The 113998-nt window shown below is 72.4% G+C and carries 96 protein-coding genes and 1 tRNA gene (2 of these 97 running past the window's edge); 54 read left to right on the top strand and 43 right to left on the bottom strand.

Annotated features, from left to right (window positions below; all coding sequences use genetic code 11):
- Positions 1 to 2091 carry the 3' portion of a golvesin C-terminal-like domain-containing protein gene (locus IPJ59_RS34025; protein WP_293275447.1) on the top strand. Its footprint begins 288 nt before the window's first position, so 2091 of the gene's 2379 nt are visible here — the last part of the coding sequence; its start codon lies beyond the left edge, outside the window; it ends in the stop codon at positions 2089 to 2091.
- Between the two features lie 71 nt (positions 2092 to 2162).
- The gene (gene msrB / locus IPJ59_RS34030) at positions 2163 to 2564 is read left to right on the top strand and encodes a peptide-methionine (R)-S-oxide reductase MsrB (protein WP_293246483.1); all 402 of its coding nucleotides are present in this window, start codon (positions 2163 to 2165) and stop codon (positions 2562 to 2564) included.
- Here msrB and IPJ59_RS34035 read toward each other — a convergent pair whose 3' ends face one another.
- The 4 genes from IPJ59_RS34035 to IPJ59_RS34050 all read right to left on the bottom strand — a co-directional run bounded on the left by IPJ59_RS34035 (position 2565) and on the right by IPJ59_RS34050 (position 7415).
- On the bottom strand, positions 2565 to 5426 hold the full coding sequence (locus tag IPJ59_RS34035; RefSeq protein ID WP_293275448.1) for a WD40 repeat domain-containing protein: 2862 nt from the start codon (positions 5424 to 5426) through the stop codon (positions 2565 to 2567).
- A 41-nt stretch (positions 5427 to 5467) separates the two neighbouring features.
- Entirely contained in the window at positions 5468 to 6358 is an 891-nt protein-coding gene (locus IPJ59_RS34040; RefSeq protein ID WP_293275449.1) for an SAM-dependent methyltransferase, read from the bottom strand.
- A 2-nt stretch (positions 6359 to 6360) separates the two neighbouring features.
- On the bottom strand, positions 6361 to 6654 hold the full coding sequence (locus tag IPJ59_RS34045; protein WP_293246490.1) for a polyhydroxyalkanoic acid system family protein: 294 nt from the start codon (positions 6652 to 6654) through the stop codon (positions 6361 to 6363).
- Positions 6655 to 6734: 80 nt separating this feature from the next.
- Positions 6735 to 7415, bottom strand: a complete 681-nt coding sequence (locus IPJ59_RS34050) for a histidine phosphatase family protein (protein ID WP_293246493.1) — start codon at positions 7413 to 7415, stop codon at positions 6735 to 6737.
- 55 nt (positions 7416 to 7470) lie between these two features.
- Here IPJ59_RS34050 and IPJ59_RS34055 point away from each other — a divergent pair, with 55 nt between their 5' ends.
- From IPJ59_RS34055 to IPJ59_RS34085, 7 genes are all read left to right on the top strand, one after another.
- Positions 7471 to 8289: a helix-turn-helix domain-containing protein gene (locus IPJ59_RS34055; protein ID WP_293275450.1), complete on the top strand. Its 819-nt coding sequence runs from the start codon at positions 7471 to 7473 to the stop codon at positions 8287 to 8289.
- Positions 8290 to 8605: 316 nt separating this feature from the next.
- Entirely contained in the window at positions 8606 to 9397 is a 792-nt protein-coding gene (locus IPJ59_RS34060) for an ABC transporter ATP-binding protein (RefSeq protein ID WP_293246496.1), read from the top strand.
- Positions 9390 to 10397, top strand: coding sequence for an ABC transporter permease (locus tag IPJ59_RS34065; protein ID WP_293275451.1), 1008 nt, complete (start codon positions 9390 to 9392; stop codon positions 10395 to 10397). Before IPJ59_RS34060 ends, IPJ59_RS34065 begins: the two co-directional genes overlap by 8 nt.
- A 60-nt stretch (positions 10398 to 10457) precedes the next feature.
- Positions 10458 to 11387, top strand: a complete 930-nt coding sequence (locus IPJ59_RS34070; protein WP_293275452.1) for a hypothetical protein — start codon at positions 10458 to 10460, stop codon at positions 11385 to 11387.
- 22 nt (positions 11388 to 11409) lie between these two features.
- Positions 11410 to 11736 (top strand): hypothetical protein, encoded by a 327-nt coding sequence (locus tag IPJ59_RS34075; RefSeq protein WP_293275453.1) that lies wholly within the window; start codon positions 11410 to 11412, stop codon positions 11734 to 11736.
- A gap of 14 nt (positions 11737 to 11750) precedes the next feature.
- Positions 11751 to 12593, top strand: a complete 843-nt coding sequence (locus tag IPJ59_RS34080; RefSeq protein ID WP_293246507.1) for a sulfotransferase family protein — start codon at positions 11751 to 11753, stop codon at positions 12591 to 12593.
- Positions 12594 to 12625: 32 nt separating this feature from the next.
- On the top strand, positions 12626 to 13771 hold the full coding sequence (locus IPJ59_RS34085; protein WP_293275454.1) for a hypothetical protein: 1146 nt from the start codon (positions 12626 to 12628) through the stop codon (positions 13769 to 13771).
- Between the two features lie 61 nt (positions 13772 to 13832).
- Here IPJ59_RS34085 and IPJ59_RS34090 read toward each other — a convergent pair whose 3' ends face one another.
- The 8 genes from IPJ59_RS34090 to IPJ59_RS34125 form a co-directional block, all read right to left on the bottom strand.
- Entirely contained in the window at positions 13833 to 14669 is an 837-nt protein-coding gene (locus IPJ59_RS34090) for a hypothetical protein (protein ID WP_293246512.1), read from the bottom strand.
- Positions 14670 to 14698: 29 nt separating this feature from the next.
- A complete protein-coding gene (locus IPJ59_RS34095) occupies positions 14699 to 16621 on the bottom strand; it encodes a CASTOR/POLLUX-related putative ion channel (protein WP_293275455.1) in 1923 nt (640 codons plus the stop codon).
- A gap of 40 nt (positions 16622 to 16661) precedes the next feature.
- A complete protein-coding gene (locus tag IPJ59_RS34100) occupies positions 16662 to 18917 on the bottom strand; it encodes a cation:proton antiporter domain-containing protein (protein WP_293275456.1) in 2256 nt (751 codons plus the stop codon).
- Between the two features lie 13 nt (positions 18918 to 18930).
- Positions 18931 to 21174: a P-loop NTPase family protein gene (locus tag IPJ59_RS34105; protein ID WP_293246520.1), complete on the bottom strand. Its 2244-nt coding sequence runs from the start codon at positions 21172 to 21174 to the stop codon at positions 18931 to 18933.
- Positions 21175 to 21310: 136 nt separating this feature from the next.
- On the bottom strand, positions 21311 to 22312 hold the full coding sequence (gene egtD, locus IPJ59_RS34110) for an L-histidine N(alpha)-methyltransferase (RefSeq protein ID WP_293275457.1): 1002 nt from the start codon (positions 22310 to 22312) through the stop codon (positions 21311 to 21313).
- Positions 22309 to 23769 carry an ergothioneine biosynthesis protein EgtB gene (gene egtB, locus IPJ59_RS34115; protein WP_293275458.1) on the bottom strand — a complete coding sequence of 487 codons (1461 nt, stop codon included), beginning with the start codon at positions 23767 to 23769 and terminating at the stop codon, positions 22309 to 22311. Before egtB ends, egtD begins: the two co-directional genes overlap by 4 nt.
- A complete protein-coding gene (locus IPJ59_RS34120; RefSeq protein ID WP_293275459.1) occupies positions 23705 to 25000 on the bottom strand; it encodes a glycosyltransferase family 4 protein in 1296 nt (431 codons plus the stop codon). The genes egtB and IPJ59_RS34120 overlap by 65 nt, the downstream gene beginning before the upstream one ends.
- Before the next feature lie 36 nt (positions 25001 to 25036).
- Positions 25037 to 25537 carry a hypothetical protein gene (locus IPJ59_RS34125; protein ID WP_293246528.1) on the bottom strand — a complete coding sequence of 167 codons (501 nt, stop codon included), beginning with the start codon at positions 25535 to 25537 and terminating at the stop codon, positions 25037 to 25039.
- Between the two features lie 123 nt (positions 25538 to 25660).
- Here IPJ59_RS34125 and IPJ59_RS34130 point away from each other — a divergent pair, with 123 nt between their 5' ends.
- On the top strand, positions 25661 to 26290 hold the full coding sequence (locus tag IPJ59_RS34130) for a hypothetical protein (protein ID WP_293246531.1): 630 nt from the start codon (positions 25661 to 25663) through the stop codon (positions 26288 to 26290).
- Positions 26291 to 26308: 18 nt separating this feature from the next.
- On the opposite strand, the gene IPJ59_RS34135 is transcribed toward IPJ59_RS34130, so the two are convergent.
- The 5 genes from IPJ59_RS34135 to wecC all read right to left on the bottom strand — a co-directional run bounded on the left by IPJ59_RS34135 (position 26309) and on the right by wecC (position 32431).
- Positions 26309 to 27775, bottom strand: a complete 1467-nt coding sequence (locus tag IPJ59_RS34135; RefSeq protein WP_293246533.1) for a TIGR03790 family protein — start codon at positions 27773 to 27775, stop codon at positions 26309 to 26311.
- Positions 27776 to 27986: 211 nt separating this feature from the next.
- The gene (locus IPJ59_RS34140; RefSeq protein ID WP_293275460.1) at positions 27987 to 28757 is read right to left on the bottom strand and encodes a site-2 protease family protein; all 771 of its coding nucleotides are present in this window, start codon (positions 28755 to 28757) and stop codon (positions 27987 to 27989) included.
- A gap of 114 nt (positions 28758 to 28871) precedes the next feature.
- A complete protein-coding gene (locus tag IPJ59_RS34145; protein ID WP_293275461.1) occupies positions 28872 to 29456 on the bottom strand; it encodes a nitroreductase family protein in 585 nt (194 codons plus the stop codon).
- 39 nt (positions 29457 to 29495) lie between these two features.
- The gene (locus tag IPJ59_RS34150) at positions 29496 to 31133 is read right to left on the bottom strand and encodes a heparinase II/III family protein (RefSeq protein WP_293275462.1); all 1638 of its coding nucleotides are present in this window, start codon (positions 31131 to 31133) and stop codon (positions 29496 to 29498) included.
- A 38-nt stretch (positions 31134 to 31171) separates the two neighbouring features.
- The gene (gene wecC, locus IPJ59_RS34155; protein WP_293275463.1) at positions 31172 to 32431 is read right to left on the bottom strand and encodes a UDP-N-acetyl-D-mannosamine dehydrogenase; all 1260 of its coding nucleotides are present in this window, start codon (positions 32429 to 32431) and stop codon (positions 31172 to 31174) included.
- Positions 32432 to 32655: 224 nt separating this feature from the next.
- Between wecC and wecB the strand changes: the two genes are divergently transcribed.
- From wecB to IPJ59_RS34170, 3 genes are read left to right on the top strand one after another with little or no spacing between them, the layout of a single operon-like run.
- On the top strand, positions 32656 to 33612 hold the full coding sequence (gene wecB, locus IPJ59_RS34160) for a non-hydrolyzing UDP-N-acetylglucosamine 2-epimerase (RefSeq protein WP_366524753.1): 957 nt from the start codon (positions 32656 to 32658) through the stop codon (positions 33610 to 33612).
- 16 nt (positions 33613 to 33628) lie between these two features.
- Positions 33629 to 35080, top strand: coding sequence for an MraY family glycosyltransferase (locus IPJ59_RS34165; RefSeq protein ID WP_293275464.1), 1452 nt, complete (start codon positions 33629 to 33631; stop codon positions 35078 to 35080).
- 58 nt (positions 35081 to 35138) lie between these two features.
- The gene (locus tag IPJ59_RS34170; RefSeq protein WP_293275465.1) at positions 35139 to 35630 is read left to right on the top strand and encodes a DUF2007 domain-containing protein; all 492 of its coding nucleotides are present in this window, start codon (positions 35139 to 35141) and stop codon (positions 35628 to 35630) included.
- Here the strand turns inward: IPJ59_RS34170 and IPJ59_RS38495 are convergent, their stop codons facing one another.
- Together IPJ59_RS38495 and IPJ59_RS34175 are read right to left on the bottom strand one after the other, a co-directional pair.
- Positions 35631 to 37469, bottom strand: coding sequence for an AAA family ATPase (locus tag IPJ59_RS38495; RefSeq protein ID WP_366524758.1), 1839 nt, complete (start codon positions 37467 to 37469; stop codon positions 35631 to 35633). It abuts the gene before it with no gap.
- Positions 37367 to 37672 carry a MerR family transcriptional regulator gene (locus IPJ59_RS34175; RefSeq protein ID WP_293246553.1) on the bottom strand — a complete coding sequence of 102 codons (306 nt, stop codon included), beginning with the start codon at positions 37670 to 37672 and terminating at the stop codon, positions 37367 to 37369. Before IPJ59_RS34175 ends, IPJ59_RS38495 begins: the two co-directional genes overlap by 103 nt.
- Positions 37673 to 37892: 220 nt before the next feature.
- Here IPJ59_RS34175 and IPJ59_RS34180 point away from each other — a divergent pair, with 220 nt between their 5' ends.
- Both IPJ59_RS34180 and IPJ59_RS34185 read left to right on the top strand, forming a co-directional pair.
- A complete protein-coding gene (locus IPJ59_RS34180) occupies positions 37893 to 38492 on the top strand; it encodes a hypothetical protein (RefSeq protein ID WP_293246555.1) in 600 nt (199 codons plus the stop codon).
- Positions 38493 to 38641: 149 nt separating this feature from the next.
- Positions 38642 to 38839, top strand: a complete 198-nt coding sequence (locus IPJ59_RS34185) for a hypothetical protein (protein ID WP_293246557.1) — start codon at positions 38642 to 38644, stop codon at positions 38837 to 38839.
- Between the two features lie 55 nt (positions 38840 to 38894).
- Here the strand turns inward: IPJ59_RS34185 and IPJ59_RS34190 are convergent, their stop codons facing one another.
- Complete coding sequence (locus IPJ59_RS34190; RefSeq protein ID WP_293275466.1) at positions 38895 to 40460, bottom strand: hypothetical protein; 1566 nt, start codon at positions 40458 to 40460, stop codon at positions 38895 to 38897.
- 120 nt (positions 40461 to 40580) lie between these two features.
- Between IPJ59_RS34190 and IPJ59_RS34195 the strand changes: the two genes are divergently transcribed.
- A complete protein-coding gene (locus tag IPJ59_RS34195; RefSeq protein WP_293275467.1) occupies positions 40581 to 41651 on the top strand; it encodes a type I glyceraldehyde-3-phosphate dehydrogenase in 1071 nt (356 codons plus the stop codon).
- Positions 41652 to 41678: 27 nt separating this feature from the next.
- Here the strand turns inward: IPJ59_RS34195 and IPJ59_RS34200 are convergent, their stop codons facing one another.
- Positions 41679 to 43061 (bottom strand): FAD-binding oxidoreductase, encoded by a 1383-nt coding sequence (locus IPJ59_RS34200; protein ID WP_293275468.1) that lies wholly within the window; start codon positions 43059 to 43061, stop codon positions 41679 to 41681.
- Positions 43058 to 43390 (bottom strand): iron-sulfur cluster insertion protein ErpA, encoded by a 333-nt coding sequence (erpA, locus tag IPJ59_RS34205; RefSeq protein ID WP_366524759.1) that lies wholly within the window; start codon positions 43388 to 43390, stop codon positions 43058 to 43060. The genes IPJ59_RS34200 and erpA overlap by 4 nt, the downstream gene beginning before the upstream one ends.
- A gap of 362 nt (positions 43391 to 43752) precedes the next feature.
- Here erpA and IPJ59_RS34210 point away from each other — a divergent pair, with 362 nt between their 5' ends.
- The gene (locus IPJ59_RS34210) at positions 43753 to 45300 is read left to right on the top strand and encodes a hypothetical protein (RefSeq protein WP_293275469.1); all 1548 of its coding nucleotides are present in this window, start codon (positions 43753 to 43755) and stop codon (positions 45298 to 45300) included.
- A 42-nt stretch (positions 45301 to 45342) separates the two neighbouring features.
- On the opposite strand, the gene IPJ59_RS34215 is transcribed toward IPJ59_RS34210, so the two are convergent.
- Entirely contained in the window at positions 45343 to 46281 is a 939-nt protein-coding gene (locus IPJ59_RS34215; protein WP_293246569.1) for a hypothetical protein, read from the bottom strand.
- A gap of 111 nt (positions 46282 to 46392) precedes the next feature.
- On the opposite strand from IPJ59_RS34215, the gene ligA reads away from it, so the two are divergent.
- Positions 46393 to 48438: an NAD-dependent DNA ligase LigA gene (gene ligA / locus IPJ59_RS34220; protein ID WP_293275470.1), complete on the top strand. Its 2046-nt coding sequence runs from the start codon at positions 46393 to 46395 to the stop codon at positions 48436 to 48438.
- Here the strand turns inward: ligA and IPJ59_RS34225 are convergent, their stop codons facing one another.
- On the bottom strand, positions 48439 to 49002 hold the full coding sequence (locus IPJ59_RS34225; protein WP_293246573.1) for an outer membrane lipoprotein carrier protein LolA: 564 nt from the start codon (positions 49000 to 49002) through the stop codon (positions 48439 to 48441). It abuts the gene before it with no gap.
- 62 nt (positions 49003 to 49064) lie between these two features.
- The gene (locus tag IPJ59_RS34230) at positions 49065 to 51038 is read right to left on the bottom strand and encodes a hypothetical protein (protein WP_293275471.1); all 1974 of its coding nucleotides are present in this window, start codon (positions 51036 to 51038) and stop codon (positions 49065 to 49067) included.
- A 321-nt stretch (positions 51039 to 51359) separates the two neighbouring features.
- On the opposite strand from IPJ59_RS34230, the gene IPJ59_RS34235 reads away from it, so the two are divergent.
- The 9 genes from IPJ59_RS34235 (at position 51360) to IPJ59_RS34275 (ending at position 63412) form a co-directional block, all read left to right on the top strand.
- On the top strand, positions 51360 to 52340 hold the full coding sequence (locus IPJ59_RS34235) for a terpene synthase family protein (RefSeq protein WP_293275472.1): 981 nt from the start codon (positions 51360 to 51362) through the stop codon (positions 52338 to 52340).
- Between the two features lie 128 nt (positions 52341 to 52468).
- A complete protein-coding gene (locus tag IPJ59_RS34240; RefSeq protein ID WP_293246582.1) occupies positions 52469 to 53863 on the top strand; it encodes a sensor histidine kinase in 1395 nt (464 codons plus the stop codon).
- A gap of 112 nt (positions 53864 to 53975) precedes the next feature.
- The gene (locus tag IPJ59_RS34245; RefSeq protein ID WP_293275473.1) at positions 53976 to 54866 is read left to right on the top strand and encodes a hypothetical protein; all 891 of its coding nucleotides are present in this window, start codon (positions 53976 to 53978) and stop codon (positions 54864 to 54866) included.
- Positions 54867 to 54885: 19 nt separating this feature from the next.
- Positions 54886 to 57171 carry an ATP-dependent helicase gene (locus IPJ59_RS34250; protein WP_293275474.1) on the top strand — a complete coding sequence of 762 codons (2286 nt, stop codon included), beginning with the start codon at positions 54886 to 54888 and terminating at the stop codon, positions 57169 to 57171.
- 136 nt (positions 57172 to 57307) lie between these two features.
- Positions 57308 to 57685: a hypothetical protein gene (locus tag IPJ59_RS34255; protein WP_293246594.1), complete on the top strand. Its 378-nt coding sequence runs from the start codon at positions 57308 to 57310 to the stop codon at positions 57683 to 57685.
- A 120-nt stretch (positions 57686 to 57805) separates the two neighbouring features.
- Positions 57806 to 58765, top strand: a complete 960-nt coding sequence (locus IPJ59_RS34260; RefSeq protein WP_293275475.1) for a WD40/YVTN/BNR-like repeat-containing protein — start codon at positions 57806 to 57808, stop codon at positions 58763 to 58765.
- Entirely contained in the window at positions 58762 to 60456 is a 1695-nt protein-coding gene (locus IPJ59_RS34265; RefSeq protein ID WP_293246600.1) for an amidohydrolase, read from the top strand. Before IPJ59_RS34260 ends, IPJ59_RS34265 begins: the two co-directional genes overlap by 4 nt.
- Positions 60457 to 60611: 155 nt before the next feature.
- The gene (locus tag IPJ59_RS34270) at positions 60612 to 61985 is read left to right on the top strand and encodes a sensor histidine kinase (RefSeq protein WP_293275476.1); all 1374 of its coding nucleotides are present in this window, start codon (positions 60612 to 60614) and stop codon (positions 61983 to 61985) included.
- Positions 61986 to 62050: 65 nt separating this feature from the next.
- Positions 62051 to 63412: a cytochrome P450 gene (locus IPJ59_RS34275; RefSeq protein ID WP_293275477.1), complete on the top strand. Its 1362-nt coding sequence runs from the start codon at positions 62051 to 62053 to the stop codon at positions 63410 to 63412.
- Between the two features lie 96 nt (positions 63413 to 63508).
- On the opposite strand, the gene IPJ59_RS34280 is transcribed toward IPJ59_RS34275, so the two are convergent.
- Together IPJ59_RS34280 and IPJ59_RS34285 are read right to left on the bottom strand one after the other, a co-directional pair.
- Entirely contained in the window at positions 63509 to 64654 is a 1146-nt protein-coding gene (locus tag IPJ59_RS34280) for a S1C family serine protease (RefSeq protein ID WP_293275478.1), read from the bottom strand.
- Positions 64572 to 64904 (bottom strand): hypothetical protein, encoded by a 333-nt coding sequence (locus IPJ59_RS34285; RefSeq protein ID WP_293275479.1) that lies wholly within the window; start codon positions 64902 to 64904, stop codon positions 64572 to 64574. Before IPJ59_RS34285 ends, IPJ59_RS34280 begins: the two co-directional genes overlap by 83 nt.
- Before the next feature lie 294 nt (positions 64905 to 65198).
- Between IPJ59_RS34285 and IPJ59_RS34290 the strand changes: the two genes are divergently transcribed.
- From IPJ59_RS34290 to IPJ59_RS34325, 8 genes are all read left to right on the top strand, one after another.
- On the top strand, positions 65199 to 66206 hold the full coding sequence (locus tag IPJ59_RS34290; RefSeq protein ID WP_293246615.1) for an AAA family ATPase: 1008 nt from the start codon (positions 65199 to 65201) through the stop codon (positions 66204 to 66206).
- A gap of 10 nt (positions 66207 to 66216) precedes the next feature.
- Entirely contained in the window at positions 66217 to 67194 is a 978-nt protein-coding gene (locus IPJ59_RS34295; protein WP_293246618.1) for a DUF58 domain-containing protein, read from the top strand.
- The gene (locus IPJ59_RS34300) at positions 67191 to 68435 is read left to right on the top strand and encodes a hypothetical protein (RefSeq protein ID WP_293275480.1); all 1245 of its coding nucleotides are present in this window, start codon (positions 67191 to 67193) and stop codon (positions 68433 to 68435) included. The genes IPJ59_RS34295 and IPJ59_RS34300 overlap by 4 nt, the downstream gene beginning before the upstream one ends.
- Positions 68432 to 69460: a VWA domain-containing protein gene (locus IPJ59_RS34305; RefSeq protein ID WP_293275481.1), complete on the top strand. Its 1029-nt coding sequence runs from the start codon at positions 68432 to 68434 to the stop codon at positions 69458 to 69460. The genes IPJ59_RS34300 and IPJ59_RS34305 overlap by 4 nt, the downstream gene beginning before the upstream one ends.
- A gap of 67 nt (positions 69461 to 69527) precedes the next feature.
- Positions 69528 to 70694, top strand: a complete 1167-nt coding sequence (locus IPJ59_RS34310) for a vWA domain-containing protein (protein ID WP_293275482.1) — start codon at positions 69528 to 69530, stop codon at positions 70692 to 70694.
- On the top strand, positions 70691 to 73261 hold the full coding sequence (locus tag IPJ59_RS34315) for a BatD family protein (RefSeq protein ID WP_293275483.1): 2571 nt from the start codon (positions 70691 to 70693) through the stop codon (positions 73259 to 73261). The genes IPJ59_RS34310 and IPJ59_RS34315 overlap by 4 nt, the downstream gene beginning before the upstream one ends.
- Positions 73258 to 74055: an SH3 domain-containing protein gene (locus IPJ59_RS34320; protein WP_293246638.1), complete on the top strand. Its 798-nt coding sequence runs from the start codon at positions 73258 to 73260 to the stop codon at positions 74053 to 74055. The genes IPJ59_RS34315 and IPJ59_RS34320 overlap by 4 nt, the downstream gene beginning before the upstream one ends.
- A 185-nt stretch (positions 74056 to 74240) precedes the next feature.
- The gene (locus IPJ59_RS34325; RefSeq protein WP_293246641.1) at positions 74241 to 74522 is read left to right on the top strand and encodes a hypothetical protein; all 282 of its coding nucleotides are present in this window, start codon (positions 74241 to 74243) and stop codon (positions 74520 to 74522) included.
- Between the two features lie 8 nt (positions 74523 to 74530).
- On the opposite strand, the gene IPJ59_RS34330 is transcribed toward IPJ59_RS34325, so the two are convergent.
- Positions 74531 to 75430, bottom strand: a complete 900-nt coding sequence (locus IPJ59_RS34330; RefSeq protein WP_293275484.1) for an RpnC/YadD family protein — start codon at positions 75428 to 75430, stop codon at positions 74531 to 74533.
- Positions 75431 to 75508: 78 nt separating this feature from the next.
- Entirely contained in the window at positions 75509 to 76678 is a 1170-nt protein-coding gene (locus tag IPJ59_RS34335; RefSeq protein WP_293275485.1) for a class I SAM-dependent rRNA methyltransferase, read from the bottom strand.
- Positions 76679 to 76730: 52 nt separating this feature from the next.
- Between IPJ59_RS34335 and IPJ59_RS34340 the strand changes: the two genes are divergently transcribed.
- The 3 genes from IPJ59_RS34340 (at position 76731) to IPJ59_RS34350 (ending at position 79872) form a co-directional block, all read left to right on the top strand.
- Entirely contained in the window at positions 76731 to 77426 is a 696-nt protein-coding gene (locus IPJ59_RS34340) for a hypothetical protein (RefSeq protein WP_293275486.1), read from the top strand.
- A gap of 4 nt (positions 77427 to 77430) precedes the next feature.
- Positions 77431 to 79065, top strand: a complete 1635-nt coding sequence (gene gpmI, locus IPJ59_RS34345) for a 2,3-bisphosphoglycerate-independent phosphoglycerate mutase (protein ID WP_366524754.1) — start codon at positions 77431 to 77433, stop codon at positions 79063 to 79065.
- 105 nt (positions 79066 to 79170) lie between these two features.
- Complete coding sequence (locus IPJ59_RS34350; RefSeq protein WP_293246655.1) at positions 79171 to 79872, top strand: hypothetical protein; 702 nt, start codon at positions 79171 to 79173, stop codon at positions 79870 to 79872.
- Positions 79873 to 79941: 69 nt separating this feature from the next.
- Here the strand turns inward: IPJ59_RS34350 and IPJ59_RS34355 are convergent, their stop codons facing one another.
- A complete protein-coding gene (locus IPJ59_RS34355; protein ID WP_293275488.1) occupies positions 79942 to 80535 on the bottom strand; it encodes a hypothetical protein in 594 nt (197 codons plus the stop codon).
- Positions 80536 to 80551: 16 nt separating this feature from the next.
- Positions 80552 to 81337, bottom strand: a complete 786-nt coding sequence (gene map / locus IPJ59_RS34360; protein WP_293275489.1) for a type I methionyl aminopeptidase — start codon at positions 81335 to 81337, stop codon at positions 80552 to 80554.
- Between the two features lie 179 nt (positions 81338 to 81516).
- Here map and IPJ59_RS34365 point away from each other — a divergent pair, with 179 nt between their 5' ends.
- Entirely contained in the window at positions 81517 to 82476 is a 960-nt protein-coding gene (locus IPJ59_RS34365; RefSeq protein ID WP_293275490.1) for an ArsA-related P-loop ATPase, read from the top strand.
- Between the two features lie 29 nt (positions 82477 to 82505).
- On the opposite strand, the gene IPJ59_RS34370 is transcribed toward IPJ59_RS34365, so the two are convergent.
- Complete coding sequence (locus tag IPJ59_RS34370; protein ID WP_293275491.1) at positions 82506 to 83018, bottom strand: acyl-CoA carboxylase biotin carboxyl carrier protein subunit; 513 nt, start codon at positions 83016 to 83018, stop codon at positions 82506 to 82508.
- 31 nt (positions 83019 to 83049) lie between these two features.
- Here IPJ59_RS34370 and IPJ59_RS34375 point away from each other — a divergent pair, with 31 nt between their 5' ends.
- Entirely contained in the window at positions 83050 to 84198 is a 1149-nt protein-coding gene (locus IPJ59_RS34375) for an ArsA family ATPase (protein ID WP_293275492.1), read from the top strand.
- Positions 84199 to 84258: 60 nt separating this feature from the next.
- Here the strand turns inward: IPJ59_RS34375 and IPJ59_RS34380 are convergent, their stop codons facing one another.
- Positions 84259 to 84918: a DNA methyltransferase gene (locus tag IPJ59_RS34380; RefSeq protein ID WP_293246673.1), complete on the bottom strand. Its 660-nt coding sequence runs from the start codon at positions 84916 to 84918 to the stop codon at positions 84259 to 84261.
- Between the two features lie 17 nt (positions 84919 to 84935).
- Positions 84936 to 85658, bottom strand: coding sequence for a hypothetical protein (locus tag IPJ59_RS34385; protein ID WP_293246676.1), 723 nt, complete (start codon positions 85656 to 85658; stop codon positions 84936 to 84938).
- Positions 85659 to 85711: 53 nt separating this feature from the next.
- On the opposite strand from IPJ59_RS34385, the gene IPJ59_RS34390 reads away from it, so the two are divergent.
- Positions 85712 to 87325 (top strand): hypothetical protein, encoded by a 1614-nt coding sequence (locus IPJ59_RS34390; RefSeq protein ID WP_293275493.1) that lies wholly within the window; start codon positions 85712 to 85714, stop codon positions 87323 to 87325.
- A 52-nt stretch (positions 87326 to 87377) separates the two neighbouring features.
- Here IPJ59_RS34390 and IPJ59_RS34395 read toward each other — a convergent pair.
- Positions 87378 to 87450 (bottom strand) — tRNA-Gly (locus IPJ59_RS34395).
- A gap of 96 nt (positions 87451 to 87546) precedes the next feature.
- On the opposite strand from IPJ59_RS34395, the gene IPJ59_RS34400 reads away from it, so the two are divergent.
- Entirely contained in the window at positions 87547 to 88155 is a 609-nt protein-coding gene (locus tag IPJ59_RS34400; RefSeq protein ID WP_293246682.1) for a 5-formyltetrahydrofolate cyclo-ligase, read from the top strand.
- Positions 88156 to 88219: 64 nt separating this feature from the next.
- Here the strand turns inward: IPJ59_RS34400 and IPJ59_RS34405 are convergent, their stop codons facing one another.
- The 3 genes from IPJ59_RS34405 to IPJ59_RS34415 form a co-directional block, all read right to left on the bottom strand.
- On the bottom strand, positions 88220 to 89026 hold the full coding sequence (locus tag IPJ59_RS34405; RefSeq protein ID WP_293275494.1) for a peptidylprolyl isomerase: 807 nt from the start codon (positions 89024 to 89026) through the stop codon (positions 88220 to 88222).
- Positions 89027 to 89136: 110 nt separating this feature from the next.
- A complete protein-coding gene (locus tag IPJ59_RS34410; RefSeq protein ID WP_293275495.1) occupies positions 89137 to 89895 on the bottom strand; it encodes a creatininase family protein in 759 nt (252 codons plus the stop codon).
- Positions 89892 to 91475 carry a benzoate-CoA ligase family protein gene (locus tag IPJ59_RS34415; protein WP_293246691.1) on the bottom strand — a complete coding sequence of 528 codons (1584 nt, stop codon included), beginning with the start codon at positions 91473 to 91475 and terminating at the stop codon, positions 89892 to 89894. Before IPJ59_RS34415 ends, IPJ59_RS34410 begins: the two co-directional genes overlap by 4 nt.
- A 208-nt stretch (positions 91476 to 91683) precedes the next feature.
- Between IPJ59_RS34415 and IPJ59_RS34420 the strand changes: the two genes are divergently transcribed.
- Positions 91684 to 92184, top strand: a complete 501-nt coding sequence (locus tag IPJ59_RS34420) for a hypothetical protein (protein WP_293246695.1) — start codon at positions 91684 to 91686, stop codon at positions 92182 to 92184.
- 135 nt (positions 92185 to 92319) lie between these two features.
- On the opposite strand, the gene IPJ59_RS34425 is transcribed toward IPJ59_RS34420, so the two are convergent.
- Entirely contained in the window at positions 92320 to 93138 is an 819-nt protein-coding gene (locus IPJ59_RS34425; protein WP_293275496.1) for an OmpA family protein, read from the bottom strand.
- 113 nt (positions 93139 to 93251) lie between these two features.
- Between IPJ59_RS34425 and IPJ59_RS34430 the strand changes: the two genes are divergently transcribed.
- The 3 genes from IPJ59_RS34430 (at position 93252) to IPJ59_RS34440 (ending at position 98151) form a co-directional block, all read left to right on the top strand.
- Complete coding sequence (locus IPJ59_RS34430) at positions 93252 to 96149, top strand: FtsK/SpoIIIE family DNA translocase (protein WP_293246701.1); 2898 nt, start codon at positions 93252 to 93254, stop codon at positions 96147 to 96149.
- A gap of 205 nt (positions 96150 to 96354) precedes the next feature.
- Complete coding sequence (locus IPJ59_RS34435) at positions 96355 to 97056, top strand: LolA family protein (protein WP_293246704.1); 702 nt, start codon at positions 96355 to 96357, stop codon at positions 97054 to 97056.
- Positions 97057 to 97587: 531 nt separating this feature from the next.
- On the top strand, positions 97588 to 98151 hold the full coding sequence (locus tag IPJ59_RS34440) for a hypothetical protein (RefSeq protein WP_293275497.1): 564 nt from the start codon (positions 97588 to 97590) through the stop codon (positions 98149 to 98151).
- Between the two features lie 64 nt (positions 98152 to 98215).
- Here IPJ59_RS34440 and IPJ59_RS34445 read toward each other — a convergent pair whose 3' ends face one another.
- Entirely contained in the window at positions 98216 to 100423 is a 2208-nt protein-coding gene (locus IPJ59_RS34445) for an alkaline phosphatase D family protein (RefSeq protein WP_293275498.1), read from the bottom strand.
- Between the two features lie 207 nt (positions 100424 to 100630).
- On the opposite strand from IPJ59_RS34445, the gene IPJ59_RS34450 reads away from it, so the two are divergent.
- Both IPJ59_RS34450 and IPJ59_RS34455 read left to right on the top strand, forming a co-directional pair.
- On the top strand, positions 100631 to 101773 hold the full coding sequence (locus IPJ59_RS34450) for a parallel beta-helix domain-containing protein (protein WP_293246710.1): 1143 nt from the start codon (positions 100631 to 100633) through the stop codon (positions 101771 to 101773).
- A gap of 7 nt (positions 101774 to 101780) precedes the next feature.
- On the top strand, positions 101781 to 102887 hold the full coding sequence (locus IPJ59_RS34455; protein ID WP_293246713.1) for an SO2930 family diheme c-type cytochrome: 1107 nt from the start codon (positions 101781 to 101783) through the stop codon (positions 102885 to 102887).
- 36 nt (positions 102888 to 102923) lie between these two features.
- Here IPJ59_RS34455 and IPJ59_RS34460 read toward each other — a convergent pair whose 3' ends face one another.
- Positions 102924 to 104189, bottom strand: coding sequence for a hypothetical protein (locus IPJ59_RS34460; protein ID WP_293275499.1), 1266 nt, complete (start codon positions 104187 to 104189; stop codon positions 102924 to 102926).
- 240 nt (positions 104190 to 104429) lie between these two features.
- Here IPJ59_RS34460 and IPJ59_RS34465 point away from each other — a divergent pair, with 240 nt between their 5' ends.
- From IPJ59_RS34465 to IPJ59_RS34490, 6 genes are all read left to right on the top strand, one after another.
- The gene (locus tag IPJ59_RS34465; protein ID WP_293246718.1) at positions 104430 to 104951 is read left to right on the top strand and encodes a (2Fe-2S)-binding protein; all 522 of its coding nucleotides are present in this window, start codon (positions 104430 to 104432) and stop codon (positions 104949 to 104951) included.
- The gene (locus tag IPJ59_RS34470; protein ID WP_293275500.1) at positions 104941 to 107316 is read left to right on the top strand and encodes a xanthine dehydrogenase family protein molybdopterin-binding subunit; all 2376 of its coding nucleotides are present in this window, start codon (positions 104941 to 104943) and stop codon (positions 107314 to 107316) included. The genes IPJ59_RS34465 and IPJ59_RS34470 overlap by 11 nt, the downstream gene beginning before the upstream one ends.
- Entirely contained in the window at positions 107316 to 108320 is a 1005-nt protein-coding gene (locus IPJ59_RS34475) for an FAD binding domain-containing protein (RefSeq protein ID WP_293275501.1), read from the top strand. Before IPJ59_RS34470 ends, IPJ59_RS34475 begins: the two co-directional genes overlap by 1 nt.
- A gap of 7 nt (positions 108321 to 108327) precedes the next feature.
- Positions 108328 to 109098, top strand: a complete 771-nt coding sequence (locus IPJ59_RS34480; protein ID WP_293275502.1) for an NRDE family protein — start codon at positions 108328 to 108330, stop codon at positions 109096 to 109098.
- Between the two features lie 119 nt (positions 109099 to 109217).
- Complete coding sequence (locus IPJ59_RS34485; protein ID WP_293246725.1) at positions 109218 to 109823, top strand: porin family protein; 606 nt, start codon at positions 109218 to 109220, stop codon at positions 109821 to 109823.
- 471 nt (positions 109824 to 110294) lie between these two features.
- Positions 110295 to 111614: a serine/threonine-protein kinase gene (locus IPJ59_RS34490; protein ID WP_293275503.1), complete on the top strand. Its 1320-nt coding sequence runs from the start codon at positions 110295 to 110297 to the stop codon at positions 111612 to 111614.
- Positions 111615 to 111628: 14 nt separating this feature from the next.
- On the opposite strand, the gene IPJ59_RS34495 is transcribed toward IPJ59_RS34490, so the two are convergent.
- Both IPJ59_RS34495 and IPJ59_RS34500 read right to left on the bottom strand, forming a co-directional pair.
- Positions 111629 to 113065, bottom strand: coding sequence for a hypothetical protein (locus IPJ59_RS34495; RefSeq protein WP_293275504.1), 1437 nt, complete (start codon positions 113063 to 113065; stop codon positions 111629 to 111631).
- A gap of 209 nt (positions 113066 to 113274) precedes the next feature.
- Positions 113275 to 113998, bottom strand: partial view of a serine/threonine protein kinase gene (locus IPJ59_RS34500; RefSeq protein WP_293275505.1) — the 3' portion only. Its footprint extends 317 nt past the window's final position; 724 of the gene's 1041 nt are visible here — the last part of the coding sequence; its start codon lies off the right edge, out of view; the stop codon is at positions 113275 to 113277.

Genomic DNA, 113998 nt, shown 5'->3' on the forward strand with positions numbered 1-113998 from the left:
GGCTACGCGCCGGCCTTCGGGACCATGGCGCTGCGCGGCGCCAACGTCAGCGACGCGGCCAGCCTGCTCGGCGTCGACGAGGACACGGTGCGGGTCCACCGACCGACCAACATCCGCGCCGCCGCGGCGCTGCTCGACCAGAAGGCGAAGGCGGAGAAGATCGACCGCGCCGACCTCGGCGCGTGGGCCCCGTCGATCGCCACCCTGTCCGGCATCAGCGAGCACAACGCCGCGATCAGCTACATCCACAACGACGTCTACGGCCTGATCAAGAACGGCCTCGTCGTCATGGACAACGACGGCAACGTGATCTCGTCGATCGAGCCCGAGCCGGACGTGACCCCCAACTACGACCCGCCCGGCGGCCCGACCCTGGCCACCAACCCGGACTACAAGGGGGCGATCTTCCGCGCCTCGCCGAACTTCAGCACCCGCCCGGCGAGCGCCTCGGGCAAGGTGAAGATGGTCATCATCCACAGCTGCGAGGGCGCCTACTCCGGCTGCTGGGGCTGGCTGGTCCAGAAGAAGGCGGGGGTCAGCGCGCACTACGTGGTCAAGGAGGACGGCTCCGAGATCTCGCAGCTCGTGCAGGAGGCCAAGAAGGCGTGGCACATCGCGGCCACCTACAAGGCCTCGCTCAACGGCGGCAAGGAGGCCTCGCTCGAGGGCACCAGCGGCAACAACTTCACCGTGGGCATCGAGCACGCCGGCTTCGCCAAGCAGAACGCGTGGAACCCGAACCTCATCGACCAGTCGGCCAAGCTGGTGTGCGACATCACCAAGCGCAACGCGATCCCGCGCGACAAGTACCACATCGTCGGGCACGGCCAGCTGCAGCCGTACAACCGCATCGACCCGGGTCCGAACTGGCCGTGGGCGACCTTCATGCAGAAGATCGACGCCGCCTGCGGCGCGCCGATGCCCGACCCGAACCCGGACCCGAACCCCGAGCCGAACCCGGTGCCGATGGACACGGGCTCGGAGTCCACCGGCGACACGGGCTCGGACACGGGGATGGACCCGCCCGACCCGCCGCCGCCGGACCCGACGCTGATCGTCGACAGCTCGGCCGGCAACAACGACCCGGCGCTGGCCAAGTTCACGGTCTCGGCCAACTGGTCGGCGACCGCGGCGACGCCGGGCTTCTACGGCAACAACTACTACTTCGCGGCGACCGAGTCGATCTCGGACGGGGCGGAGTTCTCGTTCTACCTCAACAACGCGGGCAGCAAGAAGGTCGAGGTCTGGTACACCGCGGGCGGCAACCGCTCGGCCAGCACACCGATCGTCTCGTTCGACGCCGGCGGGGCCAACCTCGGCACCGCCAACGTGAACATGCAGGTCGGCGGCAAGGCGTGGACCACCGTCGGCACCTACAACTTCACGAAGGGCTGGAACAAGGTCGTCGTCTCGCGCTGGACCACCAAGGGCTTCGTCGTCATCGCCGACGCGATCCGCATCACCGCCGACGGCATGCAGCAGCCGCCCGCCGACCCGACGGTCGCCGACCTGGTGGCCCTGACCCAGAACTGCACGCCGGTCGCGGGCACCAGCAAGTTCAAGACCGACGCCAGCGCCAACTCGGCGACGGTCCAGCTGTGCCAACTCAATGGCGCGATCTTCTGGAAGGCCGACGCCGACATCGACTGCGACGGCGCGGCCGACCCGAAGTGCACCGTCGACCCCGACTACATGTCGACCACCAGCGCGACCGACTCGAACGGCAAGTACATCAATTCGGCCAAGGTGCCGTTCTACGTCGTGCCGCTGGCCAGCAACGGCTTCGTGCCCAAGGACCACGGGATCAAGACCGGCGCCCACTACGGCAGCGCCGGCGCGATCATCTACAACGGCAAGCTGTTCTACGCCCCCTACGCCGACGCCGGGCCCTCGGGGGTGATCGGCGAGCTGTCCTACGCGGCGGCCGAGCAGCTCGGCATCCCGCCGAGCCCGATCAACGGCGGCGTCGCCAGCGGCGTGACGTACATCGTGTTCACCGGGGCGAACTACATCGACCCGATCGAGAACCCGACCACCGCCGCGACGCTCGGCAAGTCGCTCGCCAGCAAGCTGATCGCCGACAACAAGTAGGCCCCGCGGCCGCAGCTCGCTCGCCGCTCGCCGCGCTGCGGAGGGCGGCGAGCTGGCATATGATGCCCGGTATGAGCGAGCGGAGCGTGCAGAAGACCGACGAGGAGTGGCGCGGCGTGCTGACGCCGGAGCAGTACCGGGTGCTGCGACAGGCGGGCACCGAGCGGCCGTTCACGGGCGCGTACTGGGACCACAAGGCCGAGGGGCAGTACACCTGCGCCGGCTGCGGGGCGGTGCTGTTCGACGCGAGCAGCAAGTTCGACGCGCACTGCGGGTGGCCGAGCTTCTACGAGGCGCTCGAGCGCGACGCGATCGAGGAGCGCAGCGACATCAGCCACGGGATGCGGCGGGTCGAGGTGCTGTGTCGCCGCTGCGGCGGCCACCTCGGGCACGTGTTCCCGGACGGGCCGCAGCCGACCGGTCTGCGCTACTGCATCAACTCGGCGAGCCTCGGGTTCAAGCCGGGCTCGTGATCAGGGCGTGACGGGCGGCAGCGTGTCCTCGCCGGCCATGGCGCGGGCGACCACGCCGTCGACGTGGACGGCGTCCCAGCCGAGGTGGCCGTCGAAGATCAGGGTCTCGTCGCCGCGGGTGACGCGGGAGATCAGGCTGTCGACCGCGTCGGGGCTGCCCTCGATCGCGCCGCTGCGGGAGATCGCCAGCCAGCCGCCGTCGACCAGGGCGTGCACGGTGGCGAGCGGCGTGAGCTGATCGTCGCTGGCGCGCAGCTGGGTTCGGCCGTAGCCGCCGAGCAGCAGGACGCGGCCGTCGTCGCTGAAGTCCATGCGGTGGACGCCGTACAGCGCGAGCTCCTCGGTGAGCCGCCTGGCGCCGGTGTCCGGGCGCCAGCGCCACAGCTTGCCGCTCTCGAGCAAGATGAGCAGCTCGCGGTTGTCGGGGCTGAGGGCGACGGCCGCGGGCCAGCCGTCGAGGTCGAGGGTCTGCTCGCTGGCGGGGTCGACGTCGATGCGGCGGAGGTGCGCCCGGGTCTGCATCCGCTCGGGGTCGGGCAGCTCGAGCCAGGCGAGCGCGCTGCCGTCGCGGGCGAAGCTCAGGTGGCGGATGTTGGCGGACAGGGTCGCGACGAGCGCGCCGGTGTCGCTGCGCCACACTTGCCCGGGCAGGCGGTAGTCGAGGCCGGCGATCAGGCGGGCGTCGTCGCTGAGCAGGAGGGTGCCGGCGGGGTCCAGAGCGATCGCCCGGCTGCGCCGGCCGTCGGGATCGACCAGCAGCAGCGATCGCCGTTCGCCCTGGATGTCCAAAAGGACATGTCCGTCGCGGGTGAAGCGGGCGTAGGCGCTGACGCCCTCGGGCAGCGGCGTGCGCAGCTGCAGCGCGCCCGAGGCGGCCTCGCGCAGCTCGAGCGCGGGGCCGCGGCGCAGGACGACGCGGCGGCCGTCGTCGGCGATCGCCAGCACGATGTCGGCGGGGTCGCGGGCGAGCGGCAGGCGCAGGCCCTCGCGCAGGTCCCACAGGTGCTGCTTGCCGCCCTCGTCGAAGCGCAGGACCCGGCCGTCGCGCGAGAGGATCGGGTCGACCGGGCCGGACGGGCGTCGCGGCAGCCGCTGCACGAGGGCCTCGCCGCGGCGCCAGGTCGAGACGGCGCCGTAGAGGTCGACCATCGCCAGGGTGCCGCTCCGGGAGAACGCGAGGATGTCGCCCGGCAGGTCGCGGGCGGCGAGGAGGGCCAGGCCGGCGCCGCTCCGGGTGTCGCGCACCCGCACCGTGGTGATGCCGCCGGTCGCGACCATGCTGCCGTCGGGTGAGAAGGCGGCGGACACGGCCCGTCCGCAGCTCCGTCGCTCGTCGGCGGTGGGTGCCCGCGGCGGGTCGCCGGGGCTGGTGTTGCGGCTGGCCACGGTGGCGGCCTCGGCGGCGTCGCAGTCGGGGCTGAAGTGCTTGAGCGGCTTGCCGCTGCGGGTGCTCCAGCGGATGAGGTCGCCGTGGTTGTGGACCGCGAGCAGCTCGTCGCCGTCCGGGCTCAGGTGCAGGGCGATCGGCTGGTTCAGGTCCGGGTTGCCGCCCATGTGGCGGTGCTCGACGTAGTCCCAGCTGAACTTGAGGACATGTTTGCGCTGGCCGGCGCCGTCGAACACGAACACCCGCGAGTCGGAGCCGCCGACCGCGACGGTGCGGGCGTCGTCGCTGAGCGCGAGCGACACGGGCCAGGTCGGCGAGTCGCCCAGGAGGTTGTGGTGGTAGCTGCCCTCGCCGGTGTACGCGCGGGTGATCGTGGGGGTGGTGCCGTCGAGGGCGAAGCGGGCGAGCTGGCGGCCGTGCGCGTCCCACAGCTGCGTGGTGTGACCGCTGCAGGCGAGGGTGCGCAGGGCCTCGCCGACGCCGACGCTGACCAGCCGGCTGACGCGCGCGCCCTCGCGTTCGCCGGTGATCGCGATCGGCGGGGCGCTCTCGCCGGTGGCGAGCTGCTGCAGCACCACGCGGGGGCCCTCGCCGCGGATCAGCGTGTCGCCGTCGGCCGAGAGGGTGAGCGCCTCGGCGGGCTCGGGGGCGAACAGCCGGCGCACCGGGGCGCCGGGCTCGGGCGCAGAGATCGTGATCAGGCCGAGGCGCAGGCCGGCGACGTCGAGCGCGCCGACGTTGCGCAGCAGCACCAGCTGGTCGCCGTGCCAGGCGCCGCTGCGGGTCATCCAGGTCTCGACCGGCTGCATCTGCAACGACGCGCCGCGCTCGTGCAGCTGCACGCGCGCGTGGGCCCAGGCGCCGCGGGCCCAGGCCTGCAGGGCCGGGTCGCCGGCGGCGTGGGCCCACATCACGCTGGCGGCGTCGGCCACGAGCGCGGGCCTCGTTTCGCCGCCGAGCTCGGCGAGGAAGCGCAGCGCGGCCTCGCGGGCGCGCCCGGCGAGGGCCAGCGCGTGGGCCTCGCGCAGCGGAGGCGCCAGCACGCCGGTCAGCGCCTCGGGTGACGCGGCGGGGTGGAGGGTCGCGCTCTGCTCGTCGATCGCGGCGACCAGGGCCGCGTCGTCGCGGGCGAGCGCGGCGCTGCGGGCCCGGGCCAGCGCGGACTGGGCGCGGCGCAGCTCGCCGGCGCTTCGCATGCCGTCGACCCACGCGCGCAGGTGGGCGATCGTGGGCTCTTGGGTGAAGACGCGGCCGCGGTGGCTCGAGGCGACGTCGACCAGGCCTGCGGCCTGCGCCACCTCGGCGGCGGCGAGCCAGCACGCGACGTCGCGGCACTCGGGGGAGCCTGGGGCGGCGGCGGGCGCCTCGATCGTCGCCTCGGTGCCGGTCGTCTGCGCGAGCGGTGCGGGCGTGGCGACGGGCTTGCAGGCGACGACGGCGACGAGCAGGGCGCTGCGGGAGAGGTTGGCGAGCATGGCCTGGTGGCAACGCGCGCGTGCTCGCGGTGGTGTGTTGTTCATGCGGGGCGGCGGACGGCGATCCAGGTGCCCGGGGCGGGGCCCGGGTCGTGGACGGCGCCCTCGAGGTGGCCGTCGACCAGCTTGCCGGTGAACGCGAGCAGGCGGCCCTGCGGGTCGACGATGCTGAAGCGGATCTCGTCGCCGCGCAGCGAGGGCTCGCGCAGGCCGGCCTTGATCGTGCCGAGGCTCGTGGGGAACTCGGCGCGGCCCTTGATGCGCTGGAACTCCTGCTCGATGTCGAGGTTGAAGCGGGTGCCGTCGAGGGTGGTCAGGTCCCAGCCGCCGGCGACCTGGGCTGGAACGATCCACAGGTAGGCCGCGCGTTGCTCGAAGTAGGAGGTCTCGTCGGGGACCCAGTCGTCCATGTGGAACTGGTGCGAGACGACGCGGGTGCCGGGGCGCATCGCCAGCAAGATCGGTCGCAGGCGGCGGTTGAGCGCGGGCAGCAGGTAGAGGGTCACCACGGTTGCGCTGCGGAAGTCGAGGCGGAACAGGTCGCCCTGCTCGAAGCGGACCCGCTTGGTGAGGCCGGCCGCGCGGGCGCGCTGCTGCGAGAGGGCGACCAGCTCGGGGTTGTATTCGATGCCGCGGGCGCTCGCGCCGAACTTGCTGGCGGCGAGCAGGACCAGGCGGCCGTCGCCGCTGCCGAGGTCGACCACCTGATCGCCGGGGCCGACCTGGGCCATCGTCAGCATGCGGTCGACGAGCGCGTCGGGCGTGGGCACCCAGATCACGTCCTTGCCGGACTGGCCGAGCTGCGGGGTGTAGACCGGCGCGTCACCGGGGGCGGCGGTGCCACCGGGGGCGGCGGTGCCGACGGGGCCGACGGGGCCGACGGGGCCAACGGGGGCGGCGAGGGCGGCGGCGACGAGCAGGGCGCGCAGCATGATCAGGTCGCGGGCGCCTCGAACGCGGCCTGGAGGCGCTTCTTGATCGAGGCCTCGAGGCGGACCGGGTCGACGCCGAAGGCGCGGGCCATCATGCCGAGCTTGACGACGATGTCGACGCTGCGCGGCAGGACGGAGATCGATCCGCTGACGCCGGTGCCCTTGAGGGTGGCCTGGTTGCCGGACCACGCCGCCGACACGCCGTACTTCTGCAGCATCTCCTCGAAGCCCTGGACCTTCTTGCGGGCCTCGTCGGGGGGGACGTTGTGGGGCTGGCTGACGCGGACATCGCTCATGCGGCGAGAGTAACACTGCGCGGCCGAGGTCGAGCTCGCCGGGCCTTGCGAGGAGCCGTGCGGGTGACCGCCCGCGGGGGTCAGCAGCCGAGGTCGAGCTCGCCGAGGTGGGCCGTCTCGTTGCTGGAGGCGAGCTCCCACGCGCCGCCGGACGGGCCCGGGCCGGGGCGCCAGCGCAGGCGGTGGAGGCTGCCGAGGGTGACGGGGAGCTCGGCGAATTCCGCGGGCGGGCGGCCGGTGAGGGCGGCGAGGACGGCCTTGATCACGCCCTTGTGCAGCACCGCGAGGACAGGTCCCTGCTCGGAGGGGGCGCCGAGGTGCGTGAGCGCCGCGTCGCGGACGCGGGCGTGGAAGCTGGCCCGCGGCTCGCCGCCGGGGTAGTCGAAGGCGGGCCGGTCGCGTTGCCAGCGGCGGAAGTTGTCGGGGTCGCGGGTCTCGACCTCGGCGAAGGTGAGGCCCTCCCACGCGCCGAAGTCGACCTCGCGGAAGTCGGGCACCACCTCGAGTGTGGGCGCGGCGGGCTGGGCCGCGAGCACGATCTCCGCCGAGCGACGGGCTCGCTGCAGCGGCGAGCACAGCACCCGGGCGAGGCGGAGCTCGGCCAGGGCTGCTGCGGCGCGGGCGGCCTGCTGTTCGCCGACCGAGCTGAGGGCGACGTCGGTGGCGCCGTGGAGGCGGATCGACGACTGGCCGACGGTCTCGCCGTGGCGCAGCAGGACCAGCACCGGCCGCTCCGGAGTGCCGCTGCCAGCTCCGCTCATCCGCGCTTCCGGGGTTTATTCTGGTGGAGCTTTGGCATACAAGAGAGGAGCGCTTATGGCAGTTCGCACGCCGAAGGGCAATCGCCCGGCCCGCTCCACCGCCGCTGTGGCCCCCGCAGCGGGCGCCTCGTCGACATCTGCGGGGACCTCGGGGCCTGGCGCGGGGGCGACCTCGGCGTCCAGCTCGGAGCCGACGAGCGACGATCTGCTGGAGGCGGCGGCCGACCTCGCGGGGGACATCGGCGCGGCCGAGTTGACCCGGCGCATGGCCGACAACATCCGCGCGCTGCGAAAGACCCGCGGCTACTCGCTCGACGACATGGCCCGGCGCTCGGGCGTGTCGCGGGCCAGCCTCTCGCAGGTCGAGACGGCCAAGACCAACCCGACGATCGCGATCTTGTGGAAGATCGCGGCCGGGCTCGAGGTGCCGTTCTCGGCGCTGCTCGGGGAGGACAACGCGGAGCGGGTCAGCGTGCTGCGGCGGCCCGACCAGCGGGTGCTGAAGTCGGCGGACGGCCACTTCGAGAGCCGGCCGCTGACGCCGGCGGGGGTGCTCACCGGGGTCGAGGTCTACGAGCTGCGGCTGGCGCCGCACACGGTGCACGCCTCCGACGCGCACGCGGCCGGGACCAGCGAGAGCTTGACGGTGCTGGTCGGTACGCTGCGGCTGCGGGTCGGCGACGAGGTGCACGACCTGTCGGCTGGCGACGCGGCGTGCTTCGTCGCCGACGTGGCGCACAGCTACGAGAACCCGGGGCGCACGCCGCGGAACCCCTGCCGCCCTCCGGCAAGCGAAGCCTCCGCTCAAGGACGGTGCGGTCGGCCTCGCCGAGCGCCGGACCGCACCGGCCCTGAGAGCGCGACATGGCGGTAGGGACATGTCCCTTACGACATGTGTCGAGGCGCTAGCGGCCGGGTAGGGGTCCGGGCAGGCAGGCGGGCTCCACAACCAGCACGGTCCAGGCGGTGCGCATGTGAAGCACGACAGCACAGGCGGGCCGCGCCCGGCAAGCTGCGGCGGGCGCGTTCAGGGCGCTGGAAATTTGTCTCGGGTGGGCGGATCTGGTCGGGCGGGTCGCCCGAGGCGGGCCCTGGAGCGGGCTGGGTGGCGTCTTGGCGGTGCGCGACATTCGCCACATTGACGGTGATTCCAGTATAATGTACGACTGTCGGGTCTCGCGGAGCCCGCCATGAGCATCGCCCTCGCCCACGCCCCCGTGCTCGCCCCTCCTCCTGCGCTGCCTCCGGTCGCGCTGCGCCTCGAGGGTGTGAGCCGGCGCCACGGGGTCGGCGCGGACGCGGTGGTCGCCCTCGACACCCTGTCGCTCAGCGTGCGCGCGGGCGAGTTCGTGTGCGTGGTCGGGGCCTCGGGCTGCGGCAAGTCGACGATGTTGAACCTGGTCGCCGGGCTCGACACGCCGACGGCCGGGCAGGTGCACGTGGCGGGCGGGCGGCCGGCGCTGATGTTTCAGGAGTCGGCGCTGTTCCCCTGGCTCACGGTCGAGGAGAACGTCGCGTTCCCGCTGGAGATGCAGGGCGTGGCGCGGGGCGAGCGGCGGCGGCGGGTGGCCGAGCTGCTGGCGATGGTGCACCTCGAGAGCTTCGCCCGCAGGCGGCCGCACGAGCTGTCGGGCGGGATGAAGCAGCGGGTCGCGTTGGCGCGGGCGCTGGCGCAGCGGGCCAACCTGCTGCTGATGGACGAGCCCTTCGCCGCGCTCGACGCGATGATGCGCGACCACCTGCACTGCGAGCTCGAGAGCCTGTGGCAGCAGACCGGGCTGACGGTCGTGTTCGTGACCCACAACGTGCGCGAGGCGGTGCGCCTGGGTGACCGCGTGCTGCTGCTGTCGAGCCGCCCCGGGCGGCTGGTGGCCGAGTACGCGATCGACATCCCGCGGCCGCGGCGGATCGAGTCGCCTGAGGTGGCTCGCAGCGCCCGCGAGATCACCGACCGGCTGCACGAGGCCGTCCGCGATGCCTGAGACGGCGGCGCCGCGCCTGCACGCGCTCGCCGGCGACCTCGACCACGTCGCCGCCCGGCGGGCGGGGGCTGTCCCCGGGGACAGCCTCGGTGTCGCGGGCGCCGGGTCGGAGCGGCGAGCGGGAGCTGTCCCTGAGGACAGCCGCAGGGGACGGGCGGCAGCTGTCCCTGAGGACAGCCTCGAGGTGGTCGCGGCCGGGCCGGAGCGCGCGCGGGGGGCCCGGGTGTGGGCGGCGCTGTGGCCCAAGCTGGCGGCGGTCGGGCTGGCCCTGGCGCTGTGGGAGCTGGTGGTGCTGAGCGGCTGGCGCCCGGACTATGTGCTGCCCGGGCCGGCGGCGGTGCTCGGTCGGCTGTTCGCCGACACGATGTCGGGCGAGGTGCTGGTGGCCGCGGCGATCACGATGAAGCGAGCGCTGCTCGGCTACGCGATCGCGCTGGTGGTCGGCGTGGCGATCGGTCTGCTGATGGCGCGTGTGCGGGTCCTGCGGACCGCGGCCGGCTCGCTGCTGACGGGGCTGCAGACCATGCCCTCGGTCGCGTGGTTCCCGCTGGCGATCTTGCTGTTCCAGCTGAGCGAGGCGGCGATCCTCGCGGTGGTCGTGCTCGGCGCGGCGCCCTCGATCGCCAATGGACTGCTGCACAGCTTCGACCAGGTGCCGCCGCTGCTGGTCCGCGCCGGTCGGGTGCTCGGCGCCCGCGGGCTCGGCCTGTATCGCCACATCATCCTGCCGGCCGCGCTGCCGGGCTTCCTCACCGGGCTCAAGCAGGGCTGGGCCTTCGCGTGGCGCAGTCTGATGGCCGGCGAGCTGCTCGTCATCATCGGCCACGCGCCGTCGATCGGCGTGCGCCTGCAGTTCTCGCGCGAGCTCAGCGACGCCGAGGGGCTGCTCGCGTGGATGATCGTGGTGATGATCCTCGGCGTGCTGGTCGACGGGCTGGTGTTCGGCGCGCTCGAGCGGGCCGTGCATCGCCGCCGCGGGCTCACCGGCGTGCACGCGTAGGCCGGGGTGCCCATGGGCGAATTGGGGCCCGCACCGCGAGCGTGCTAGGCCGCGCCGGCGATGTCGATCTCGATGGAGCACGCGGCCCTGGTGGAGATGTTTCGCTCGAACCCGGGGCTGGTGCCGCAGCTGCTGCGGGACTCGTTCGCGGTGGTGTTGCCGGCGTGGGAGACGGTCTCGATCGCGGAGGCGGAGCTCGATCAGCTGGCGCCGATCGAGTTCCGGGCTGATCTGGTGGTCGAGCTGGCTGGCGCTGGAGCGCCGCGGCTCGGCGCGGTGGTCGAGGTGCAGCTGAGCGCCGATGACGACAAGCGCTTCAGCTGGCCGGTGTACCTCACGGTGAATCGCTCGCGCCGCCGCTGCGAGACGCTGCTCCTGGTGGTCGCACCCGACCCCGCGGTCGCGGCCTGGGCTCGCCGACCGATCCGCGTCGGGCCGGACAACGAAGTGCGTGTGCACGTGCTCGGACCCGCCGAGATCCCCGCGGTCGTCGACCCAAGCGTCGGTGTAGCGAACCCGCAGCTGGCCGTGCTCTCGGCGATGGCCCACTGCAATGAGCCGGAGCTCGGCCTGCCCGTCCTCCGCAGCGCCCTGGCGGCGCTGGACGCGTTCGACAAAGTCGATGCCAGGCTCTATCTTCATCTCATCTACAAGGCGCTGGACGAGCCCATGCGCCGCGCCCTGAAGGAGGAAGCGATGCTCCGTGGACAGTACCCAGACGTCGAGCTCGAGTTGCCCGGGTTCGTGTACGACATGGTTGAGCGCGGCGAGGCGCGCGGCGAGGCGCGCGGCGAGATGCGCGGTGAGGTTCGCGGTGAGGTTCGCGGTGAGGTCAAGGTCTTGCTCAAGATCCTCGAGCGCAACGGCGTCGTGCTGACGCCCGAGCAGCGGCGCAGCATTGCGAGCTGCGAGGATCCGTCGCGCATCGATGCCTGGGTCGAGCGGGCCTTCACGGCTCGCACGGCCGACGAGCTGTTCGCGGACGGCTGAAGCGCTCGCAGTCGGTGAGGCCATGTATCTCGACGCTAACTTTCGCGGCTTGCGCGTCTCCGGGACCACGGCCGAGGGTCTGCCGGTGATCGCGGGCTTGTTCCCCGTGGTCAACAGCGAGGGGGTCGCGCTCGACATGTTGCTCGAGCTGTTCCACGACCGGCGCTGGTGCGTCGACTGGTTCGACTTCCTGCTGTGCGCGCGGGGCTTCGGCTGGAACCTGCGGACGACCCTGGGCAAGATCCACACTGCGCTCGAGGCGGTCGAGGGGGCCGCGTACGCGGCGGCGTGGCTGCGCTCGGCGGAGGCGATGCTGCCGAGCTTGCAGCGGGTGCGGGTCTTGCCGTAGCCTCGCGCGGCGCGATGATCATCGTCACCGGCACCAAGCGCTCGGGGACCTCGATGTGGATGCAGATCCTCGCGGCTGCGGGGCTGCCGGTGATCGGCGAGCGGGTGCCGCGGCACTGGGGCGAGCAGCTGAACGCGGCCAACCCCGATGGCTTCTACGAGTCGGAGCTGGTCGCGGGCATCTACTTTCGCACCAACCCGCACCCGGTCAGCGGGGTGTTCCTGTTCCCCGACCAGACCGAACAGCACGCGGTCAAGGTGTTCATCCCGGGGCTCATCCGGACCGATCTCGCGTACATCGATCGGGTGATCGCCACGGTGCGTGGGTGGCGGGACTTCGCCCGCTCGCGCGAGCGTCTGCGGGCGCTGGGGCGCGCGGGCGAGGTCGCGGAGGGGCCCAATCAGGCGCCGAGTCAGTCGCCGATCTTGCCGCCGGCGCTCGAGTGGTGGGCCGAGAACTTCGCGCTGATCCGCGACGTGGCGACGCGGCGGTATCCGGTGCACATGCTGTCCTACGAGAGTCTGCTCGCCGATCCGGAGCGGACCATCCGCGAGGTGCTAGGGTGGCTCGGGGTCGGCGACGCGGTGAAGGCCAGCGCCGTGGTCCACCGCGAGGGCTCGGCCGCGGCGCGTGACGGGGCCGTGGCGGAGGTCGACGAGACCGGCCTGGAGCCCGCGCAGCTGCTCGTGCTCGACGAGCTGCACGATCACATCCACCGCGGGCTGGCGCTCAGCCCGGGCTTCGTCGAGCGTCTGAATCAGGTCGACCGCGAGCTGCGGCCGCGCTTGCTTGAGCACAACGCGGCGGTCAAGGCGGCGGCGCTGCTCGAGCTGGCGCGGGCGCCCCACGGCGGTTGACGGGCGCGGCGGGGCTGGGGCAGGCTGATTCGATGAATCCGCTTGGACTTCGCTTCACGCAGGCCGGGAGCTCGCTCGCGCCGCCCGATGTGGCTGCCTTTGCGCGGGTAGATCCGGGGCTGTTGCGCGAGCAGGAGGCGGATCACGACGATCGTTCGCCGCTCGCGGATCTGGTCGCGGCGGGGATCGTCGCCACGCGGCTGCGGATGATCGTGGACGACGAGCCGGCGGCGCTGCGCGGGCCGGTGTTCGTCACGCTGCGCAGCACGCCGATCCCCGCGGTCCGGCGCGTGGAACCCGAGGGGCCAGCGGTCGCGGGGTTCGTGCTGGCGGACCGGGTGTATGGTCACTTCGCGTGGCCGCGGGCGCGTGGTCCGGCGCTGGTGCTGGCGGCCTGTCTGCCGCTGGCGCTGCCGGACGTGGCGCAGGCGCAGGTGGCGGGATCGGCGAAGGGGCGCAGCGTGGTGGAGCCGGTGAGCGTTGTGCCACCGACGCTGGCGGGGTCGGCGAAGGGGCGCAGCGTGGTGGTGGAGCCGGCGAGCGTCGTGCCACCGGCGCCGGCGCCGGCTCCGGCTTTGGCTCCGGCGCAGCCGTCGATCGCCAGCGAGGCGTCGGTGGTGCCGCCGCCGGTGGTCGGCCCGACGCCGGCGCCGCGGATCGCCAGCGCGGCGGCTCAGCTGGAGACGATCTTGCAGGCGATGAAGGGCCGCGAGGCGGTGGTGTACGCGGCGGGTGCGAAGGTGACGGGCCTGATCATCGGGGTCGACGGCGACTTCGTGACGATCATCGACGCCGAGCGCGACGGCAAGATCGCCCTGATCCCGAAGCTGCAGATCGTCGAGGTGCGCGGCCGGATGGCCGTGCAGCCGAGCGACCTGCCGACCGGCACCGGCAACCTGGTGGCCGGCGGCATCCTGGTCGGCGTGGGCGCGCCGTTGATGCTCTCGGGGCTGGTCTTCCTCGGCATCACGCCCTCGTATCTGTTCATCTACTTGCCGCAGATCCTCCCGGCCGGGGTGATGCTCGGCGTGGGCATCCCGAACCTGGTCATCGGCATGCGCAAGCGACGGGCCTACCAGGCGGCGAGTCGGGGCTCGCGCCTCAGCGAGCGCCTGACGCCGGCGGTCAACCGCACGCCGCACGGCAGCTGGACCGGCGGGCTGCGGCTGCAGTTCTAGTCTCGGTCACGGCCTCACGGCCGTATCACCGCGGGGCCCCGTGCACGCGGTTCGGCGGCGCCTAGAACACCATGAAGCCGATGAACAGGCCGAACTGCGGCCGCGGGACGCCCTCAAAGGCCCCGCCGAGGCGCATCTGGCCGCCGAACACGCCCTTGACCCGCGAGCCCTCGCGCGCGGAGAAGATGTAGCCGAGCTTGCCCTCGCCCTCGATGCCGATCAGGTAGGTCTGCCACATCACGGCGCCGCCGCCGAGCGCGTAGTAGAGGCGGCCCTTGCGGCCGCCGAAGCCCTGGGCCATCAGCGCGTGGCGGTGGAAGAAGACCGGGCCGAAGAACTCGATGGCGTCGGTGTTGTCGAAGTGGTCCGCGATGACCTGCGCTTCGCCGAAGTAGGCGTCCGCGCCACCGACGCTGAGGGTGAGCTGGTAGCCGAGGGCGGTGTTCCAGTCCTTGCCGAAGTTGCTGCGGCGCGGGCGGAGGTTGGTGCCGAGGAAGAACGAGAAGTCGCCGGAGGGGATCGGCCAGAGGCCGAAGTTGAGGGTGTAGAAGTTGGAGAAGACGAGGCGGCGGTACTTGATCGCGTCGAAGCTGGCGGTGCCCTCGGGGCCCGCGAGCGGCGTCGCGGGCACGGGTGCGGCGTTCGGCAGGTACCAGTCGGGCGGCGGCGTGCTGGGCGGTGGCGTGGGCTCGGCGGCCACGGGCGCGGGCGCGACGACCGGCTCGGGTGCGTTGCCGACGACGGGCGATGGGCTCGGGGCGGCGACGGGGGTCGCTGGGGCGGGGCTCGGGGCGGGGGTCGGGGCGGCGGGGGCCGGGGTGGCGGGGCTCGAGGTCGGCGTGGCGGGTGCCGCTTGCAGCAGCGCGAGCGTGAGGGTGGCGACCATTGTGAGCGGCATGGAGAGTCCGGCGATCATCGCTCGGTGGCTCAGCTTTCGGCCAGCACGATCACCTGATCTGCGCGTGAGAGGCGGAGCCGCGTCGATTTGCGCGGGTTGACGATGATGCCGTGGTTGGGGTCGTCCGGGGTCGGGCGCGCGAGGCGAATGCCGATCACGACCTCGCCCCGACGGACGCCGGACTGCACGAGGGTGTGGAGGTCGAGCTCGCGGTCCAGGGCGACGTAGTTGGCGGCGGGGCGGAGGTAGATCTCGGCGCCCTCGGGGTCGAAGAGCTCGGCGAACACCGCCGAGAGCTCGGCGTTCTCGGCCAGCTGGGCGAGCAGCAGGCCGATGAAGCGGTCGCTGATGATGAAGTCGTCGGCGCGCGCGACCTCGGCGAGGTCGCGGCTCCGGACGTCGCGCATCTCGCTGACGAGCGAGAAAGGGCGAGCGAGGCCAATTGTGAGGTCAGCCGCGATGTCACGCAGGTGGAGCAGGGCGACCAGCACCTGGGCGTCGGCCTCGGTGCTGACCTCGATGCGGTCGTCGGGCAGGACCATGACGTGGTGCCACGCGCGGGGGTCCTGGGCGTCGAGGACGCGGCGGTCGCTGATGTCGCCGACGCGGTGCTCGAGCGTGACGTTGTGGAGTTCGGCGGCGAGCTCGGCGAGCGCGGGTGCGGCGGCGGGGTCGGAGCTGACGACGAGGACCGCGGAGCCGGGGGCGACGTAGGCCGCGATGCCGCGGACGATCGCCGGCACCCGGGTGTTCCAGCCGAGGATGAGGGTGCGCTCGGGGCTGTGGGTGGGGTTGTGGTTGGCGACGATGCAGGCCTCGTCGATGCTGCCGGACCACGGGCGCACGTTGCAGCGGTTGTCGTCGGCGGCGATGAGGATGAGCTTCTCGCCGGTGGCGACGACGCGGTCCATGGCCGGCATGAGCTGGACGCGGCCGTCGACGCCGCGCAGGCCGAGGAGGGTGCAGTCCTCGAACTGGTGGAGCGCGTGGGCGAAGCTGTGGCCGACCAGGGGTGCGGCGTCGACGAAGTAGATCTCGTCGCCGGCGAAGCCGAGGAGCTCGTCGTAGACGACCGAGAGGCCGGACTGCAGGCAGGTCTGGACGGCGATCTTGGCGACCAGGTCGCCGATCTCGAGCACCTCGATGCGGCGCTCGCCGGTGAGGCGGGCGACGGCGAGGTTGCGCGGGTCACGGATCTCGGTGACGACGTGCTGGCTGCGGCCGGGGGCCGGGGCGCAGCGGCCGACGGCGAGGAGGGTGCGGATGACCTGGGTGTCGTCGCGGGCGGCCTCGGGGGCGAGCACGACGATCGAGCGGGCGTGCTCGGGGGCGACCAGGTGGAGGGTGCCGGGGTCCGTTGGGTCGCCGGCGCGGACGACCACGCGGGTGCGGCCGGTGCCGCGGAGCTGGGCGCGCAGGGCCTGGTCCATCCACAGCTTGTCGAGGTCGGCGTAGATCACGATGCAGCCGCCCTTGTGGCTCTGGTTGGCGGCCGCGAGCTCGCTGACGATCGTGAAGATCTGGCGCGACCAGCCGAGCACGAGGGTGTGGCCCTGCTCGAGCACGCGGGAGTGGCCGCGGCGCAGGGCGTCGAAGCGCTGGGCGACGCTGGCGACCAGCACGGCGACGAGGCTGCCGACCAGGAGGATGCCGCCGACGGTGGCGATCATCATGAGTGTCTGCCAGCCGCGGCTGCCCTCGTCGCCGGTGATCGTGCCGGGGTCGATCGCGTGCATCAGGGTGGTCCACAGCAGGGCGAGGAAGCCGAGCGTGACGCCGTCGGCGTCGGCCGGGACCTCGCCGCAAAGGATCACCAGCAGGGACACCGCGAGCACGGCGGCGAGGGCCATGATCAGGTGCCAGAGGATCAGGGCCCAGGCGCCGCGCGACATCAGGGCGTCGAAGCGGTAGCGGAAGCGGTCGCCGAGCGTGGGTGGCGTGGGCGTGGACATGGGACGTGGCTGTCTCTCGGGCCAGATGGTGGCGACCGCGTCAGCCGGCGCTGAGGACGACGACGGGGCAGTGGGCGTTCTTGAGCATGCTCTCGACGCGGTGGCCGAAGAAGGCGCGGGCCGAGACGGCGCGGAGGGAGCTGCCGATGACGATGAGGTCGTAGTTGCCGTCGCGGGCGAGCTTGAGGATGAGCTCCTCGGGGCGGGCGCCGTCGTGGACCTCGGTGGTGATGGAGGCGCCGAACTTGCGGCCGCGCTCGGCCTCGCGGGCGACGATCTGGTCGCCGAGCTCGCGGGGCCTCGCGCTGTCGACGTCGTTGGCGTCGGTGCGGGAGATGTGGACGATCGTCAGCTCGGCCTGGGTGCTGGCGGCGAGCACGGCGGCGAGCTCGACGGCGTTCTTGCTGTACTCGGTGCCGACGGTGGGGACCAGGATCTTCTTGGGCACCCAGACGCGGTACGGTGGCGGTTTGCCGTCGCCGGGGGTCGGGGGTTCGCGGACGATGAGGCAGGGGCAGGGGGCCTTGCGGACGACCTCGTCGACGATGCCGCCGAGCAGGGTCTCGGAGCCGATGGCGCGGCGGTTCTCGCCGAGGACGATGAGCTCGTAGTCGCGTTCGGCCTCGGCGAGGACCTGCTCGGCGGGGTGGGTGTCGGAGATGAGCTTGAGCTCGGGGCGTGAGCCCTTGAGCAGGCGCAGCGGCCGGCGGATGCGCTCGAGGGCCAGCTGTCCGAGCTTCGCGTAACGGCGGGTGCGGCGGCTCCAGATCTGCCACCAGGCGGCGTGCACGGCCTGCGGGCGGGCGTAGATGGCGGTGCACTCGATCGGCTGCTCGTGGCTGAGGTAGCCGACGATCTGGGCCGGGAGATCGACCGAGTGGGCGCTGCGGGTGACGATCATGACGCGGCGGATCTGGCGGATGAAGCTGCTGGCGTTGACGGCTTCGGTCTCGAGGCGGCGGGCCTCGGTGTCGCCCATCTTCACCTTGCCGAGGCACCAGCGCAGCATCGGCGGGGCCATGAGCGAGGTGACGATCGCGACCATGACGATGATCGAGTACATCTCGACGGTGAGGATGCCGAGGCCGAGGCCGACGGTGGCGACGACGATCTCCATGGCGCCGCGGGCGTTCATGCCGAAGCCCATGGCGAGGCGCTCCCAGTGCGGCAGGCCGGCCGCCCAGGCGCCGACATAGACGCCGCCGATCTTGCAGGCGCAGGCGATGGCGAGGACGATGAGGCCGATGGTGGCGACCTCGGGGGTGGCGACGCGGGCGAGGTCGACCTTGACGCCGGCTGAGGCGAAGAAGATCGGGGCGAGGAAGCTCGCGGTGGTCATCTCGAGGGTATGGGCGACCTCTTTGCGGAAGCGCGGGGCCTGACCGACGAGGATGCCGACGGCGAAGGCGCCGAGGACGGCCTCGATGCCCATCTGGTGGGTGAGCGCGGCGCAGCCGAAGGCGAGCGCGACGATCAGGGACATCTGCGTGTTGGCGCCGCCGATCCGCTTGTCGACGCCGGAGATGATCTTGGAGAAGATCGGCACGCCGATGGTCAGCATCAGGCCGAGGAACAGGAGGGCGCCGCCGATCGCCTGGCCGATCGAGACGGGGTCGATCGCGCCGGCGGTGGCGAGGCCCGCGACCACCGAGAGCATGATCCAGCCGACCGTGTCGTCGGTCATTGCCGAGGCGAGGATGAGCTGGCCGATGTCGCGGCGGATGAGCTTGAGGTCCATGAGGACCTTGGCGATCACCGGGACCGCGCAGATGCTCATCGACACGGCCATGAACAGTGCGAACACGAGGCGCTGGTCGGTATCGGCGAGGTAGGCCTCGGGCACGAGGAAGCCGAAGGTGATGCCGGCGGCCATCGGGATGGAGATGCCGAAGCTCGAGACGATGAGGGCGTATTTTCCGCGGCGCTTGATCAGGCCGATGTCGGTCTCGAAGCCGGTGACGAGGATGAGGAACAGGACGCCGAGCCAGGACACGACGGAGAGCAGGTCGGCCTGGCTCTGGATCGGCGGGAACACGTACTGCTGGATGTGCGGCGCGAGGGCGCCGAGCACGGAGGGGCCGAGGACGACGCCGGCGATCAGCTCGCCGATGACGGGGGGTTGACCGAGCTTGCGCATGAGCTCGCCGAGCAGGCGGGCGGTGAACAGGAGCACCGCGATCTGCAGCAGCAGCAGGAACACCGCATGGTGCGGGAGCGACTTGAGCACGGTCGGCGCGGCCTGAAGCGCCGGGGCGGCGTCGGCGAGCAGGGCGAGTGCGGAGGCTGCGAGGGTCATGGGGTCTCGGGGGTTAGAGCATGTTGCGCCAGCGGAGGTCGAGGGTGACGGGGCCGACGGCGGCGTTGCGGAGCTGGAGGTGGCCGTCGGCGTGGGGGCAGGGTTCGACCAGTTTGCGGCGCAGGAGGTCGTCGATCTCGGGGGCGGCGCCGTGGCCGAGGAGGCGGAGGGTGGCGAGGATCTGGGCCTCGGTGAGGGCGCCGTGCTGGACCAGGGTGGCGAGCACGAGGCGCTGGGCGAGGCTCAGCTGGGTGAGGGCGCCGCCGCGGCGGCGGGGCAGGGGGCGGACGACGATCTCGGTGTGGGTCTGGGCGTCGATGCGGGCGGCGATCTGCCAGAACTGGAGGGCCTGCTGGAGGTTGCCGCCGGTCATGCGGCCGAGCTGGGCGAACCACTCCTCGCCGGGGTCGGGGAGCAGGTCGGAGCGGGTGAAGGGGGCGCGCAGGCGCTGGAGGACGGGGGCGCGGCGGGCCCGGAAGCGCAGGCCGAAGCCGCTGACGCGGTGGCGGGCGCGGACCATGCCCTCGAGGAAGGTCGCGGACTCGGGTTCGAGGCGGACGACCTCGCCGAAGTAGAGCGGGAGGCGCAGGCAGGTGTCGAGCAGGGCCGCGGTCGGTTTGACCATCAGGACGATCCACAGGATCGCGTCGTCGGTGGCGCGGATGAGGTCGAGGAAGGACTGCACGCGGGCGAGGCCCTCGGGGGTGCGCAGGAACAGCTGCTCGCTGTTCTCGAGCACGATCGCCTGGCGCTGGCCGAGCGCGCGCAGGGCCTGGGCGAGCTCGTGGAAGCTCTCGGCCGGGGCGGCGCCGGTGGCCTCGCACACGCCGGCGCACAGGCGGGGCTCGCTGGCGAGGTGGGGGCCGAGCGGGAGCCAGCGGACGGGGAGCTCGCCGTGGAGCTCGGCGCGCACGCGGTTGACGAGGGTGCGCTTGCCGGCGCCGCGGTCCCCGACGACGAGCAGCGCGGCTCGTTCGCCGCGGCGGGGCTGTCCCGAGAGCCAGGTCTCGAAGACGCGGCGGCAGGCGAGCTCGAGCTTGCGGCGGGGTTGATAGAGGTCGGCGAGGCCGAGCGGGATCTCGCCGAACAGGCGGCGGTAGAGGGCGGGGAGGCGGTCGTCGGGGATCGCGTCGCTGGCGATGGCGAGGTCCCAGTAGCCGAGGCGGGGCTGGTCGTCGCGGAGGACGCCGCGGAGGTCCTGGACCAGCTCGCGGACCAGCGGGGTGGCCTTGCCGTACAGCTCGCGGGTGTTGCGGGCGAGCGCGCCGAGGCTGGTGCCCGACCACCACGAGGGCTGGGCGCGCTGGGCCCTGGCGGCGAGGGCCTGGCTGATCTCCTCGGGCCGGTGGGCGCGCAGGGGGGCCAGCGCGTCGTCCATGTGGTCCGCGCTGGTGGCGATGAACCAGCGGTAGATGCGGGCGACGTCGCGGTCCAGGCGCTCGGCGAGCTGCTGGACCAGGCGCACGCCGTGGCCGAGGCCGGTGCGCGCCGACTCGTCGCGGTGCTCGGCGACGCGGCCGTCCTCGACGATGAAGAGGTGGTAGTCGAGCACGGTCTCGATGCGCTCGAGCTCGCTGGTGGCGCCGTCGACGGCGGTGGCGATGCGGGCGCTGAAGTCGATGAGGGTGGTCTGGAGGGCGGGTTGCAGGGTCTCGCGCAGCCAGCGGCGCAGGGGGACTTCGACGTGGGCGACCGGGAGGGTGGCGGCGATGGTCGAGTCCTCGGGGTGGATGTCGAGGTCTAGCTGTTCGGGCTGGCGGGCGAGGGTCGCGTCGATCTCGTCGCGCAGCGAGGCGAGGGCGCTGCCGTCGCGGAAGGCTGCTCCGGAGGCGCGCAGGGTGCCGCGGGCGCGGTGCAGGGCGGGGCGGATGTCCTGCTCGAGGGCGGACTTCCAGCCGCGGGCCTCGGGCGGGCGCGCGGGGAGGGGCTCGCTGTGGAGGTTGGTGCGGCGCGGGCGGGCCTCGGGGCCGAGGAAGGCGAGGTAGAGCGAGTCGTCCTCGCCGGGGCTGGTGTTGGTGAGGGCGCTGGCATCGGCATCGGCGAGCAGGCCGGTGGTGGTGCCTGGGGGCGGCTGCAGGGTCGCGGGTGTGAGCGCGGGCGGGCCGGCGACCTGGGCGGCGGCCTGGAGGGTCGCGGAGACCTGCTCCAGCTGCTGCGCACAGGCGCCGTGCAGGCGATCGTCGACGAGCTTGTCGACGCGGTCCTGGAGACCAGCGAACCACTGGGCCAAGCGGACGGCCTGCGGGTCGAGGATCACGCGGGGCAGGATAACAGGCCGTGCTCCGTTCGTTGTGGGGGCAAGGAACCACGCAAGCGGGGCGTGTGGTTGACTTTCGCGCGTCGCGGCGCATAGCGGACCTGCGCGACTCGCCGGGCTCGACGCGCGTGGGTCTTCAGGCCGGGGTCAGGTACTGGACGCTGAACAGCTGCTCGCGGTCGGTCCAGACCTGGCGGACGTGGAGGCCGGCGGCGGCTGCGAGGGCGGCGAAGCCGGCGAGGGTGTACTTGTGCGAGTGCTCGGTGACGATCGGCTCGCCCTCGCGAAACTCGATGCGCTGGCCGGCGATGTGTACGGCCTGCCGGCGGCGGCTGATGAGCTGCATCTCGATGCGGCCGAATTCGCGGTCGTAGTGGGCGTGGTGGGTGAATTGCTCGACGGCGAAGTCGGCCGCGAGCTCGCGGTTGAGGCGGACCAGGAGGTTCTTATTAAAGGCCGCGGTGACGCCCTGGCTGTCGTTGTAGGCGCGCTCGAGGATGGCGATGTCCTTGCGCAGGTCGACGCCGATGAGCAGGCCGCCGTGGTCGCCGAGGAGGGCGGCGATGTTGGTGAGGAGGGCGACGGCGTCGGGGTCGGGGAAGTTGCCGATCGTCGAGCCGGGGAAGTAGACGATGGTGCGGCGGGCCGAGAGGGTGTGATGGTTCGCGAGGTGGTGTGCGAGGGGGCCCGTGAAGTCGGCGCAGACGGGCTGAACGGGGAGGTCGGGGTACTCTGCCGCGATCGCGTCGGCGGAGGCGCGCAGGAAGTCGCGGGCGATGTCGACGGGGAGGTACGCGGCGGGGCTGCGCAGGTGGTCGAGGAGGACGCGGGTCTTGGTGCTGCTGCCGCTGCCGAGCTCGAGCAGGCGGACGTGGGGGCCGCAGGCGGTGGCCATCTCGGCGGCGTGCTGGCGGGAGATCGCGAGTTCGGTGCGGGTCGGGTAGTACTCGGGGAGGGCGCAGATCTGGTCGAAGAGGTCGGAGCCGAGGTCGTCGTAGAAGTACTTGCAGGGGAGGGTCCTGGCGGGGCGCGTGAGGCCGGCGAGGGCGTCGCGCAGGAGGTCGTCGGCGACCGGGGCGAGGTCGATGAGGGGGAGGGCACGGCGTGTGCGTGGGCTGGTGACGATCGGCAAGATCACCTCGCGAGGCGGATGCCGGAGAACTGCCAGCGCGCCTCCGGGGGGAAGAAGTTGCGGTAGCTGGACCGGATGTGGGCCTGCGGGGTGGCACAGGAGCCGCCGCGCAGGACGATCTGGTTGCACATGAACTTGCCGTTGTACTCGCCGAGGGCGCCGGCTGCGGGGGAGAAGCCGGGGTAGGCGGTGTACGGGCTGGCGGTCCACACCCAGACGTCGCCGAACAGTCGCGGGCGCGGCTGCGGGGCGGGTGTGAGGCGGCCGGACTCGACGAAGTTGCCGGCGATCGGGGCGTCGGCGGCGACGATCTCCCACTCGTGCTCGAGCGGCAGGCGGGCGGCGGACCAGCGGGCGAAGGCGTCGGCCTCGTAGTAGGAGACGTGGCAGACGGGGGCCTCGGGGTCGATCGGCTGCTCGCCGTGGAGGGTGAATCGGGTCCTGAGGTCCTCTGACCAGTAGAGCGGGGCGCGCCAGCCGAGGCGCTGCACGGCGTCCCAGCCGTCGGAGAGCCACAGGTCGGGGCGGGTGTAGCCGCCGTCGCGGATGAAGGCGAGGTACTCGGCGTTGCGCACCGGGCGGGTGGCGAGCTCGAAGGGGCGCAGGAGGGTGTGGTGGCGCGGGCCCTCGTTGTCGAAGGCGAAGCCGCGGCCGGCGTGGCCGACCTCGATGATGCCGCCGGGGTGGCGGTGCCAGGCGGGGTCGGCTGGCTCGGGGGACAGGTCGGATGGTCTTTGGGACAGGTCGGCTGGTCTTTTGGACAGGTCGGCTGGTCTTGGGGACAGGTTGTGGTCGGCTGGCTCGGGGGACAGGTCGGCTGGTCTTGGGGACAGGTGGGTCGCAGTGCGGTAGGCGGGGCGCAGGGGGTTGTGGGCGAGCAGGTGCTGGAGGTCGGTGAGGATGAGCTCCTGGTGCTGCTGCTCGTGGTGGCAGCCGAGCAGGACGCGCGCGAGCAGGGCAGGGCCGAGCTCTGGGAGGGCGCGGAGGAGCTGATCGTCGACGTGCTGGCGGTAGCGCAGGACCTCGGCGAGGCTCGGGCGGGTGAGCAGGCCGCGGAGGTGGCGGGCGTGGGGGGAGCCGACGCTCTGGTAGTAGGAGTTGAAGAGGGCGGAGAAGGCCGGGTGGAAGGCGGGGAGGCCGAGCTCGGCGAGGATGAAGGTCTCGAAGAACCAGGTGGTGTGGGCGAGCTGCCACTTGACCGGGCTGGCCTCGGGCATCGACTGGGCCTGCATGTCCTCGGCGGACAGCGGGGCGGCGAGGGCGAGGGTGGCGGCGCGGGTGGCGAGGAACAGCGCCGCGAGGGCGGCGGGGTCGGGCGGTTGCTCGCGCGGGACTGATCGGAGATCGGGCTGCGCGAGCGGGTGGCCGGGCTGGTGATCGGGCCGCTCGTGGGGGTGCTCAGCGCCGGGTTGCGAGCGGCTCGAGGAAGGCGGCGAGCTGCCGGGCTTGGGCGGTGCGGTCATGGTGGACGAGGGCGTAGCGGCGGGCCTGCTGCCCCATGGTCCGGCGGCCAGGGGCCCCAAGCATCGCAAAGGTCCGCAAAGTTGCAACCAGGGCCGCGGGGTCGCCGGGGGTGAAGGCGAGCCCGGCTCCGGCGGCCTCGACGAGGGCCTGGGCCTCGCCGCGGACCCCGAGGAGGACGGGTCGTTGCATCGCCATGGCCTCGAAGATCTTGGAGGGCAGGACGCCGGCGAAGGTCGGGCTGTCGCGCAGGACCACCGCGCTGAGGTCGGCGGCGGCGAGCAGGCCGGGGACCTCGCGGCGGGGGACCGCGGGGAGCAAGTGGACGCGGTCGCCGACGCCGAGCGCGGCGATCTCGGCGGCGAGCGCTGCACGGCCGGCTCCGTCGCCGACGACGACGACGTGGAGCTCGAGCTCGGGCGGGGCGATCGCGGCGGCGCGGGCGAGCAGGCCGACGTCGTGGGCCATGCCGATCGTTCCGCAGAACAGCGCGAGCAGGGCGTGCTCGGGGATGCCGAGCTGCTGGCGGAGTGGGGCCGGGGGCGTGTGCGGGTCGAACAGGTCGAGGTCGGCGCCGTTCTTGATCACGGCGATGTTCGCCGCGGGGACGCCGTGGCCGACGAAGTGGGCGACGAAGCTGTCGGTGACGGAGACGATCGCGGCGGCGCTGCGGTAGAGCGTGTGCTCGAGGCGCCCCAGCGCGCGGATCAGCGGGTGGGTGGCTGCGAGGGCGCCGACGCTGACGATCGACTCGGGCCACAGGTCGCGGACCTCGAGCACGAAGGGGACGCGGCGCAGGCGGGCGAGCGCGAGGCCGGCGAGGCCGGTGAAGATCTGCGGCGAGGTCGCGAGGACGAGGTCGACGGGCGGTAGTTTTGCGAGGCCGAGGGCGAGCTGGGCGGTGGGCATCGCGGCGTAGCCGAGGCCGCGCAGGAGCACGCCACGGTTGGCGGCGGGGAAGGTCGGGACGCGGTGGACGGTGATGCCGTCGACGTGCTCGCGGCGGTACTCGGCGGCGCGGTAGCCGGGGTGGACCACGCCGCGCGGGTGGTTCGGCTGACCGGTGACGACGTGGACCTCGTGGCCGAGCCGCACGAGCGCCCGCGAGAGCTCGTGCACGCGGGCGGCGGGGGCGTTGCTCTCGGGCGGGAAGTAGTGCGAGAGGTAGGCGAGGCGCATCGGTGGTTTGCTTGGGTCGCGGGTGCTCGTGCTGGTGGCGACCCGGGCACGCACGCTGCTGGTGTGCTCGTGCTGGTGGCGACCTGCGGGTCAGTTGGGCCAGTAGCAGGTGCCGCTGGCGCACTCCATGCCGTCGGGGCACTTCTGGCCGTTGAGGCAGTAGAGGACGCAGCCCTTGCCGCCGTTGCCGAACACTTCGGCGCAGGTGGCCGGTGCGTCGCCGGTCTTGGGCGGGGCGAAGCAGTCGCAGTCGTCGACGCAGTCACGGATGCCGCAGACGTTGAAGTTGCCGCTCTGGGGGCTGAGGCAGGTGAGCGAGCCGTTGCCGCCGTTGTCGATGTAGCCGCAGAGGGAGTTGTCGGTGCCGGTCTTGGTCTGGCAGGCGTTCCAGTCGCCGCCGGGGCGGTTGGCGCAGGCGTCGGGAGGGCCGGTGGTGATCGCGTCGGTGGTGGTTGCGGTGGCTTCGCTGGTGGTGGCGGCGGTGGTGGCGGTGGTGGAGTCGTCGCTGTGGGTCGAGGAGGAGCCGTCTGGTTCGGCGGGGCACGCGGTGAGGGAGAGCAGAGTCAGGAGCGCCGAACGGGGCCAGGCCATGGCGCATGCTACCCCGCTGCGTCGAGCGGCGCGGGCGGTGGGTCTGCGGGTGGAGGAGGAGCGGCGCAAGGATTTCCGGGGTGGCCGCGGGCGGAACGGCGGGAGGGGGCTTAGGGTAGGTTCATGCTGCTCTCACGAATCGCCCTCATCACCGTTGGAACGTTGTTTATTGGCTGCGGCGACGCAGGTGGGGGGAGCGGCGACTCGTCGGGGGATACGAGCGCGGGCGCGAGCACGGGTGACACGCCGACGAGTTCGGGCGGCGAGAGCTCGGGCGGCGGTTCGGGCTCGGCGGGGACCGACCCGTTCATGGTCGACCCCATGTGCAGCAGCGGGAAGATGTGGACGCAGGGCAACGTGGAGTCGCCGCACATGCACCCCGGGATGGCGTGCTTGACCTGTCACGCGCAGGTGGAGCCCGACGTGGTGGCCGAGTTTCCGCTCGCGGGCACGGTGTTTCCGACCGGGCACGAGCCGGACGACTGCCTCGGGCTGGATGGTGCGGCTGTGCCGACGCACGTCGAGATCACGACGGCCGATGCGAAGGTGGTGAAGCTGGCGGTGAACAGCTCGGGCAACTTCGTGTACGACGTCAATGAGAGCGGGGCGCTGATGTTCCCGATCACCGCGAAGGTGGTGAAGGGTGACAAGGAGCGGCCGATGTACTCGCCGCAGATGACCGGCGACTGCAACAGCTGCCACACGGAGGATGGCGCCAACGGGGCGCCGGGGCGCATCGTCGAGCCGCTGTGACGGGGCTCGCTCGCGGGCTCAGGGCTTCGCGCTCACGCGGTAGAACGCGGCGGTCGCGTCGTTGATCGTGATCTCGGTGCGCTTGCTCTGGGGGATCTGGAGGTCGCTGGCGAGGGTGGTCCAGGGGCCGTCGGCGCTGTCGCCGGACTCGAGCTGGTAGGTGACGCCGGGGATCAGCTGGTAGGTGGCGATGATCAGCTTGGGGTCCTCCCAGGTGATGACCGCGCCGCGCCAGGGGCGGGCGAGCGGCTCGCCGACGAACACGCCCTCGCCGGGCCAGGCGACGGACTTCCAGTAGGCCTCGATCAGGGTCTCGCCGCGGAAGTAGTGCGGCAGCAGGACACTGGCGACGGAGAACTTGCCGGGGTAGTTGCAGGGCTCGAAGGCGGTGCCGTAGCTGCCAGTGGCGCCGGCCTCGAGCCAGCGGACGATGCTCATCTGGCCGCTCTGGGGGATCTGTCCGCCGTAGGAGGTCAGGTGGTCGGCGACGGCCCCGGGCAGGTAGGTGTTGGTCGCGATCTGCGGGACGTCGGCGAGGCCGGTGAGATAGAAGAGGACGTCGGGTTTGTTCTCGAGGTAGTCGAGGCCGCCGCCGCCGCTGTTGTCGATGTATTGCAGGTCGAGGCCGCCGTCGAAGTCCCAGCTGGATTGGGTGGCCTGCTGGTCGGGCCAGCGGACGCTGCGGGCCTCGTCGGTGGTGCGCACGAAGTAGCCGACGCCGGTGGGGTGGGTGCTGTCGGCTGCGACGCCGCGGTCGATCAGCTTGAAGACATCGTCGGCGGTGACGCCGGCGAGGTGCATGGCCGGGCGGATGCCGAGGTCGGTGAAGGGGGCGAGGGTGGCGTGGTCGTAGAGGCCGCTGGGGGCCGTCTCGCTGCAGGGGTTGCCCTGGGTGCTGCAGAACTTCTTGTCGGCGCCGAGGGCGAGGGCGCTGACGAGGGACTGGCACTCGACCTTGTGCGGGTTGGTCCAGGCGATCGCGAAGGCCTGGATCTGCGGGCTGGCGGCGGCGTCGATCTGGGCCTTGAGGCTGGTGAAGTCGGCGACGCTGAGGGTGTCGGCGGGCGGGAAGCTGAGGGTGATGACGTTGCCGGGCGGGAGCTGGCGCTTGTCGAGGTAGTAAGCGGCGACGGCCATGGCCTGCGGGTCCTGGTCGTTGACGAGGAGGGCGAGCTCTTCGGGCTCGAGGCCAGCGCGCGGGAGGATCACCGTCGGCGGGCCGAGGGGGTCGCCGGTGGTGGTGGCGTCGGTGGTGGCGGTGGTGGTGAGGTCGGTGGTGGCGGGGTCGGTGGTGGTGGCGGCGTCGGTGGTGGTGGTCGGGGGCTCGCCGGTCGGTGCGTCGGTGGTGCTGGTGGGCGCGTCGGTGGTGGCGCTGGTGCCCTCGACAGTGGTGGCCGGGCCGCTGCTGCTGTCGTCGCCGGACTCGTCCGCGGGGCAGGCGGTGAGTGGGAGGAGCAGGAGCAGGGGCAGGCGCGGACGGAGCATGCGCGGCAGGGTATCGCGTCGCGCGGCGCGCTTCGCAGGCGCTTTGCCGGGGTGAGCAGGCCGCAGTCAGCGGTCGTGTGAGACGGGCGCAGGTCCCCGCGGCGATGCAGGGCGCCCCGGGTGCAGGCCGCAGTCAGCTGTCCTGTGGGACAGGCGGGTTAAATGCGGACGCCCGCCGAGGTGGCGGGCGCCTGGGTGTGTGGGTCGGCGATCAGTGGCGCAGCAGCCAGATCCGTCCGCGGGGGCTGCGGACGATCAGGAGCTCGCGGGGGTCGTCGCCGTCCTGCAGCAGGTTCGGGTCGATCACGCGGCGGGGGCCGGGGTGGGGCATCACGCGGGACTCGCCGCGGGCGGCCATGTAGAGGAACGTGGCCATGAGCAGGAGCATGAAGCGGCCGGTGTAGAGGCCGAGGGCGAAGAACAGGGCGGCGCCGACCATGCCGAGGGTGGCGGCGATCTGGGTGGCCCGGATGTGGCCCATGCGGCTGGACAGCGCGGCCCGCAGGACGCGGCCGCCGTCCATCGGGAAGGCGGGCAGCATGTTGAAGACGGCGAGGCCGAGGTTGGTCCAGGCGAGGCTGCCGAGGAAGCTGTCGGGGCTGAGGTCGCCGCCGAGGATCGCGGCGAAGGTGAACAGCACGCCGGCGAGCAGGAAGCTGACGACCGGGCCGGCGAGCGCGACCAGGAGCTCGACCTTCGGGCGCATGTGGCCCTGGTCGAGCTGGGCGACGCCGCCGATCGGGAGCAGCAAGATCTGGCGGGTGTGGATGCCGTACTGGCGGGCGGTGAGGGCGTGGCCCAGCTCGTGCGCGACCACCGAGGCGAACACGGCGATCATGAAGACGACGCCGGCGAGGGCGGCGACGAGGGTGCCCGCGCTGTTGAAGCTGCTCAGGCCCGCCCACAGGAGCACGAGCAGGAACGAGGCGTGGACGCGAGTGTCGATGCCGAAGAGTCGGCCGAGGTTCCAGGACCAGGACATGGCGTCTCAGATTGAACACGGATCGCCGGGGGTCAAGGTCGAGGGCCCAGACGGCGCACGGGGGGGGGGGGGGGGGGGGGGGGGGGGGGGGGGGGGGGGGGGCGGCAGGGGGCCTCAGGCGGGTGGGAGCTGGCCGTGGAAGACGAAGCTGGCCTGGGGGTTGCGGCCGCTGGGGGCCTCGCGAGCGCGGAGTTTCTCGGGCAAGGTGTCGGGGTCGGCGATCGCGCCGACGGCGACGGCGGCCTGGACCTCGTAGATGGCCGGGTCGGCGCCGAGCTCGGTGTAGGCACGAGTGGTGTCGAAGCCGGCCATGGCGTGGCTGTACAGGCCGAGCTTGTGGGCGGCGAGCGCGAGCGACATCCAGGCGGCGCCGAGGTCGAAGGCGGCGGTGCGGTTCGGGCGATCGTTGTGGCTGAAGTTGCGGCGGTTGAAGAGGACCAGCAGGAGCGGGGCCTTGCTGGCCCAGAGTTGGTTGGCCTCGACGAGCAGGCCGGTGATGCGGGCGTGCTCGGGCTCGCCGGCGAGGCCGTAGACGAGGCGCCAGGGCTGCTCGTTGAAGCACGAGGGGGCCCAGCGCATGGCCTCGAACAGGCTCGCGAGTTGGGCCGGCGTGAGGGGATCGGGGCGGAAGGCGCGGGGGGACCAGCGCGCGAGGAACTCGGGGTCGACGTCGGCTTCGGGGGTGCGGGGGTGCGGCATGCGGGCGGGTCAGGGGGCGGGGGGCGGCGGTCAGGGCTTTCAGGTGGGTGCCCCGGGGCGGGGGAACCGGCCCCGGGGGGGGGGGGGGGGGGGGGGGTCGGCGAGGAGCTCGAGGGTGAGGCCGGCGGGTGGGACGGGGGCGGCGAGGCAGCGGCGGGGGAAGGGTTGGTTCATCGCGCTCCAGCCGTGGGCGGGGCTGCAGCTCCACGGGGTGCCAGGGGGGGTGACCAGGCGGAAGCGGCGGCCGCCGGCGGTGCGGCCGTGCCAGACGTTGCCGCGCAGCAGGAGGGCGCAGGTCTCGGGGAAGTAGAGGCGGGTGGTCGCGGGGGCCTCGGGTTCGACGCGGTCCTCGCAGAGCAGTCGGCGGCCGTCCCAGTGCAGGCGGCGGTGGTGGGCGGCGGGGGCCTTGTAGCCGTGGATGCGGGCGCTGAGGAGATCTGTCCCGTAGGACAGGTCGGTGGTGCGGGCGCGGCCGCCGACGCGGTGGCTGGCCCACAGCTCGTGCTGGTCCGGGTCGTGCTCGCCGACGGTGACGGTGCTGTGGGCGCGGGTGCTGCGGGCGTAGTCGCGGGCGAAGCCGGGGGTGTAGGTGCCGACGCCGGCGTCGACGAGGACGCGCTCGCCGTGGAGCGAGAGCTCGAGGGCGAGGCCGTCGGCGTGGATGTGGCCGGGCTGCTGGGCGAGGCCGACGCCGCCGACGTTCCACAGCAGGGTCCAGGGGCCGAAGCGGCGGCGGAACAGGCCGGCGTCGGGGGCGTCGCTGAGCGGGGCCTCGAGGGTGTCGAGGGGGCGGGCGAGGCGGGTGAGGAGGCCCTTTGGGGTGACGGGGGCGTTGCGCTGGGAGTCGTTCCACAGGGCGACGTCGCCGTCGGGGTGGGTGAAGGCGGGGAGGGCGGCGAGCATGCGCTCGAGCGACGCCTCGAGGCGGGCGGCGGCGCCGGGGTGGACGCGGGTGGGGTTCAGGGCGATGACGCCGGCGAGCTGTTCGGCGAGCAGGCAGTGGTACGTGGGGGTGCGTTCGCGATGGACGCCGTCGGGGCCGAGCTGGGCCTCGACGAGGTCGGCGAGGGCGGTGAGGCGCTGGGTCAGGGGTGGTGCGGCGGGGCCGGCGAGGGCGAGGCCGGCGGAGCAGAGGGCGGCGAGGTCGGTCCAGACGTGGTTGCCGTCGAGGTGGTGTTCGACGTGGTGGCGGAGGTGCTCGAGCTGGGCGGCGAGGGATCCGAAGATGCGGCGGCGGGCGGGGGCGTCGAGGTGTGACTCGTGCAGGCCGAGCCAGCCGAGCCAGTGGAGCACGCGCATCGCGGTGGGGTAGGGCTCCCAGCCGATGCCTTCGCGGTGGTGGTCGATCCAGTGCTCGACCTGCGTGCGGGCGCGGGGCAGCGGGAGCAGCGAGAGCCAGCCGTGGTAGTGGAGGGTGTAGAGGTAGAGCGGGTCGGCGTCGGGCTCCCAGCCGTCGACGCAGGGGTCGTGCGGGCCGTGGCCGAGCAGCTGCACGCCCTCGGGGTGGATGATGCCCTCGGGCGAGGGGGGCGGCAGCGGGGTAGCGACGCCGTGCAGGCCCTCGCGGGTGGTGCTGGCGGGGCGCCGGGCCGGGCCGCGGAGGCGACGCAGGCCCTGGTAGATGACCTGACGCGGGGTCAGGTGGACGAGCGTGCGCAGCCAGGTCCCTGGGGTCATGTCCGTTTGTTCATGGCCTTGTGGTCATGTCCCTTGGTTCATGTCCTCTGGTTCATGAGGCCGACGGTGTCGACGACCATGAGGCGCAGCAGGTGGTCGGGGCGGAGGTGGCGGAACTGGCGGTGGGCGACGAGCACGACGACGATGTCGGCGGCGGCGAGGGCCTCGGCGAGGGGGACCAGCGGCGCGCCGGCGATCGGTGAGGTGTGGAGGTGGGGCTCGACGAGCAGGAGCTCGAGGTCGGGGTCGGCGGCGAGGGCCCTGGCGATGTGGAGGGCGGGGCTCTCGCGCAGGTCGTCGATGTCGGGCTTGTAGGCGAGGCCGAGGCAGGCGACCTTGGGCTTTCGCAGGCGGGCCGCGAGGGCGCGCACCTGGGCGATCACGCGGGCGGGGCGCTCGTCGTTGACGCGGCGCGCGGCCTGGATGAGCGCGGTGTGCTGCGGGGCGCTGGCGGCGATGAACCACGGGTCGACGGCGATGCAGTGGCCGCCGACGCCGGGACCGGGGCGCAAGATCTGGACCCGCGGGTGGCGGTTGGCGAGGCGGATCACCTCCCACACGTCGAGGCCGAGGTGGGCGCACACGTTGGCCAGCTCGTTGGCGAAGGCGACGTTGGTGTCGCGGAAGGCGTTTTCGGCGAGCTTGGTCAGCTCGGCCACCTCGGCGCTGCAGCGGTGGACCTGGCCGCGCGCGAAGGCCTCGTAGAACTCGGCGCAGCGGGCGGTGCAGGCGTCCGTGAGGCCGCCGACGAGGCGCTCGTTTTCGACGACCTCGCGCAGGACGGCGCCGGGCAGCACGCGCTCGGGGGCGTGGGCGAGGAAGATGTCGCGGCCGGGGACCAGGCCCCCGCCCTGAAGATTGCCGCACACGATCGGCGCGACGAGGTCGCGCAGGGTGCCGGGCGGGACGGTGGACTCGAGCACGATCAACGCGCCGGGCTCGAGGACCGGGACGATCGCGCGGGCGGCGGCCTCGACGAAGCTGAGGTCGGGGCGGTGGTCGGCGGTGATCGGTGTCGGTACACAGATGAGATAGGTGCGCGCGGGCACCGGCGCTGGCACTGCGCGCAGGGTGCCGGCGGCGACGGCGGCGCGGACGAGGGCGTCGAGCTCGGGCTCGACGATGTGGATCCGCCCGGCGTTGATCGTGTCGAGGATGTCGCGGCGCAGGTCGACGCCGGCGACCCGCTGACCCCGGGTGGCGAGCACCGCGGCGGTCGGCAGACCGACGTAGCCGAGGCCCAGCACGCACACGTCGAACGGCGAAGTTTCCGGGGCGGGGAGCGTGGACAGGGTCACCTTCGTGGCATGCTATCGGCCTGCTGCGATGCCGTCCACCCAGCCCCGCATCCTGATCGTGTTCGGCACCCGCCCGGAGGTGATCAAGCTCTGGCCGGTCTGGCAGGCCCTGCGGGCGCTGCCCGGCTGGCAGGTGACGCTGTGTAACACCGGTCAGCACCGCGAGCTGGTGCCGCCGCTGCTGCGCGACCTTTGCGACGACGCCGGAGGTCGAGCTGGGGGTGATGAACCCGGGGCAGAGCCTGAGCTCGCTGCTGGCCCGCCTGCTCGACGGGCTCGACCCGGTGCTCGACGCGCTGCGCTTCGACTGGGTGGTGGTGCAGGGCGACACGACGACGGCGCTGGCGGGGGCGCTGGCGGCTCATCACCGGCACGTGCCGGTCGCCCACGTGGAGGCGGGGCTGCGCACGCACGACCTGCAGGCGCCGTTCCCCGAGGAGGGCAACCGCCAGCTGATCTCGCGGATAGCGAGCCTGCACCTGGCGCCGACCGAGCTGGCCCGCGCGGCGCTGCTGGGCGAGGGGGTGCCGGCGGGGCTGATCGAGGTGACGGGCAACACGGTGGTCGACGCGGCGCGGCAGATGGCGGCGATGCTGCCGGCCGACGGGGCCCCGCCGGCCGGGTCGGCGACCGAGCTGCTGCGCTTCACCGGCGGGCGCCCGCTCGTACTGATCACCGGACATCGCCGCGAGAGCTTCGAGGGCGGGCTGGTGGCGGTGTGCGAGGGCGTGGCCGAGCTGGCGCGCGCGTACCCGGGGGTCGACTTCGTGTATCCCGTACACCTGAACCCCAGCGTGCAGACGGCGGTGCGTCAGCAGCTCGCGGGGCTCGGCAACGTGCACCTGCTCGAGCCGCTGGACTACCCGGCGGCGATCTGGCTGCTGCGCCGCTGCGTGCTGGTGATCACCGACTCGGGCGGGCTGCAAGAAGAGGCGCCGGAGTTCGCGGCGCCGGTGCTGGTGACCCGCGCGAGCACCGAGCGCGGCGAGGGGCTGACGGCCGGCTGCGCGGAGCTGGTCGGCTATGACCGCGGGCGCCTGGTGGCGGCGGCGCGGCGGCACCTGGACGATCCGGACGGGGCGCGGTGGTCGGGGGCCAACCCCTACGGCGATGGTCAGGCCGCGGCGCGCTGCGTGACGGCGCTGCAGCAGCGGCTGGTCCGGGGAAGGTCGGTGGCGTGAGCGCGAGGTCGGTGGCGTGAGCGCGACGCCGTGGGTGCTGGGGCTCGCGGGGGGGCTGGCGTTCCTGCTGGTGGCGCTCGGCATGCGGCCGGCGATCCGCGGGTGGCAGGCGCTCGGTCGGAAGGACCGCGAGGTCAGCCTGCGCAAGGTGCATGTCGGGGAGATCCCGCGGGTCGGCGGCTTCGTGCTGATGCTGGGCTTCGCGCTGGTGGCGATCCGCGGGCTTGCGGGCACCACCGAGCTGTCGGCGGCGCACGAGTGGTTCTCGCAGAACCCGATCACCGGCGCGGTGCTCGGGGCGCTGATCTGCGGCGGCTTCGGGCTCTACGACGACCTCGTCGGGCTGCGCGCGCGCTACAAGTTATTCGGACAGGTGCTGGCGGCCGCGATCGCGGTGTTCGGCTTCGGGCTGCACTGGCAGGCGCTGGCCGACCTGCTCGGGCCGGCGGGGCTGCTGGCAGATCCGCTGACGGTGCTGTTCTTGGTCGCGGGGGTCAACGCGATCAACCTCAGCGACGGGCTCGACGGGCTCGCGGGCGGCAACGTGGCGCTCGGGCTGTCGGTGGTGGTCGTCGCGGCGCTGAGCCACGGGGCGGCCGCGGTCGCGGTCGGGTGGATCGCCGCGACGGCGCTGGGGGCGGTGCTCGGCTTCCTCGTGCACAACCGGCATCCGGCGCGCGTGTTCATGGGCGACGCGGGCAGCTACTTCCTGGGCTTCTTGCTGCCGGCGCTGCTGCTGCTCGTCCATCCGGTGCGCGAGCGGGTGGCGATCGTCGAGCTGTCGATCCCGCTGATGGCGCTGGCGCTGCCGCTGTTCGACATGACGCTGGCGATCGTCCGCCGGGCGGCGCGCGGGCAGCCGATCTTCGCGCCGGACTGCGATCACATCCACCACCGCCTGCTGGCGCGCGGGCTGCCGCACGCGCGGGTCGTCCAGCTGCTGTGGCTGTCGGCGGCGCTGTTCGTCGGGATCGCCCACCTTAACGTGATCGGCGTCGGCGGCTGGTGGACGCTGACCGGCGCGGTGCTGGCGATGCTGGTGGTCGCGGTGCTGCTCGGCTACCACAACCTGCTGCGCTCGCTGCCGGCGTTCACCGGCGACCACCTGCTCGGGCTGCGCGACCGTCGGCGTCAGGTGATGGAGATCCTGGCGGCGATCGACGGGCTGGCGCAGCAGCAGCAGGACCTCGAGGAGCCGCGCTGGCGCCGGCTGGCGCCCGAGCTGGCGCCGATCCTGGTGCGCCTCGGGGTGCCTGGCTTCGAGGTCCGGCGCGGCGCCGAGGTGGTCGCGCGCGAGGGCGGTGACCAGCATGCCTGGGCCTGGCTCAGCCTGCCGCTGCCCGGCTCGCCCGGGGCCGAGCTGCGGCTCGCGCTCGCGGTGCGCCTGCCCGAGCTGCAGCCGGAGCAGCTGATGCTGCTCGAGCGGGTGGTCGCGGTGCTCGCCGGGGCTGCGCCGGCCCAGCGCTAGAGCTGTCCCTTGGGACAGGTGCGTTGACCGGGTCGGCGTGAGGGCGTAGGGAGGTGGCATGTCGAGCGCGCGCGACGGCTTCGTGGAGGTCGGCAACTACTCGAGCGTCGGCGAGGCAGAGCTGGCGCGCGGGCAGCTGGCGGCGGCGGGCATCTCGGTGCGCCTGGACAACGCGCAGACGCTGGGAGTGCTGCCGATGCACTCGCTGGCGCTCGGCGGCGTGGCGGTGGTGGTGCCGGCCGATGCGGCCGCGCGAGCGCGGGAGATCCTCGGGCTCGGTGACTCCGACGAGGGCACGCAGGAGGAGCAGACCGAGCCGGGCTCGGCGATCGCGCTGCAAGGTCCCGACGCGTGGATGCGGCGGGCCGCGGTGGCGGCGGGCTTCGGCTCGCTGCTGATCCCCGTGGTGCCGACGCTGTACTCGTTGTACCTGCTGGCGAGGTACGGGCGCGGGCTGATGAGCGCGCGCGGGCGCAGGCACCGAACGATCGCCGTGGTGTTCAACGCGATCGCGGTGGCGATCGTGACGCTGGTCGCGACGACCTGTTGATCAGGGCCGCGGGAGGGGCGAGGTCGGCGGCGAAGGGGCCGGGCCCGCGCCGGGGCGGGGGGGGGCCCGCGGGGGGGCGCGGCGCCCGCGCGGGCGGGGGGCGGGGGGCGCGCGCCCGCCCCCCGCCCGCGGCCCCGCGCCGGGCCCCGGGGCGCGGGGGGGGGCCCGCGCGGGGCCCGCGGGGGCCCCCGGGCGGCGGCGGGGCGGCCGCCGCCCCCGCGCGGGGGCGGGGCCGCCGGCGGCGGCGCCCGCCGGCGGCGGCGGGGGGGGGGGCGGGGCGCGGCGCCCCGCGCCGCGGGCCGCGGGGCCGCCGCCCCGCGCGGCCGCGGGCGCCCCCGCGCCCGCCCGCCGCCGCCCGCGGGGGGGGGCGGCCGCCGGCCCGGGGGGCGCGCCGCCGGGGGGGGCCGGCCGGGGGCGGGGCCGGGCCGGGGCCGGGCAACGCCGCGGCGGCGCGCCCCGCGCCGCGGCGCCCCGGCCGCCCCCGCGGCGCGCCGGCCCGGCCGCGCCGGGCGGGCCGGGCGGGGGGGGGGGCGGGCCGGGCGGGGGGGGGGCCGCGGGGGGGGGGCCGGCCGGCGGGGGGGGCCCGGCGGCGGGGGGGGCCGGCCCGGGGGCCGCCGGGCCCGCCCGGGGGCGCCGGGCCGGCCCGCCCCCGGCGCGGGCCGGCCGGCGCGCGGCGGGGCCCGGGGGGGGGGGGCCCGGGGGGGCGCCGGGGGCGGCCCCGGCGCCGGCGGCGGGCGCCGGCGCGGGGGCCGGGGGGCGGGCGCCGCCGGGGGGGGGGGGGGGGGGGGCCGGGGGGCGGCGGCGGGGGCCGCGGGGGCCGGGGGCGCCGGGGCCGCGGGCCGGGGGGCGGGGCGGCGCGCGGCGGCCCCGGGGGGGGGGGCCCCCCGGGCGGGGGCCCCGGCGGGCGGCCCGCCGGGGCCGGCGGGCCCCGCCGCCGCCGGGGGGGGCGGGCGGCGGGGGGGCGCCCGGGCGGGGGGGGGGGCGGGGGGGGGGGGGGGGGGCCGGGGGGCCCCCCGCGGGGGCGGCCGGGGGGGGCGGGGGGGGCCCGGCCGGCGCGGCGCGGGCCGGGGGGCGGCCGCCCCGGGGGGCGGGGGGGGCCGGGGGGCCCGGGGCGGCCCGGCGGGGGGCCGGGCCCGGCGCCGCCCGCGGCCCCGGGGGGGGGGGCGGCCCCCCCGGGGGGGCGCCGGGCCCGGGGGGGGGCCGGCCCGCGGGCGCGGGGCCGCCCGGCCGGGCCGGGGGGGCCGGGCCGGGGGGGGGGGGGGGGCCGGGGGGGGCGGGGGCGGGGGGCGGGGCGGCGGGCGGGGGGGCGGGGGGGGCGGGGGCGGCGGGGCGGGGCCCGGGTCCGCCCGCCGCCCGCGCCGCGGGGCCCCGCCCCGGCCCCGCCGGCGCCCGCCCCCGGCGGGCCCCCCCCCCGGGGGCCCCCCGGGGGGCGGGCCCGCGGGGCCCCGGCGGGGGGGGGGGCGCCCCCTGGGGGGCCCGGGGCGGGGGGGGCCGCCCCGGGGGCCCGAAGCGCGGGCGGCGGGGGCGGCCGGGGCGTCCGTCTCGGCCGGGGGCCGGGGCCCCCGGGCGGGGGGCGGGGCGCCCCCCCGGGAACCGGGCCCGGCGGGCCGGCGGCCGCGGGCGGGGCGGGATGTTGGACTTGCCGGAGCCGTTCTCGCCGATGAAGACGTTGACGCGGCCGAGCTCGAGCTCGAGGTGGTCGATGCTCTTGAAGTTCTCGATCGTGATCTTGCGGATCACGGGGTCGGCTCCGCGGGCGGGGCGGGGGCCTGGCCGGCTTTCACTTGCTCGACGATCTCCGGCAGCGTGTAGCCGGTCTCCAGCTGGGCGGCGATCCACGTGGCGCGTTCGACGGCCCATCCCGGCCAGCGGCTGTGTACGCCGCCGCGGCCGCGGCTGATGATCGTGGGGCCTGGCAAAAGCTCCATCTTACACCAGCGGCGCAGCGTGTCGCGGTGAACTTCACCGGCCGCGGCCGACACCTCCTGCGTCGTGGCGAAGGGCGAGGGCTTGGCGGGTGGCTTGGTGCGGCCGGACGACATGCAGGGCGGGGCACGATATCCGAAGTCAGGTCCGAAGTCAGGTCTGAAGGCCAGCCCGGATCTGCGGCGGATAATTTTTGTGGCGGGGGCTTGTGGCGGCTGAATGGATGTGCAAGTATCCATTTGGAGTGTATCAAGAATGATCACGCACAATAAACGCTTTGGAATGCGAATGAAACGAGGCGGGCTTGCGCGCTGCATGGGTCCCCGGAGGCGGCTCGTGCGGGCCGAGTACGCGGTTTTCTGCGGCGACGGCTGGCCGGCGAACAACGCCCGCACCCGCGACCCGATCGTCGCCTATCGCTGGCTGCGGGCGGCTCGCGCGGCGGACTGGCCGGGGGCCTCACAGCGCTGGCTCGGGGTGCGGCAGCTCGGGCAGCAACGCTGGCGGCGGCACGGGCCGGCGCTGCGGGTGCCCGAGCTGACGGGCGAGCCGGTGGAGAGTGGCTCGGGGTGCGGCGAGGTGTCGGTGCGGCGGGCCCGGCTGCGGGTCGCGTCGCTGCTCGGCTGTCGCGGGCTCGACGGCGCGGCGACGGCGTCGCTGTTGCCGGGCTACGAGGGCTTCTTTCCCAGCGTCGATGTCGGCGTCGCGCGGATGCTGCAGGCGCGGCTGGGCGGGCAGCACCTGCCGTGGCTGCGTCGCGTGGACCTGCCGGCGTTGCTGCGTGATCTGATCGCCGGCGCGGCGATCTGGACCCTGCGAGAGCGCGGTGATCAGCGCTGGCCAGCCGGTGTGCACATCTTTACGGCGCGCTCGCATCGGGCGTGCAGGCGGGATGGTCCTGACGGGGCCGTGCGAGGTGAGGGGCGTGCGAGGTGAGGCGTTGATTGGCCCACGTGTTACCGCGTTGAAGCGGGCTTCGATCTTGGCTTGGCGGGAGCGCTCGTCTACAATGCCCGCCTTCTGCGCGAATTTCGCCTGGCGGCTCCACGGGTCGCGCCAGCACCCCCGAACAACTGAGGCATGCGATGAAGTGGGTCGAGATCAGGCACGATGGCGACGGCAACCGCGGCGCCGCATATGTGGCCGATGTGCCCGGCGGGGTCCTTGTCCGCACGGTGACGCATCTCATCCTGCACACCGGCCTCTACGTCTCCGAGGCGCTGGCCTTCGTGCCGAACGTTACCGTCGGTGACTTCGAGCGCAAGCCCAAGGACGAGGACTAGACGGGACCTGACCGAAGGGACAGCTTCGGTCAGACAGCTTCGGTCGCAGGGTCTTCTAGCGGCCCTTGGCGCGCACGGCGGGGCCGCGGATCGAGATGGCGTAGCGCTGGCCGTCCTGGCGGAGCACGAGTTGGGTCGGCGCGCGGTCGGCCGAGAGACCGAGCAGCGCGGGCAGCAGCTTCTCGCTGGGGCCGATCTGCAGCAGCGGCGCGAGGGCCTCGGGGCCGGCGGCCAGGCTGACGCTGGCGATGTCCTTCATGCCCTCCTTGCCCGACGCGGCCGCGCTGGCCTCGCTGACCCAGGCCTTGAGCTCGGCGTCGGCCTTCGGGCCCACGACCACCAGCAGGGCGCCGGCGTGGGCGTGGCCGTGGAAGGCGACGCGCAGGCGGCCGTCGTCGGCGAGCGTGCGCAGGTCGGGCGGGAGGTTGTTGGCGACGCCGCTGACGGTGAGCAGCCAGAGGTCGGGGTCGTCGGCGAACTTCTTGAGCGAGGCGTTGGGGATGTTCGACACGAACATGCGCGCGAGCTGGAGGTTGTCGATGATGTCCTTGAGCACGGTGACGAGGCCGCGGTGGGCGGCGTTCGGGTCGTCGGCGCCGAGGCCGAGGCGCAGGTGGTGGGCCGGGCCGACGCCGAGGAGCACGCGGCCGTTCCACATCTTCATCAGCCGCGTCGCCTGGTCGGCGATCGGGTCGAGCATCATCTTGCCGGCGAAGCCGGCGCGGTCGACCGCGGCCTGCATCTGGTGGTTCGCCTCGCGGACGGCCTCCTTGTAGCCGGTCCAGCGCGTGCTCGCGCCGACGGCGATGCCCTTGCCCGCGAGCGCCCCGCTGAGGGCCCCGGGCGCGATGTCTCGCAGGGTCGGGAGCTTCTCGCCGGGGCGCGCGTCGCAGGCGACGTCGAAGCTGTGCAGGCCGAGGCCGTCGCCGCCGACGCGGCTGTACGGGAAGCGGCCGAGCAGGAGCTTGCCGCGGGCCTCGCCGAGGGTGAACCACAGCGGGTGCTTGTTGTAGAAGCGCGGGAGCTCGCGGCCGGTCGCGATGCCCTCGAGGGTGCCGGCGATCGTCAGAGTGCCGGCGGCCGCGTCGACGTAGGCGAGGCGCTCCGGGCCGGCGGCGGTGGCGGTGACCAGCTCGCCCTGCTGCAGCGCCAGCGCGGGCCTTGGCAGCACCACCGCGCCGAACTCTCCGCGCTTCGGGTAGCGGGCCAGCAGCGACTGCACCCGAGCCGCCGCGCCGCGTTGCAGCGGCAGGTGCAGGACGTCCTCGTTGCCCACCATCACGCCGGCCCACGGGCGCTGGCCGTCGAGCGAGCTGGCGGCGGCCTGGGCGAAGTCGGCGGGGCCCTGGGTGCCGAGCAGGAACTCGCCGAGCTTGGCGAGCGCGGGCGGGCCGGGCATGTAGGCGCCGGCTGCCGCGAGCAGCTCGGCTGGCGCCGCGACGTAGACCCCGGCGTCGGGCGTGGCGCTGAGCTTGTGTGGCGCGGGCAGGCGCGGGTCCGCGGGTGTTGCGGCGACGTCGCTGCGGCCCACTCGCTGTGGCTTCTGCTGTTGCTTCTTGCAGCCGGCGGAGCCCAGGCCGGCGAGGGCGAGGGCGAGGGCGAGGGCGAGGGTGCGGGTCATGAGGGCGGGGCCACGGTACCAAAGGCGGGGCGAGGGTGCATGCGCGGACTCACAGGTCGAGGGTTAAGGCGATGCGGGCGTGTTGCCGGCCGCGGATGCTTGCCCTATCCTCCGCGCGCCATGACACCGATCCGCCTGGGAATCAACGGAATGGGCCGCATCGGCCGGCTTGTACTTCGCCACGCGCTCGCGCGGGGAGACGCGGGCGCCGCGGCTGCGCGCAAGGGTCCGGCCTTCGAGGTGGTGGCCGCCAACGACCTCGCCGAGGCCGACGAGCTCGCCTACCTGCTGACCCACGATTCGGTGCACCGCTGGCAGCTGCCGAAGGTCCACGCCGAGGGCGAGGCGCTGCGCGTCAACGGCGGCAAGATCGCGCTCTTCAAGGAGAAGGACCCGAGCAAGATCCCGTGGGCGGCGCACGGCGTCGACATCGTCATCGAGTCGACCGGCAAGTTCACCAGCCGCGAGGGCCTGGCCGCCCACCGCACGGCCGCCGACGGCCCCAGCCACGTGATCCTCGCGGCGCCGGGCAAGGGCGTCGACAAGACGATCGTCATTGGCGTCAACGAGGAGAGCCTCGACCCCGCGAAGGACCGCCTGATCTCCAACGCGAGCTGCACGACCAACGCGCTCACGCCGGTGCTCGCAACCCTCGACAAGACCTTCGGTCTGCGCTGGGGCCTGGTCGGCACGACGCACGCGTACACCAACGGTCAGGGCATCATCGACACCCTGTCGGGCAAGGACCTGCGCCGCGGTCGCGCCGGCGCGGTCAACATCGTGCCGACCTCGACCGGCGCCGCCAAGGCGATCGCGCAGGTGCTGCCGAACCTCAGCGGCAAGGTCGACGGCACCGCCGTGCGCGTGCCGGTGGTCGACGGCTCGCTGTACGACGTCGTCTGCACGCTCGAGGGCAGCCCGAGCCTCGAGCGCGTGCTCGAGGCGCTGCGCGAGGCGGCGGCCAGCCCGGCGCTGCAGGGCATCCTCGACGTCCGCCACGAGGCGCTGGTCTCGTCCGACATCCTCGGCGACCCGCACTCGAGCATCGTCGACGTCGAGGCCTGCATGGGCCTCGGCCAGCTGGTGAAGATCGTCGGCTGGTACGACAACGAGTGGGGCTACTCGGCCCGCCTGCTCGACCTGGCGGCGATCCTCGGCAACTGGATCCGCAGCCAGCAGCGCGCCGTCTGACGCGCTCCCTGCCGTTCTTCCCGTCGCTCAGGCCGGGAAGACCTTGCCCGGGTTGAGGATGTTGCCGGGGTCCCACACGCGTTTCAGTTCGCACTGCAGCGCGCGCAGCGGGCCCGACTGCTCGAGCGCCATGAACGGGCGCTTGCTGATGCCGATGCCGTGCTCACCGCTGAGGGTGCCGCCGAGGGCGATCGTCGCGCGGAACAGGTCGGCGACGGCGCGGTCGACCCGCGTGGTCACGTCGGGGCTGGCCGCGGGGTCGTAGAGGATGTTGACGTGCAGGTTGCCGTCGCCGGCGTGGCCGAAGCTGGCGACGTCGAGGCCGTGCGTCGCACCGATCTCCCGCGCGGCCCGGGTCAGCGCCGGCAGCTGGGCGAGTGGCACCGCGACGTCCTCGCTGACCTTGCGCGGCCAGCCGGCGCGCAGGCTGTGGCTGAGGGCGCGTCGGACATCCCACAGGCGCTCGCGCGTGGCCGCGTCGCCGGCCACCGACACGGCGAGCGCCCCGGCCTCGCGACAGCACCCGGCGGCTCGCTCGATGCTGCGGTCGAGCCCGGCCGCGTCGCCGTCGATCTCGATCCACAGCAGTGCGCGCGCCTGGTCCGGCACCGGCACCGCGAGACCGCCGCTCGCGGTCAACACGCGCACGCACAGGCGGTCGGCGAACTCGAGCGCGGCCGGGACGACCCCGCCGGTCTGACAGCGATGTACCGCGGCGCAGGCGTCGGCCTCGTCGGCGAAGCTGGCGAGCAGGGTGACGGCGCAGCTCGGCCGGGGCACCAGACGCAGGGTGGCGGCGGTGGTGACGGCGAGGGTGCCCTCCGAACCGACCAGCAGACCGGCGAGGTTGTAGCCGGTGACGCCCTTGATCGATCGGTGACCGACCCGCAGCGGCTGACCGGTGCCGGTGACGACGTCGAGGCCGAGCACGAAGTTGCCGGTGACGCCGTACTTGCACGCCCGCGGGCCGCCGGCGTTGGTCGCGACGTTGCCGCCGAGGCTGCACTTCTTCAGGCTGGCCGGGTCGGGCGGGTAGAACAGGCCACGGGCCAGGGCCGCGGCGTGCAGCGTCGCCGTGATCACGCCGGGCTCGACCTCGGCGAGCAGCGAGCGCTCGTCGATGTCGAGGATGCGGTCCAGGCCGGCGAGGTCGAGGACGACGCCGCCGTGGTCCGCGAGGCAGCCGCCGACGGTGCCCGTGCCGGTGCCCCGCGGGCTCAGCGGGACCGCATGCGCGTGACACAGGGCGACCAGCTCCGCGACCTCCTCGCGCGCGCGCGGCCGGACCACCAGGCCCGGCACGAAGGGCCCCTCGACACCGTCGTCGCGGGCGTAGCGGCCGTCGTCGGCCACCAGCACCGCGTCGCCGAGAGCGGCCCGCACTCGCTCGCGCAGGCGCTCGAGGGTCACACCGAGAAAGAGCTGCCGCAGCCGCAGCTGCCGGTGGTGTTGGGGTTGCCGAACTTGAAGCCGGCGCCCTGCAGGCCCTCGACGTAGTCGATCTGGGTGCCCATCAGGTACATGAAGCTCATCTGATCGCAGACCAGATGCACGCCGTTGCTGGTGAAGCTCTGGTCGCCCTCGGCGGGCTCGTCGAAGTAGAGGTCATACTGAAAGCCGCTGCAACCGCCGCCCATGACCTTCACGCGCAACGCGTAGCTGCCCTCGATCGCCTCGGCCTCGCGGATCTCCGCGATCTTCGCGGCCGCGGTCTCGGTGACCCCGAGGCCCCCGGCCATCTCCGGATCTTCCGTGTGGGGCGGGTCGCTATGGGGCTCGTGGACGTGTTCAGTGGCTGCGGACATGGTCGACTCCTGTTCCCTCGCCACAGTAGCCCCCGAGGCCGGTGAGGCGGGCTCCGATGAAAAGGTGACGTTGGGTAAGATGCTGGTCCCGCGCGGCCCGGTCAAGCCGGGCGATCGGGCCAGAACGTGAGCCATCCCGGTCCAGACCGCACCCCGGCGCAAGGTGCGGTGTCGCGCGGCGACCGCGACAAGCATAACCTCCGGCCGGCGCGGTTTGACAGAGGCGCGGCGCTTCCCATACCGTGACGACGCGCCCATTTGCCGCAGAATTTGCCCGGCAATGGCTCGGAGAACGCATGCGACTGTCCCTTCGCGTCCTACCCCTCGCGCTCGCGGTCGTCGCGGGCGGTGTCCTGGCCTGTGGCGAGAGCCGCAAAGAGAAGCTCGACCGCGAGATGGCGTACGCGAACGCTGGCAAGAAGGTCGACGAGGCCGGCAACCCGATCCCAGAGATCCCACCCGACCCGACCCGCGAGGCGCTGCGGCCGCTGCTGACCGAGCTGTACAGCAACAAGGAGCGCCTCCCCGACGTGCTCGAGGCCGACATCAGCGCCGATGACGGCCTCAACTACTCGATCACGCCGGGCGTGATGTCCGTGGTCCGCGTCAAGAAGGGCCTGAGCAAGGACGACAAGGCCAAGGCGATCGTGCTCGGCGTCGCCGAGGCCGACTCCTGGACCTTCCGCAAGAACGCCCGCCGCGACTACGGCGGCCTCATCGAGAAGATCAAGTACAGCTACGGCGACGAGACGAAGGACAAGATCCTCCGCGCCTACGCCGACCTGCGCCTGATCGCCTTCTTCAACTCACCCGAGGGCGCCAAGGCGATCGGCCAGCTGCCGGCCGAGGTCAAGGGCGCGATCGAGGCGATGAAGGCCGACTACAGCGAGGGTCGCGACAAATACTGGCAGAAGTGGATGGGCGTGAAGATGTACGCCCGCCGCACGGTCGGCGGCGACGAGCCCTTCCGCAGCGTGCTGCGCCAGATCTCCCGCGACCTCGGCCAGGAGGAGCTGCCGCCACGCAGCTTCGCCGACTCGGTCGACCCGCCCTTCAAGCCGTGGGCCGCCGCGATCGAGGCCGACGAGAAGCTCCTCATCCTCCTCACCAACATGAAGGAGCTCAAGGACCGCGTCGAGTTCCTCGGCGAGACCCACACGATCTGGGCCCAGGAGGGCTCGGCGCTGATCCCCGAGAAGGCCAAGGGCGTCGTCATCGACAAGGAGAGCGGCTACGGCTTCTTCCGCGAGGACCTGGGCGGCGGTTACAACGACCTCACCTTCGTGTTCTCGGCCAAGCTGTCCGGCGACGCGCTCAAGCGGGCCTTCATCCACTCGCTGCTGTTTCGTCAGCTGCTCACCGACTACCAGATGCTCGCCACCGCCGGCGGCGACTTCGCAAAGAAGGGCGAGGACGGCGGCGTCGACCCCAACACCTCGATCGTCCCCGACAAGTACGACCCGCTGTACGCCCGCTGCGGCGGCACCGCGGCGCTCGACACGATGCTCGTCGGCTACGGCACCACCTTCCCGCTGCTCGCCGGCATCACCTCGAAGCAGAAGGACTCCGAGAAGGCCCTCACCGTCGCCCACAAGTGCATCATCGAGGGCGCCAAGGGCGACATCCGCATCCCGCCCAAGGACGACGAGTTCGACACCGAGGGCCCCGCGCCCGCCAGTCGCCTCGCCATCTATCAGATGCTCGCCCGCTTCGAGAAGTTCGACGTCGACACCGCCGCCCTCTCCGGCGACAAGCGCATGGCCGAGGACGACACGATCGAGGAGCAGGAGAAGCTGCTCAAGCAGCTCAAGGCCCAGGCCGAGGCCCAGAAGAAGGAAGAGTAGGGCGACCCGGGTCCGTCCGGGCTTGCCCCGGACCTGACGCGCTCAGCCGAACAGATCGGCGGCCGTCTTCGCAGAGAAGGCCCGCTCGACCCACAGGTCGAGCTGGGCCTGGCTGTCGCAGCCTTCGATGCGCGCCCGCTGCTCCGGCGTGAGCGCGACGCCGCCGTGGTCGAGGATCTTGAGGAGCACGACGGCCCGGCCGTGCAGCTCGCCTCTCACCGCGCCGCGGGCCTCGCCGCGGGCCTCGCCACGGGCCTCGCCGCGGGCCTCGCCGCCCTCGATCAGCTCGTACACGAAGCCTGGAAGCTCGAGCGTCACGTCAGGAAATTGTTCGCGGAGCATGCGTAGGTCCCTCAGAGCAGCGCGCATGGGCTCGCCCAGCGCCTTGTAGATGAGATGAAGATAGATCTCGGCGTCCTTGTTGTCGAGCGCGTCCAGAGCCGCGATCGCCTGCCTGAGCACCGGCAGGCCGCGCTCAGGTTCGTTGCCGTGGGCGATGGCCGCGAGCACGGCGAGCTCCGGGTACGCGGCCAGGGCCGCCGCGTCGTCGACGATCGGGATCTCCGCCGGTCCGAGCACGTGCACGCACAGCTGATTGCCGGGCCCGATGCGGATCGGCTGGCGCGCCCACGCGGCCACCGCCGGGTCCGGCGCGAGCACGATGATGCAGGTCTCGCAGCGGCGACGCGAGCGACCGACGATCAGGTATGCGGGCCAGCTGAAGCGCTTGTCCTCGTCGACGCCGAGCTGCACCTCGAGGATCGCGCTGAGCCGCGGTCGGTCGCTCGCGGCGTCGCCGAGCTCGACCACGAGGTCGGCCCGGAACTCGATCGGCGTCAGCTGATCGAGGGCCGCCTCGGCGACGGTGATCGTCGGCTCGTCCGGCACCGGCACGGCGAACACTCGTCGCAGCAGGTAAGGCACCAGCCGCGGGTTGCTGCGAAACATCTCCACCAGAGCGGCGTGTTCGAGCGACGGCATGCCGACGGTTAGCACGAGCGGAGCGACAAACCAAACTGCGGGCGATTTCGCGCCGCTGGCCAGTGGCCCGCTGCGGCCTCCAGACCGCCTTTAGTCTATCATCGCGCGCGCATGACCACGAGCCGCAGCGAAGCTGACCTCCTCGCCCTCGACGCCGCCGCCGTGCAGGCGGGCCTGCCGAAGTTCACCGCCGACGAGCTCGAGGCCCTGATCCGCCGCGGCAACGTCGAGTACTGGGACAAGCACGCGCCGACCCTGCCCGACGCGCTCTACGATCAGCTCGTCGAGCGCCTGCGTCGTCAGCGACCGGACGCCGCGCTGCTGCAGTCGATGGGCCCCTCGCCCTCATCCGAGCCGGTGCTCGCGGCCGACGAGGCGGTGCTGCTGCCGCCCGGCGAGCGCTTCGGCGCCGGCGTGATCCACAAGCGGCCGATGCTCTCGCTCGACAAGTGTTACAACGAGGCCGACCTGCACGCCTGGGCCAGCAAGTTCACCGGCGAGATCGTCGTGATGCCCAAGATGGACGGCCTGGCCTGCAGCCTGCGATACGACCGCAAGGGCAAGCTGGTGCTCGCGGCGACCCGCGGCTCGGGCACCGAGGGCGAGGACATCACCGCCAACGCGCTCGAGATCAAGGCGATCCCCGCCACGCTCACGACCAGCGGCGAGCTCGAGATCCGCGGCGAGCTGTACATGAAGCTCAGCGAGTTCGCCCACTTCAAGGCTGACTTCTCCAACCCGCGCAACCTGGCCGCCGGCTCGATCAAGCAGAAGGACCGCAGCAAGAGCCGCGCCGCCCACCTGAGCTTCTTCCCCTACGACGTGATCGGCCCCGACTTCGCCGACGAGCGCGAGAAGTTCGCCCTGCTCAAGCAGCTCGGCTTCGCCGAGATCGACCACGAGTTCGTCCCGCGCGAGCAGCTGCAGGCCGCGTACGAGCGCTTCGCAAGGGCCCGCGCCGGCCTCGACTACGAGATCGACGGCGTCGTCTACCGCGCCTCCTCGGTCAAGGAGCAGGCCCGCCTCGGCCTCACCGGCCACCACCCACGCTACGCGATCGCCTACAAGTTCCAGGGCGACAGCGGCCACACCGGCCTCCTGGACGTGCTGTGGTCGGTGAGCCGCACCGGCGTGATCACCCCGGTGGCGATCCTCGAGCCGGCCCTGCTCAGCGGCGCGATGATCGGCCGCGCCAGCCTGCACAACCTGAACATCTTCGAGGCCCTCGGCCTGTCCCAGGAGTGCCGCGTCGAGGTCACCCGCCGCGGCGGCGTCATCCCCAACGTCGAGCGCGTCGTCGAGGCCGGCCCGCACGCCCGCCCCTTCACCCTCCCGACCCACTGCCCCGCCTGCGGCAGCCCGGTGGAGCGGAGGAAGAAGCGCGAGGGCGAGTTCCTGTTCTGCAGCCAGCCCAAGCAGTGCGTGCAGGCCCGGCTCGGCGAGCTCGAGCACTTCGCCAAGGCGGTCGACATCCAGGGCTTCGGGCCCAAGGTGATCGCCGCGGCCGTCGATGCCGGCCTGCTCACCACGCCGGCCGACTACTACAGCCTGCGCGCCGAGGACCTCGCCGAGCTCGAGCGCATGGGCGAGAAGTCCGCGCAGAACCTCATCGACCAGGTCGAGTCGCACCGCGAGCTGCCGCTGGCGGTGTTCCTGCAGGCGCTCGGCGCCCCGCACCTCGGCAAGCAGAACGCCACCCTCCTGGCCGGCGAGTTCCTCGATCTGGCCCGCATCCGCAAGCTGACCCGCGACGACCTCATGGCGATCAAGGGCATCAAGGACGCGATCGCCGACGCGATCGTCGACGGCATCGCCGCCCGCAGCGAGCTCATCGAGGCGCTGCTGCGCCACGGCGTCCGCGTGCTCCCCGGCGAGAGGGCGGCCCCCGTCGCCGGCGGGGCGCTGCTGGGCAAGAGCTTCGTGTTCACCGGCACCCTCGAGGGCTTCACCCGCGAGCAGGCCCAGGCCCGCGTGCTCGCCCTCGGCGGCGAGACCCCGAGCGGCGTCAGCAAGACCCTCAGCTACCTGGTGGTCGGCGCCGGCAAGGGCGCCAAGTCCAGCAAGCAGACCAAGGCCGAGCAGCTGATCGCCGCCGGCGCGCCGCTGCAGGTGCTCAGCGAGGCCGAGTTCCTCGCGCTCAGCGGCGGCGTCGAGTAGTCAGCGACGGTGCTCGCTGAGCGTCAGCGTCACCACGTCGCCGCTGGCCTCGACCAGCACGAGCTCGGTCACCTCGCCGCTCGCCGGGTCGAGCGACAGCCGCAGCTCGCGGATCACCTGCCGCGCCGGGTGCCCGGGCGTCGGGCAGAGCTCGAGCGCGCCGCCGCGGACGATCCGCAGCCGCGTGGCGTGGCGCAGCGCCACCACGTCGTCGGCGCCGAGCAGCGCGAGCAGGTGACCCTGCAACCAGCGCCGGGCCGGGCTGTCGGGCGCTGGCCCGGCCCTCGCCAGCTGCGGGTCCCTGGCGGCGATCGTCAGCGCATCTCCGGCGATCGTCGTGATCGCCCCGCTGGCCTCGTCGTCGCGCAGCTCGAGCCGGCTCGGCGCCGTGAACACGAGCTCGCCCTGCACCACCAGCGGCTCGTACAGCAGCGACGACTGCCGCGTGAGCCGGTAGCGCGCGCGCAGCTGCCCGCCCGCGGGCTTCTGCCACAGCTCGAGCCGGCGCTGCACTGCGCGCGGCAGCTCCGCCAGGCCGTCGGCGACAGCTGCCGCTTCAGACATGCTCCCAAGCACATGGCCCGGAAGACATGTCACAAAGGCCAGGCACCATCCGGCTCGTCGCATCAGCCGCCCTCCTCGCCGCGGCGGAGCAGCGCGACCAGGCCCGGCGCGGCGCGGGCGGCCAGGGTGGCGCCGAGCACCGCGCCGCAGCCGAGCACCAGCCCGCAGCCGCGCCACGCCGGCTCGTTGCTGGCGAGCAGCACCAGCGCGGGGGCCAGCGCGCACGCCAGCGCGAGCCCCGGCCGGCTGTCCGCAGGGACAGGTCGATCCGCGCGAGCGGCCGCGTCGGCCGCCATCGCCCCGACGATCAGCAGCGGCGGCAGCAGCAGCGCCAGGGTGGTGAAGCCGGCCGCCAGCGCGACCATCAGCGCCCCTGCCTGCGTCGCCAGCCCGATCAGCGCCGCCGTGATCGCGGTCGCCAGGCGCCGCGTCGCCAGCCAGGTGAGGAACGCCGACAGCCAGGCTCCGACCGCGAGCGCCACGCCGAGGCGGGCGCGCCGTGATCGCTGCTCCTCGTGGGCGAACACCGCCGGTCCGCGCAGCCCCGCCGGCAGCGCTTGCTCCTCCGCCAGCCCCGTGGCCAGCTGCACGCGGGAGATCGCCGCCACGCCGTGCTCGCCGTGCTCGAGCGCAGCCGCGAACCACGCCGCCAGCGGTCCGCCCAGCGCCGCCTCGGGGGTCGGTTGACGTTCGGGATCGAGGGCCCGCAGCGCCTCGCTGAAGGCGTCCGCGCGCAGGCCCTGGCCCGCGAGCAGGTCGCGCAGCAGCTCGACCCGCCCCGCCAGGTCGAGCGGCGCGAGCTCGGCGTGGCGCGCCGCGCAGGCCGCCTCGCCGCGCACGAGGGCCCCCGGCGCGTCGACCCACGGCAGCACCGCGGGCCCCAGCGCCTCCAGCACGCCCGCGTCGGTCGCCGCCGCCGTCAGGGCCTCGATGTCATCACGACCCTCGCTGCGCAGCTCGGCCAGGCGCCCCGGCGCGAAGAACTCCTCGGCCAGCGCGAGGTCGGCCGCGTCCTCGAGGAGGATGTCCCCGGAGACATGTCCGATCGACCATGTTCCTCCGGCCAGCAGGGCCGAGCACACCGCCAGCGCCGCCGCTCGCGGCCACGGAGGTCCCGGCTCGCGCAGCCGCGGCGCCGGCTCCCGGCCCGCGCAGAGCCGCAGTAGCGCTGGCGCCACCCGCCGCGCCGCGAGCACCAGCGCGAGCAGCCCGAGCGCCCACGCCAGCGCCCAGCGCTGCCACGCGGGGTAGGGCAGCAGCAGCAGCGGCAGCAGTGCGGCAGACCCCCGCAGCGCCGACGCCAGACCGCCGCCGCCGACCGGCACGGCGAGAATGACGGCCGCCGCGACGATCGCCAGCAGCAGCGGCGCGCCCAGGGAATCGACCCCACCTGCAAACAGCAGCACCAGAGGTAATCCGACCCCAATCGCGATCACGATCGCCGCCGCAGCTCGCACGCGTCGCAGCCCAAGCGCGAGCACCAGCGTCAAGGCAGCGAGACCCGCGGCGAGGAGATCTACCGCGGCTTTCTTCGACTGTGCCCCGCCATGTGTAGTCGGTGTAATTGGCAATACAATGACGTCAATGCCGGAGTCGACGCCGAAGCGTGCAGCCAGCTGCGCGGAGATCCACGCATGCAGGCGCACTGCTGGCATTTCTGTCCGCAGATAAAGCAACAAGGTCCGTCCGTCCGCGGACAAAAGATCGCCGCTGGCAGTGACGACCGGGCCCGCCTCACGGCCCGCGCCGCCGGGCCGTAACCCGAGCGGGTCATGCCGCGGGTCAGCCTCACCGACCGCGAACAGCGGGCTCGCCAGTCGCGCCCGCAGCCCGGCCACCGTGGCCCGCAGGGCCGCCGGCTCGAGCCGCTGTGCCAGCGCCGCGGCGGTGGGCGCCCCGTGCAAATACAGCAGATTCGCGTCGAGCCACGCGCTGGCCTCGGTCGGCGGGGCCGCCAGCGGGCGATGTCCGGGCAGCCGCGGCCCGAGCTGATCGACGAGCTGCGACCAGGCGGCCTCGGCATCGGCGGCCCGCAAGGTCAGCCGCACATGCCTGCCCCCAGGCGGACGATGGTCCGCCGGTATCAACCCAGCACGACCATCGCTGCCACCACCGAGCCACAACAGACCCGCCAACGCGGCCATCACGACGAACCATGCCAGCGGTGCCAGCCGTGCGAGCGAGGTGAAGGTCGTGCGAGGCGCGGCCGACAAGGCCCGCGGACGATACCACATGCATCACGCGACTAACCCACCAAAGCCACCGATGGAGCTCCTCGCGGATCGCTTGCGTCGGCGTGGCGACGTGGGTATGGATTGGCGGATAGCGGTTACGGGCGCAAGGAGGCCCAAGGCTCGATGTCCTTTCACATCCATCCCCCGGCCAGCGAGGCAGTCAATCCGCATCACAACGCGGCCGAGCGCCACAACGTCGCGTGGGTCCAGCGCCACAGCCCCGGGATGGCGGTCGACGGCGACATGCTGCATCGCCTGCAGCGCACCCGCTTCTCCCGGCTCGCCGCATTCACGTACCCGCGGGTCGGCGCCGAGGAGCTCGCGCTCATCTGCAACTGGATCACCTGGCTGTTTCTCCACGACGATTTTTATTGCGACGATAACGACGCCGACGAGGCCAGCCTGATCTCGCTGCACGAGGGCGTGCTCGCGGTGCTCCGCGGCCAGCGACGTCCTGTGATCGGCGACGCCTCCCTGCTGCACATGCTCGCCGATCTCCGCAAGCGCATGATCGCGTGGACCAACCCGGGCTGGCTCGCCCGCTTCGTCGTCAGCGTCGACCGCTACCTGCAAGCCACCCGCTGGGAGGCCCGCAACCGGGCCCACGGCGTCACCCCGCCGCTCGGCGCCTACGTCAAGATGCGCGGCTACACCGGCGCGATGGACACCGTCTACGACTGCATCGAGCTCGGCGAGCACCTCCACCTCGACCCCGCCGTCCGCGAACACTCGGCGATCGTCACCCTGCAACAGATGGCCGGCAACTGCGTGTGCTGGGCCAACGACATCTTCTCCGTCAACAAGGAGCTGCTCGAGCACAACAGCCACAACCTCGTGTTCGTGCTCCGCCAGGAGCTCGGCCTCACCCTCCCCGAGGCCCTCGAGCGGGCCGTGGCGATGCACGACGCCGAGCTCCAGGCCTTCGAGTGGTCGGCCGCCCGCCTCCCCGACTTCCGCCACGAATTCGGCCTCGAGATGGCCGGCGCCATCCGGATCTATGTCGCTGGTCTCCGTTCGTGGGTGCGCGGAAACACCGCCTGGTCGTGGGAGACGCCCCGCTACAAGGGCTGCCTGAGCATGTGCGGCCACGCCGCAGAGGTCTGAGCGCGCGCCTGCGCCCTGATCGGCGCCCTGATTGGCCACTTGATCGCCATGGGCCGATATGCGCACATCTACGCTGTGGCGCCGCCGTCCGCCTCATGACCTCTCCGCTGCAACGACTGAGGGACGCCATGCTCTGGGGCGTGCCCTACGCGGGCACGCCCAGCCTGGCCGCCCGCATCATGCTGACCAACCAGGTCTACCTGATGGTCCTCGGCTTCGCCTTGCTCTACGCGGTCATCTGGGCCGCGCTCGGCCAGATGCGCGAGAGCCTGCTCGCGCTGCCCTTCGCCCTCGGCTTCCTCGGCGGCATGACCTGCAACCGCCTCGGCTGGTACAACCTCGCCCGCATCGGCCTGGTGGTCAGCTGCGGCGTCTGCCTGGCCGTGTTCGCCTCGCTGTTCGGGCGTGACTCGGGCATCCAGCTGGTCCTGTTCCCGATCGTCGGCTTCCCGCTGATCTGCTTCGAGCCCGGCGAGCGCCGCCAGCTGTGGGCCTGCAGCGCCTTCATCGTGCTCACCTACCTCGGCCTCGAGCTCAGCCAGTACCAGCTGGTCCCGCCGAGCTCGGTCGACCCCGCCATCCAGCGCTCGATCTACCTCACCGTGGTGCTCACCACCTTCCTGCTCACCCTGCTGCCGCTGCGCCTGTTCTACCTCGCCTCCGGCCGCGCCGAGCAGCGCCTCACCCTGTCCAACGCCGAGCTGCAGCGGGTCAACGACCAGCTGAACCGCGCCCGCGACGAGGCCGTGCACGCCAACCAGGCCAAGAGCCTGTTCCTCGCCAACATGAGCCACGAGCTGCGCACCCCGCTCAACGCGATCATCGGCTACAGCGAGCTCATCCGCGAGGAGCTCGAGGAGTCCGGCGTCCTCGAGGCCAGCGTCGACCTCGAGAAGATCCGCGGCGCCGGCAAGTACCTGCTCAACATCGTCAGCGACGTCCTCGACCTCTCCAAGATCGAGGCCGGTCGCGTCGACATGTTCTGGGAGACCTTCGCCATCAGCGACCTGGTCGAGGACGTCGCCGCGTGGATCCGTCCGGCCGCCGACAAGACCCGCAATCGCCTCGAGGTCACCTACCTCCGCGACGGTTCGCTCGGCAACTTCAGCGCCGACAAGACCCGCCTGCGCCAGGCGCTCGTCAACCTGCTCAACAACGCCTGCAAGTTCACCGAGGGCGGCGTGGTCCGCCTGGCCGTCAGCCGCGAGCACACCGCCGACGCCGAGTGGATCGTCTTCAAGGTCACCGACACCGGCATCGGCATGACCCCCGAGGTCGTCCGCGAGCTGTTCCAGCCGTTCACCCGCGGCGACCTCGAGAGCATGCGCAAGTACGAGGGCACCGGCCTCGGCCTCGCCATCAGCCGCCGCCTGTGCCGCATGATGGGCGGCGACATCACCGTCGAGAGCACCCCCGGCAAGGGCTCCACCTTCACCGCCCGCATCCCCGCCCACGCCGTCCGCCCCGAGGACTCGATGAGCGAGCCCACCGCCGCCGGCGACACCTTCCCCCGCGGGTACTGAGCCAGCCTCCGTACCCCGGGCGGTGGAGCCAATACCCCGTAAACGTCGCGTTGCGAGCCAAGTTAAAAAAGCCGGAAGGCCGCCGCCCCCGCGGGGCATCCATCCGCTCGCCGTGTTCGCCCTCCCCGCAGACCCGCTGCTCTTGATCGCGCCCGGGAAGCGCGGGCGAAGCTCCAACAAGTACGCCCTCGAGCTCGACGGTCGCCCCTGCGGCTGGCTCACCGACCTCTCGGGGGCCACCGCCGGCGGCGAGCTCGGCTCCCCCACCGGCCGCTACGAGGAGCTGGCGCTCCGCTGCTGGCCCGCCATGCCGCGGGCCTTCTTCCAGTGGGTCCTGCGATCCTTCGCCCCCCAGCCCGAGGCCAGCGACGGCCTGTTGGTCCTCGCCGACGACAGCGACCGCGAGCTCAGCCGCCTGCGCTGGCTCGGCGGCGTCGTCACCGAGTTCGCCACCACCGCCGTCGACGTCTCCGCCAGCGAGGCCGCCAAGCTGTCGCTCAAGTTCAGCCCGCGCCTGTCCCAGCGCGGCGAGCAGCTCGGCCCGCAGCTCGCGCCCGCCGTCGTCGAGACCCGCCGCCCGCTCCCGGTCGCGATGCCCAAGCTCGAGATCGACGGCCTCGAGGAGCTGTGCTGCCACATCAAGCGCATCGAGGGTTTGGTGGTCCGCCAGAAGGTCCGCCGCGTCCCCGGCGAGCACGCCGTCCTGCTCGAGCGCGAGGCCCAGGGGATCTACACGAGCCCCCTCGTCCTCACCCTCCCCGAGCCCAAGGGCCAGGGCTTTCGCCGCTGGCTCGAGGCCTGCGAGGCCGGCAAGAGCAACGGCCGCACCGCCACGCTCGTGCTCGGCAGCCCCGCCGTCGGCTTCACCGTGGCGCTCCACGGCGTGCGTCCGGTCCGCATCGACGACCTCGCCGCCAGCGACAGCAATGACCCTCGCCGTCGCGACCTGCGCGTCGAGCTCCGGACCCGCGACATCGCCTTCGCGCTGGCGCCCGGCAAGTGAGCCGCGGCACACTCCGCGCGTGCAGCTCAACCCCGAACAACAGGCGGCCGTCGAGCACCGCGGCTCGCCGTTGCTGGTCCTCGCCGGCGCGGGCACCGGCAAGACGCGGGTGATCACCCACCGCGTCGCCGCGCTGCTCGAGCAGGGCGTGCCCGCCTGGCGGATCCTCGCCGTCACCTTCACCAACAAGGCCGCCGGCGAGATGCGCGAGCGCATCCATCAGATGTGCAGCGCCGTCCCCGAGGCCGACCGCCTGTGGGTCGGCACCTTCCACTCGATCTGCGCCCGCATCCTCCGCCGCTACGGCGAGGCCGTCGGCCTGTCCCGCAACTTCGTCATCTACGACACCGACGACCAGACGCGCATCATGAAGCGCGTCCTCAAGGAGCTCAACATCGACGACCGCCAGCTCTCGCCGCGCGCCGTCCTCACCCACCTCGACCGCGCCAAGAACCGCGGCCTCCCGATCGCCCGCCTCGAGCAGCTCGGCCTCGACGAACCCGTCGGCTCGCTCAGCAAGAAGGCCGGCCTGCGCTACCAGCAGCTGGTCCGCGCCGCCGACGCGGCCGACTTCGGCGACCTCATCGTCCTCGCCGTCGAGCTGCTCGCGCAAGCGGGGCAGGGGGCCCCTGGCGCCCAGCTGGCCGACCTCGACCCCGCGATCGGCCTCAAGCGCCGCTTCCTCCACGTCGTCGTCGACGAGTACCAGGACACCAACCCCGTGCAGGCCCGCCTGATCGAGCTGCTCTCCGAGCGCGCCGAGCTGGTGGTGGTCGGCGACGACGACCAGGCCATCTACGGCTGGCGCGGCGCCGACGTGGCCCAGATCCTCGAGTTCCCGCAGCACCACCCCGGCTGCAAGCTCATCCGCCTCGAGCAGAATTACCGCAGCACCGGCCACATCCTCACCTGCGCCGACGCGATCATCCGCCGCAACAGCGGCCGCCTCGGCAAGACCCTGTGGAGCGAGCTCGGCGACGGCGCGCTCGTCAAGGTGCGCCAGCTGCAGGACGAGCACCACGAGGCCCGCGTCGTCGTCGAGCAGGTCCTCGACGGCATCGCCGAGGACATCCCGCCGCACGAGATCGCCGTCTTCTACCGCACCCACGCCCAGTCGCGCGTGATCGAGGAGGCGCTCACCAGCAACGCGATCCGCTACGCCGTCTACGGCGGCCTCAGCTTCTTCGAGCGCAAGGAGATCCGCGACCTGCTCGCCTATCTCCGCCTGCTCACCAACCCCGGCAGCGACGTCGACTTCGAGCGCATCGTCAACGTCCCCGCCCGCAAGATCGGCGACACCACCGTCGGTCAGCTCAAGGGCCACGCCCTGGAGCGCGGCATCTCGCTGATGGCCGCGCTCGCCGAGCTCGACCAGACCGGCCTCTCGCGCGCCGCCTGCTCCCGCCTCTCCGGCTTCGCCGAGCTCATGCAGCGCCTCGCCGTGATCCACGCCGCCGGGGCCCCGCTCGGGGAGCTCGCCACCGCCGTGCTCGACGAGAGCGGCTACCGCATCGCCCTCGCCACCGAACAGACCGAGGAGTCCCAGACTCGGCTCGAGAACCTGCAGGAATTCGTCGGCGCCCTCGCCGAGTTCTCCGAGGACAACCCCGAGCAGACCCTCGCCGACTACCTCGAGCAGGTCAGCCTCGCCAGCGACAGCGACGACAAGCACGACCAGGCCCGCAGCGTCCGCCTGATGACGATCCACAGCGCCAAGGGCCTCGAGTTCACCCGCGTCATCCTCACCGGCATGGAGGAGGGCGTGTTCCCCCACGGCCGCTCGCTGCAGGACCCCGCGCAGATGGAGGAGGAGCGCCGCCTCGCCTACGTCGCCGTGACCCGCGCCCGCCGCGACCTCCTCATCACCCACGCCGCTCGCCGCACCCTCTACGGCCAGACCCAGGTCAACGACCCGTCCCGCTTCCTCCGCGACCTCCCGGCCACCGCCAGCGACCGCGGTGGCCGACGCCCCACTTCCGGGCTGAGCCACGCCCCTCCGCCCGAGCCCACGTGGAACAGCGACATCGTCTACGACCTCGGCGAGGAGCGTGAGACGACCCCGTCGCGCCGCGTCGCCGCCTCCCCGCAATATCCCCAGCAGCCGCAACGCGGCACCCCGCAGCGCCGCCGCCCCGCCGCCCACGACGACGGCGTCCCGCTGTTCATCGGCATGCACTTTCGCCACCAGAAATTCGGCGCCGGCGAGCTGGTCGGCTGGGACGGCCACGGCGCCGACCTCAAGCTGCAGCTGCGCTTCTCGGGCAAGGTGATGACGATCCTCGCGCGCTTCTGCGAGCCGCTGTGATCGCCGCGACCCTCGCCACGCACCGCGTCCACGTCGCCCGCACCACGTCCGCGTCGCCCGCATTGTCCGTGTCGCCGGCAATGTCCGCGTCGCTGATGCTGGCCGACGCAGGCGCCTGTGTTACCGTGCCCGCGCCATGCATCGCCTCCTCGTCCCGGCCCTGTTCGCCTCCCTCCTGGCCCTCGCCTGTGACAAGGGCGCACCGCCGCCCGGCTCCGGCTCCGGCGTCACCGGCGGCGCCGGCCCTGGCACCAGCCCTGGCACCCCCAGCACCCCCAACGACCCACCACCCACGGACCCGCCGCCCGTCAACCCGCCCGGCGGCCCCGCCTGCGGCGAGAAGACCTGCGCCGCCGACGAGGAGTGCATCTCCTACTACGGCGTCGCCGGCCCCGCCGGCCCCAAGTTCCAGGAGTGCGGCATCCGCTGCAAGCCCGGCTCCGGCAGCGGTGGCTGCCCCGCTGGCAAGTCCTGCACGACCATCGCCGACGGCCCCGGCTCGGTCTGCCGCTGACGGCCGTCGCGCCGCGGCCCTGCCGCATTCGGCCGGATTCAGCCGTATTCGGTCGTGGGCGGCCGCCACTTCGCCGTATTCGGCCACGCGCCAATTCGCTACTCTGGCCGAACGCCCGCCATGAAGCCCCACGCCCTGCTCGCCCTCGCCTTCGCCGCCCTCACCGCCTGCAACGACGGCCCCGACAAGGGCACGAGCAGCAGCACCACCACCAGCGGCGGCGCCTGGGCGGTCGGTGAGCGCGGCGCGATGGTCCGCCTCGACCCCTCCGGCGAGGTCGCCTACTACCCGATCGATCTCGGCGACGACCTGCGAGCGATCGCCTGCCGCGGTGCCGCCCAGGCCGTGGTCGTCGGCGCCGCCGGGGTCGTGCTCACCACCCGCGACGCCGGCGCCTCCTGGCAGCACATCGACATCGGCGGCGCCGCCGAGCTGCGAGCCGTCGCGCTCTCCGAGGGCCACGTCGGCTACATCGTCGGCGACGGCGTCGCCCTGCGCTCCCTCGACGACAGCCGCAGCTGGGAGCCGCTCGCCTTCGCCGCCCACGATTGGAGCGCCGTCGCGACCACCGCGACCGGCACCACCGCGCTGCTGACCACCGCCGCCGGGCAGATCTTCCGCCTCGAGGACACCACCCTGACCGAGGTCCACCGCGGCGACGGCAGCCTGCTCACCGGCGTCGCCGTCACACCGGACGGCCTGCACGCCGTCGCCGTCGGCCAGTCCGGCCTGCTCCTGCGCAGCGACGACGCCGGCCTCACCTGGCACGCCGAGCTCCCGGCCACCACCCGTGACCTCCACGCCGTCCGCATCGCCAGCGACGCCAGCCTGGTCCTCGCGGTCGGCCAGGCCGGCGCAGTCGTCCGCATCGGCCAGGACGACACCGCGGTGAGCGAGCTCCTCGACCCCGCCCTCTCGCTACGCGCGCTCCACCTGTCGCAGACCCACGGCCACGCCGTCGGCGACGACGGCGTCATGTTCACGACCCACGACCAGGGCCGCAGCTGGGAGCCGATCGCCCTCGGCCTCGAACACGACCTGCTCGGCCTCGACGACCTCCACGGCGAGCCCCACCTGTGAGCACCCGCCGCGCGCTGCTCCGCCTGCTCGCCGGCAGCGGCGCGTTCGCGGCCTGCCGACCTGACCTTTCGGACCTGCCCTCCGGGACAGATCGCTGGCGCCCCTACGCCGCCGGCCTCGCCGACCTCCTGGTCGTCGGCGGCACGATCTGGACCATGGACCCCGATCGCCCCGAGGTCACCGCCCTCGCCGCCCGCGACGGCCGCGTCATCGCGATCGGCGAGCCCGGCGACCTGATCCACCTGCACAGCCCACGCACCCGCGTCCTCGACCTCGGCGGCGGCCTCGCGGTCCCCGGCCTCACCGACGCCCACGCCCACCTCATCGGCCTCGGCGCCGTGCTCGAGGAGGTCGACCTCCGCGGCGCCACGTCGATCGACGAGGTCGTCGCCCGCGTCCAGCGCTCCGCCCCGCCGGACGGCTGGGTGCTCGGCCGCGGCTGGGACCAGAACCTCTGGCCCGGCGCCGCGATGCCCACCCACGACCCCCTGAGCGCCGCCTTCCCCGACCGCCCGGTGTGGCTGCGCCGCGTCGACGGCCACGCCGGCTGGGCCAACCGCGCCGCCCTCACCGCCGCCGGCATCACCGCCAGCACCACCGCCCCCCAGGGCGGCGAGCTCCCGCTGCAGGGCGGCCCCCGCGGACGCGAACCCACCGGCCTGCTCGTCGACACCGCGATGGACCTCATCCCGGTCCCCCGCCCCGACCGCGACGCCCTCCGCCGCCGCGTCCTCGCGGCCCAGGCCCGCGTGCTCCCGCTCGGCCTCACCGGCGTGCACGAGATGGGCGTCAGCCAGGACGGCGACGCCACCCTCCGCGCCCTCGCGGCCGCCGGCGAGCTGCAGCTGCGCCTCACCGCCTACGCCGACGAAGATTGGTTCGTCCGCCAGCTCCAATTCAACCTGCCCAAAAGGCCAGGTCACGATCCGCGCTACACCCTGGTCGGCGTCAAGCTCTACGTCGACGGCGCCCTCGGCAGCCGCGGCGCCGCCCTGCTCGCGCCTTACGACGACCGCCCCGGCCACCGCGGCGCCCTCCAGCACACCCCCGCGCAGCTGCGCTCGCTCGTGCAGCTGGCGACCCGCAGCGGCTGGCAGGTCGCCGCCCACGCGATCGGCGACCGGGCGATCCGCGAGCTGCTGGACACGCTCACGACGCTGCCCCGCCAGGCCGACCCGCGCCTTCGGGTCGAGCACGCGCAGATCGTCGACCTCGCCGACATCCCCCGCTTCGCCCAGCTCGGCGCCGTCGCCAGCATGCAGCCCACCCACGCCACCAGCGACATGCCCTGGGTCCCCGCCCGCATCGGCAGCGCCCGCCTCCCCGGCGCCTACGCCTGGCGCAGATTTCTCGACGCGGGGGTCCCCCTCGCGCTCGGCAGCGACTTCCCGGTCGAGCTGCCAAACCCCACCCACGGCCTCCACGCCGCCATCACCCGCCAGGACGCCCACGGCCAACCCCGCGGCGGCTGGCTCCCCGACCAGCGCCTCAGCCTGTGGCAGGCCGTCGCCGGCTTCACCACGGGCGCTGCCTTCGCCGCCCGCCAGGAAGATTGGCGCGGCCGCCTCACCCCCGGCATGGCCGCCGACCTCACCTGCTTCCGCGACGACCTCCGCGAACTCGCCCCACTCGCCATCCGCGACGCCCCCGTCCTGGCGACGGTCATCGCCGGCCGCGTCGTGTGGGAGTGACCGATGGTCACCACACCACGCCGCGCTCGCTTGCGGCTTGGTCACCCGGGCCTCGCCGCGCTCGTACCACGACCTCGCCGCGCTCGCTGGCGGCTGCCTGCCGGGACCGATGGTGTTCCGCCGCCCAGCATGGTCCACTGACGCTCATCTGAGCTGTGGTCGTGATTGGGCAGCGCATCATCGCGGCGCTCGAGCGCCGGGTCCCGGAGGTCCTGCGTGGCGACCTCGACACTCGTCGTCGCTCGATGATGGCGCTCGGCGTCGCCTACACGATCGCCGGCTTCTGCGTCCCGCTCGCCGGCCTGATCTTCGTGCTCGTCGGCCACGATGACCGCCTGATCGGCAGCATCAACACCCTGCTCACCGCCGGCCTCGCGCTCGCCACCGGACCGCTGCTGCGCCGCGCCGGCCTGGTCTGGGCCACCAGCTGGCTCGCCGCGCTGCTGTTCGCGGGCGCCGTGTACGCCCTGTACATGGGCGGCGGGGTCCTGTCCGCCTTCGTCCAGCTGTTCGCCGTCATCGCCGTGCTGACCACGATGATCGCCGGCCGCAACGCCGGCATCGTCTGGGCCGGCCTCGGCGTCGCCGCCGTGCTCACGATCTACCTCACTGGCGACACCCAAGAGCTCATCGGCGACCTCCTGCGCATCCGCAACCCGGACCTGCTCGCGGCGAGCACCGCGATCACGATCATCGTCGTCCTCACCATCTTCGCCGTGCTCTCCGAGGCGACCAAGCGCGAGGCGATCGTCCAGATCGCCGCCGCCACCCATCGCCTCGAGACCCTCGTCCAGGAGGAGCAGCGCGCCCGTGACCTCGCCTCCGAGGCCGTCGCCGCCAACGCCGCCAAGTCGGCCTTCCTCGCCACCATGAGCCACGAGCTGCGCACGCCGCTCAACATCATCCTCGGCTACAGCGAGCTCGCCCTCGAGCACCTCGAGGCGCGCGGCGACGACGACACCGCCGAGGATCTGCGCCGGGTCCACGACGCCGGCAAGCACCTGCTCGGCCTCATCAGCGACGTCCTCGATCTCAGCCGCATCGAGGCCGACCGCCTCGAGCTCGCCCACGAGGCCTTCGACCTCGACGCGATGATCCGCGAGGTCCGGCTCGGCTTCCTCCCGCTCGCCCTGCGCAACGAGGACGAGCTGCTCAGCGAGGTCCCGCCCGGCCTCGTCGTCGCCGGCCTCGACCACACCCGCGTGCGCCAGGTCCTCCTCAACCTGGTCAGCAACGCGATCAAGTTCACCCGCGGCGGCCAGGTCCGCATCACCGCCCGCCGCAGCGACGACGAGCGGGGCGTCGAGATCGAGGTGCGCGACACCGGCATCGGCATCCCCGCCGACAAGCTGGCCGTCATCTTCCTGCCCTTCACCCAGGTCGACCCGACGACCACCCGCCGCTATGAGGGCAGCGGCCTCGGCCTGGCGATCTCACGCCGCCTCTGCGAGCTGATGGGCGGCTCCCTCTCCGTCGCCTCGACCCCCGGCCGCGGCAGCAGCTTCACGCTCCGCCTGCCCTGCAGCTGAGCGACGAGCTCGCGGCGCGCAAGCCCGTGACGGACGCCGCCGGTTCGCGCGACACTCACCCCCACATGCCGATCCACGCCCCCGGACCGCGCCCCTTGCCCGTGCTCGGCACCCTGCTGCACCTGCGCCGCCGCGGCCTGCTGCTGACCCACCTCCGCGACTGGCGGCGCCACGGCGACATCGTCGCCTACCGCTTCGGCCCCGTCCCCGGCCTCGCCCTCGCCCACCCCGAGGCGCTCCGCCACGTCTACATCAAACACCGGACCAACTACATCAAGGGCCTCGGCGTCGAGTCGCTGCGCTGGCTCACCGGCCAGGGCCTCTTCACCGCCGACGGCACCCTCTGGCAGAGCCAGCGCCGCATGATGGCGCCGCACTTCACCGTCGCGGCCACCCGCAACTACGCCCCCGCGATGCTCGCCGCGATCGCCGAGGTCGTCGCCCGCATCCAGGCCCGCCCCACCGGCGCCATCTTCGACATGCAGTTCGAGATGATGCGCTTCACCATGGATGTCATCTGCCGCACCATGTTCTCGATGAGCGTCGCCGACGGCGCCAGCCGCCTCAGCGACGCCATCACCGAGACCCTCCACTGGGTCGGCGTCCGCGGCCTCCAGCTGCTCCGCCTCAGCCCCCGCGTGCCCACGCCGGCCAACCGCCGCTTCGTCCGCGCCCTCGCCCAGCTCGACGAATTCCTCCACGGCCTCATCCGCGCCCGCACCGACAGCGGCGAGCTCGGCCAGCGCGGCGACCTCCTCGACCTGCTCCTCCAGGCCACCGACCCCGAGTCCGGCCGCGGCATGTCGCACCAGCAGCTGCGCGACGAGCTCGTCACCGTGTTCCTCGCCGGCCACGAGACCACCGCCGTGGCCCTGACCTGGACCTGGGCCCTGCTCGCCCAGCATCGCTTCGCCCGCGATCAGCTCGACGCCGAGCTCGCCCAGGTGCTCGCCGGCCGCGACCCGAACGTCGCCGACCTGCCCGCGCTCGGCCACACCCGCCGCGTCCTCGACGAGAGCCTGCGCCTCTACCCGCCGGTGTGGGTCAACCCGCGCTTCGCCGTCGCCGCCGACGAGATCGAGGGCGTCCCGCTCGCGGCCAACACGGTCATCATGCCGATGATCTACGCCGTCCACCGCCACCCCGACTTCTGGCCCGACCCCGAGCGCTTCGACCCCGAACGCTTCACCGCCGCCGCCACCCACGCCCGCCACCCCTGCGCCTACCTGCCCTTTGGGGCAGGTCCCCGCGTCTGCCTCGGCATGAACTTCGCCGTCCAGGAGATGGTCCTGCTCATCGCCACCCTGGCCCAGCGCTTCCACTTCTCCCTCGCCCCCGGCCAACAACTCGACATCGACCCCCACGCCGGCACCCTGCGCGCCCGCGACCCCCTCCACCTCCGCGTCGAACACCGCTCCGGCGGGTAGGCTTATGGAGGCCATCCCGAAGCCCTAAATTTCCTTGGCGCCTTCGTCCGCCGGCAGATCGGGCCCGATTGAGTCCGACGGGCCTGCCTGGCCCGCTCAGCGCTCGTCGTCGGCCAGCGGCGCCTCGTCGGGCACCAGCTGCAACGCCAGCCGCGTCTCCCCGCGCTGCACCTGCAACGTCAGTGGCGCACCCACGCCGCTGACGCGGCCGAGGTAGGCCAGGTCGGAGACCCGCCGCACCGGCACTTCATTGACGGTGAGGATCACGTCGCCGGGTCGCAGCCCGCTCGCCGCCGCGGGGCCCGCCGGCGCCAGCTTCAACACCCGCACCGCCGGTCGATCGTCGAGCTCGCCGACCTCGAGCCCGAGCCGCGCGTGACGGAAGCGGCCGTGCGCCCACACCTCCTGCAAGAACTTGCGAGCCATCGCCGCCGGCACCGCGAAGGCGACCCCCTGACCGTCGCTGCGGACCGCGGTCGTCAAGCCCAGCACCTCGCCGCGCAGGTCGACCAGCGGCCCGCCCGAGTTGCCGACGTTGATCGACGCGTCAGTCTGGATGAAGCTCCACACGCCCTCGGGGTCGAGGCTCTCGGGGCGACCGAGGTCCTCGTGATCGCGGCCGAGGCCGGAGATCACCCCCACCGTCACCGTGTCGCCGAGGCCGAAGGGGTTGCCGATCGCCATGACCCACTCGCCTGTCCGCGGCCGCCGCTCGCTCAGCGTCACCACCGTCCGCTCCGTCTCCGCGATCTCCGGGGCCAGCAGCGCGAGGTCGAGGCGGGGGTCGCCGTGGACCAGCCGCGCCGCCACCCGCACGCCGTCGGCGTACTCGATAGCGAAGCTCGCCGCGTCGGCGATCACGTGGTGGTTGGTCAACACCTGACCATCCGCGCGCACGACCATCCCGCTGCCCACCCCGCGGCGCCTTCGCCCGACCTTGTCCTCCGGGCTCAGCACCGACACCACGCCGACCACCGCCGGATTCACGCGCGCCGCCAGCTCCGCGAAGTCCGGCACCACCGGCGCCGGCATCACCGCCGGCGGTTGATGCACGACCGCGACGATCGCCTCCGCGGCCGGCTCCGGCTCGGCGGGCCGACACGCGACCAGCAGCAGCCAAAGCCGCAGCATTGGCCGCAGCGCGAACTGCAGCCCGCGCTCACTCCGACTTCGCGTCGTCCGCGTCGTCCGCGTCGTCGTCGTCGTCGTCGTCGTCGTCGTCGTCGTCCACGTCATCGTCATCGTCCGCGCTCAAGATCGGCACGTCGGTGCGACGCGGGAACGACGGAGGCGCCGGCGCGGCCCCCTCGCCGCGGCCCGGCTTGCCCTCGCCGTCGTCGTCCATGCTGCTCAGCGGCGCGATGTTCTCGGCCATGTCGGGCAGCGAACGGAGGTACTCGTCGTACTTCTCCTTGGTCACGTTCCCGGCGCGGATGTTGCGGCGGATGGTCCGCAGGTCGAAGAGCCGTTCAAATTGGCGCGAGATAACCATGGGCGGCAGACCTTGTAGACCAGCCGCACGCGCCCGTCAAACGCGCCGCAAGTGGCCATGGAAGGGGCCTTCCGGGCAGGCGTACGCGGGCGCGCGACCCGCGACGGCGAGTCAGCTCACATCTCCCGCGTCGCCTGCGAGACCTTCGCGCCGGGTCATGAAGCTCGGACGCGACGGAATAGCGGCGCACGGGACACGGTTCCTGAGCGCCGCGCATATACTCTCGCCCGCCGCGGGCCGCTCCATTCTTGGCCGCCTGCGTCGCGCGACCCCACGACCTGAGAGCCAACGCCCATGAGCATCGGAGCCTACGATATCCGCGTCGTCAACGACATGGTGGAGCGCGAGAGCGCCTTCGTCGAACGCCTCATGACCGAGGTCCACAAGGTGGTCGTGGGCCAGGACGAGATGATCGAGCGCGTCTTCATGGGCCTCCTGTGCGGCGGCCACGTGCTCCTCGAGGGCGCGCCCGGCCTCGCCAAGACCCTGACCGTCAGCACCCTCGCGCGCGCCCTGAAGATGGACTTCAAGCGCGTCCAGTTCACGCCGGACCTGCTGCCCTCGGACGTCCTCGGCACGGTGATCTACAACCACCAGTCCGGCACCTTCACCAACCGCCGCGGCCCCGTGTTCACCAACCTCCTGCTCGCCGACGAGATCAACCGCGCCCCCGCGAAGGTCCAGAGCGCGCTGCTCGAGGCGATGGCCGAGCGCCAGGTGACGATCGGCGACACCAGCTACCCGCTGCCGCGCCCCTTCCTGGTCCTCGCCACCCAGAACCCGATCGAGCAGGAGGGCACCTACACCCTCCCCGAGGCCCAGCTCGACCGCTTCATGTTCAAGATCAAGGTCTCCTACCCGACGGCCGAGCAGGAGCTCCTGATCATGCAGCGCGTCGGCGCCGCGCCGCACGGCAGCACGACCGACGTGAAGGCCGTCATCGGCCCCGAAGATCTGGTCGCCGTGCAGCAGACGATCGACCGCATGATCGTCGAGCCGCCGATCCAGAAGTACATCGTCGACGTCGTCACCGCGACCCGCACCCCCGCCGCCGTCGGCCTCGAGACCCTCACCCCCTTCATCGACTTCGGCGCCTCGCCGCGCGCCAGCATCGCCCTGTTCCAGGCCGCCCGCGCCCACGCCTTCATGCGCCACCGCGGCTACGTCAGCCCCGAGGACATCAAGGCCGTCGCCCCCGACATCCTCCGCCACCGCATCATCCTCAGCTACGAGGCCGAGGCCGAGGGCGAGACGGTCGAGCACATCGTCCGCAAGATCTTGGAGCACGTCCAGGTCCCCTGAGCCCGCCGCGATGGCCCGCCCCACCGCCGATAGCCGCGCGGAGCAAGCCCGCGAGGAAGCCAAGGCCCGCACGGCCCAGCTGCTGCGGGAGATCCGTCGCATCGAGATCCAGACCTCGCGCCTGGTCAACCAGCACCTCGCCGGCTCCTATCAGTCGGTCTTCAAGGGCCAGGGCGTGGCCTTCTCGGAGGTCCGCCAGTACACCCCCGGCGACGACGTGCGCACGATCGACTGGAACGTCACCGCCCGCACCGGCGAGCCGCACGTCAAGCTGTTCGCCGAGGAGCGCGAGCTGACCGTCATGCTCGTCGTCGACATGTCCGCCAGCCTCGACCTCGGCAGCCGCGACTTCGACAAGCGCAGCCTGGTCGCCCGCCTCGCCGCGACCTTCGCCTTCTCCGCGATCCGCAACAACGACCGCGTCGGCCTGATCGGCTTCACCGACGAGGTCGAGGTGTTCGTCCCGCCCCGCAGCGGCCGCAAGCACGTGCTCGCCGTGGTCCAGCAGCTGCTCACCCACGAGACCCGCCGCCGCGGCACCCGGGCCGCCGCCGGCCTCGAGTACCTGGCCCGCCTGGCCCGCGGCCACACCGTGGCGATCCTCATCTCCGACTTCGTCGACGTGCTCCCCGACGAGCCCGCCCGCCAGGACGAGGCCCACGCCTTCGAGCACGCCCTCAAGGTCGTCCGCCGCCGCCACGACCTCATCCCGATAAGAGTCGAGGACCCCGTCGAGCTCGAGCTCCCAGCCCTCGGCCTCGTCGCCTTCGAGGACCTCGAGCTCCTCGGCCTCGGCGGCGAGCACTTCATCGACCTGAGCCCGCGCCGCGCCGCCCGCTACCGCAAGCAGGTCGCCGCCGAGCGCGAGCGCGTCGACGCCCTCCTGCGCAAGCTGCGGCTCGACGGCATGTCGATCCGCTGCGGCGACGACTGGCAAAAGCCCCTCGTCCACTTCTTCGCCCGGCGAGCCCGGAGGATGCGCCGATGACCGCCTCCCTGACCCTGCTAGCGATCCTCCTGGCCGCGCCTGTCCCCACGGACAGCCCGCCCGCGCCTGTCGCGGACAGCCAGCCTGTCCCCACGGACAGCCCGTCCGCAGCGGTCCCCACGGACAGCCAGCCTGTCCCCACGGACAGCCCGTCCGCAGCTGTCCCCACGGACAGCCAACCTGTCCCCACGGACAGCCCGTCCGCGCCCGTCCCCACGGACAGCCCGCCCGCGCCCGTCCCCGTCGCGCCGGGCCCCGCAGCCGCCGCACCTGTCCCCGCGGACAGCCCGCCCGCCGTCGACGGCCCCGTCGCCGTGACCGCCAAGATCTCCCCCGACCCCTCGCAGGTCGGCGACCTGCTCAAGTTAGAGCTCACCGCCGCCTACCCGGCCGGCTACACCGTCAACCTCCCGCTCGGCCTCGTGCTCGACCCGCTGCACCTGGTCTCGGTCGACGAGGCCGAGCCCGAGTCGACCGGCCAGGGCTTCCGCAAGGTGTTCACGATCACCGCGCAGCACTTCGCGGTCGGCGAGGCCCGCGTGCCCGCCTTCCCGCTCACCTACCTCGGCCCCGACGGCGCCGTGCAGACCGTCCAGGTCCCGCCCACGCCCTTCACGGTCAGCAGCCTGCTGGCCAACGAGCCCGACCCGAAGCGTCAGCTCGAGGACCCGCCCGTCTCGCTCGAGTACCCCAACCGCCGCGCCGAGATCATCATCTACAGCGCCGCCGCGGCGCTGCTGGTCGGCCTGGTCGGCGGCCTGCTGTTCGCCCGCTGGCGCCGACGCCCGCGCCCGGTGGTCCTGCCGCCGCCGGTCCCGGCCCACGTCGTCGCCTACCAGCAACTCGACGATCTGCAGAAGGCCGAGCTGGTGGCCCGCGGCGCCTACCAGGACTACTACCTGCAGCTCACCGAGATCGCCAAGGGGTACATCGAGGGCCGCTTCGGCATCGACGCCCTCGACCGCACCACCGACGAGCTGCGCCGCGCCCTCGAGCAGGCCGCGGCCCAGATCGCCCCGCTGAAGCCGACCGAGCTGGTCCGCTTCCTTCAGGCCTGCGACCTCGTCAAGTTCGCCCGCTTCGCCCCGCCCGGCGAGGAGGCGACCGCCGCCCTCGAGGAGGTGCGCAAGATGGTCGACGCCACCGTCCCCAGCGCCAAAGCTGACCCGAAGGACAGCGACGATAAACCTGGCCCGAAGGACAGCTCGCCGCCCGAGACCAAGCCGGAGGTCGCCGCGTGAGATCGCTGCTCCCCATCCTCGGCTTCGCCCTCGCCGCCCTCGCCCTCGCCCTCGGCGGCGTCGCCCTCGTCGTCGGTCAGGACCTGCGCTTCATCGTCCTCGACAACCCCTGGTGGCTGCTCACCGCCATCATCCCACTGCTCGCCCTGGCCGTGCGCGCTGGCCTCACGCCGCGTCCGCCGACCATGCAGTTCTCGCGCACCCGCTCGGCCCGCAGCCTCGGCCCCGGCCTGGCCGCGCGCCTGGCCCACCTCCCGGACGGCATGCGCCTGGCCGCGGCGCTGCTGCTGGCCTTCGCCCTGGCCCGCCCGCAGTCGAGCCGCCTCACCGACCGCGTCGAGCACGAGGGCATCGACATCGCCATCGCCCTCGACCTCAGCGAGTCGATGGAGGCCGACGACCTGTTCCCCAACCGCCTCGAGGCCGCCAAGGAGGTCATCGACCAGTTCATCGCCCGCCGCCCGCACGACCGCATCGGCATGGTGGCCTTCGGCGCCCACGCGTCCACGGTGTCGCCGCTGACCGTCGACCACGGCGTCCTGCGCCAGCTGGTCCGTCGCCTGCAACTCGGCAGCCTCGACGGCTCCAAGACGGCGATCGGCGCTGGCCTCGGCCTCGCGCTCAACCGCCTCAAGGAGTCCGACGCCGCCACCCAGGTGCTCGTGCTCCTCACCGACGGCGTCCACAACGCGGAGGGCATCGACCCCGACTCCGCCGCCGCCGAGGCCAAGGAGCGCGGCATCGCCGTCTACACGGTGCTCATCGGTCGCCACGCCAGCGGCCAGAGCGTCGACCCCGGCCGCCTCGAGCGCATCGCCGGCCTCACCGGCGGCTACGCCTACACCGCCGAGGACCAGCAGGCGCTGGTCACCACCTTCCAGGACTTGCTCGACAAGCTCGAGCGCTCGACCATCGCCGGCGAGCACGTGCGCGCCGAGCTGTTCTTCCTGTTCCTGTGGCCGGCCCTGCTGCTGCTGCTCGCCGACGTCCTGCTGCGCTCGACCCGGCTGCGGAGGTTCCCATGATCTTCGCCCCTGTTCCTGCGAGTGCTCCGCGGCAGCACCCACTCGCTCCCCGGCTGCGGAGGTTCCCATGATCTTCGCCCCTGCTCCTGCCCCTGCTCCTGGCCCCAACGACCTCGCCGCGGCTGTCGCCTCGGTGCCCGCGCCCGACACCGTGCGCACCCTGTTCGACACCCTCGTGCTCGGCCGCGGCGACCTGCTGTGGCTGCTCGTGCTCGTGCCGCTGGTAGCAGCCGGCTACGTCTGGGCCACGCGTCAGCGCCGGGCCGGCTTCGCCCGCCTCGGCAACCCCACCCTGGTCCAGCGCCTGGTCACCAGCGTGCACCGCGGCAACCGCCTCCTCATCGCCGTCGTCACCACCATCGCCGCCCTGTTCCTGGTCGGCGCGCTGATGCGACCGCAGTACGGCGGCACCACTCGCATCGTCCCGGTCGGGGGCCTCGATGTGGTGCTCGTCGTCGACTACAGCAAGTCGATGCTCGCCAAGGACGTCTACCCGTCGCGCAGCGAGCGGCTCGCCGCCGAGCTGCGCCGTTTCCTCGACGAGGCCGAGCACCGCGGCGACCAGGTCGGCCTGGTCGTGTTCGCCGGCGCCGCGCGGGGCCTGCCGGTCAGCCGCGACACCCGCGTGCTGAAGCTCTACCTCGACAAGGCCGACCCGCGGACCGAGAACCCCGGTGGCACCGCGATCGGCAAGGCGCTCAAGCTGGCCCTGCAGTACCTCGTCGACGCCCGTCAGGCCGGCCAGAACGCCGTCAAGGAGCGCAGCATCGACGGCCCGCCGCCGCCCGAGGCCGACCAGGTGATCATCCTCCTGACCGACGGCGAGGACACCAGCTCGCGCCCCAACGAGATGGCCGCCGAGGCGGCCAAGCTCGGCATCCGCATCTACACCGTCGGCATCGGCTCCAAGTCGGGCGAGCCGATCCAGAAGTTCGACGCCAAGGGCCAGCCCGACGGCTACCAGACCGACGAGAAGGGCAACTACCTCATGACCCGCGTCGACGAGGCGGGCCTGAAGAAGCTCTCCGAGACCACCGGCGGCGAGTACGTGCTCGTCGAGCCCGAGCGCTTCGGCCTCGACGCCGTCTCCGAGTGGGTCCGCGACCTCACCCGCGGGCAGCGGGCCGACACGGTGACGCTCGACCGCGAGGAGGGCTACCCCTTCCTGGTCGCCCCCGCGTTGCTGCTGCTCGCGCTGTCGCTGGCCCTGGGTGAGCGCAGGAGGCCGTCATGATGATCTCCAGCAAGACGATGCTCGGGCTGCTGGCCGCCGGCTGGCTCGCGGAGGCGCTCGCCTCGACCCACGGCGACATCGACGCCGGCGTCGCCGCCTACAACGCCGGCGACAGCGAGGCCGCCCTCACCAGCTACGCCGCCGCCGAGGCCGACCTCGGCGAGCGCCCGGAGATCCACTTTGACAAGGGCCTCGCGCTGCTCGCCAAGGACGACAAGGAGGGCGCCCGCAAGGCCTTCGAGCACGGCACCGAATCCGAGTTCTCCGCCGTCCACGCCAGCGCCGAGTACGAGCTCGGCAACCTCGAGCTCGACGCCGAGGCCTTCGACGCCGCCATCGAGCGCTACACCAAGTGCCTCAAGCTCCGCCCCGACCACGCCAACGCCAAGTGGAACCTCGAGCTCGCCCTCCTGAAGAAGAAGCAGAAGGAAGAGGAGGAGGAGAAGAAAAAGAAAGAAGACGAGAGAAGAAGGACGAAGAGAAGAAGGACGAAGAGAAGAAGGACGAAGAGAAGAAGGACGAAGAGAAGAAGGACGAGGAGAAGAAGGACGAAGAGAAGAAGGACGAGGAGAAGAAGGACGAAGAGAAGAAGGACGAGCAGAAGAAGGACGAGCAGAAGAAGGACGAGCAGAAGGGCGAGCAGCCGCAGCCGCAGCCGCAGCCGCTCGACCGCGCCGACCTCGACAAGGCGCTCGAGCAGCTCGACGCCGAGGACCAGTTTCAGCTCGGGCGCCCGCAGGGCCGGCAGGTGCCGGTGGAGAAGGACTGGTGAGATGGGCGGACGTCGTCGCTTCTTGAGCGGGCTCGCGGCCCTCGGCGCGCTGGGCCTGCTCGCGCGGACGGTTCACGCCGCGGACCGGGTGACCGTGGCCGTCGAGCTCGACCGCAGCAGCACGCAGGTCGGCGAGGCCGTCGAGCTGACGATCCAGGTCGAGCGGGTCGGCGAGGGCAGGGGCATCCCCGATCCGGTGCTGCCCGACTTCGCCGCGCTCGGCATCACGATCGCCGGCGAACCCTCGACCTTCCGCGGCTTCACCTCGATGAACATCAACGGCGTGAGCCAGTCGCGGATCACCCAGACCTACAGCTACACCCTGATCCCCGGCAAGCCCGGCAAGTTCTCGTTGCCGGTGCACGTGATGAACGGCGCCGTGAAGATCAACGCGATCCGCACGCCGGTGCTCGAGGTCACCGGCACCGCCACGGCCACGGCCCCGCCGATCGCCGGCGGCAGCGGCGACCCCACCGAGGCCCAGGGCGACATATTCCTGTGGAGCCGCCTCGACAAGCCGCGGGTCTACGTCGGCGAGCAGCTGATCTACGCGCTCGAGGTCTACGAGCGGCTGCCCTTCCCCAACATCCAGCTGCGCGCGCTGCCCGGCTTCCCCGACTTCTGGAGCGTCGAGCTGCAGGACGGCGAGATGCGCACTGAGAGCGTCGCCGGTGTGCCCTACCGCGTGCACCCGGGCCTGCGTCGGGCCCTGTTCCCGCAGCGCGCCGGCACCCTCACGATCTCCGCGCCCGAGGTCGGCGTCGGCATGCGCCGCCGCGTCGGCGGTCGCGCGACCACCGTCGAGGTCCTGCCGCTGCCGAGCGAGGGCCGTCCCGCCGGCTTCTCGGCCAACAATGTCGGCGTGTACACGATCGCCGCCAAGGTCGACCGCGCCAAGGTGAAGCAGGGCGAGCCCTTCACGCTCACGCTGACGATCACCGGTACCGGCAACATCCGCGTCATCGACCCCGGCGCCTGGCCCGAGCTCGACGGCATGCGCCGCTACGACCCCAAGCTGGAGACCCGCCAGAACGTCGGCGCTCCGGTCGGCGGCGCCCAGATCTACGAGTTCCTCGTCATCCCCGAGCGGGCCGGCTCGTTGCAGGTCCCGCCGCACAGCTTCAGCTTCTTCGACCCGGCCGCGGCCCGCTATCAGACCGTCAGCACCCAGGCGATCGAGATCACGGTGACCGGCGACGCCAACGCGCCGGCCCCGAGCGAGGCGAAGACCGATACCCCCGCGCCGGGCAAGGCAGCGACGGTCCGCGACGACGGCCTGCTCGCGCCGCTCATCACCCCCGACGCGCTGCCGCGGGTCGCCGTGGAGAGCTCGTGGCTGACCCCGCGACGCTTCACGACCGGCATGATCGCCGCTCCCGTGGCGCTCGGCGTCGGCGGGCTCGCGCGCCTGCTGTGGCGCCGCATTGGCCCCGACGAACGCTCGCGCGCCAGCGCGGCCCGGGCCCTGCGTCAACGCGGCCTCGTCGCCCAGGCCGAGCGCGGCGTGGCCTCCGGCGAGGGCTTCTACAACGCGCTCTCGCAGCTGCTGCAGGCCCTCGCGGTCGAGCGGGCCGGCTCCGAGGGCCAGGGCCTGCCGCGGCGCGCCCTGCTCGAGCTGCTCGCACGCAAGGGCGTCTCCGCGGACGATCTCCGGCGCCTCGGCGAGCTGCTCGACCGCTCCGACGCCGCCCGCTTCGGCGCCGCCAGCGAGGCCGCCAGCGACCGCAAGGCCGCCCTCGACGACGCCCTCACACTGGTTAGTCGCTCATCGCTGGCGAAGTCGGAGGCCGCGTGAGGCGCTACGCGAGCGTCCTGCTCGTGCTGTTCACGCTGGGCCAGGCCAGCGTGGCCCGGGCCGACGTGGTCGACGAAGCCTTCGTGCGCGGCAACCAGGCGGCGGCCGCAGGTGAGCTGCGGGCGGCGGTCGCCGCCTATGAAGAAGCCGAGCGCCTGCTGCCCGGGCGCAGCGCGGTGCTCTCGTTCAATCTCGGCAGCGCCTACGCGCAGCTCGGCGAGCTCGGCCTCGCGACCTACCACCTGCGTCGGGCCTTGCAGGCGCAGGCGCAGGCGAGCGACGACGTCGCCGCGGCAGCCCAGCGCAACCTCGGCATCGTGCGCCAGCGAATCGAGGTCGCGGCGGCGGCGAATGCTGCCCAGACCGACCGCCCAGAGACCTGGCGCGACGCCCTGCTGGCGGCTGTCGGCGACCCGAGCTTCGGTTGGCTGGCGCTCGCGTCAGGCTGGCTGGCGCTGCTGATGTGGTGGCTGCGCGGACGCCTCGGCGGGCGTGCGCCCGGCGGCGTGGTCGGCAGCGTGATCGGCGTGCTGGTGGCGATCTACCTGGTCGTCGGAGGGTTGCACGGCTACGCGGTGCGCGCCGAGTCGGCGGCTCCCCAGGCGATCGCGTTGCCGGCCAAGCTCGAGGTACGCGAGGGTCCCGGTAATCACCGCAAGGCGCTGTTCGTCGTGCAGGGTGGCAGTCGCCTGCGCATCGTCGATCGCGGGTCGGGCTGGCTGCGCATCCGTCTGCCGGATGGCCTCGAAGGCTGGGCGCCGCAGGCCGAGCTCGGGGAACTCAGGTCACCATGACCTTCAAGCGGACCCGCGGACGAACCCTCGAATGGGCCGCTGTCTGCTGTGGTCGTTTGCCCGGCAGTCCCTCCGATTCCCGCTGCGGCGCTCGCTAGCGCAACGACGAGATGGCCTCGCAGGCTGTCGTTGCGGCCGAAATTGGCCGTGGCGTTTTTCCTCGCGGGGGATAATGTAGTGGAATCGTGCTTGCGGTCCTCGCAACCAAGATTCGCAGCAATGGTGAGGCTTCGGTCGCAACCGCGGTCGGCAAGGCCTACGAGGGCTTCCTGATCTCGGAGCCCGTCGTTGGCCGCGGGATGGTCATCTTCCGCGACCCGAACGGCCGGCGCATGGTCACCACCGCGGTCCGACGGATCCTCACCACCGAGCAGCGCCAGCTGTTCTACGTGGAGACTGAGAACAGCGTGTATCGGATCGCGATCGTCGACCACCTGGCGGCCCGGGCGAGCACCGCGGTCGGCTGAGTCCACCCTCAGGCGGCGAACACGGCGGCGACGCTGTCGGCGTCAAGGACCCGCTCGGCCCACGCGTCGAGCTGGTCGACGTCGCTACAGGCGAGCACGCGGGCCTCGTAGGCCGCATCGACGGCGGTGAACTTGCGGCGCAGCAGCTTGAGCAGCACCTCGGCCTTGCCTGCGGCCTTGCCCTCGGTCAACCCCTCGGCCTTGCCCTCGGCCTTGCCGCCGTAGAAGTACTTGCGGACGAAGTCGCTCTGGAACTCGTAGTTGCGGGCCTGCATGACGATCTTCTCGAGGGCTGCGCGGGCGAGGTCGCCGAGGAGCGCGAGGATGAAGTCAGGATAGAGGAGGTCGCGATCGTTGTCGAGGTCGTGGCTGGCGGCGATGGCAGCCAGCGCGATGTGCTCGGCGCCGAGTTCACGGCCGTGCGCCGCGACCGAGAGCACCGCCAGCTCGGGCGAGCGGCGGGCCACCTCGTGATCGGTGATCACGGGGATCTGGTCCGGGCCCAGCACCATCGGGCGGAGCACGCTGCAGCCGCGGCCGAGGTCGATCGGCTCGGCGCACCACGCCGCGACCTGCGGATCGGGGGCGATGACCACGAGGACCACCGGACAGCCGAGCCGGACCCGCGGCCCCGCGACATAGATCGGCCAGACGCGGCGCTTGCGGGCGTCGATCTCGCTCTGCACCTCGACGACGATCACCTCGCTCGGCCGCTCTGGATCGCCGAGCATCAGCACCACGTCGGCGCGGTACTCGGCGAGGTTCAGGTCGACGAATTCGGCGGCGGTGACACGCGGAGGCAGGTGCAGCGGCAGACCCAGTGCCAGCTCGCGCTGCAGCAGATCGACGACCATCTCCGGCGCGCAGCGGACCAGCTGGACCAGAGCTTCGTGGGGCAGCTTGGGCATGCGACGGCGCCGGAGTCTAGCCAGCCACGATCGCCGGGCAAGCGCGCCGCGATCTTTCTCGGCCCGAAGCCCCGGCCATTAGCGGCGCTGATACACGTGCACCCGCAAGTACGAGCCCTGCTCGTGGCCCGGCCACACCGGGTGGTCCGGGCCCGGGCCGAGCGCGTGCACCCGGGTCCACGCGCCGGCCCTCGCGTCCAGCATCGCCGCGTCGAGCACCTCGCCGCCGAGGTGCTGCGAGCAGCTACACACCACCGCGAAGCCGCCGGCCTGCACCCGCGGCAGCAATCGTCCGAGGCTCGCCGTCATCGCCCCCGCCGCCCGGCTGACGTCCCGCGCGCTGCTCGCGACCCGCGGCGGGTCGAACACCAGCACCCCGAAGGGCCCCGCCAGCGCCGGGTCGTCGAGCGCCGCGAACATGTCGCCCTGGACCCACCTGCAGCGCTCCGCGAGCCCGCTCCGCGCCGCGTTGGCTCGCGCGCACGCGAGGGCCCGCGCGCTCTGGTCGAGCCCCACCGCGTCCACGCCGAGCGCCGCCGCGTGGATCGCGAAGCCGCCGACGTGGCAGCCGACGTCGAGCAGCCGCCCCCCGCAGCTCCGCGCCAGCTCGGCGACCAGGCGTCGGTTGTCGCGCTGGTCGAGGTAGGCGCCCGTCTTCTGCGCCGGCGGTGCCGGCACCTCGAACTGCAGCCCGTGCTCACGGAACTCGAGCCGCGCGTCGTCGCCGTGGAGCTGCTCGGCCGGCGTGAAGCCCTCGCGCTCGCCCGCCTGCGCCGGCGTCACGACGAACAGGCGACCTCGCGTGCGCGCGGCGAAGAACGCCGCGAGCTCGGCCTGACGGGCGGCCATCGCCGCGGTCGCGATCTGCAGCACCATGTCGTCGCCGTAGCGGTCGACCGTGAGGCCCGGCAGGCCGTCCCCTTCGCTGTTGACGACCCGCCACGCGGTCGTCGCCCCGTCGTCCCGCAGCCCCAGCGCATGCCGCCCGGCCAGCGCCGCATCGAGGCGGCGAAGCAGCCAGTCGGCGGGCGGCGCGGCGGCGCCGAAGCTGACGACCCGCAGCGTGATCTCCGAGTCCGGCCCGATCAGCCCCCACGCGAGCGTCTGCCCGCGGTGGTCGGTCAGCTCGGCCAGCTGCGCCGGATCTCCCGGTCCCCACACCTTGCCGACCTGACGCCGACGGACCCACGGCCCCTGGTGCGGACCGACCGGGCCCGCGTCCCGACGCAGCTCGACGCGCGTGCTCACCGGCCGCATCTACCACGCCGGCCGGCGCCGCGCTTTGCTATCTTCCCCGCCGATGCTCGCCTCCTCCGCCGCGCTGCTGGTGGCCGTCCTCGCCGCCGGACCGGGCGCGCCGCGTGGCAACCGGGTGCTGCAGAAGCAGCTCGACGAGCGCGTGTTCACCGTCGCCGCCTCGGCCCGCCTCGGCGTCCTGATCGGCAGCGGCGACGTCGTCATCCAGCCCCCGCTCGGCTTCGGCTTCGGCCTCAAGCTCGCCTATTACGCCCTCCAGCTCGGCCCGATGCGCTTCGGCTTCGCCTTCCACGGCGGCCACAGCCGCTACATGCGGGCCCGCCTCGTCACTGGTCTCGATAGCGGCGACGGACTCGCGGGCCCGACCACCCGCCGCTGGTCGGTGCTCTCGCACACCGACCTCGCCCTCGGCCCGCACTTCCAGGTGCCCGCCGGTCCGCTGCTGATCGAGTTCGGCGCTGGCGGCGGGCTCGGGGTCTCGAGCTGGCGCCGGGTCGTCGACGCCGAGCCCGCGCACGACGAGAGCACCGTCGCCTACAACGGCCTCGTGCGCGCCGACCTCAGCTTCGGCGTGCCGATCCGCAACAACCAGGGCGTCGCCCTCGGCGTCGACCTGCAGAAGTACTTCTCGCAGACCCGCGTCGTCACCGACCCGAACGCGCCCATGGGCGCCGCGCCCGACAGCGTCGTCTTCGACCTCACCCTCGCCGTCACGCTCGCCTACCAGATGTGGTTCTAAGGACATGTCCATGCAGACACTCAGCCCGCACCCCTGGCGCCGCGCCCCCGAGGGCCCCGTCGTGGCGATCGTCATGGACGGCGTCGGCATCGGCAGCGGCGACCACGGCGACGCCGTCGCCCAGGCCCGCACGCCCACCCTCGACGCCCTCCGTGGCCTGCCCTCCTTCACCAGCCTGCTCGCCCACGGCACCGCCGTCGGCATGCCCTCCGACGCCGACATGGGCAACAGCGAGGTCGGCCACAACGCCCTCGGCGCCGGCCGCATCGTCGACCAGGGTGCCAAGCTGGTCAGCGAGGCGATCGCCGCCGGCGAGCTCTACCGCGGCGGCACCTGGCACGAGGCCATCGCCACCGTCCGCGCCTCCGGCGAGCCGCTGCACTTCATCGGCCTGCTCTCGGACGGCAACGTCCACAGCCACATCGACCACCTACTCGCCCTCCTGCGCCAGGCCGCCAGCGAGGGCGTGACGAAGGCCCGCGTGCACGTCCTCGTCGACGGCCGCGACGTCCCCGGCCGCTCCGCGCTGCTCTACATCGATCGCCTCGAGCAGGTGCTCGCCGAGCTCTCGCAGTCCGGCCGCGACTACCGGATCGCCAGCGGCGGCGGGCGCATGGTCGTCACCATGGACCGCTACGAGGCCGACTGGCAGATCGTCGCCCGCGGCTGGCAGATCCACGTGCGCGGCGAGGGCCGCCGCTTCACCAGCGCCCGCGCGGCGATCGAGACCCTGTACAACGAGACCGGCCTCGACGATCAGAACCTCCCCGGCTTCGTGATCGCCGACGAGCACGGCCCGGTCGGCCCGATCCGCGACGGCGCCGCCGTGCTGCTGTTCAACTTCCGCGGCGACCGGGCCCTCGAGCTGACCCGCGCCTTCGAGGACGAGCACTTCACCGGCTTCGATCGCGGCGTCCGCCCGCGGGTGTTCTTCGCCGGCATGACGCAGTACGACGGCGACCTCAAGCTCCCGGCCCGCTACCTGGTCGCCCCGCCGGCGATCGCCGGGACCATGGGCGAGATGCTGGCCGTCAGCGGCGTCTCGCAGCTGGCGATCAGCGAGACCCACAAGTTCGGCCACGTCACCTACTTCTGGAACGGCAACCGCTCCGAGCCCTTCGACCCCGCGCTCGAGACCTACGTCGAGATCCCCTCCGACCTCACCCCGCTCGAGCAGCGCCCGTGGATGAAGGCCGCCGAGATCACCGACCGCCTGCTCGCCGAGATCGACCGCATCCACCCCCGCTTCGTCCGCCTCAACTTCGCCAACGGCGACATGGTCGGCCACACCGGTGACCTCCACGCCACGATCCTCGCCGTCGAGGCCGTCGACCTGTGCCTCGGCCGCATCCTCGCCGCCCTCCGCCGTCGCAAGGGCGTCGCCGTCGTCACCGCCGACCACGGCAACGCCGACCAGATGTTCGACCGCCGCCCCGACGGCGCCCTGCAGGTCCGCACCAGCCACACCCTCAACCGCGTCCCCTTCGTCATCGTCGACCCCCGCCAGCCCGGCGGCGGCCCTCGCCTCGCCCCACCGCCCGGCGCTGGCCTCAGCAACGTCGCCGCCACCTGCCTGGAGCTGCTCGGCCACGCCGTCCCCGAGGCCCTGCGCGCCAGCCTGCTGGCGTCGGCCCACTGAAGCCACGAAGCCACGGCCCCGCGCGCCCGCGCTCACACGCCCGCGGCTTCCCGCGGCCGACCAGCTTTGCTAATGTCCGCGCCATCTCGCCCGGAGACCGCCAAGATGACGCCTCGCCGCCCCCTGTCCACTGTCACGCTCCTCGCCCTCTCGCTGATCACCACGGCCGGCATCGCCGCCCAGGGCTGCGGTGACAAGGGCGGCTACCGCGGCGGCAAGAAGTCGAAGGCGCGCCAGTGGCTCGATGAGCCCTCGGGCGGCGAGAAGTCGGGCAACAAGTTCATCTTTTCGCAGCTCGACCTCGTGTTCGAGGTCCCCGACACCCTCTACGTGTTCAAGAACTGCGACGAGCTCGGCCACTCGCCCGAGGGCGAGGACAAGTGGGTGCCGATCCTCGCCTGCGCCTCGGGCGGCGCCTCGGCCGACCCGGACGGCGTCGGCGAGCCCGCGGCCGACGCCGACGCGATCGCCCTGACCTTCTACCTCGCGCCCAAGGGCCGCCCGATCGACGAGCGCGCCGTCGCCTACTACAACAACGCCTACAAGGAGTCGGGCCTCAAGGTCGAGGAGCTCGCCTTCAACGACGACTACTTCTACAAGACCGGCATCTACGCCAAGCTGCAGGTGATGGACGAGAGCGGCACCAACGCGGTCCGCGAGATCCAGCAGTTTATGTGGCCCGTCAACGACGTCGTCTTCATCGCCCGCATGGAGTACCCGTATGGCGACAGCCGCGCGATCGTCCAGGACTGGAAGGCGATCATGCCGTACTTCAAGACCGCCGCCGACGACAAGCCGGCCCAGTGAACGACCACCCGTGATCAAGCTGTGATCAGGCTGTGATCAGGCCGTGATCAAGCTGTGATCAGGCCGTGATCAGGGGCAGGGCCCCGCACGCAGCGAGGGATGCGGCGCCACTTCGGCGCCGTGGCCCGTTAAAGCCACCGTCTCGCAGGCTCGCAGCGTCACGCACGAGCGCGACATAGCGTTCGCGTGGCGCAGCGCCAGCGTGTGCTCGCCCGGCGCCCGCGTCCCCCGCAGCCGACCGTCGCCGTCGACCGCCAGCGGCACCCCGCCGAGCTCCGCCGTCGTGACTGGCACACCTGGCCCCGGGGCCAGGTCGGGCGTGACCACCACGGTGCCCGGCAGCGCCATGCCGAGCAGCGCCGCGCGCTCCTCCGCCGTCAAGGGCCCGGCGTCGGCCGGCGTCGCCGGCTCGTACACGCTGACGATCCGCGGCGGTTCGGCCCGCAGCGGGGCGAGCAGCTGCCGCGCCGCCGCCCGGCAGCGCCGCTCCTCCGGCCGCGCCTGCAACTCGAGCAGCAGCCCCGCGATCGCCGGGTCGCAGCCCCGCGCCCGCTCGCCCGCGGCGATCCACACCGCACAGTCCGGCCCCGGCCCGCTCGCCTCACCCGCCGCCTCCGCGCCGCAGCCCAGCAGCGCGAGGATCAGGCTGCACGCGGCCCGCATGGCGCCTCCGTTGGCCTCAGCTGGCCCACTTCGGTCGGTAGCCGCGCTCGCGCAGCGTCAGCACCTCGTGCCCATGCTCGGTCACCAGCACGGTGTGCTCGGCCTGCGCGCTCCACTTCTTGTCCTGCGTGACCGCCGTCCAGCCGTCGCCGAGCACGTCGCAGTGCTTGGTGCCGAGGTTGATCATCGGCTCGATGGTGAAGGTCATGCCCGGCTTCATGCGCAGGCCGACGCCGCGCTTGCCCACGTGCGACACCTGCGGCGGCATGTGGAACTCGCGGCCGATGCCGTGCCCGCAGAAGGCCTCGACCACCCCGTAGCCGTGGCGCTTGCCGGCGAACTCCGAGATCGCCGCGCCGATGTCCCCGATCTGCTTGCCCGGCGCGACCTCGGCGATGCCAAGCCACAGGCTCTCGCGCGTCACGTCGATCAGCTTCTCCACCTCGGGCGTGGTGCCGCCGCCGACCACGAACATGTCCGAGCAGTCGCCGAAGTAGCCGTCCAGCGTGGTCGTGATGTCGAGGTTGATGATGTCGCCGGCCTTGAGCGCCCGGTTGCCCGGGATGCCGTGACAGATGACCTCGTTCACCGAGGTGCAGATCGACTTCGGGAAGCCCTTGTAGTTGAGCGGCGAGGGGTACGCGCCGTGCTTGACGATGTAGTCGTGGCAGAGCCTGTCGAGCTCGCCGGTGGTCACGCCAGGGACCACGTGTGGCTCGATGAATTCCAGCACCGACGCCGCCAGCCGGCAGGTCGTCCGCATCTTCTCGATCTCCGCCTTACTCTTGATCTCGACCGCCATCTCGTCCCTGGCCGCGCCGTACAAGACGCGTGTAGTGAGTGAGCGCAAACGCCCGGCCATCGCCGCTGCGAAGCCCATGGCCGGGGAGCATGGGAGTGACGCCACGCCCCGGTCAAGACCCCGCCAGCGTGACGCTGCGCTGGCACCCCCGCGTCAGCTGTGCGAAGGTTCGCCCCCGCATGGATGCCAGCCGCAGCCCGGAGTCGGTCTTCGACGCGCTCGCGGCGAGGCAACTCCTGATCGTCAGCGGCAAGGGTGGGGTGGGGCGCACCACCGTCGCGGCGCTCCTCGGCCTCGCGCTGGCCCGCCGCGGCCGTCGCGTGCTGGTCGCGACCGTCGGCCTCGACGACCGCCTGGCCTGGATGCTCGGCCTCCCCGCCCTGCAAGAGACCCCGACCGCCGCGGCCCCGGGCCTCTACGTGCAGCGAGTGGTCCCGCAGGTGTGCATCCGCGAGTACGGCGCGCTCATCCTCCACAACCAGCGCATCGCCGACGCCGTGTTCAACAACGGCCCGATGCGCCGCCTCCTGCGCACGATCCCCGGCCTCGACGACTTCGCGATCCTCGGCAAGGTCTGGCACGAGGCGATCCGCGCCCACAGCTTCGACGCGTTGATCTTCGACGGACCCGCGACCGGACACCTCCGCTACACCCTCGGCATCCCGCAGGCGATCCTCCGCACCCTCTCCGTCGGCCCGCTCCCTCGCGAGGCCCGCCTCATGCAAGACAGCCTCGAGGACCCCACCCGCGTGCAAGCCGTGCTCGTCGGACTCCCCGACCGCTGGCCGCTCAGCGAGCTCGGCGAGATGGCCACCGCGCTCCGTGAGGAGCTTCACGTGAACATCGGCGCCATCGTCGTCAACGGCCTGTGGCCCGCAAGCCTGCCCTCGCTCGCCGCTCCCGACTCCTCCATCGACCCCGACGGCGCCCTCGGCCGGGTCTTCGCCGCGACCACCGTCGTCGCCCAGCAGGGCCTCCGCCAGCGCGAGGGCGTGGCCGCGTGGCTCGCCGAGGCCAGCAGCGCCGGTCCGCTGCCGCCCGTGCTCGCCCTGCCGTGGCGCTTCCAGGGCTTCTCCGGCCAGCGCGACCTCGAGCAGCTGCTCACGGGCCTCGAACAACCTGTCTCGGCGGACATGTGACAGCGCACATGTCCCTTCGTTCATGTACTTCAGGCCAGCTCGAGCTCGACGAGCAGCTGCCCGGCGTCGACCGTCGCGCCCTCGCTGGTGTTGATCCGCAGCACCGTCCCGGACGCGCTCGCGCGCACCTCGTTCTCCATCTTCATCGCCTCGACGATGATCACCGGCGCCCCGCGCTCGACCACCTGCCCCACGCCCACCAGCAGCCGCACCACCCGCCCCGGCATCGGCGCCTTGAGCTGCGAACCAGCCGCACCGCCGGCGCGCCCACCCGCCATCGTCGCCGCCAGCGCGGCCGCCTGAGCGGTGCGCACTTCGACCACGGTGGCCACCCCGCCCACGCTCGCCGAGTCCGCCGCGGCCCGCCCGTCGAGGGTCACCGCGCGCTGCCCGTGACCCCCGTCCTCGCGCACCAGGCTGCGCCCGCCCGGACTCGCGACCACCGTCATCCAGACCCCATCCACCTGCGCCCGCTCGCCCTCGACGCGGACCCTGTGCGCGCGCTCGCCGACGCGAACAATGAACTCTTGAACGCTCGTCACGGTCGCGGAGATTAGACCCATGCCACCGACCGTGTCCACGACCGACCCGCTCGCCTTCGCCGCCGCCCGCCGCGTCGTGCTCTGCGTCGGCCCCGGCGGGGTAGGGAAGACGACCTGCGCCGCGGCCCTGGCCCTCGGCTCGGCCCAGCGCGGCCGCCGGGTCCTGGTCGTCACGATCGACCCCTCGCGCCGCCTGGCCCAGGCCCTCGGCTTCCACACCACCGGCGCCGGCACACCGATCGAGGGCGGCGCCCCCGTCGAGGTCGCGCTGCCCCCTGACGGCGCCTTGGCGGGGCCCGGCGGCAGCCTGCACGCGCTGTGGCTGGCCACCGAGCAGGTGTTCGCCGAGCTGGTCCGCAGCTTCGCCGAGACCCCGGCCGCCGCCGAGGCGATCCTCCGCAACCCGATTTACAAGGCGATGGCCGAGAACCTCGGCGGCGCGCTCGAGTACGCGGCGATGGCCAAGCTCCAGCTGCTCCACGCCGCCCGCAGCTACGACCTCATCGTCCTCGACACGCCCCCCACCGCCAACGCGATCGACTTCCTCACCGCTCCCGAACGCATCCACGAGTTGGCCCAGAACCCCGCCGCTCGCCTCCTCACCGGCGGCGGCCGCCTCGGCGCCCGCCTCCTCGGCATCGGCAACAACCTGGTCCTGCGCACCCTCTCCAGCCTCGCCGGCAGCAATTTCATCACCGAGCTCGGCGCCTTTCTTCGCGACTTCTCCGGCGTGCTCGCGACCTTCCAGGCCCGCGCCGGCGACTTCCAGTCGCTGCTCCGCTCGCCCGACACCGGCGTCGTGCTCGCAACCTCCGCCTCCCCCTTCAGCGTCCGCGAGGCCCTCGACTTCCTCGCCGTGCTCCACCAGCGCGGCCTCCGGGTCGACTCCGTCGTCCTCAACCGCGTGCTCCCGCCGTTCCCGCCCGCGCCGCCCCGCGACGCCATCCTCGCCGCCCTCGCCGCGCAGCTGCCAGCACCTGTCCTCGCGGACAGCTTGCAGCGGATCTCCGCCGCCTACGCCGGCCTGGTCGCCCAGGGCCAGCAGAGCCTCGAGGCCCGCACCACCCTCGCGCGCGCCTACCCGCAGCTGCCGCTGTGGCTGCTCCCGCAGCGCGAACCACCCCCGACCTCGCTCGCCGACCTCCACGAGCTCGTCAGTCAGTTCGTGCGGGCAGCGTGACCCGCAGCGCGTGCACGAGCGGGTCAGTCCGTTCGTGCGGGCAGTGCGTGCACGAGCTCGTCAGTCCGTTCGTGCGGGCAGCGTGACCCGCAGCGCCGCCGCGATCCGGCACCGCTTCGCGCTCAGCTCGACCCCGACGGCGTTCAGACCCATCGCGTTGGCCACCGCCAGCGCCGTCCCGCGGCCGCAGAAGGGGTCGACCACCGTGCGCGTCGGCGTGCGCCGACGGATGAAGCCGCAGGCCAGCGCGCACGCGTCCAGACCGATCGCCCGCGTCCACGTCATCGCCCCGGTGGCGAACACGTCGGCCAGCCCGTCCGGCTCGCCGAGCGGCCCGCGCCCGAAGCACAGCAGGTGCGCGTAGCTCGGCCGCCCGAAGGCGATCATCCCCGGCGGCTTGCGGCAGGCGATCTTGTGCCACCACAGCGACCGCTCGCAGCGGTCTGCGGCCAGCTGCACGAGGTGCGCCTTGTCGATCCACACCCCGCCCGCCTTGATGTCGGTCTGATAGAAGATCGCCGCCCCCTCCGGCGGACACGCGCGCAGCACCGCCTCCGCCGCGTCGATGAACCACGCCCGCCACGCCGCCGGCGCCAGCGACAGCTCGCCTAAGTCCGGCAGCGAGGTCAGCAAGGAGCAGCCCGCGAGCTCGCCCCGCCCCGCCAACCACGCCAGCGCGTCGCCCTCGTGCACGCTCCGTTCACCTGGCGCTTGCGACATGTCCCCTGAGCCAGGTCCTAGAACGCCACCGTGAAGCCGAGCCGCGGCCCGAATTGAAACCCGCAGTAGCCGGGCACGTCCGCGCCACCCACCGTGAACGCGGCGTGACAGCTGCGCCCGGGGAAGGTGCCCGAGAAGCGGATCGCCAGGTCGAGGTAGACCGCACCGCGCCCACCACCGGACCCGCCACCTCCACCAGGCCCACCGGACCCACCGGACCCACCAGGCCCGCCGAGCCCAAGCCCACCCAGGTAGATCAGCGACCCGGGGGACGCCGTCCAGTGGCCCGCGACCCCGGCCCCGTGGTTCCAGATCGTCGGCCCCGCCCCCGCCAGCAGATACGGCGAGAAGCCCGGCTGGCGCAGAAACACGTAGCGCAGCGTCGGCGTCACCCGCAGCGCCAGCCCCGGCGCCGTGCTGGCCAGACCCGGATGCGCCGTGAAGTCCGCGGCCGACCACATCAGCACCCCGAGCTCGACCTCCCCGCCGAGCTCCAGCCCGTCGACCACGTAGTATCCGCCGCGCAGCCCGGGCGTCACGACCGTCAGCGAGCTCGATATGCTGACTCCCGCACCCACCCCCAGCGACCCGCGCCGCTTGCCCCACGGCAGCTCCGGTCCGTCCGCCGAGATCCCCGCCCCTGGACTCGCGGGCTCGCCGGCGTGACCCCGCGTCGGCGTCAACGTGGCGAGCCCGGCGGCGAGCCCCAGGCACACGGTCGGATCGACGAAGCTGCGCACGCCCGGCGATGGTACCGGCGCCCCGCCCCGCGTCAATCCGGCTATGATGCGGCATGCGAGAGCTCCGCTGGGTCGCAGTGTCGGTCGTGGGTTGTCTGTCGGCCGCTCCCTTGGCGGATGCGCACGCGGGTGAGGTGGTCCCGAACCCCTACGCGCCGACGGGCGTCGCGCCCCTGATCGACTTCTCCAACGGGCCGATCCCGTCGCGCTCGGTCGACAGCGGCGTCCGCTTCGAGGACCTCGACGCCTACATGAACCTGCCCGAAACGACCTTGCCCGAAGACCAGGTGCTGCGCCCCGGCCTGCCCGAGGGCTGGGTTCAGGTCGGCGACATGGTCATCCCGCGCGCGGTCGCCGAGGGCGCCGACGTGCGCACGCCGAGGAGCCTCGACCAGCTGCACGGCCCCGCGAGCGCCGGCAAGGTCATGGGCCCGTCGGCCGCCGACCTGTGCGCCTTCCCGGAAGCCACCCCGGACGGCATCTACAGCGGCGAGTTCAACCGCGGCAGCGAGTACCCGCGCCGCGGCACGATCTACATGAACTACACCGGCGGCAAGCTGATCAACGGCGGCGAGAACTCGGCCGAGAACATGTCGAGCCTGGCCCTCACCGGCTCCACCTACCCGGTCTACGGCGGCGGTGAGGCCAAGGCCGTCGCCGTCGCCCAGGCGGTCCAGACCGACTTCGCCGAGCTCGCAGTGCGCGTCGTCTACCTCAAGCGCCCGCCCAAGCGGCTGCCCTACGTCATGATCATGATGGGCGGCAGCTACAAGGACACCACCTCCGGCCCGGCCGGCGGCGTCGCCCCCGGGGCCGACTGCGAGGACTCCGGCCTGCGCAACGTCTGCTACGCCTTCGTCAAGGGCTCCGCGGCCACCGACCAGTCCAACGTCGCCAGCCAGGAGATCGGCCACACGATGGGCCTCGGCCACACCTACGGCAAGGACCGCGTGATGGCCTACGGCTACGACACCAACTCCAACATCGACATGGGCTTCGGCGACGTGTGCAGCCCCGTCTACATCTCGATGGGCCAGGCCGGCTACTGCGCCGGCGTCAACAAGTGCCACTGCGCCAGCGACGGCACCCAGCAGCACGACCTGCGCACCCTCAAGGCGATCTACGCCCCGCCCGGACCCGACATGGTCCCGCCCACGATCAGCATCACCAGCCCGGCCGACGGCGCCAGCTTCCTCCCCTCCGATCTCATCACCGTCGAGGTCGACCCCAGCGACGACTACGGCGGCTACGGCTGGGACATCACCGTGACCGACAGCAACGACACGGTGCTCGCCGAGATCGTCGACTACCAGATCGCCCAGCAGTTCAACTTCAAGGGCCTGGCACCCGGCGTCTACACCATCACCGCCCGCGTCCAGGACCACTCCGACCAGATCGGCGAGCACGCGATCAAGATCACCATCGAGGGCGAGGAGAACGAGACCGGCGCCCCGACCACCAGCGACAGCGAGGCCGGCAGCGAGGCCGGCAGCGAGGCTGGCAGCGAGGCTGGCAGCGACAGTGGCAGCAGCGGCAGCGACTCGGCCGACACCAGCGGCGAGGCCACCGACGACGGCTGCTCGTGCCGCCAGGGCCCGCCCGACGCAGCCCTGGCCCTGTGGGCCGTCCCGGCGTTGCTCGGCCTCCGCCGCCGCAAACACCCCTAAATACTTGAGGCCCTGACCGAAAGGTCAGGGCCTCAAAGCCCTCGAAGGGGGGAGCGGGAGACGGGGATCGAACCCGCGACATTCAGCTTGGGAAGCTGACACTCTACCAACTGAGTTACTCCCGCGTCGGTAAGGGCACCCTCGATACCAGGGCTTGGTCGTCGCCGCAAGGCCCGGAAAAATGCTCGACCCGCGCCGGGTGAACGGGGACAGTGGCGACCATGTCCGACCCGACCAAGGCGGCCCTGCGCGCGGCCCTGCTGCAGCGTCGACAGGGCCGCGACCCGGAGGCCAACGCCAGCCGCTCGGCCGCGCTGCTCGGCCACCTCGTGCGCCACCCGCTGTGGCAGCAGGCCCGCGGCATCGCGGCCTTCGTCGGCGTGCGCGGCGAGCCCGACACCTGGGGCCTGCTCGCCGCGACCCTGGCCGAGAGCAAGCGCCTGTGGCTCCCGCGCATGCAGGGCACACCCGCGGCGATCGCCTTCGTGCCCGTGCACGACCTCCGCGAGCTCGCGCCCGCCCGCTTCGGCCTGCTCGAGCCGCGTCCGCGCGATGGCCAGGCCACGCTCACCACGCCCTCCGCCGCCGCCGGCGTCGACCTCGTCCTCATCCCCGGCCTCGGCTTCGCCAGCGATGGCGCCCGCATCGGCTTCGGCAAGGGCCACTATGACCGCGTCCTCGCGCCGATCCACCACCACGCCGCGCCCCTGCGCGTCGGCCTGTGCTTCAGCGACGACCTCGACCCCAGCGAGGGCAAGGTCCCCCGCACCGAGCTCGACGTGCCGATGCACTGGATCGCCACCCCCGACGGCCTGCATCACTGCCGCTGATCGGCACCAACGCTCCTGCCGCCGGGGCTCATCTGCTCGAGCGCCGGGCCCTTCGTCGCGGCGCTCACTCGACGCGCTGGATGATGTGGAAGCCGAAGTCGGTCTCGACCACCGCGCTCGTCTCTCCCGCCTTGAGCGCGAACGCAGCCGTCTCGAACGCCGGCGCGAACATCCCGCGACCGACGCTCCCGAGGTCCCCGCCGCGCTCGCTCGACCCGTCCTCGCTGTACTTCTTCGCCAGCGCCGCGAAGTCGGCCCCGGCCGCGATCGCCTCCGTGTGCACCTTGTCGGCCAGCTTGCGCGCCGCCCTGGCGTCGCGCTTGATCGCCGCCTCCGCGTTCTTCGCCCCCTTGTAGCGGACCAGGATGTGCCGCGTGTGCACCTTCTCGACCGCGCAGCGCTGCGCCACCACGTAGCCGTGCGGCAGCTTCACCGCCGCCGACACCTCGCCGACCTGCAGCCCGAACACTGCGTCCTTGATCGCCGCGTACTTCTCGGGCCACTTCTCGCGCTCGTAGGTCCCCATCGCCCCGGCCTTGGCCCGCGTCTTCGGCTCGTCGCTGGTCGCGGCCAGGCCATCGATCGCCACCCCGCCGATCAGCTTCTCGCGCGCGTCCTCGGCCGCGCTCTTGGCCGCCGCCTCGTCGCGCGTCACGCCCTCCTCGGCCCCCTCCGCGCCCTGCCACGCGAACACCACGATCTTGGCGCACGCCTCCTTCGCGTCGGGCGCAGGCTTCGGCGGCGCCACCTTGACGGGCTCGGCCTTGACGGGCTCGGCCTTCGCCGGCTCGGCCTTCGCGGGTTCAGCCTTCGGCGCCTCGGCGTCGCAGGCGAGCAGCAGCACGGAGAAGAGCAGGGCAGGGCACCGCATGCCCGCAAGAGTACCCCAGCTCGCCCTCCGCCTGGGTCATCACGTGTACGCCGTCGCCGGCACGCTCACCGCACCAGCTCGCCGCGACCCGCACGCGGACACTCACCGCATCACGGCTCGAACGCCGCCAGCACCGCCTCGACCACCAGCTCCGTGAGCACCCCGAGCGACGCGAGCCCCTCCGCCGCGCTCGCCCCCGCCGGCGTCCCGCAGTACGCCTGGTCCATCCCGCACTCGATGAAGTCGCGGGCGCCCTCGCGGATGCGCTGCGCCAGCGCCACCGGGTGGGCCGGCAGTTCTCGCGCCAGCGCCCAGCGCACCAGCTCGGGCCGCAGCGCCAGCACCAGGCTGGTCTCGTACTGCCCCGCGTGGCACGAGCCGCTCTGATACTCGGGCGTCAGCCGGGCCGCCAGCGCCCGTCGCGTCGTGTCCGGGAAGAGCAACGCCTCACCGGCGTGCGCCTCCGCGTAGCGGCGGGCCACCTCGCGCATGCTCGCAATGTGCCCCGGCTCGAGGTGCGCCGTGAAGATCGCCACCCGGTCGAAGCCCATCGCCCGCGCCGCCCCGCAGGTCTGCAGCACCAGCTCGATCGCCGTGCTGGCCGCGATCGACACCGAGCCCGAGAACGCCCCCGCCCAGTCCGTGACCGCGTAGTCGATCGTCGGAAAGTGCATGGCCACGAATCCCCGCCGCTCGAGCTCCGCCGCCGCCCGCTCCGCCACGGCTTCACCGATCAAGCTATCGGTGCACAGCGGCAGGTGCGGCCCGTGTGCCTCCGTGCTGCCGACCGGGATGATAGCGACCTTGCCGCCCGCCCCGGCCAGCCGCGCCGCGACCTCCGGATAACTCAGCTCCGCCAGCGCCGTCACGTGAGCCCCTCGGCCAGCTTGCGCAGCTCCCCGCGCTTGATCTTCCCCGTCTCGGTCCGCGGCAGCTTGTCGATGAACACCACCCGCCGCGGCGCCTTGAAGCCGGCGATGTTGGCCCGCGCGTGCGCCAGCACCTCGGCCGCCAGCGCCTCGCTCGCCGCGTGCCCGCTAGCGAGCTCCACGTACGCCACCGCCTTCTCGAGCCCGGTCGCGTCGCGATACCCGACGACCCCCGCCTCGTGCACCGCCGGGTGCCCGAGCAGGCAGTTCTCGACCTCGAGCGGCGACACGTACACGCCCGAGCACTTGAGCATGTCGTCGCCGCGACCGCAGAACCAGAAGTAGCCGTCGGCGTCGACGTGAAATTTGTCGGCCCCGCGCACCGCGTCGCCGCGGAAGGTCGCCCGACTCTGGTCGCGCATGCGCCAGTAGCCCTGGCCCGCGCTCGGCCCCGAGATCTCGAGCGTCCCGATCTCCCCGGCCGGCACCTCGCGCCCCGCGTCGTCGACCAGCCGGTACGAATAGCCCTCGACGAGCTTGCCCAGCGAGCCCTCCTTCACGTCGCCCGGGCGCCCGGTGATGTACACGTGGAACATCTCCGCCGAGCCGATGCCGTCGTAGATCTCGACCCCGGTCGCCTGCTTCCACGCGCGGTAGATGCGGGCCGGCAGCGCCTCGCCCGCGCTGACCAACGAGTGCAGCGAGCGCAGGTCGTGCCGCGCCGCCAGCTCCGCGTGCTCGACCATCTTGGCGATCGTCGTCGGCACCGTGATCATCTGCGTCACCTTGTAGCGCTCGATCAGCGCGTAGTACTGCTCCGCCGGCGTGCGCTCCGCCAGCAGCACGCAGCTGCCGCCGACGCTCAGCGGGAACAGCAGGTTCGAGCCGAGCGCGTAGCCGAAGAACAGCTTGGGCGCCGCCATCGTGATGTCCTCGCGGCGCAGCCCCAGCGTGCGCTGGGCGTACGCGATCGCGTTCCACACGAAGTCGTGGTGCATGTGCACGACGCACTTGGGCCGCCCCGTCGACCCGCTCGAGCTGAGCCAGGTCGAGAAGTCGTCGCGGTAGGTCGCCTCGGTCCGCGCCTCGCCGGGCTGCCGCGCCAGCTCCACGTTCCAGTCGACCGTCCCCGCGGGCGCTGGCGCCCCGCTGCGGTCGACCACGATCACGATCGGCGGGTACGGAGCGTCACGCCACACGCCCGCCAGCTGCGGGTACACCTCGGCGTCGACGATCACCACCCGCGGCCGCGCGTACTCGAGGTAGTACGCGTAGTCCCCGGGCAACAGCCAGGTGTTGGTCGGCACCGCCACACAGCCCGCGCGCAGCACCCCGAAGTACGCCGCCGCGAACTCCGGCGTGTCGAGCAGCAGCAGCAGCACACGGTCCTCGATGCGCAGCCCGAGCGCGCGCAGCAGGTTGGTCACCCGGCACGAATCTGCCACCAGCTCGCGGTACGACACCTCGCGCTCGCCGTAATAGATCGCGGTCTTGTCGCCGAGACCCTCGCCGAGGCGCGCGTCCAGGAACCACTCGACCATGTTGAGGCGCTCGGGGAGCTCGATCGGTGCAGCCAGCATCGCCGCGACGGTCCCACACCTCCCGCCCATCGCCGCCGCCCGCAGCGGGTGCGGGCGCTCACACCTCGCCGCCCCGCGCCCCGGCAACCCTGGCAGCGACGCAGCGGAGCCCAGATGCTCACAGCGCCGGTACTCCTGCCAGCGACGAGGCGTCAGGCGCTGTTCCCGGGCTTCGCCGACCCGGACCCGCTGCGCGTACAGTCGGCCGGTGCAGCTCGTGTACCCGCAGCTCCGCGTCGAGCTCCCGCGCGACAGCCTCGTCGTCTGGGTCCGCTGGGTCTCGAGCGAGCAGCCGCCCTCGCCTGACCAGCCGCCAGCCCAGGGCCTGCGCGTCGAGCTGCTGCTCAACCGCAACAGCGTGCTCGGCCCGACGATCGTCTACCGCCGCGACCTCGCCGCGCCCGTGTTCCTGCGCGCCAACCGAATGCGCGTCGCCGAGGTGCTGCGCGCCGCGGCCCGCGGTGCCGGTCGCCTCGACGTCCAGCTCGTCATCCACGGCTCGATCGCCCACGCCCCCTGGGCCGCCCTCTACCTCGTGCGCGACGACCACGGCGACGCGATCGGCGGCGCCGAGCTGCCCGGCACGCCGCTCCTCCAGCTGCAACCCTCGACCCCGCCCGACCACTGGCACGTCGCCGCCCAGGCCAACCTGCGCGTGCAACTCGAGCTGGTCGACGCGCGCCGCCACCTGACCGTACTGCCCTCCTGAACCGCGCCGCCGACCCCTCGCGGCCAGGCGAGGGTCGACGCGCTGCGACCGGACCGCTCCTGACATGACGACGAAAAAGCCGCTGACCCCAGGCGAGGGTCAGCGGCTTGCTTGTTTCACGAGGGCCCACGCAGCTCAGGACTTGCCGCTCGTCAGCATCGCCTTGAGCTCGGGGATGTCGCCGAGCAGCGGCATGAGGATGACCTCGATGCGGCGGTTCTGGGCCTTGCCATCCTCGTTCGCGTTGTCGGCGACCGGGTCGTTCTCGCCGTAACCGGCGGCGCCGATGTTGCTCGAGGTCATGCCCTGGGTGATGAGAAACTGCACCACCTCGACGGCGCGCGCGGTCGAGAGGTCCCAGTTGTTCTTGAACTTGGCGGTCTTGATCGGGACGTTGTCGGTGTGGCCGGCGACCAGGAACTCGCGGTCGTTGAGCGACTTGAGCGCGGCGGCGAGGCTGCCGAGCGCGGTCTGGCCCTCGGGCTTGAGCTCCGTCTTGCCCGAGTCGAACAGGATGCTGCTGGCCAGCTTGACGACCAGGCGACCCTTGCGAAACTCGACCTGGATCGTGCCCGCGTCGACCAGCGCCTTGAGCTTGCCGAACAGGTCCTTGTAGACCTGCAGCTCGGCCATGCGCTTGGCCTTCTCGGCTCGCAGCGCCTTCAGCTCGTCCTGGGTCGCCCCGGCCTTGCGCGCGAGGTCGGCGTTCTGCTCCTCGAGCACCTTGATCTCGTTTGACAGCCGCTGGATCTGCCCCTCGAGCTCCGTGATCTTCTCCTCCAGCGTCTGCTTCTCCTCGGTCAGCTTCTTGTTCTTGCCCTGCTCCGCGCCCAATTCAGCCTGCGTGGCCTCGAGCTTCTTGTTGGCCTCCGCGAGGGCCGCCTCGAGTTCCTTGCGTTTGCAACCGCTGAGGGCGAGCGTGGAGAGGAGGAGAGCGACGACGATGCTGCGCATGGGCCACAGGCTATCCCATGCCAGCCGATTTTTTGATCCCGAACTGCCGGCTTTGTAGGATGCGCCCTCCAAGCTCCGGTCATCCTCGCCAAGATCCCGAGATCCAAGGAAAAATGTCGAAATCCCGAGAGCGTTCAGAGTCAGCGCGCGGCGCGCGAGCGCGCGAGCCTTCGCCCGGTCTGCCGCGTCCGTGGGGCGAGTTCCTCGGCATCGCACTGCTGGCCATCGGCGTGCTGATGGTCGGCGGCCTGTGCTCGTACCAGTTCGGCAGCGGCAACTTGATGGGCCCCGTCGGTGGCCTCGTCGCCAGCGCCCTCTACGCGACGCTCGGCATGGGCGCGTACCTGCTCGTGCTCGGCGTGCTCGGCCTCGGCGTGAAGGCCCTGCTCGGCGAGACGATGGAGATCCGCGCCGGCGAGGGCCTCGGCTTCGCCGGTGCGACCATCGCCGGTTGCGTGCTGCTGCACGTCACCTTCCCCGATTACCGCACCCACGGCCTCACCGCCGGCGGCCTCACCGGCGAGCTGCTCGGCGAGGTCGGCCTCGGCCTGTTCGACTCCGCCGGCACCTACCTCATCGCCGTCGCCCTGCTCTGCGTCGGCCTGTTCGCCTCGACCCCGCTGTCCGTCACCCACCTGGTCGCGGCCGCCCGCGCCCTCGCGCGCTGGACCGTCGCCCTCGCCGCGTACCTGTGGGGCGGCCTGCTCGGCATCATCGACGGCCTGCGCGGCCGCGGCGAGCCGGAGCAGAACGTCGACGAGGAAGCGGACGAATACGAGGAGGACGAGGGAGATGCGGACGAGGAGGAGGCCGAGGCGGCCCCGCCGAAGCCGAAGCGCACGCGCAAGAAGCCCGCCGCGCCGACGGAGGTCAGCGCACCGCCGTCACCGCCGCAGGAGCTCGCCGCGCCCGCGGCCGAGCCACGCAAGAATCGCAAGCTCCCGCGCGCCCCCGAGGACCTGCCGGAGATCGTGGTCGCCGCAGGCCAGCCGCGCGTCGAGGAGGCGAGCAAGCCCGAGTCGCCTGCGAAGAAGCGCAAGTCGGAGACGAAGGCCGTCGAGGCCGTCGAGCCCGAGGACGCCGAGACCGTCGCGCCGAAGCGCCGCCGCAAGTCGGGCGCAGCGGAGTCCGAGTCACTGGCTGAGTCATTGGCCGAGTCACTGGCCGAGACGCAGACTGAGGCGCCGCGCCGGCCGCAGATCGTCGACGAGGACGTCGACCTCGCGCCCGTCCCGGAGCGTGAGCGCGTCGAGCTCGACGACGAGCCGGCGCTCAACCGCGCCGGCAAGAAGCCGCCGCCGCGCCCCGAGGTGATGGCCCGCGAGGCGCCCGCGCCCGTGCAGCTGCCGCTCGCCACCGCCGTCGACCCCACGCGCCCAGTCGAGCGCCCCAAGCCGATCCCCGGCATCGTCCGCCTCACCGCCGGCCCCTACCAGCTCCCGCCCTGCAAGCTGTTCGAGCTGCCCAACCAGACCGTCGCCGAGGTCGACAAGACCTTCGTGCTCGAGCAGGCCGACCGCATCGAGCACGCGCTCGCCCAGTTCAAGGTCACCGGCAAGGTCACCAAGATCCACCCCGGCCCGGTGATCACCCGCTACGAGTTCAAGCCCGACCCCGGCGTCAAGCTGTCCAAGATCGAGAGCCTGGAGAACGACCTGGCGATGGCCCTCGAGGCGATCTCGATCCGCATCCTCGCGCCGATCCCCGGCAAGGCGACCGTCGGCTTCGAGGTCCCGAACGTGGTCCGCGAGACCGTGGCGATCATGGAGATCCTCGAGAGCGAGGGCTTCGCCGTCGGCCGCACCGCGAAGCTGCCGATCGCGCTCGGCAAGAACATCACCGGCAAGCCGATCAGCATTGACCTCGCCAAGGCGCCGCACCTGCTGGTCGCCGGCGCCACCGGCTCCGGCAAGTCGGTCGGCGTCAACGCGATGATCTGCTCGCTGCTCTACTCGTGCACGCCCGAGGACGTGCGCATGATCATGATCGACCCGAAGATGCTCGAGCTCAGCATCTACAAGGACATCCCCCACCTCCTTCTGCCCGTCATTACCGACGCCGAGGCCGCCAACCTCGCGCTGCGCTGGGCCGTCGACGAGATGGAGCGCCGCTACGCCGTCCTCAGCGAGGCCCAGGTCCGCGACATCGGCGGCTACAACAAGAAGCTCCCGCAGCTGCTCGAGGAGTACGAGTCCGAGGCGAAGATGCTGGCGATGGAGTCGGATCGGGCCAACCTCGAGGCCGAGGAGGAGGGCGAGGACGCGGTCCCGGCCGAGTTCCTCGGCGGCGTGGCCTTCGACGCCGACGGCCACCCGATGAAGTCGCTCGGCGGCGACATGCACGGCGCGCGGCTCGGGGACCGGCCGGAGAAGATGCCGTACATCGTCGTCATCATCGACGAGTTCGCCGACCTCATGATGGTGGCCAGCAAGGAGGTCGAGACCTCGGTCGCGCGCATCGCCGCCAAGGCCCGCGCCTGCGGCATCCACCTGATCCTCGCCACCCAGCGACCGAGCGTCGATGTCATCACTGGCACGATCAAGAACAACTTCCCGTCGCGCATCGCCTTCCAGGTGACCAGCGACATCGACTCGCGCACGATCCTCGACGGCAAGGGCGCCAAGCAGCTGCTCGGCATGGGTGACATGCTGTACATGGACCGCGGTGCCCAGCCCCAGCGCGTCCACGGCTGCTACGTCTCCGAGGAGGAGATCTTCAAGGTCACCGCCTTCATCAAGAAGCAGGCGCGGCCGGTGTACAACCACCAGATCGCGGCCAAGCGCGACGAGGACATGGACGACGAGCCGAGCGATCGCCGGGCCGACCCGCTCTACGACAAGGCGGTGCAGATCGTCGCCGAGACCCGCAAGGTCAGCACCAGCATGATCCAGCGCCGGCTCAACATCGGGTACAACCGCGCCGCGAAGATCGTCGAACAGATGGAGGTCGAGGGCGTGATCGGGCCTGCACGCGGCACTGCGCCGCGAGAGGTGCTGGTCCAGGCCGCGTAAACCCGGCGTAAAGCCGCCGCGTTGCTGCAGGGTTTTCAGGGGTGCTCGCTCGCCCGCGTGAACCGTGCTAATCGAGCTCCCGGGCCCCGCCACGGGCTCTCGGCCACGATGGCCCACGATGGGCCACGATGGCCCAGGTCGTGAATCGGTCCGAAAGGCCAGGCGTCTGTCGCCCGCACGTGGGGTCCACCCACAGGAGCTCGCCATGTCCATCCTCTCCCTCGTCGCCTCCTTCGGTCTCTCGCTCGCGCAAGCCGCTCCCCCGACTGCTGCGCCCGCCGCGATCACCCAGCCCGCCCCCGCCGCCGAGAAGTCCGCCTCCGCCGTGCTCGCCGGCGTCCAGAGCTTCTACGACGGCACCGTCGACCTGATCGGCAAGTTCCGTCAGACGTATGTGCATCAGGTCTACGGCACCCGCACGGTCAGCCACGGCGCGCTCAAGCTGCGCAAGCCCGGCATGATGGTGTGGGACTACGACGGCGCGGCCGACCCCGATTTTTATGTCGACGGCCAGAAGCTCTCGGTCGTCGAGCACGACACCCGTCAGGTGGTCAGCCAGAAGGTCGAGGGCAACACCAGCCTCGCGGGCGCGATGAAGTTCCTGTTCGGCGGCCAGAAGCTGATCAAGGACTTCAAGGTGCGGCTCGCCCCGGAGAAGCCGGCCAAGAGCTACGGCATGCCCGGCCACACCGTCATCGAGCTCAAGCCCAAGGTCCAGGACCCGAACTACAAGACCCTGCTGCTGGTGGTCGATGACCCGACCGGCCGCGTCGACGCCTTCGTGGTCCGCAGCCAGGACAACAGCACCAACCACTTCGTGCTCACCGAGGTCACCACCAACAAAGGCCTCGACGCCAAGGAGTTCAAGTTCAAGGTCCCCAAGGGCTACGTCGAGACCAAGCAGTGACGCTGGCCCTGGCCCGCGCACGCCCGTGGAGCCAGTGAGCTGCCAACACGAGCCCGGCCTGCCAATGCGGCGGTCGGGCTCGCTCGCTTCTTGACCGTCTGCTGGTCTGCTGGCCGTCTGTTGGCAGCGAAGCGTGTGGGTGCATGTGAGGGTCCACGCGTCGCCGGGTTTGGGCGCGACGCGGCGGCCTGGTACCGTGCGCGCTGATTCTTGGGAGACCTCTGATGCTTCGACCGTGGACCTTGAGCCTGATCAACGTACTTGCCGCGACCACCCTGGTGGCCTGTGGTGACAGTGGTAATACGACCGACGCGAGCGCTGGTTCGACCGGGGCCGCCACGAGCGGCGCGACCGACAACCCGACGACGACCGTGGGCACCTCCAACGCGACCGACGAGGCGACGACGACGCCGACGACGACGCTACCGACGACCACCGAGGGCACGACCATGGTCGGCGGCGAGACGGCGGCGGACGGCGAGGCCTGCTCGGCCAACGATGACTGTGCCTCGGTCGGCTGCCTCAAGTGGCGTGACCTCGAGATGGGTGAGTGCGCTGACGACCACCTCGGAGGCGAACGGCCAGGTCGATGTCACCTCGACCGAGCCGCTCGCCGAGGGCGTCGGCGTCGTCGGTGTCATCACGGGCGGCGACTACTACACCACCGCCACCGGCATCGCCGCGCCGACCGCCGGCGTGTACGGGCCGATGAACGGCAACCGCGACATCTGGGCGATGCCGGCGGCCAAGCTCACCGAGTGGAGCGGCTACCTGATGGCCGACCCGGAGATCATGCCCTCGTTGCCCCTGGGTGACGCTGGCGGGGTGGTCGGCTTCGTGCGCGACGGCAACGGCATGGGCAAGGCCGGCGCCAAGATCGTCTCGGAGACCAATGGCGCCGCGACGACGGCCAAGATCCGCTACCTCTCCGACGACGGCGTGAGCTTCAACGCCGACGCCACCGGCACCAGCGGCCTGTTCGTGCTGGTGTCCCCGGGCCTGGGCGAGCACTTCACGGTCGAGGGCGGCACGGTCATCGGCACCGCGGGCAGCGCCAAGAAGGCCGTGTTCGTGCTGATCCTGACCGAGCCCTGAGCGTCGGGCGAGCTCATGAGACCGCGCGGCCGGGCGATCGCCTGGCCGCGCGCGCCGTATCGGGTCAGACGTAGCTGAAGGTGTCGTAGTCCCAGCGCTTCCAGGCGCCCGCGATCTCCTTGTAGAGCTCGCGGCTGCCGGCCTCGACCTTGAAGCGCACGCTGGTGAACTTTGCGGCGAGCTCCTCGGCGGGCTCGCTCTCGAGGTCGACGAAGATGTCGGGCTCGGCGATCGCCAGGTAGGTGGCGACGATCGCCTGACCGTCGAGCTCGACGATCATGAAGCCGTTGTGCGACGAGTCGGCGTGGGCCAGGTGGCGGTTGGTGCCGGTCTTCGTGAACAGGGTGTCGATCGAATCGGCGAGGTCGGAGGCGCCGGCGGTCATGCTGAGGATCGGGTCGGCGGCGACCTGGAGGACCAGCTGGGTGCGGAAGGTGCCCGAGCTCATGCCGCTGGTGACCAGCTCGGTGATGTGCTGCTTGGGGTCGTCGTTGAGGCCGGGCACGCCGGCGTAGAAGGCGTGGATGTCCCCGGTGAGGGCGACCACGTTGTCGAGCTTGACGAGCTCGCCGAGCAGCTCGTTCCGGCGGTCGCGCATGCCGTCCCACTGGTCGACGTTCATATAGAAGACCTGGTTAAACGGCTGGATCGGCAGCGGGGTGAGGTCGATGACCAGGGGGACGAGGCAGAACTCGTTGCCCCACAGCTTCCACGTCTCCTTGGCGCCCTTCATGGTGTCCAGGAACCACGCCTGCTGCTCGGGGCCCATGGCGTCCTGCGTCTTGCCGCCGGACTTCTTGTAGTTGATCGTGGCCCACAGGTCGAAGGCCTCCTTGATCACCAGGTAGCGGGCGCCGATCGAGGCGTGGGTGCTGAGCTTGCCGAGGTGGCGGAACGCGAGGCCGCGCTCGAGGCCGGCCAGGTCGGTGATCGGGTCGACGTCGGCGCTGTCGAGCTTGGCCAGGGTGCTGTTGATGTACGCGACGTCGAGGTTGCCGGTGATCTTGGCCGGGTCGTAGTCGAGCTGGGTCGCAGCGGCGACGAGGACCGCCTTGTAGCTGCCGCCGGCGTAGCTGTCGATGTCGACGTACTCGCTGGCGGCCGCGGGCAGCTCGCCGAGCTCGGCCATCAGCTCGGCCTGGGTGAGCACGACGGCGCCGGGGAACGCGTCCTCGGGGATGAGGTGGTCGGTGCGGTGGCTGCGGAGGTCGGTCATGACCAGGTGCATGTGCTTGCCGAACACGAAGTCGCGGTAGATCTGGATGTCGCCGGGGAAGGCCGCGGCGGGGTCGTACTCGAAGTCCTCCTCCTGGAAGTCGACCGGCATGTACTCGAACCAGGCCTGGTTGGCGGCCTTGCGCCGATCGGGGCTCGTCTCGTCCTGGCGGCCGTCGTAGTAGGTGGCGACGTCGCCGTGGCAGTCGTCGGTGAACTCATGATCGTCCCAGGTGGCGATCATGGGGACGGTCTCGTGGATCTTGCGCAGCGCCGGGTCGGAGCGGTAGGTCCGGTAGAGCTCGCGGTAGTTGGAGAGGCTCTTGGCCGCGAAGTACTCCTTGTCCGTGCCCTCGTTGAAGACGATCGCGCCGGCCTTGTCGGTGAAGGTGGCGACGCGGCCCCCGGTCTTCTGGAAGCTGGGGTCGCCCGTCGTCTCGTAGATGTAGTCGCCGAGGTGGATAAAGAAGTCGAGCTCCTCGGCGGCCATGCGGGCGTAGCCGTTGTAGTAGCGGCCGTTGAAGTCCTGGCACGAGACCACGGCGAAGCGCAGCTTGGCGTCGGCGTCGGCGGCCGGTGCGGTGCGGGTGCGGCCGACCGGGCTGACGAAGCGGCCGTCGTCGCGGCTGTGGATGAAGCGGTAGTAGTAGGTGGTGGCGGGCGCGAGGCCGCGGACCTTCACCTTGACGCAGCGGTCGTACATCGCCTTCGCGGGGGCGACGGTGCTGGTCTCGCCGCCAAGCTCCACGAGCTCGGCGAACTCGGCGTCGGTGGCGAGCTCGAGCTTGACCTCGGCGTCGGCGTCGTCAGCGAGGTCGGGGTCCTCGAGGCGGGTCCACACGATCACGCTGTCAGGGCGCGGGTCGCCGGACACGACCGACTGGGGGAAGTAGGCCGCGCCGTCCTCCAGCGGCCGGGTGTCCTCGTCATCGCCAGCGTTGCTGCAACCGCCGGCGAGGTTGCCCGAGGCGAGCGTCGCGGTGACCAGAGTGGCCCGCAGAAAGCTGCGGCGGCTCAGATTCTTTTTTGGTGAACGCGGCGGACAGTATTGTGACACTGGGGAATCCTCGCTGGGGCTCGGGCGAGATTGTATGGCGAAGCCGTGGCGAAGTGGGTTATGCAAGCGAGTGTGATGGTTCGATCGACGCTGCTTCTCTCACTTGTCGGCTCTGTGGTCGGTCTTTGCGGGTGCGGGGCGAAGGATGCCGCGTCCGAAGAGACCACCGACGCCTCATCTGCCTCGTCTGGCGGGACCACGGAGCCCTTGCCTGATGGGTGCGCAGCGCTGGTCTCGCCGAGCGAGGACGACCAGACCGCGCTGCAGGGCGCCTTGCTCGACGCGATGCCTGGCGACACGGTGTGTCTGGCCGCCGGCATCTTCAAGCTGAACACGGAGCTGTCGATCTCGGGCAGCGATGTCACGCTGAAGGGGGCCTCGCGTGACACGACGGTGCTGGACTTCTCGACGCAGGACATCGGCGCCAACGGCGTGAAGATCTCGGGTGACGGGGTCACGATCACGGCGCTGACGGTGAAGAACACGCCGGGGGACGGCATCCGCGGCGACGACGTCAACAACATCACCTACGACGACGTCGCGGTCGTCTGGGAGGCCGAGGCCTCGCTCGAGAACGGCGCCTACGGCTTCTACCCGGTCGGCTGCGACGGGGTGGTGATCCGCAACTCGCTGGTGGTCGGGGCGCGCGACGCCGGCATCTATGTCGGTCAGTCGAAGAACATCATCGTCGAGGACAGCGAGGCGTACGGCAACGTGGCCGGCATCGAGATCGAGAACTCGACCGACGCGACGGTGCGCCGCAACCACGCCCACGACAACGCGGGCGGGATCCTGATCTTCAACCTCCCCGGTCTGCCCGTGAAGGACGGCAAGCGCGCGCTCGCGTACGACAACATCGTCGAGAACAACAACAGCGTGAACTTCGGCGAGCCGGGGACGGCCGTGTCGAAGGTGCCCTCGGGGATCGGCCTGATGATCCTCGCCAGCGACAACAACGAGATCCGCAACAACACGATCCGCAACAACAAGAGCACGGGGATCGTGATCGTCGAGTACACGGACCTGCTGTTCGAGCCCTTCGACGACGTCGACTTCGACGTGTTCCCCCAGGGCAACTACGTCCACGACAACGCGTTCACTGGCAACGGCGCGGACCCGGACAAGCTGATCGCCGACCTCGTACCGGAGATGCGGCCGGTCCCGGACCTGTTCCACGACGGCTGCGTCGATCCAGCGGCCGACAACGCCGACGGCAGCCTGACCAACTGCTTCAGCAACAACGGGGCCGCCACCTACGTGAACATCGACCTGTGCGGCGGCTTCGCCATGCCGAGCAACGACCTCGGGCCCGTCACCTGCGAGCACACGCCCCTGATGGCGCCGACCTGAGGGCAGGATGATGCCAGCGCGCGGGCTTTGGGGGGTGTTGGCGCTGCTGCTGGTGGCGGCGCCTGGTTGTGGCGCGGAGGATCCCTGCGACGGGCCGACGCGCTGTCCGGTCGAGGCTCCGCTGCCGCTGGCGAAGCTCAGCGACTACGACTTCTTCGTCGGGCCGCTGGCCGACCTGGCGCCGAAGGACGGGGTGGTGCCGTACCAGGTGGCGGCGCCGTTGTGGTCGGACCAGGCCGGCAAGCACCGCTTCATCGTGCTGCCCGAGGGCGGCAAGGTCGGGTTTCAGGCCGAGGGCGACTGGGAGTTCCCCGAGGGCACGATCTTGATCAAGAACTTCTTCTTTGATCACGACCGGCGCGACGCGGCGGTCGGCGCCCGCATCATCGAGACGCGGCTGATGCTGCGCACGGCGGACAACTGGCGGGTCTTCATCTACGTGTGGAACGACGAGCAGACCGAGGCCACGCCGCTGCGGACGGGCAAGCGGGTGACGGTCGAGTTCATCGACGTCGACGGGGCCAAGAAGTCGGAGGAGTACATCGTCCCCAACGAGGACCAGTGCGCCAGCTGTCACGAGCGCGACGACGTCGAGCACTCGCTCGGGCTCATCACGCCGCAGATGAACCGCATGGTCGAGCGCGACGGGGCGCAGGTGCAGCAGCTCGAGTGGTTGGCGGGGCAGGGCCTGTTCGCGAGCCCGCCCCCGGCCGCGGCGAGCTTGCCGGCCTTCGTCGACCCCTTCGGCACAGCGGGCACGCTGGATGAGCGGGCGCGGCACTATCTGCACGGCAACTGCGCGCACTGCCACCAGCCGGGCGGCGGGGCGGGCAAGAGCGGGCTGGTGTTCCTCGCCAGCGAGACCGACCTGGCGAAGGTGGGCGTGTGCAAGGTGCCTGCGGCGGCGGGTCCGGGCACCGGCGGTCACCCGCACGACATCGTGCCGGGCAAGCCGGACGAGAGCATCGTCCTCTTTCGCATGAACTCGCTGGACCCGGAGATCAAGATGCCGGAGCTGCCGAACCGGGTGATCGACAAGGCCGGGGTGGAGCTCATCCGCCAGTGGATCGCGGCGATGCCGATCGACACCGAATGCGTCAGCGACGCGCCCTGATCGCTGCTGGCGTCACTGGCATCGCTGGCGTCGTTGTCATTGCCGCGGGGTGAGCGGGTCGCAGCGCAGGCAGGGGTCCAGGACTGGCGAGCGCGTCTCGGCCGGGTGGGGTGGGCGCTCGCGCGGGACCTCGATCTGCGCGGCGCGCCAGCGGCCGTGCTTGCGCTGGTGCAGCAGCGCCGTGTAGCTCACGCGGCCGATCACCAGCTCGGCGAAGCCGGCGCGGTTACTGAGCAGGTCGGGCGCGAGGGCCTGGCTCTGGTAGTAGACCCAGCCGCGGCGTCCGCCCGCGGGGGCGCCGTCGGGGTGAGCTGTCCCTCCGGACACGACCTGAAAGACAGGTCGCTTGAGCCAGAAGCGGCTCGAGCGCTTGACCGCGTCGGCGATGTCGGCGGTGGCGGAGAGCGAGCGGTCGTGGCCCGAGAGGGCGCCGGCGAACAGGCCGCGGTCGATCGCGCGGCGCAGCGGTTCGGGGTGGAGCGCGAAGGCGGAGTCGGGGTAGAGGCCGCCCTGGCCGTGCGGGCCGGCGGTCTCGATCGGGTGGTGGGTGACGAGCAGGCGCGGCGTCGCGGCTTGGGGTGTCTGCTCGAGCGCGGCGAGCAGCGCTTGCTGCTGGGCCAGGCTGGCGTCGGCGGCGGTCAGCAGCGGGCCGCCTTGCGCGGGCGGACCGAGCCAGGCGGCGGTGTCGAGCAGCACGAGGTCGACGAACGCGTCGGCGTCGGCCGGCTCGACGGAGCACGCGTTCTCGCTGCACGTCGACACCACCCTGGCGCCGCCGTCGTGGTCGACGCGGACCACGTAGTTGGCGGCGGGAAGTCGCCACGGTCGCGGGCCCGTATTTGGTTGCAGGTGCAGCGACGGGGCCCCGCAGCGCCACTCGTGGGCGCCGAGCACGGCGAAGCTGGGGCCGCCGGCGGACTCGTGCGAGCGGGCGACGCGGACGAGATCGCGGACGCCGGGGCGGGTGAGGGCGACGGCGGGGTCGCAGTCGTCGCCGAGGACATCGCCGAGCCACAGCAGCACGACGGGCACGCCGTCGCGGCGACGGGCGGCGAGGGTGCGCTCGAGCTCGCTGGCGCTGTGCGCCGCGGTCCGCCCGGGGAAGCCGGCCTCACCGATCAGCACCAGGCTCAGCGCCGGGGCGGCGGGGTCCGCCGCGGGGCGGTCCCAGGCCTTGCCGCGCTCGATGGCGCAGCCGCTGATCGACATGACCGCAAGGACAGGTAGCAGCCAGAATGGCAGCGAATCGGTCAGCAGCAGCTTCCGAAGGCGGACGAGCGCCGGGCGACGGGTGGAGCGCATGAGCGAGGACGCGAGGCTAACACGGCCCTGTCGCGCCAGCGTTGACAGGTGCGAAGAACTCGGCGCAGCGGCGAAGCACGTGAGTCGGTTGGCGGCTTGGGGTCGGTAGGGTTGGGGTCGGCGGCTCGGCGGGTCGGCTCGGCGGGATAGCGAATGGCGGGTCGCGGCGAGCTTTCGCACGATTTGTCGCGGGGGCGGCGCTTGCACCCGCGCAGCGGCTCGGGCGATGCTCCGGGCACGATGTCTCACCTGCTGCTGTCGATGACCGTCAACGGCGAGGCCGTGCAGGTCGCAGCGCCGGCGCACCACACCTTGCTCGAGGTGCTGCGCTACAAGCTCGACCTGATCGGCACCAAGCAGGGCTGCGACAAGGGCGACTGCGGGGCGTGCACGGTGCAGATCGACGGCGTGCCGCAGCTGAGCTGCCTGACCCTGGCGGTGCACGCGGTCGGTCGCGCGGTGACGACGGTCGAGGGGCTCGGGCAGCAGGCTGGCGGCTGTCACCCGCTGCAGGACGCGTTTGACCGCTGGAACGCGGCCCAGTGCGGCTTTTGTACGCCGGGGATCTTGCTGAGCGCCGAGGCGCTGCTGCGCCGCTGCGCCGGGCGCGAGCCGACCCGGCTGCAGGTGTGCGAGGCGCTGGCGGGCAACCTGTGCCGCTGCACGGGTTACACCAAGATCATCGACGCGGTGCTGGACGTCGGGCGGCAAATGGCTGTGGCGGCGGCGGCGAGTGCGGGGGAGGTGGCGCATGCCGAGTGAGGATCGCGAGCGCGACTGGCAGCTCGGCAAGGTCCACCGCAAGGTCGACGCGATGGAGCGGATGCGGGGCGTGGCCCGCTACACCGACGACCTCAAGCTGCCGGGGATGTTGCACGCCAAGATCTTGCGCAGCCCGCATGCCCACGCGCGCATCCGCGGCATCGACCTCGCGCCGGCGCTGGCGCTGCCGGGGGTGTTCGCGGCGGTCACCGGGCAGGACTTCAAGATCCCCTACGGCATCATCCCGTGGACGCCCGACGAGAATGCGCTGGCGGTCGACAAGGTGTGCCACGTCGGGGACGGCGTGGTCGCGATCGCGGCGATCGACGAGGACACCGCCAACGCCGCGTGCAAGGCCGTGATCGTCGACTACGAGCCGCTGCGGGCCTTCTTCGACCCGGAGGAGGCGCTGGCCGTGCGCGACCGCGAGGGCACGATCAACCCCTACTCGCGCAAGGGCAACGTGTCGAAGCACGTGCTGCTCGAGTTCGGCGAGGTCGACGCGGAGCTGGCCGCCTCGGACCTGGTGATCGAGGGCGACTACGAGTTCGGTGGCACGACCCACGGGGCGATCGAGCCGCACTGCGCGGTCGCCCTGGTCGAGCCGAGCGGGATCTTGACGGTGTGGTCGGCGACCCAGGTGTCGCACTACCTGCACCGCGAGCTGGCCAAGGTGCTCGAGCTCCCGCCGCACCGCATCCGCGTGATCCAGCCGCCGCTCGGCGGGGCCTTCGGCGGCAAGAGCGAGCCCTTCGACCTCGAGTTCTGCGTCGCCAAGCTGGCCATGAAGACAGGTCGGCCGGTCAAGCTGCTGTACACCCGCGAGGAGGTGTTCTACGCCCACCGCGGCCGCCACCCGATGAAGATGAAGTACCGCACGGGCTTCACCCGCGACGGCAAGATCAAGGCCGTCGACGCCAGGACGATCCTCGACGGCGGCGCCTACTCGAGCTTCGGCCTGGTCACGACCTACTACTCCGGGCAGCTGCTGTGTGCGCCCTACGCGTTCGGAACCTACCGCTTCGACAGCACGCGCGCGTACACCAACAAGCCGGCCTGCGGCCCCAAGCGCGGGCACGGCTCGGTGCAGCCGCGCTTCGCGATGGAGATCCAGCTCGACAAGGCCGCGGTGGCGCTGGGCATCGACCCGATCGATCTGCGCCGGCGCAACGACATCGGCGCGAACACCCAGACGATCAACGAGTTTCGCGTCGGCTCCAACGGCTTCCTCGAGTGCCTGGCGCGGGTCGAGGCGGCCTCGGGCTGGCGCGAGCGGCGGGCGAAGCTGGGCTACGGGCGCGGGCTCGGGGTCGCGGGGAGCACGTACATCAGCGGCACGAACTACCCGATCTACCCCAACGACATGCCGCAGGCGGGCGTGCAGATCTGCCTCGACCGCAGCGGGCGGGCGCGGGTGTTCAGCGGGGCCAACGACATCGGCCAGGGCAGCAACACGATGCTGGCGGTGATCACGAGCGAGGAGCTCGGCCTGCCGATCGAGGACATCCGGGTGCTCTCGGCCGACACCGACCTGTGCCCGGTCGACCTCGGGGCGTACAGCTCGCGCATCACCTTGATGGTCGGCAACGCCTGCCTCGACGCGGCGAGCAAGCTGCGGCGCAAGGTGTGCGAGAGCGTGGCGAAGCGCTGGAAGGTGCCGCGGGATCGGGTGGTCCTGGCCGGCCGCATGGCGATCGACCGCGAGGATCCCGATCGCCACGTCGACAGCGCGCAGGCGTTCCAGTGGGCCGAGGCTGACCACGGCCTGCTCGGCGAGGTCGGCAGCTACAACACGCCCAAGGACCGCCACGGCGAGTACCGCGGCGGGACGATCGGCGCGTCGCCGGCCTACAGCTTCACGGCCCACCTCGCCGAGGTCGAGGTCGACGTGGAGACCGGCATCGTCGACGTGAAGAAGATCTGGATCGCCCACGACTGCGGCAAGGCGCTGAGCAAGCGCATCGTCGAGGGCCAGATCGAGGGCTCGACCTACATGGGCTTCGGCGAGGCGCTGATGGAGGAGCACGGCGTCGACCCCGAGCACCGCGGCGCGCACGCGGGCCCGAGCCTGCTCGACTACCGCATGCCGACCTTCCTCGACACCCCCGAGCTGGCCGCGATGATCGTCGAGGCGCCCGACGCCAACGGGCCCTACGGGGCCAAGGAGGCCGGCGAGGGGCCGCTGCACTCGAGCATCCCGGCGATCGCCAACGCGATCTACGACGCGGTGGGGATCCGCCTCGACCGCATCCCGTTCTCGCCGCCGCGGGTGCTCGCGGCGCTGGCCGAGCGGCGTCGGCGGGAGTTGGCGGGCGAGCTGAGCCCGCACAAGCCGGGCCCGGACCACGCCCGGAGGAGCGCCTGATGCTGCGTCTGCCGCAATTTCAGGTCGAGAGCCCGGACACCGTCGAGGGCGTGGTGGCGGCGCTGCAGCGCCACGCTGGCGCGCGGGTGATCGCGGGCGGCACGGACATCCTGCCGAACCTCAAGCACTTCCTCGACACACCGCCGGTGCTGGTCAGCCTGGCGCGGGTGACCGCGCTGCGCGGCCTGCAGCGCGACGACGCGGCCGGGCTGCTGCGGATCGGCGCCGGGGTGACGCTGACGCAGATCGCCGAGGACGCGCAGGTGCGGGCGCTGTTCCCGAGCCTCGCGCACGCGGCCGGGATCGTGGCGAGCCCGGTGATCCGCAACATGGGCACGCTCGGCGGCAACGTGAACCTCGACACCCGCTGTCGCTACGTCAACCAGAGCGAGTTCTGGCGCGGGTCGATCGGCGGCGGCTGCCTCAAGTCCGAGGGCAACGTCTGTCACGTGGTCCCCAAGGGCCGCAACTGCGTCGCCGCGATGAGCAGCGACAATGTGCCAGTGCTCATCAGCCTCGACGCCAACATCGTGCTGGTCGGCCCCGAGGGCCGCCGCGTGCTGCCGCTGGCCGACTACTTCCACGCCGACGGCGTCGCCCACACGCTCGCCCGACCCGGCGAAGTGACGGTCGAGCTGCAGCTGCCGCTGCCCGCGGGTCCGCGGCGCGCTCGCTACACGAAGTGGTCGGTGCGGCGCAGCATCGACTTCCCGCTGCTGTCGGTGGCGCTGCGCTTCGACCTCGCGGCCGACAGCCCGCACGCCGAGGTGCTGGCGGCGAAGGTTGTCGTGGGGGTGCTCGGGGCCAAGCCGCGGGTGGTCACGCGGCTCGACGAGGCGCTCGGCAAGCCGCTGTCGGACCCGGCGGTCGCGCGGATCGTCAGCGAGGCGACCCACGCCCAGTGCAAGCCGCTGGACAACGTGCCCTACGAGGCCGCGTACCGGCGCGAGATGCTGCGCGTGTACACCCGCCGCGGCGTCGAGGCGATGGTCGCCGAGGGCTAGACGCTGCATGTGCACGCTGCTGCTGGCCTGGCAGGTCGACCCGGCGCGGCCGCTGATCGTCGCCGCCAACCGCGACGAGTTCTACGCCCGTCCGAGCGCCCCGGCGGCGATCTGGCCGCGCGCGTCCGCGGCCGACCCGGAGATCGTCGCCGGCCGCGATCTGCAGGCCGGCGGCACCTGGCTCGGCGTGACCCGGGCCGGTCGCTTCGCCGCACTGACCAACGTGCGCGAGCTTGGCGTGGCGACCCCGCCAGGCGCCCCGTCGCGCGGTCAGCTGGTCGCTGATTTTCTCCGCGGGCGCGACGACCCGGCGAGCTACATCGCTGCGCTGCGCCCCGAACGCTACGCGGGCTTCAACCTCGTCGTCGGCGATCGGGACGCGCTCTGGTACCTGTCCAATCGGTCAGGTCCGGCGCGCGCCCTGGGCCCGGGCGTGTACGGGCTCGCCAACGCTGGGCTCGACACTCCCTGGCCCAAGGTCCGACGCGGGCGCGCAGCGCTTGCCGCACAGGTGGCCGCGGGCGAGGTGACGGGCGCGGCGTTGCTGGCGTTGCTGGCCGATCGGACGCCGGCGCCAGACGCCGAGCTGCCGGACACCGGCGTGGGTCTGGCGACCGAGCGCATGCTCTCGCCGCTGCTCATCGCTAGCTCCGGCTACGGCACCTGCTCGTCGACGGCGCTGGTGATCCACCGGGACGGCGCGGTGGAGTTGCACGAGCGCAGTCACAACCCGGCGCGGCCCGGCGACGCAAGCCTCACGATGTCGCGCGGACGCTGAGCGAGGGCTCGTCTTTTCGCCCCGTTCGCGGTACTCCTTGGCCTGCCTCGTCTGGAGACTGCATGTCGCGCCGCCTGCTCCCCATTCTGCCCCTCGCGCTCGTTTGGTCTGTCGTTGTCGTGGCGCCCGGGCAGGCGCAGGCCGCCGACGCGGGCAAGCCGAAGCCGGCGTGGCTCAAGGAGAAGCACATCCTCGAGGTCGGCGGTTACCTCGGCGCCTTCTTCACGGCCGCGGACCATGGCCTCTACGGCGACGGCATCACCAAGACGCCGCGGCCGCTCAAGCCCGGCTTCGACGTCGGGGTGCGCCTCGCCTATCTCCCGCTGCGCTTCGTCGGCGTCGAGGTCGAGGGCGGCGTGGTGCCGACCAAGCTCGACGGCAACGGCGGCTACAAGACCACCCTGTTCGGCGTCCGCGGCCACCTGATCTTGCAGCTCCCGACCCGCCTCTCGCTGTTCGTCGTCGCCGGCGGCGGCATGCTCGGCGCCAGCTCGGGCCCCAAGGCGCTCGGCAAGAACATCGACGGCACCCTGCACGTCGGCGGCGGCCTCAAGTACTACGTCACGCCCAAGGTGGTGCTCCGCATCGACGGCCGCGACATCCTCTCGCCGGCCTGGTCGAAGGGCATGGCCGGTGGCCAGGACTGGGCCCACAACGCCGAGTTCACCTTCGGCGCGAGCTTCGTCCTCGGCCGTCAGACCACCAAGATGCTGGCGAAGGGCTAGCGGCCACCGCGTTGGCCTGGCGTCGCGTGACACCAGCGGGCCGTGGGGGATCTCCATTGGCGTCGGCCTGCACGTCGAACGCGTCCTGGATCCAGGTCGATCCACGGCTGCGGGCCGGTTGTGGATCCCCAGCTGTGGACTCGGCTCCGTGACAGTGGATCCCATGCGAGAAAGCTGTGGATAACTCGCGGCCGCGAGGTGGGAGAGCCTGCGATCCCGAGTGAACTTCGGTGAACGTATGGTAATTGCGACTACATAAAAATCAGTCGCAAGTCGCTGTCTCGTGGCAGATGAGCGTTGATTGCCGCGGCGCATTGAAGTTATTGTGGATGCAAGGCGCCCCCCCGCCGTCGTCTGGCCATTCGGCCAGCGCCCCCGCAATTCCCCATGCCGGTCCCCCAGGCCCACGCTCGAGACGCCGACGCCCCCGCGCTCCGCTCTGCGCGGCGCGGCCGTGGCGGCTCCCGGGCGATGGATCTGACAGGGCGGGTGCTGGGCGCCCGCTACCGGCTCCTGCGCCAGCTCGGGCAGGGTGGCATGGCCACCATCTACGAGGCCGAGCACGTCGAGATCGGCAAGCGGGTGGCGGTCAAGGTGCTGACGCAGGCCCGCTGCGAGGACACGGCGCGGCGCTTCCTGCAGGAGGCTCGTGCGGCGTCGCAGCTGCGTCACGAGCACATCATCGACGTCACGGATTATGGCCGCGACGAGGTCGCCGGTGAGCCCCTGGCCTACTTGGTGATGGAGCAGCTCGAGGGCGAGGACCTCGCGGTCACGCTCGAGCAGGACGGCCCGCTGCGCTGGACCCGGGTCCTGGCGATCGGCAAGCAGATCTGTCGCGCCCTGATCGCGGCGCACGACCAGAACATCGTCCACTGTGACATCAAGCCGGCCAACTGCTTCCGCATCCTCCGCGGTGACACGGCCGACTTCATCAAGGTGCTCGACTTCGGGGTCGCGAGCTTCGCCTGCAAGCGCACCGGTCGCGTCACGCCGGACCCGGTCCCCGCGGACAGCGAGGATGCATCGGGTGGTCGCCGCAAGTCGGGCCCACGCCTCGGCACCCCGGGTTACATGGCCGGCGAGCTGCTGAGCGGCGGCAGCTACGACCATCGCGTCGACATCTACGCGCTCGGCGTGCTGATGTACCGCCTGCTGACCAACAAGATGCCGTACCCGGCGGCGCGCCTGTACGCGGCCGGCGACGGCAGCGGCGCGGTGGCCGGCAATGCGGCCGGCAATGCGACCGGCAACAAGGCTGGCAATGTGGCCGCCGCGAACGGTGCGATGAGCGAGGCTCCGGCGCCGTTCCCGATGCGTCGGGCGATCCCCACGCTCGAGATCTCGCCGGAGTTCGAGGCGGTCGTGCTCAAGGCCCTGGCCCATGAACCGGGGCAGCGCCACGCCAGCGCGCGGGCCCTGCTCGCGGCGCTCGAGGCGGCCGAGGCGGCGTCGCTGCGCGCCTCGCCGCTGCCACGCGACCCGCTGTCGTGGGGCGGCACGGTCGAGCACGAGCCGCTCGCGCGCTCGCCCGAGGACTCGTCGTCGATGTCGCAGACCGAGGTCTCGCGCGCCGCCTTCGCGGCCCACAGCTCGAGCTCCGGGCTGCAGCGCACCGCGCCCGACTACAGCCCGAGTGGTTCGTGGCAGTCGCTGCGCCGGGCCCAGGCCACTGCGTATCGCGAGGGTATGCGGGGCGCGCCGGCTCTGCCGGGCCTGCTCATCCGCGCCGCGCTCGCGCTGGTGGTGACGACGGTGCTGGTGCGCGTGGCGTGGACGCTGCTGGTGTAGGGCGGCGTCGCGTTTCAGCTGCGCCAGTGCTTGCGCTGCGGCCGGAGCTGCTGCCAGGTCCACCACCACAGGGCCAGCAAGGGCACGAGGCTGAGCGCGCCGGGCAGGCCGAGCAGGCGGCCGAGGTTGGTCGCGCCGCCGTAGCCGGGCTGACCCGCGAACAGCAGCGGCCAGGCGTGGCCCCACAGCGGGTCGCCGTACTGCGGGGCCTCGGGCGCGGCGGCGGCGGCGGCGAGCATCTGCGCGGCCGAGACGGCGCCGAGCACCGCGACGGCGCCGGGGACCAGGCGCAGCGCGGGCACCAGGCCGAGCGCGAGGAAGGGCAACATCGGCACGCAGTGGCGCGGGCCGAGCGCGGCGCCGCCGTCCCACATGTAATAGCCGCTGTTTAGCGCGAGGTAGAAGCCGATCACGAGCAGCGCGAGGCCGGCGACCTGGCGCGTGGGCCAGGTTCTTTCAGACATGTCCTGTCGGCCAGGTGAGATCGCCTGGACGAGCAGGCCCCAGGCGGCGAGGAGCAGCACCGGGGCGAGGTAGAACAGGCCGCGGAAGCGGCCGAACAGGAGCTCCTGCAGCACCGCGAGGTCGGGCGTGTGGATGCCGTAGTTGACGCGCATGCCCTCGGCGAATTCGGCGAGGTAGACGAAGTCGTAGCCGGTCCGCAGCGGGTGGCCGAAGGCGGCGAGGTGGTAGAGGGCCAGCAGGGCCGCGCCCGGGAGGCCGCCGGCGACGGTGCAGGCGGCGAAGCGGGGGCCGTGGTGGAGCAGGGCGAAGCCGGTGACGATCGCCGCGGGCACGGCCGCCGGGTACTCGCAGACGACCGCGAGGCCGAGGCAGGCGCCGGCGGCGAGGCCGGCCTGGGCTGTCCCTCGGGACAGGAGGATGCAGGCCAGCGCGAGCAGCAGCAGGTCGGCGCAGGGCTGGTGGCCGTAGAAGGCGGTGCTGTAGACGAAGGCGGGGCTGGCGAGGCCGTAGAGCAGCGTGAGCGCGGCGGCGGGCCCCGGGGCGAGCTGGCGGCGGGCGAGCAGGTAGAGCGCGGCGAGGCCGGCGAGGGCCAGCAGGGAGGTGCTGAGCAGGCGGCAGAGGTAGAGGGCGGTGCGGTGGGCCTGGTTGTAGATGAGGCGGTCACCGGGTTGGCGGGCGTCGGGGTCGGGTTGCTGGCCGGCGAGCTCGGCCGCGGGGTCGAGCGGGATGACGCGGACGCTGGGCAGCTCGCCGCCGCCGAGGCGGGTGGCGGCGTAGTAGAGGGTGTAGGCCGGGAGGGCGAGCAGCGAGGCGCCGGGGGCCTTGTCGCTGTAGAAGTGGCCGTCGCGGTAGCTCTTGTCGCCGGTGGTGGCGTGGTCGGGGTCGATGATCGTGCTGCCGCGCTCGACCAGCGCGCGGGTCAGGGCGAGGCGTGAGTTCTGGTTCCACGCGGGCGGGCCGATGAAGTAGGCGTAGGTGCAGAACACCGCGAGCGCGAGCGGCAGCAGCAGCGGCGCCTCGGCGCGCAGGCGGGCCCATGGCGTGGGCTGTCCTGGGGAGGGGGGGGGCCGGGGGACAGGTGGGGGGGCTGTCCTGGGACAGGTGGCTGTCCTGGGGGACAGGTTTGGCGTGGCTGTCCCCAGGGACAGGTGGCGGGACAGGTGACGGTGGCTCGGCCGTGGCCGTCACGGGGCCCTCAGCGGCCGCGCGTGGCGGGCGTGGCGGTCGCGGCTGCGGGCGGGATCGGCGTCGCGGCGGCCGTGGGGGGGGGCGCAGGATTGGCCCCGGGGTTGCGGCCGTGGCTGACCTCGCGGACGAGCGCGGCGAGCTCGGCCTGGGCGCGCTCAGCGGCGGCGGCCTCCGGGGTCTGGGCCAGGCGCTGGAGCATCTGGTAGGCGGCGCTGTAGCGGCGGGCGGGGTCGCGGTCGAGGTTCTTGCGGACGATGTCGCTGAGCTTGGCGGACAGGCCCGTGAGGCGGCGCGAGCTGTGCGAGATGTCGAACTTGACGATCGCGTCCATCGTCTTGAGGTCGTCGTCGGCCTTGAAGCAGCGCTGGCCCTTGAGCATCTCCCACAGCATCACGGCCATGCCGAACAGGTCGGACTGGACCGAGGCCGGGGCGGTGCCGACGATGCGCTCGGGGGCCATGTAGGCCTTGGTGCCGGCCTGGGACATGTCGTGCGGGCGCGGCAGCCAGGTCGACGAGGCCGAGTTGTAGTCCGCGAGCAGGACGCTGCCCTGGCGCGACAGCAGGACGTTGCTGGGGCACACGTCGCGGTGGACCACGCCGAGCTCGACGAACTTGTTGCTGGCGTCGTCGAGGATCTCGAAGGTGTGGATGTGGTGGAGGGCGTCGGCGAGCTGGCCCATGATGAACACGGCGAGCTCGCGGGAGATGGCGCGGGGGGTGCCGTCGTCG

The organism is Nannocystis sp., assembly GCF_016714285.1.
Lineage (GTDB): Bacteria > Myxococcota_A > Polyangia > Nannocystales > Nannocystaceae > Nannocystis.

What these genes read in the sequence shown, in the direction of transcription:
- IPJ59_RS34430 (WP_293246701.1), top strand. Translation starts at nt 93,252, where the DNA reads ATGTCGAAATCCCGAGAGCGTTCAGAGTCAGCGCGCGGCGCGCGAGCG.
- IPJ59_RS34260 (WP_293275475.1), top strand. Translation starts at nt 57,806, where the DNA reads ATGAAGCCCCACGCCCTGCTCGCCCTCGCCTTCGCCGCCCTCACCGCC.
- IPJ59_RS34065 (WP_293275451.1), top strand. Translation starts at nt 9,390, where the DNA reads ATGCCTGAGACGGCGGCGCCGCGCCTGCACGCGCTCGCCGGCGACCTC.
- IPJ59_RS34100 (WP_293275456.1), bottom strand. Translation starts at nt 18,917, where the DNA reads ATGACCCTCGCAGCCTCCGCACTCGCCCTGCTCGCCGACGCCGCCCCG.
- IPJ59_RS34465 (WP_293246718.1), top strand. Translation starts at nt 104,430, where the DNA reads ATGTCTCACCTGCTGCTGTCGATGACCGTCAACGGCGAGGCCGTGCAG.
- IPJ59_RS34290 (WP_293246615.1), top strand. Translation starts at nt 65,199, where the DNA reads ATGAGCATCGGAGCCTACGATATCCGCGTCGTCAACGACATGGTGGAG.
- IPJ59_RS34185 (WP_293246557.1), top strand. Translation starts at nt 38,642, where the DNA reads ATGAAGTGGGTCGAGATCAGGCACGATGGCGACGGCAACCGCGGCGCC.
- IPJ59_RS34135 (WP_293246533.1), bottom strand. Translation starts at nt 27,775, where the DNA reads ATGCTCCGTCCGCGCCTGCCCCTGCTCCTGCTCCTCCCACTCACCGCC.
- msrB (WP_293246483.1), top strand. Translation starts at nt 2,163, where the DNA reads ATGAGCGAGCGGAGCGTGCAGAAGACCGACGAGGAGTGGCGCGGCGTG.
- IPJ59_RS34035 (WP_293275448.1), bottom strand. Translation starts at nt 5,426, where the DNA reads ATGCTCGCCAACCTCTCCCGCAGCGCCCTGCTCGTCGCCGTCGTCGCC.
- IPJ59_RS34435 (WP_293246704.1), top strand. Translation starts at nt 96,355, where the DNA reads ATGTCCATCCTCTCCCTCGTCGCCTCCTTCGGTCTCTCGCTCGCGCAA.
- IPJ59_RS34055 (WP_293275450.1), top strand. Translation starts at nt 7,471, where the DNA reads ATGGCAGTTCGCACGCCGAAGGGCAATCGCCCGGCCCGCTCCACCGCC.
- IPJ59_RS34300 (WP_293275480.1), top strand. Translation starts at nt 67,191, where the DNA reads ATGACCGCCTCCCTGACCCTGCTAGCGATCCTCCTGGCCGCGCCTGTC.
- IPJ59_RS34255 (WP_293246594.1), top strand. Translation starts at nt 57,308, where the DNA reads ATGCATCGCCTCCTCGTCCCGGCCCTGTTCGCCTCCCTCCTGGCCCTC.
- IPJ59_RS34175 (WP_293246553.1), bottom strand. Translation starts at nt 37,672, where the DNA reads ATGTCGTCCGGCCGCACCAAGCCACCCGCCAAGCCCTCGCCCTTCGCC.
- IPJ59_RS34210 (WP_293275469.1), top strand. Translation starts at nt 43,753, where the DNA reads ATGCGACTGTCCCTTCGCGTCCTACCCCTCGCGCTCGCGGTCGTCGCG.
- IPJ59_RS34490 (WP_293275503.1), top strand. Translation starts at nt 110,295, where the DNA reads ATGGATCTGACAGGGCGGGTGCTGGGCGCCCGCTACCGGCTCCTGCGC.
- IPJ59_RS34145 (WP_293275461.1), bottom strand. Translation starts at nt 29,456, where the DNA reads ATGCCGCACCCCCGCACCCCCGAAGCCGACGTCGACCCCGAGTTCCTC.
- IPJ59_RS34400 (WP_293246682.1), top strand. Translation starts at nt 87,547, where the DNA reads ATGTCCGACCCGACCAAGGCGGCCCTGCGCGCGGCCCTGCTGCAGCGT.
- IPJ59_RS34085 (WP_293275454.1), top strand. Translation starts at nt 12,626, where the DNA reads ATGAATCCGCTTGGACTTCGCTTCACGCAGGCCGGGAGCTCGCTCGCG.
- IPJ59_RS34140 (WP_293275460.1), bottom strand. Translation starts at nt 28,757, where the DNA reads ATGTCCTGGTCCTGGAACCTCGGCCGACTCTTCGGCATCGACACTCGC.
- IPJ59_RS34170 (WP_293275465.1), top strand. Translation starts at nt 35,139, where the DNA reads ATGTCGAGCGCGCGCGACGGCTTCGTGGAGGTCGGCAACTACTCGAGC.
- map (WP_293275489.1), bottom strand. Translation starts at nt 81,337, where the DNA reads ATGGCGGTCGAGATCAAGAGTAAGGCGGAGATCGAGAAGATGCGGACG.
- IPJ59_RS34455 (WP_293246713.1), top strand. Translation starts at nt 101,781, where the DNA reads ATGATGCCAGCGCGCGGGCTTTGGGGGGTGTTGGCGCTGCTGCTGGTG.
- IPJ59_RS34280 (WP_293275478.1), bottom strand. Translation starts at nt 64,654, where the DNA reads ATGACGATGACGTGGACGACGACGACGACGACGACGACGACGACGACG.
- IPJ59_RS34040 (WP_293275449.1), bottom strand. Translation starts at nt 6,358, where the DNA reads ATGCTGCGCGCCCTGCTCGTCGCCGCCGCCCTCGCCGCCCCCGTTGGC.
- IPJ59_RS34355 (WP_293275488.1), bottom strand. Translation starts at nt 80,535, where the DNA reads ATGCGGGCCGCGTGCAGCCTGATCCTCGCGCTGCTGGGCTGCGGCGCG.
- IPJ59_RS34310 (WP_293275482.1), top strand. Translation starts at nt 69,528, where the DNA reads ATGATCTTCGCCCCTGCTCCTGCCCCTGCTCCTGGCCCCAACGACCTC.
- IPJ59_RS34050 (WP_293246493.1), bottom strand. Translation starts at nt 7,415, where the DNA reads ATGAGCGGAGCTGGCAGCGGCACTCCGGAGCGGCCGGTGCTGGTCCTG.
- IPJ59_RS34125 (WP_293246528.1), bottom strand. Translation starts at nt 25,537, where the DNA reads ATGGCCTGGCCCCGTTCGGCGCTCCTGACTCTGCTCTCCCTCACCGCG.
- IPJ59_RS34190 (WP_293275466.1), bottom strand. Translation starts at nt 40,460, where the DNA reads ATGACCCGCACCCTCGCCCTCGCCCTCGCCCTCGCCCTCGCCGGCCTG.
- IPJ59_RS34150 (WP_293275462.1), bottom strand. Translation starts at nt 31,133, where the DNA reads ATGACCCCAGGGACCTGGCTGCGCACGCTCGTCCACCTGACCCCGCGT.
- gpmI (WP_366524754.1), top strand. Translation starts at nt 77,431, where the DNA reads ATGTCCATGCAGACACTCAGCCCGCACCCCTGGCGCCGCGCCCCCGAG.
- wecB (WP_366524753.1), top strand. Translation starts at nt 32,656, where the DNA reads ATGAACCCGGGGCAGAGCCTGAGCTCGCTGCTGGCCCGCCTGCTCGAC.
- IPJ59_RS34225 (WP_293246573.1), bottom strand. Translation starts at nt 49,002, where the DNA reads ATGTCTGAAGCGGCAGCTGTCGCCGACGGCCTGGCGGAGCTGCCGCGC.
- IPJ59_RS34080 (WP_293246507.1), top strand. Translation starts at nt 11,751, where the DNA reads ATGATCATCGTCACCGGCACCAAGCGCTCGGGGACCTCGATGTGGATG.
- erpA (WP_366524759.1), bottom strand. Translation starts at nt 43,390, where the DNA reads ATGGCCGGGGGCCTCGGGGTCACCGAGACCGCGGCCGCGAAGATCGCG.
- IPJ59_RS34460 (WP_293275499.1), bottom strand. Translation starts at nt 104,189, where the DNA reads ATGCGCTCCACCCGTCGCCCGGCGCTCGTCCGCCTTCGGAAGCTGCTG.
- IPJ59_RS34045 (WP_293246490.1), bottom strand. Translation starts at nt 6,654, where the DNA reads ATGAGCGATGTCCGCGTCAGCCAGCCCCACAACGTCCCCCCCGACGAG.
- IPJ59_RS34380 (WP_293246673.1), bottom strand. Translation starts at nt 84,918, where the DNA reads ATGTCGCAAGCGCCAGGTGAACGGAGCGTGCACGAGGGCGACGCGCTG.
- IPJ59_RS34285 (WP_293275479.1), bottom strand. Translation starts at nt 64,904, where the DNA reads ATGGTTATCTCGCGCCAATTTGAACGGCTCTTCGACCTGCGGACCATC.
- IPJ59_RS34480 (WP_293275502.1), top strand. Translation starts at nt 108,328, where the DNA reads ATGTGCACGCTGCTGCTGGCCTGGCAGGTCGACCCGGCGCGGCCGCTG.
- IPJ59_RS34090 (WP_293246512.1), bottom strand. Translation starts at nt 14,669, where the DNA reads ATGCCGCTCACAATGGTCGCCACCCTCACGCTCGCGCTGCTGCAAGCG.
- IPJ59_RS34405 (WP_293275494.1), bottom strand. Translation starts at nt 89,026, where the DNA reads ATGCGGTGCCCTGCCCTGCTCTTCTCCGTGCTGCTGCTCGCCTGCGAC.
- ligA (WP_293275470.1), top strand. Translation starts at nt 46,393, where the DNA reads ATGACCACGAGCCGCAGCGAAGCTGACCTCCTCGCCCTCGACGCCGCC.
- IPJ59_RS34390 (WP_293275493.1), top strand. Translation starts at nt 85,712, where the DNA reads ATGCGAGAGCTCCGCTGGGTCGCAGTGTCGGTCGTGGGTTGTCTGTCG.
- IPJ59_RS34095 (WP_293275455.1), bottom strand. Translation starts at nt 16,621, where the DNA reads ATGTCCACGCCCACGCCACCCACGCTCGGCGACCGCTTCCGCTACCGC.
- IPJ59_RS34060 (WP_293246496.1), top strand. Translation starts at nt 8,606, where the DNA reads ATGAGCATCGCCCTCGCCCACGCCCCCGTGCTCGCCCCTCCTCCTGCG.
- IPJ59_RS34130 (WP_293246531.1), top strand. Translation starts at nt 25,661, where the DNA reads ATGCTGCTCTCACGAATCGCCCTCATCACCGTTGGAACGTTGTTTATT.
- IPJ59_RS34350 (WP_293246655.1), top strand. Translation starts at nt 79,171, where the DNA reads ATGACGCCTCGCCGCCCCCTGTCCACTGTCACGCTCCTCGCCCTCTCG.
- IPJ59_RS34470 (WP_293275500.1), top strand. Translation starts at nt 104,941, where the DNA reads ATGCCGAGTGAGGATCGCGAGCGCGACTGGCAGCTCGGCAAGGTCCAC.
- IPJ59_RS34330 (WP_293275484.1), bottom strand. Translation starts at nt 75,430, where the DNA reads ATGCCCAAGCTGCCCCACGAAGCTCTGGTCCAGCTGGTCCGCTGCGCG.
- egtB (WP_293275458.1), bottom strand. Translation starts at nt 23,769, where the DNA reads ATGACCGCACCGCCCAAGCCCGGCAGCTCGCCGCCTTCCTCGAGCCGC.
- IPJ59_RS34425 (WP_293275496.1), bottom strand. Translation starts at nt 93,138, where the DNA reads ATGCGCAGCATCGTCGTCGCTCTCCTCCTCTCCACGCTCGCCCTCAGC.
- IPJ59_RS34340 (WP_293275486.1), top strand. Translation starts at nt 76,731, where the DNA reads ATGCTCGCCTCCTCCGCCGCGCTGCTGGTGGCCGTCCTCGCCGCCGGA.
- IPJ59_RS34195 (WP_293275467.1), top strand. Translation starts at nt 40,581, where the DNA reads ATGACACCGATCCGCCTGGGAATCAACGGAATGGGCCGCATCGGCCGG.
- IPJ59_RS34415 (WP_293246691.1), bottom strand. Translation starts at nt 91,475, where the DNA reads ATGCTGGCTGCACCGATCGAGCTCCCCGAGCGCCTCAACATGGTCGAG.
- IPJ59_RS34315 (WP_293275483.1), top strand. Translation starts at nt 70,691, where the DNA reads ATGATGATCTCCAGCAAGACGATGCTCGGGCTGCTGGCCGCCGGCTGG.
- IPJ59_RS34275 (WP_293275477.1), top strand. Translation starts at nt 62,051, where the DNA reads ATGCCGATCCACGCCCCCGGACCGCGCCCCTTGCCCGTGCTCGGCACC.
- IPJ59_RS34215 (WP_293246569.1), bottom strand. Translation starts at nt 46,281, where the DNA reads ATGCCGTCGCTCGAACACGCCGCTCTGGTGGAGATGTTTCGCAGCAAC.
- IPJ59_RS34075 (WP_293275453.1), top strand. Translation starts at nt 11,410, where the DNA reads ATGTATCTCGACGCTAACTTTCGCGGCTTGCGCGTCTCCGGGACCACG.
- IPJ59_RS34235 (WP_293275472.1), top strand. Translation starts at nt 51,360, where the DNA reads ATGTCCTTTCACATCCATCCCCCGGCCAGCGAGGCAGTCAATCCGCAT.
- IPJ59_RS34295 (WP_293246618.1), top strand. Translation starts at nt 66,217, where the DNA reads ATGGCCCGCCCCACCGCCGATAGCCGCGCGGAGCAAGCCCGCGAGGAA.
- IPJ59_RS34240 (WP_293246582.1), top strand. Translation starts at nt 52,469, where the DNA reads ATGCTCTGGGGCGTGCCCTACGCGGGCACGCCCAGCCTGGCCGCCCGC.
- IPJ59_RS34475 (WP_293275501.1), top strand. Translation starts at nt 107,316, where the DNA reads ATGCTGCGTCTGCCGCAATTTCAGGTCGAGAGCCCGGACACCGTCGAG.
- IPJ59_RS34070 (WP_293275452.1), top strand. Translation starts at nt 10,458, where the DNA reads ATGTCGATCTCGATGGAGCACGCGGCCCTGGTGGAGATGTTTCGCTCG.
- IPJ59_RS34365 (WP_293275490.1), top strand. Translation starts at nt 81,517, where the DNA reads ATGGATGCCAGCCGCAGCCCGGAGTCGGTCTTCGACGCGCTCGCGGCG.